Genomic DNA, 106,396 nt, shown 5'->3' with positions numbered 1-106,396 from the left:
TTATTGGAAAATTTTTTTGTTCCTTCAATGAAAGTGAAGCATAAGGTAATAGATGAGAGAGGTAGAGTGATAAAGAAGGTTTATGATCAGGCGAAGACGCCATACCAGAGGATCATGGAGAGTTCAGCTGTGCCCGAGGAAGTAAAAGAAGCTTTAAAGGAACATTATAACAGGTTATCCCTGGTAGAATTAAAAAAGAAACTTGATGAATTGCTTATCCGATTATTTGGAGGTAAAATGAAGGGGAAAATTTTTCAGGGACAGAAAAATGATCTAACTAATCAACATTTCAGGGACATATATTTTTGATCTAACACGGATTTAGAACCCAAATTTGCCGGTAAAGAATAAAATCAAAAATCTTTCTAATTTTTATCCAAATATTATGTATTTTCTACTCCCTTTTCTACCTACAACTTTTTCTCTTTCAAATTTTCCTGATTTTGAAATTATTATCCCATATACATTTTTAAACTCCCAGATATGGGCTCTCCCTATAAGGATAGGGAGGATAGGTTGAATATATTGCCAGGCGGTGTAACCTCTGTTTGAACCAGGTAAAGGTATTATGTTGGTCTATTAAGGTTTTTATTTTCGGAGTTTTTGAGGAAGGCATCAACAAGAGCAAGTTCTGAACGAGGGGTGATAGGTTAGGTAGTTTTTAGGATTTTGAAGTTAAGAGAGTTTTGTGGCATGATGGCACCCTCTTAGATTTAGAGGGTTTTTTCACCCAATGGGTGAAATTATAAATCGTTTAGAGTAATTGGAAAATGGGGAGAGCATGGATGATTATAAATTTTTATCGGCAAATTAGGGATATTAACTTTAGTTTTTTCTATCTTTACACTCAGGACAAAGCCCGATAAACACTACTTGAAAGTCTTCAACCTCACAGTTTTGAATCTCCTTAGGTAACGGAAAATTTATTTCTTGAGAAATGTCTATAACCTTTTTACAGTATTTACAGACAAAGTGGTGATGGGTATGGGTAAAGGGGTCAAATCTTTTCTTGTAAGGGTCTACTATGATCTCTTTGATAAGTCCCTTTTTTACCAACACGTCTAAGGTGTTGTAAACGGTGGCAAAAGACATGCTTGGAAAATTTTTCTTTAAAGAATTATAGATGTCTTCTGCTGAAGGGTGTTCCTTGTTTCCTTCTAAGTATTCCAGGATGGCAATCCTTTGAGGGGTTAGTTTTATCCCTAAACTTTTGTAAAATTCTAACCTTTTTTCATCCATCTTTCCTCACCTCAACAACTTATTTTCTATTATTTTAAAACATTTTTTAATTTGTTCAAGGTTTAAATTTATAAAATTTTAATTCCTATACAATAATTTTTCAACGTTTCTAAGGTTGAAGGGTCTTTGGATAGTGCCTCTATCAGAGGCCATTCTTTACATTTTTTAGGTTTTACCGGATGTATCGTACAGAGTTTTTCTTTTTTATCAAAGAAGATACAATAACCATCCTTGGTTTTCATCTCAACCCTGTATTTCCCGACCTTAACTGTATACTTTTCTCTAAAGACTTCCTCTGGGAGGTTTAAAAATTGGGCTATTCTAAGAATTTCTTCTTGGGTTAAAGAGACGGTGCTTTCTCCTTGGCAACAGGTACCACAACGTTGGCAGGTAAAACCTTCTAACTTAAGCATATTCTATCGGGTCCTCTATACCGGCTTCTTTAAAGGCTTTAAGCCTTATTTGACAAGAGTCACATCTTCCGCAGGCTTTTTCCGTTTCTCTGTAGCAAGACCAAGTGAGATGAAAGGGGGTATTAAGTTTTATACCAAGCTCTACGATTTCTTTTTTAGACAGATGAATAAGAGGGGTTTCTATCATAATTTTTGTCTCAGGTTTGGTTCCAAGGTTTGCTGCCTGGTTAAAGGCCTTTATAAATTCGTTTCTACAGTCTGGATACCCGGAAAAATCTATTTCGTTTACTCCTATAAAGATCTTCTCTGCTCCTATCACCTCAGCCCAGGCTACTGCTAAACTTAGAAATACTCCGTTTCTAAAAGGTACGTAGGTAGAAGGAATTTCCTGTGTGTTTGAAGACTCAGGAATTTCAATTTCCTCTGAGGTAAGGCTTGAGCCACCGATTATTTTAAAAAAAGGTAGTTCTACTACTAAATATTTTTGAGGTTTAAAGTGGTCAACCAACCGGTAAAAACATGCAAGTTCTTTTTTAGCAGCCTTTTGCCCATACTGAAAATGTAGAAAAGCCAAGGCATGTTCTTGGGCTGCAACACTTGCACATACAGCACTATCCATCCCGGCACTTAACAAAATCACAGCCAGTTTTTTTTTCTGCTCAGTTATTTCTAATGACATTTTATTTCCAAAAAAAAATTTTAAGAAACAAATTTATTTTATCATATTCCCCTTGGATTTCAACCACAAAAACAGAGTTTGTGCCTTTTTTAAATTTGTTAACTATAGCATCTAAAGGATTACAAGATATTTAGGATAACTGCTTTTAGGTTATAATTTCAAAATTATCAGGTTTATTTTTTTTAAAAGAAGGTTAAAATAAAATGATTATGGGGGGGATTGAGGCAAAACCTTGGGGAGGTAGGTTTCAAGAAGAAGTTGATAAATTTTTCGAAGAATTTTCAGAATCCATATCCTTTGATCATGAGTTAGCCTTGTATGAGATCAAGGCAAGCCTTGCCTATGCTGAGGCTTTGAAAGAGGCAGGGGTTCTTTTAGAAGAGGAATGTCTTACTATCAAAAAGGGTCTTCTTGAAATAGAGGAAGAAATAAAAGCAGGACTTTTTCTCTTTCGTAAAGAATATGAAGACGTTCACATGAATATAGAGAAGGCCCTTTTTGAAAAAATAGGAGAAGTAGCTTATAAACTTCATACAGGAAGAAGCAGAAACGAGCAGGTGGTAACAGATTTCAGACTGTATTTAGCTGACCGGGTAAAAGAAATAAAGATAGAATTAAAAAGTTTGATGCAAGCGACTGTAGACAAGGCAGAGGAATATTATGGAGTTATAATGCCTGGTTTTACCCACCTTCAGCATGCCCAGCCAGTTCTTTTTTCTCACTGGATCATGGCTTACTATGAGATGATGAAATATCATTTTCAGAGGATAGAAGACTACGAAAAACGGCTAAAGATTTGTCCTCTTGGTAGTTCTGCTTTTGCAGGTTGTGCCTTTGGGATAGACCGAAAAAAGCTTGCAGAGAAACTTGGTTTTGTAGAGCCAACCCAAAATAGTGTGTTTGCTGTTAGTTCAAGGGATTTTGCGTTAGAGCTTCTTTTTGTGTTAAGTGTTATAATGTTAGACCTTTCTCGTTGGTGTGAAGAGCTTATCATCTGGATGAGCCCTGAATTTTCCTTTATCGACCTTCCTGACAGGTTTTGTACCGGAAGTTCTCTTATGCCTCAAAAGAAAAATCCTGACGGAGCTGAGCTTATTCGTGGAAAGGCCTCTTCAGTAAACGCAGCTTTTAACCAACTTTGGGGTTTGATGAAAGGTCTGCCTTTAAGTTATAACCGTGATATGCAAGAAGATAAACCTCCTGTTTTTAAGGCTGTTAAGACTACCTGGCAATGTTTAAGGCTTATGTCTTTGATGGTCTCAGGTTTAATCCTAAAGAAAGAAAACATAGAAAGGTATCTTTCCCAAGGGTATCTTTTAGCTACCGAACTTGCCGACTATCTGGTAAATAAAGGTATCCCCTTTAGGAATGCTCATCATATAACCGGACAGATCGTTTATTATGCAGAAAAAGAGAAAAAGAACTTAGAAAATTTAACCCTTTCTGAGTTTAAAGCCTTTTCTGATAGGATAGAAGCAGATGTATATAACTGGCTTACCATAGAAAATGCTATAAAAAGAAGAGAGATCTTGGGTGGGACAGGTTTTAACGTGGTAAAACAAGCGATAGAATCTGCTAAAAAAGACCTTTCTGAAAAGTTTAATGTTTAATCAAACCCAACCTGAAGAAAGACAAGAAATTAGCAAGGTGATTCCTCATGTATTACTTTGTTATGATGGTAGTCCATCAAGTTATCGTGCTTTATCCTATTTAAAACAGGTTTTTTATCAAACCGAGCTAAACATAACGGTCCTTAAACTAATAGAACATCCAGATAAAACTTCATCCCAGTGGGAAACAAGTTTGATGAAGAAGTTTAAAAGAGAAGATGAGATAGAAAAAAAAGCTCGTGAAGTTTTTTTAAATACAGAAAAAGAGTTAAAAAACGTGGTTAGTTCTTTAGAAAAGTATGTCAGGGGAAAGGTGTTTTTTAAGGTCCAATTTCGGGTAGGGCCCTTGGCAGAAGATATCTTAAGGATAGCTCGGGAAAATCTTTTTGATGGTATTGTGGTAGGAAGAAGAGGTCTTTCTAAGCTTAGTACCTATTTTATAGGGGGAGTGACTCATAGACTACTTGAAAAGTGTTGTCTACCAATTTGGTTAATCAGAGGAGAACGATGGAATAAAAAATTTTTAGTAGGCTTAGACCTTGGAGAGATGGGTTTAAGGGTGGTTGATTATATAAGTTTTATCCTTTCTTTTCATCCAGAGGCAGAGATTACCTTTTTTCACATTTTTTATCCTTTTTCCTCTAAAAAAAGTTTCGAAGGTAGTTTTTCTGAGGCTTTAAAGGAGTTAAAACATCCTGAATATCAGGATTTTTTAACCAAAGCCAACAATCTTATCTTAGAAAATGGTCTGCCTAAGGAAAAAATTAGACTTATAATGAAAAGAGGTTTTTTGGGGCCTGCGGCAGAGATCATCAAAATGGCTAAAAAAGGGGATTATTCTACTATAGTACTTGGAAGAAGAGGAATGGGAGGTTTAACCAAGTTTTTCTTAGGTTCAGTAAGTCATAAAGTAACTACCTATTTTGAGGACCGGGCGGTTTGGTTGGTAATATAAATCAAGCATAGGTAAAAACCAATGAAATGTCCCATCTGTCATAAAAAGATAAAGTTAAAAAACAATCCCTATCGTCCTTTTTGTTCTAAGGAGTGTAAACTTGCAGACCTTTACAACTGGCTAAAGGAGGAGTATAAAATAAGAGAAGAAAAGGAATGGCTGGAGAAGCCTTTACCTCAAGAGGAAGTTTACGTAGACAAAAAAATAAAAGATAGAGGATAAACAATGACATTTAACTATGATTATGAGATTGCCATCATAGGTGTAGGTCCTGCTGGAATTCAGGCGGGATTGCACGCTTGCAGAAGGAAACATAAGGTGGTTTTGTTAGGAAAAACCGAAGAAAGTGCTCTTTGGTCGGCACATATAGAGAATTACTTTGGGTTTTCTGAAAAGGTAGACGGTAAGGTTTTACTTGAAGAAGGTCTAAAGGCAGTGAAAAAGTTTGGGGTAGAGCTTATTTTGGAAGATGTGGTTAGTATAGAACCTTTAGACTTGGGTTTTAAACTGGTTACCGAAAAGGAAAGGGAGATCACCTCTCTTTCACTTATCCTTGCTATGGGAGTTAAGAGAAAAAAAAGGGTATTTAAACAAGAAGAAAAGTTTGTAGGGAAAGGGGTTTCTTATTGTGCCGATTGTGATGCCTGGTTTTATAGAGGAAAGAAGGTGTTGGTTATAGGAGACGGTAGTGCCGCAATCCATGGGGCTAAAACCTTAAAAAAGTTTGCAGATAAAGTTTATTTTTATGGGTTAAAACCTGTATCTGAAGAATCTTTTTCTGAATTGATAGTTGCTAATATAGAGGTTTTAGAGAAAAAACCTGTAGAGATCATGGGAGATAACGAGGTAAAAGGAGTTGTTTTTGAGGATGAGACTCAGTTGGAGTTAGATGGGATTTTTATAGAGATAGGTGCTAAAGGTCCGATAGAACTTCTTGCCCCTATTGGGGTTGAGCTTGACCCTGAAACATTTAGTTATGTAATAGTAGACAGAAAGATGCAAACCAACGTCCATGGGGTGTTTGCCTGTGGAGACCTTACAGGTCCTCCACTTCAGTTAGCAAAGGCTGTAGGGGAAGGATGTGTAGCAGGGCTTTCTGCCTCTGATTATGTAAAACAGGTTTTAAAGAACTTAAAGGAGGGATAAAAATTTTCTGGTATAAAAAACTGGAAATCTCTTTAGGAAACATAAAAAAGAACTTAAGGGCCTTAAAAAGGTTTTTACCTGAAGGTACTAAGGTTCTTCCTGTTATCAAAAATGATGCCTATGGGCATGGGCTTATAGAGGTTGCTAAAACCCTTTCAGAAGAAGAGATTTGGGGTTTTGGGCTCTCTGAACCTCAGGAGGCTTTTCTTTTAAGAGAGGCTGGTTTTAGGCAACCTTTATTACTGCTTTCTGGTTTTGAAAAAAGCTGGTTAACCTATATGTTTGAACTTGAGATAACTCCGGTGGTTACCAGTTTTGAGTCCTTAGAATGGCTGGAAGAGGAGGCTAAAAAAAGGCAACAAAAGGTGGCTTTTCATCTAAAAGTAGACACAGGGATGCACCGGTTTGGGGTGAAAATAGAAGACCTTCCCATATGCATTGAGAAACTTAGAAACACCGATTTTTTATCCTTAACAGGGCTAATGACTCATCTTTCTTGTTCTGAAAAACCTGATTCAGAACTAACCCAACTACAACTTACTAATTTTAAAAAAACTTTAGAATTACTTAAGCAAAACAACCTCAATCCTACTTTTATCCATTTTGCCAACTCAGGAGGGATTATCTTTTTATCTGAAAAGGGAAATTTGGTAAGACCAGGGGTTAGTCTTTACGGAGGTTATCCAGACCTTTCTGCCCGAGATAAAATCAAGTTGTATCCTGTGATGACCTTAAGGTCTCGTATCGTTGAGTTAAAGAGGTTGCGTAAAGGAGATTACGCCGGATACGGTCCTACCTTTAAAGCAGAGAGAGAAACCCTCTTAGGGGTGGTGCCTGTAGGTTATGGAGACGGCTATTTAAGAAGTTTAGGAAACAAGGGATTCGTTTTTTTTAGAAATCGAAGGGTCAAGGTAGTAGGGACTATCTCTATGAAAGCACTTTACGTGGATTTAACTGAGGTTGAGAGCCCTCAAGTAGGAGAAGAAGTCATCCTTCTTGGTGGAAAAAATCGAGAAGTTCCTGCAGAGGAGTTGGCAGCCCTTGGCGGGACTATCTGTTATGAGTTTTTTTGTAGCTTAGGAAGGTCTATACCCAGGGAATACAGGCAGGATTAGGTTATGTTTAACATAGGTTTTTCAGAATTGGTGGTCCTTTTCCTGGTTGCACTTATCGTTCTTGGTCCTGAGAGGCTGCCTGAACTGGGTAAATTTTTGGCTAAACTTTCTATAGAGCTTAGAAAAAGTATAGAAGAGATTAAAAGAGAACTTGAGGTTGATGAGGTTGGGAAGGAGTTGACTGAGGCTAAAAAGGAGATAGAACATCTAAAAGAAGAGACAACCTCGGTGATAGACGTTCCTATAAAAGAAATTTCTCAAGAACCTTTTAAAGTCCTTGATAAAAAAGATGAGCAAGATAAACCTTCCTAAAATCTTAGCGGTAGATGTTTTAGCTAAAATAAGAAGAGAGATAATCCTTTATGGCCTGATCTTTTTAGGGTTGTGGTTAGGTTTTTTTTTAGCCTTACCTTATCTATTTCCTTATCTACTTTTTCCTTATTTTAAGGTCATTCAAGGACAGCCTTTAGTCTTTACCTCCTTGGAAGAGGCCCTTTTTGTTTTATTGCGTGCCTCTTTTTATCTGGCTCTTATCGTAATTTTACCTTTTTTCCTTTTAAAGGTTTGGAAGGTGATCTCTTCAGAGTTTTACGAGCCTGAGAAGGTTTTTTTTAGAAAGGTTTTTTTTCTTTCTTTAGGACTGGCTTTGATCGGGCTTTGTGTAGGATATTTGGTTTTTGTTCCTTTTCTTATAAAGATTTTTCTGTTTTTTGGAAGCAACTTCGAAGCCAATCTTAAGATTAACTATTTTTTATTTTTTATCTTAAGGGTTCTTCTTTTTTCGATAGTGTTTTTTCAACTTCCCTTGCTTTTTGCCTTGCTTATTAAAGAGGAAATCGTTACCAAAGAGTTCTACCAAAAACGGAGGGTTTATTTTCTTGGCTTTTTTTATGGGATATCTTTGTTGATTGCACCTACGGATTTTTTTTCTCAGGTCTTGTTAACCTTGATTTTTTTCTTATTTTTTAAACTATCCTTTGTTTTAGCTAAGATTTTTTAACAGGAGGTTTTTTATGGGAAGAAAAAAGAAAAAAGAGGCGGTGGATTTGGAGCAACACAGTTTAGATAAAAGGGAATTGCATGAAGAAAGTTTAGAAGGTTATAAGTATGTGATGATTATAGGAGATGGTATGGGAGATTTTCCGGTTCAAGAACTCGACTGGAAAACTCCTCTTGAGGTAGCTATCACTCCTGGTATGGATTTTATAGCCTCTTACGGTATGATAGGACATTGTCAGACCGTTTCTCCAGGAATGCATCCAGGTTCAGACGTAGCCATTATGGGGCTTTTAGGCTACCCTCCAGAAGAAAAATATACTGGAAGAGGGCCTATAGAAGCCGCGAGCCGTGGAATTGTCCTAAAACCTGAAGATGTAGCCTATAGATGTAATCTGGTAACCCTTAAGCTTGAAGGGGAAGAACTTATCATGGAAGACTATTCTGCTGGGCATATCTCTACAGAAGAGGCTGTAGAGTTGATTGAGGCCATCAATCGGAACATCTCTAACGAAAAGATAGAAATTATACCTGGAGTCAGCTATAGACATATTTTGATCTGGAGAGGAGGTTCCGGTGGCTTGCATACTTACCCTCCTCATGATCTTTTAGGTAAAAACGTGTGGTTTGCCTTTAGTTCCTATGATGAGGAACCTTTTTTAAAGGATTATATTCTAAAAGCTATAGAGATTTTAGAAAAACACCCTATCAATCAGAGAAGGAAGATGGAAAATCTTCTTCCTGCTAATGCTATCTGGCCTTGGGGACAGGGTAGGACTCCGACCTTAGAACCTTTTGAGGAAAAATGGCAGCTTAAAGGTGCGGTGATTTCAGCCGTAGACTTGATAAAAGGGTTGGCTGTACTTTCTGGGATGTCGGTTATAAACGTGCCAGGGGCAACAGGATATTTAGATACCAACTATGAAGGTAAGGTAGATTATGCAGTCGAAGCATTAAAGGAATATGACTTTGTGGTGATCCATGTAGAGGCTCCTGACGAGGTTTCTCATGAAGGTTCTCTTGAAAAAAAGATTAGAGCCATAAATGAGTTTGACCGTAGGGTTGTAAGATATTTTATGGAAAGAATTATAGAGATTACAGATAAATATAGAATTCTTGTTTGTTGTGACCATCTCACACCTATCTCTATCAGGACCCATTCATCAAAGCCTGTACCTTTTGCGATTTTTGATTCTGTAAGAGATAAAGAAAAGAAAAAGGACTTAAAGTTTTGTGAAAAAGAAGCCTATCGTTCACCTTATTACATAAAGTCTGGACCAGAACTTCTCGAGATCTTCCTCCAGAGAAAACCAAAAATAGAACATCAAAGAGAGAAATAAAAGAAATGGAGATAAAAAAAACCGATGTTTTGATCGTAGGTACAGGTATTGCAGGTTTAAGTTTAGCTTTAAAATTAAAGGATTTAGGACATATTACTGTACTTGCTAAAAAGAGGGTTTTTGAAACAGCAACTTCTCTTGCTCAAGGTGGAATTGCCTGTGTTATGGGAGAAGATGATAGTTTTGAGTTGCATATTCAAGATACGATGATAGCAGGGGACGGAATATGTAAAAGAGAGACAGTAGAGTTGGTGGTTAAGTCTGCTCCTGACAGGATAAAAGATCTTATAACCTGGGGAGTTTCTTTTGACAGAGACCCTGAAAATCCTCAAAAATACCATCTAACCCTTGAAGGAGGCCATTCAAGGAGACGGATCCTCCATGTAGGAGATTATACAGGAAGGGCTATAGAAAAGACCTTGCTTGAAAGAGTTTTTGAAGAACAAAATATAGAAATTTTAGAAAACCATTTTGTAGTAAAGATTCTTGGAGACAAAAAAAGAGGAAGTTCAAGGCCTAAGGTGATAGGTGGATTAGTGCTTGACCTTAATCAATCCAAACCTCTAATAATACTCGCTAAGGTGATAGTACTTTGTACGGGAGGGGTAGGTAAAGTCTATCTTTACACCAGTAATCCTGATACCTCAACCGGTGATGGGATTGCGATGGCTTATTCTTTAGGATGTAGGGTTGCTAACATGGAGTTTATTCAATTTCATCCTACCTGTCTTTATCACCCTAAAGCTAAGAATTTTCTAATTTCAGAGTCCTTAAGAGGAGAGGGAGCGGTTTTGCTTAACGCCGAAGGGAAAAGATTTATGCATAAATACGACCCGGTAAGAAAAGAATTAGCCCCAAGAGATGTGGTGACCCGAGCGATAGACATGGAGTTAAAAAAGACCGGTGCTGAGTGTGTCTATCTTGACATTACCCATTTACCTTCGGACTACGTAAAAAAGAGGTTCCCACAGATCTATGAAACTTGTTTGAAATATGGGATAGATATTACCTCTCAACCTATCCCTGTAGTGCCTGCTGCTCATTATCTTTGTGGAGGGATTTATACCAATCTTTGGGGTCAGACTGACATCCCTAACCTTTTTGCCGTGGGGGAATGTGCCTATACAGGTCTTCATGGAGCAAACCGATTAGCCTCTAATTCTCTTTTAGAAGGCATCTGTTTTGCTCATCAAGCAAGTCTTAAAATCAGAGAACTTTGGCCTGAAATCAGGGAAACCTCCTTTACCTTACCTAAGATAAAAGACCCTATCATCAAAGAAATCAAGGAAGAGATGGTGTTTATTTCTCATAACTGGGATTTGATCAGAAAGGTGATGTGGGATTTTGTAGGTATAATAAGAAGTTTGAAGATGTTGGAGTTTGCGAGAAAAAGACTTGAGTTTATTCAAAGAGAAATAGAAGCCAACTGGGAAGGACTTTACTTAAACCTTGACGTGATGGAACTCAAAAATCTGTGTATGGTGGCTGAAATCATCATAAAGTCTGCTCAAGCCCGTCTGGAATCTCGTGGGACTCATTATTTGATAGACTATCCTGAAAAAAGGGTAGAGTATCTAAAGGAAACAGTTCTTACGAAAATTAAATAAAAAAGTTAAAAAATTGGCGAAAATTAGCTTTACAAAATGAAAATTTTTGATAAGATTAATAAAAATTGAGTGTGCAGGAGGTTAGGGTGAAGGTTATTTTTGACCCAGATATTCCAGAAGAGTTAAAGGAAGATATCATAAAAGCAATAGAAGAGGAAAATGTAGGAGAGATATGTAAAGTATGTGGGGGGGATACCCTTTATGTAGCCCTTTTAGAAGGGGTGTTAGATGTTAAATGTTACGAATGTGGCCATTCATATATAGAATTAGAACTGGCTGAGGAGTAGTTTAGAGAAATAAATTTAAGATGTTTTTAAAAGGTATAGCACCAGCTCTAATCAAGGAAAGTTGATTATTTACCACAGAAACTACCGTAGATGGAGAAGTCGCTTCTAAATAGCCATAATCGACTATAAAGTCAAGATCTGGAAGTTGTTGTATAACTTCTTCAGGAGAAGTACAAGGAGATTTTTCTGAAAGGTTAGCACTGGTTCCGGTTATAGGTTTACCAAAGGCCTGGATAATGGCCTTTACTACCGGAGAAGAGGAAAGCCTTATCCCGATGGTTCCTGTTCCTGCGGTTAGATAATCAGAAAGGTTTTTTTTAGCTGGAAAAACTATGGTTAAAGGTCCTGGCCAGAATTTTTCTATAAGTCTCTCTGCAATCGGAGGAATTTCTTCTACTAAAAAATAAAGTTGTTCTCTCTCTCCTATAAGAAGAAGGATCGGTTTGTGTTGAGGCCTATTTTTGAGTAAAAAAAGTTTTTCTAAGGCCTTATCTGAAAAAGGGTCTGTAGCCAGACCATAAAAGGTTTCTGTAGGAATAGCACCTACACCCTGTTTTTTTAAAAATTGGGCAGTCTGGTTAGCAATATCTTCCAGATTAGAAAGGTCTTTTTTAAGTTTAAGAAGCTGAGGAGGCATCTTTTTCTTCTAAGGCTGGTTCGGAAGGTTCTTCCGGTAGATAAAACTTTTTAAAAAAGATCAGTCTTTTACAGTGGGGACATTCGTAGTATCTATTATCTCTTTGGATTTCATTATAGAGTTGCGGAGGTATGGCCATATGGCATCCTTCACATACATAGTTATCGACCGGGGCTATTCCTATTCCTCCTTTTCTTTCCCTTAAAAGCTCGTATTTTTTTAAGAGTCTGGCAGGTATTTTTTTACTTAAACTTATCCTTTGTTCTATAAGTTTGGCCTTTTCCTGATTTAGCTGGTTACAATAATCATCAAACTTTTGTTTTTCCTGGTTAAAAATTTCTTCTACCTTGGCAAACTCCTCTTCTAATTTTCTTTTTTCTTGTTCTAACTTTTCTATCTCTTCCATCAACTTTAAGATTTCTTCTTCTTTTTGTTTGTTAGCCTTTTTGATTTCTTCTATCTCTCTTAAGAGAAGCTGATATTCTCTGGTACCTCTTATCTGGACTAATCTTGCCTGGGTGCTTTTAAGCCTTTGGTATTCCTGTTTTAATTCCTCTTCAAAAAGGTTTTTTTGTTTGGTTTTTTCTTCTATCAGGTTTTTAAAATGTTCTATTTTGTTGAACAACTGATCTTTTTCTTTTTGTGCTTTTTGAAGACTTTGAGGTATTTCTTGTACGGCTTTTTCTATCTTAAGGATTTCTAAGTCTAAGTTTTGAAGCTCTATCAATCGCAGAATTTCCTCTTGCATTTATTCTCCTCCGTCAATAATATTTGATATGGACTAGGTTCTCTAAAAATTTCTATTTTGAGATTAAGGTTATAAGAAGTTATAAATTTAACCAGAGATGTTTTTAACCAGTCAAGTACCAAACCTTCTGCTATTCCATGGTCTATGACTATAAAATTAAACCCTTCTTCTAAAGAATCTTTTGCTACGTGGTATTTTACGTCTGAGGTTATCAGGGTGTTAATCCCTAAGTTCTTAAGCTCATCTTTTAAAAAAGCCCCTGAACCTCCACATACCCCAAAGGCTTTGATAGGGGTCTCTAAGTCTCCTACCACCATCACCCAACTTTTAAGAACTTTTCCTAATTTTTTAGCTAAGTCTTGCAGTTTAATAGATTTTTTTAAATATACAACCCTTCCTAATCCAAAAACTTTTTGATTTTTTTCTTGCAAAGAGATAAACCGTTCCCCTTTGAGATTTAAAGCCCTTAAGATTGCCTCTGAGACCCCTTCTTCTATCTTGTCTAATGGTGTGTGCCATGAGATAAGATTTATCTTTTCTTGGATTAACCGATAGATAAGATGGCCTTTAGGGTCTTCTTTTATTATTTGGGTTAGAGGTTTAAAAATAAACGGATGATGACTTATAATAAGATTAAGTCGGTTTTCCAAAGCATAATCTATGGCCTTAGAGGTAAGGTCTACAACCAAGAGAACCCCAGAAACTTCATCTTCAAAAGACCCTACCTGTAGACCATTATTATCTTGTGGTTCTGCTATGGTAAGTGGAGCAAGTTGATTTAAAAAGTTATAAAAGTCTTTTGTTTTAAAAGACATATAGATTATATGGATTTTTAAATGGGCCCGCCAGGACTCGAACCTGGGACCTTCCGGTTATGAGCCGGTGGCTCTAACCAGCTGAGCTACGGGCCCATTATATATTTAACAAAAATAATATAATTTATTTGTTTGTCAAGGTGGTTAAGGGTTTAATAAAATTAATCGTTTTCTTTAGAAGATTCTAATACTTCGTTTTGAGTGTTTTCTAAAAGATTCCTTCTCAGCAAAAACCTTGAAAGGAAAATTCCTAACTCAAAGAGTACATAAAGAGGAATGGACAAAAGGGCCATATTAAAGGCATCTGGAGTTGGGGTTATAACCGCAGAAAGCACAGCTATACCAAAAAAGATTTCCTTGCGATACTTGGTGATTTTATAGGGATTTAATATTTTGGTTAGAGACAAAAAGGTTAAAAAAAGAGGGAGCTCAAAGATTAGCCCAAAGGCAATCACAAAAAAAGAAAAAAAGTTAACAAAATGCCCTAAGGAAATGGAAGGCTCTATTTTTTCTGTGCGAAAGGAAAGCAAAAACCTTATTCCATAAGGTAGGGTAATAAAATAGGCAAACACCACCCCCAAATAAAAAAGACCCAATCCCAATAGATAGAACATCCAAAAAAACTTTTTTTTTAAATTGAAAATCAAGTTCAAAGCATTTAAAATAAGATAAAAAATAAACGGAAAAATGACTAAAACAGTTAAAACCAAGGAAAATTTTAAAAAGGAGGTAATAGGTTCTGACAGGCTATAGAAAACAAACTTTTGTTGGTAGGTATGTTGAAGAAAATTAAGTATATAAGGAGAGGCTAAAAAAAAACCTATGTAAAGAGAGATAAAGAAAAAAAGGATTAAGAAACTTTTTTTCTTCCAAAAGGTTAAGAGATATTTGAGAGATTGAGCTATTTTTTTGGTATACATTAAAGTAAGTTGGCTTTAACCCAGTTTACTGCATTTTTAAAGATTTCAAGCCCAGCTACTGTTAGGTTCTTTTCTCGAGTCCAACGAGGATGGTTGGTAAAATGGTTAAAGGCTTCTGGGTGAGGCATAAGTCCAAAAATACGTCCGGTAGGGTCTGTTAAACCAGCCACGGCTTCAACTGCCCCGTTAGGGTTGTAGGGATATTCTAAGGTGGGTTTTCGGGTTTCAGGGTGGATATATTGGAGGGCAATAAGTCCTTGAGATTTTATCTCTTCAAGCACTTTTTCGTCCTGAGGGATAAATTTACCTTCTCCATGCCTTACCGGAAGGTAAAGTTCGTCTAAACCTTCTAAAAAGATACATTTGGTTTGTGGGTTTACTTTCAGATAAACCCATCTGTCTTCAAACTTACCTGAGTCGTTATAGGTAAGGGTAACCTTTCTTTCTCCTAAGTATTTTCCTCCTGGTAAAAGCCCCATTTTCACCAACAGTTGAAATCCATTACATATTCCTAAGATAAGCCCTCCTTTTTTCAGAAAAATCATAAGTTTTTCCCAGAGATAAGTCCCGTCTTTTAGTTTTAAATGTTTAAACCTGTGGGCACAAGCCTGAGCACTCCCTAAGTGATCTCCGTCTAAGAAACCCCCAGGAAAACAGATGATTTGATAATCAAGAAGGTTCTTTTCTCCAGAAAAGATTTCAGATAGATGAACTATCTCAGGGTCTCCTCCCGCAAGTTTAAAAGCATAGGAAGTTTCTACTTCACAGTTTATACCATATCCCCATAGAACAAGAACTCTTGGTTTTTTCATAGCCTTTACAAATCTCCTGAGTTAAGTTATAGTGTTTTTAATTATATTTCAAGTTTTTTATTTTTCAAAAAGGGAAAATATGGCAAACTGGAAAACAGCTTTTTTTCTTTTATTATTAATAGTTTTGGGGGTGTTTTTGTGCCCTTTTTGGTCTTACGGAGCTTATTTGCATCTCAAAATGGATTTAGAGTTAAAACCCAATGCTATAGAAGGTAGCTTGCAAACAGTTTTACAGGAAAAAAAGATTCAAACCTTTGAGACAGAAGGGCTTCATTTCAAAGAAGCCATTTTAGATGGGAAACCTTTTTCTTCAGTACCTTTTAAAGAATCGGCTTTAACCTTTTTGGCTGAAAAGCCAAACAGCCCATTATTTTTATATTTCGAAAAATCTGTAAATTTTACCGTGGTTCCTTTTAATTTCATAGACCGGTTTATCCCCTTACCTAGGGAGCCCTTTACTTATGAAATTACTTTAAAGGTTCCAAAAAAACTAGGATATTTTGCGCTAATCCCCTCAGAGGATTACGAAGTAAAAGAAGAAGGGGGATTTTTGCTATATAAGTTTAAAAACCTAAAACCGATAAAATCTCCGGTTTTAATTCTTTCGAAAGAACCTTTTGTCTCTTCAGTTTTAACCTATAAAAATTTGAAAATTTCTCTGTATTCCTTAGATAACAACAAGGTTTTCTCTAAAGAAGAGGTTTCTTCTTGGTTTCAAAAAGTTAAGCCTGCTTTAGCAGCTTTAGATAAGAAATTTTCTGAGGTTTATCCATTTTCTAAGCTTTTTGTGTTCTTGATAAAGGATCAGGAACCTAAGTTAGATTATTCAAATACTCTTTTGGTTAATTCTTCAATTTTGGATGACCCTTGGGAGTTTAGCGCTTTAGTGAACGAAAAACGTTTGAAAGAAGGGGTTTTTTACCAAGAAGATCAAAGGGTTAAAGGACTTGCCTTGTTTTTTAAAGATGTTGCTCAGGGAAAAGTGGAATTGCGAAAAAAAATACTCAGCACCTCATCTTTAGAAAGCAAAAGTTTTTTTTACTTTTTAGAACTTAAGCAAAGATTAGGAGAGGAAGTCCTTTTAAGTAGACTAAAACATTTTTACGAAACCAAACTTTTTATCCCTCAATCTTTTGAAGACCTTTTAACTTATCTAAAGTCTTCTTTCCCGGAAGTTTTTGTTTCCTTTTCGGATTTTTCTGTGTTTAAAAAGCTCTATCTCAGAGGAGAGGTAGTATTTTTGCAACCTAAGGAAGGAGGCTACGAATTAACCTTAGCTTTAATCAAGTCTACATCTCCACATACTCTTACTCCAAACGAACGTGAGGTGGTGGTTAAATTTTCTGTGGTGTGTAAAAACGTGACTTATTCTTTTGTAAAAAATGTGACAAGTCCTTACCAAATCGTTCAGGTTTGGGTAAAAGAAAGACCTGAAGAGATATATTTAGACCCAGATTATACTGTATGGAGGGTTTTAGAAAAAAAAGAAGAATATGTGGGGTTGGATAGGCTATTAGAAAATCCAGGGGTTTTGGTTTATCCTGAAGAGGAGTTTTTACTTTATCAAAAAATAATAGAGGTTTTTAGGAAAAAGGGATATAAAATATTACCGGTTAAAGACCCTTCTCAAGTTGTTTTGGATGAGGCTAAAAACGTGGTTTATTTACATAGATTTCCTTTTCCCTGGATGATAAAGCATATAGACCAGGGAGTATATTTTAAGTTAGTTCCTCAACCTTTTGAAAAAGATGGGATGTTAGGTTATTTTTTTTCCTCTTCAGTAAAGGAAACGGAGCTTGTAGTTAATCTTTGGCATAGCTTGAATTCTTTAACTGAAGGATGGATAAAATCAGGCAAGATATTTTCCAAAAAAACCTTAGATTCTCAACAAGGGATTTTAGTTCCTGTAAGGCTTAAACCGGAGGGGTTTTATACCAAGACTTCTATTACTACTTTCGAACTTGCGCTCCAACTGTCTAATACTCAGCTGGTCTTGATAGGAGAAGAAAGACAAAATCCAGCTTCTGATTTTACTCAATTTTATCGAGAATTTTTAGAAAACCTGCATCAACTAAACGATAATCTAATAATCACTTTAGACTTACCTTCTTCCTATCAATCTTTGATAGACCAGTTTCTTGAAAATAAAGTTTCTGCAGAATACCTGAAAAAAGAACTCTCAAAGGTAGAAGTAGGGGTTAATCTTGAGAACCTAATTGAAGTTCTAAGGTTTGCTAAGATCAAAAAAATAAAGGTTTTAGCCATAGGGGTAGAAGAGAGTCTGTTTCAAAAGGTACTTGATAAAGGAATTTTCAGCCTTTCTCAAGAGGAAATCTCTAATCTTCCAGAAATGGACTTGATGAACCCACTTTTTAAAAGCTATCTTTATGAAAAGTATCAGCAGAAAACACAGTCTTTCCCTCCTTTTGAACATTTTTATCAAGCCCATCTCTTAAAAAAAGAAGCTCTGACAGAAAATTTACTTAAGGTTCTTGAAGAATATCCAAACTTTCAAACCATTCTTATTACGACTAAAGAGGAAATTAGTACTGTTTCTGGTATTACTCAGGGATTACAAAAGAAAAACTTTTTGAATTTTAAAAAGATAATTCTTGACAACCAAAAAAGATTGTCTACAGAAACAGGAGATTATTTGTTTAACGGGGGAGAAAGCAGCCCCCGTTAAATTTAAACCTTTTTATGCTTTAGAAGCGGCATCTTCTAATTTTTTGCCTGGCTTAAACTTAACCACCTTTTTAGCAGGGATTTTGATAGGTTTGCCTGTTCTGGGGTTTCTTCCTTCTCTTTCAGCTCTTTTTAACACTTGAAAGGTTCCAAAACCAACCAATACTACTTTGTCTCCTTTTGAAACTGCTTCTTCTACAGCTTCCATAAAAGCGTCTAAGAGCTTTTCAGCAGTAGACTTAGGTACTTCTGCGATCTCTGCCATCCTTTTTACGAGGTCTGCCTTGTTCATAATTCCCTCCTTTAGAAGAATTTTCTTATTTTTCAATTTTATAAAAGATTATTCTTTTTTTGTCAAGGGTAAAACCCAAGTTTTTGTCGCTTTTTTTAAGATTGGCAGGTTTGACAGAAGGTGGTCCCTCTTTGATTGAGTTTTAGGTATTGAAAAGGTTTTCCACAAAAAGGACATTTTTGCCCTTTTTTGCCGTAAACCAGATGTTCTTCTTGAAACTTGCCTTCTTGTCCAAAGGCATCTAAATAATTTTTTATCGAAGAACCCCTCAATTCTATAGCCCTTCTAAGGAGCATTTTAATGGTATGGTAAAGCTTCGCTACCTCTTTATGGCTAAGCGAACAGGCTTTTCTTAAAGGATGTATTCCAGCCCTAAAAAGGGCTTCGTCTACATAGATATTTCCAAGTCCTGCAATTTTTGTTTGGTCTAAAAGCAAGGATTTAATCGGTTTTGAAGAACCTTGAAGGATAGAAGCAAATTTTTCTTGTTTTATTTCTAACGCATCTTCTCCTAAATTTTCTATCTCTTTAGGAAAATGGGGTAGGGCAAAGGTTTTTATTTTCCCAAACTTTCTTATGTCAAAGTATCCCAAGATTTCGTTTTCAAATTTTAGGAGCAGTCTTAGAAATTTATAGGGTGGTTGGTTAAGACAGTGTTTTAAGAGAATTAAGCTTCCAGTCAAACCAAGGTGCCATAAAAGACCTTTTTTCTCAAAAACAAACAAAAGATATTTCCCCCTTCTTTTTATGTCTAAAAGTTTTTCTCCTTCTATGCTAAGTGCACTTTCAAAAGATATTTTTTTAGTAAATCCTGGGTCTAATATCTCGATTTTAACCAGTTTTTGATGTAAAAGCTTTGGTTTTAGTTGATCTCTTATAGTTTCTACTTCAGGAAGTTCAGGCATAGGCTATTCACTTTGATCAGGATAGGTGAAGCTATCTAAGTGGTTAATCAAGTGAGTTTTGTAGATGTCTATGATCGAGAGAAAAAGTGCTAAGATAATAGGCCCTAAAAAGATTCCTAACACACCAAATTTTACGATCCCTCCAAGCACTGAAAAGAAGATGAGAAGGTTGTGGATTTTAGTTTTTCCACCGATTAAAAAGGGTTTTAGGAAGTTGTCCAAGTTAGAAATGATAACTCCACAAAAAACCAAAAGGATCACCGCTTTTATATAACTTCCTACCAAGAATAGATAGGCAACCAAAGGTCCCCAAATAAGGAAAGTTCCGAAGGCTGGAATGAAAGAGGCTAACATTGTAAGAAAGGCCCAGAAAAGATTATGGGGTATTCCCAGGACAGAATAGATAAAAAAGGCTAAAATTCCCTGGATAAAAGCAGTAAGAACGTTGCCGTATAAGACTCCTTTTAAAATCAAACCAATTCTTTGTAACATTTTTTGTTTTTCTTGGTTTTTACCAGGTATAAGGCTGACTATTTCTTGAATCACTTTTTCTCCGTCTATCAAAAAATAATGTAAAGTAAGGATGGTAAAAGCTAACTGAAACCCAAAGGAAAATAAGAATTTAGCTAAATTGGTTATAGAAAAAACCCCTGCCTGAAGGATAGAGGATATTGCTTGAGTGATTTTTTCTTGGATTTGAGGAAGATAAGGTTGTATATAATATAATAGTTTAGTAAAAAAGGCATAGATTTTAGGGTATTTTTTTAGTTGTTCGACAAAATCATAAAGGCTCTGGTTGGCAATAGGTTTAACCCAGTCTAAGATAGAAAGGATCTGCTGGTAGAGGTTAAAAAGGATGGCTGAAAAAGGTCCTATTACAAATAGGATTAGAAAAAAGAGAACTATAAAAGAAGATAGATTTTTACGTTTAAGTTTTTGATAGATTTTTTGATAGCAAGGATATATAAAAAAAGCAATGATACCAGCCCAGCAAATTATAGAAAAAAGAGGGCTTAACAGATAGACAAATCCAGCGATGATAAGAAAAGCTAAAAGAAGGGAAATAAAAAGCCCTACTTTATGATAAAAAGTTTCTCTATCGATCTTCATCTTTCTTTCAGTATAGCTTAGGTTATATTTTTCTCAAGGTTTTTTATGTTGTAAACTTAAAAATAGATATTATAATTAAACTATGCCGATTTATGAGTTTAGATGTGAAATGTGTGGAGAAGTTTTTGAGAGTTTACAGAGGATAGATGAAGACTATCCTCCATGTCCTAAATGTGGAAGTTTAGAGGTAATGAAACTTCCTTCTATCTTTGGGTTTCAAGACAGGATATCTCAAAAATCTCAAAGAGAGGTGTCTATCCTTAAAAGAGCCAGAGATTATTTGATAGACGGTAAGGTAGGGGAGGCACGTCGTTTTTTGGAAAAAGCCAAAGAGTTTCATCCTTCAGAAAGGGTAAAAAAACTCTCCGACCTTCTTTCTGAAAGAAAGGCAGTAAAAACAGGATATGCAACTCAGACTGAATATGTAATTACCAAAAAGAAGGAGAAAGGATAAAATGGGTAAAGAGCAGGATGACCTCTTTTCAAACTTAATTACCTTTAGTACGTTTATCCTTTCTCTAAACACTGCTGCCCTTATCCATTTGGGAGAGCTTCCAAACCCCTTAACCAACAAAAAAGAGGTAAACCTTCTTTTAGCTAAACAAACTATAGATACGATTGAGATGCTAAAAGAAAAAACTAAAGGTAATCTTACTTTAGACGAAGAACGTTTGATTAATGCTATGCTTTATGAGCTAAAACTAAAATTTTTGAAAGTTTCAGATTAAAGGTCCTATCTTTATGAAAAAATATCTCTTTTTATCTCCAGCAAAGCTAAACTTAGTTTTGCAAGTGATAAGTCGGAGAGAGGATGGATACCATAATCTTTATACGATTTTTCAGAAAATAGACCTTTTTGATGAGATAGAAATCAAAAGAGGGACCTTAGATTTTAGGTTAGATTTTGTTTCTGACAAAGGCAATATTCCTCTGGAAGAAAATTTAGTTTATAAGGCTTATATGAAATTTAAAGAAACTTTTAGGATTAACGAAAAACACCATATAAGGGTAAAAAAGACTATCCCCATGGGAGCTGGCTTAGGAGGGGGAAGTAGTAATGCTGCTACCATACTTAAAGGTTTAGCCTATATTTATGGTATAGACCAGGAAGATCCGTCATTGTATAGAATAGCTAAGAGTTTAGGGGCAGATGTGCCTTTTTTTTTAAGTCCTTATGTTGCAGCTATAGGTGAAGGCATAGGAGAGGTCTTAATGCCTTATCCTTCTTTTCGAGCTTGGTATCTACTTATTTGTCCTAACTTTGAAATAAGCACCAAGTGGGCTTATCAAAATTTAGGATTGACAAATTCAAAAAATCCTGTTTATTATTCTACCGAAGTCCCTCCCTGGAGACATCCTCAGGGACTTATAAATGATTTTAAGGCTTTAGTTTTTGAGAAGTTTCCGTTTTTAGGAGAACTTGAAGCTAACCTTAAAAATTTTGGATGCTGTGCCGTTAGTCTTAGTGGCACAGGTCCAACAGTTTTTGGGGTTTTTGAAAAGGAACTTCCTTTTTATGTTTATGAATCCTTAAAAAGAACGTTTAAGGAAGCCAAAATATTTTTAGTTCAAAATTTGGAGTAGGTTAGGGGAGCAAGATGGGAGGATATAACTTTAAAGGGATTTGTGTGCTTTCTGGGAATGCTAATCCAGAGTTGGCAGAAAAGATTTGTAGTTTTTTAAACATTCCTTTAGGTAAAGCGGTAGTAAAGCGTTTTAGTGATGGAGAGATTTTTGTTGAGATTAAAGATAACATAAGAGGGGCTGATGTTTTTATCATCCAACCTACTTGTCCACCTGTAAACGAAAATTTGATGGAACTTCTTGTCATGATAGATGCAGCTCGTAGGGCTTCAGCAAGAAGGATTACTGCGGTTATTCCTTATTATGGATATGCAAGGCAGGATAGAAAAACAGCTCCAAGAACTCCTATTTCAGCCAAGTTAGTAGCTAATTTGATAGTCGTAGCAGGGGCAAGAAGAGTTTTAACTGTTGACCTTCATGCTGGACAGATCCAAGGTTTTTTTGACATACCTGTAGATCATCTTTATGCCTTGCCGGTTTTTTTAAAGCACATCAAGGAGAATTTTTCAGGAAAAGACTTAGTTATCGTTTCTCCTGATGCCGGTGGGGTAGAGAGGGCAAGAGAATATGCCAAAAGACTGGAAGCCTCTATCGCTATCATAGATAAAAGAAGAGAACGTCCTAATGAAAGTGCTGTCATGCATATTATAGGAGAAGTAAAGGATAAAATAGCCATCATCATAGACGATATGGTAGATACAGCTGGTACTATGTGTCAAGCAGCTGATGCTATCATAGAAAGAGGAGCTTTAGAGGTTTATGGAATGGCAACCCATCCTGTACTTTCTGGTAAGGCTTTAGAAAGGATTGCTAATTCTTCGTTGAAAGCTCTTTGGGTAAGTGATACCATACCGTTAAGAGAGGAAGCAAAGGCTATAGGTAAGATAAAGGTTCTTTCTTTGGCGGGTTTATTGGCAGAAGCTATAAGAAGAATAAATACAGATGAGTCTATAAGTTCCCTTTTTGTATAAAATTTTGTTAATTAAAAGGAGGAGGAGATACAATGAGGCAGGTGAGTTTATCCGCGGTTAAAAGAGACAAAACCGGTAAGGAATGTGCTAAAAAGTTGCGTAAACAAGGTTTGATACCAGCTATAGTCTATGGACATAATTTTGATCCAGTTTCTATCTCGGTAAAAGCTAACGAACTTGAAAGTATTTTGCATAAATACAAAGGTGAAACCTTACTTTTTAACTTGGAGGTTCAAAACGGAGAAAATCAGAGAATACAGGCAATTTTAAAAGATTATCAACTCCATCCTGTTACCGACAAGATTATTCATCTTGATTTTGTAGCGATTAAAGAGGGAGAAACCGTAAGTATAGACGTACCTTTAGAGTTTGTAGGACGTCCAGTAGGGCTTACTAAAGGTGGAGTAATCGAAATTTTTATGCATGACCTTACGGTAGAGTGTCTTCCTTCTAACATCCCTGATAAAATCCAGGTAGAAATATCTAACTTAGATTTAGGAGACGTTTTACATGTGAAAGATATAAGAGTTCCTGAAGGAGTAAAAGTCTTAGATAATCCTGAGGATACCGTGATTACCATCGTAGCTGAAGGTGGGGAAGAAGAGGGGGCTTCTACAGAGGAATCTGAATAGTTAAGATGTGGCTTTTTTGCGGGTTAGGTAATCCTGGAGAGGAGTATAAAGAAACAAGGCACAATTTTGGGTTTTTAGTTTTAGAGGCCTTTACTGAAAAACATAGGCTTAAGTTTAAATTTTATAAAGAAATGGAAAGTGAGGTAGCTTTTTATAAAGATAAAGCAATTTTGGTTAAACCCCAAACTTACATGAACCTTTCTGGTAAAGCGGTTAAGAAGTGGGTGTTAAAAGAACGAATACCGTTAAACAATCTTTTGGTAATCTATGATGATATGGACCTCCCTTTAGGGAAATTAAAGCTTTTACCTAAGGGGGGAGCTGGTGGACATAAAGGCATGCTTTCGATTATAGAGTGTTTAGGTTCTTCTGATTTCCCAAGGATGAAGTTAGGAATAGGTAAACCTGAAGATAAAGACGTTGTTAAGTTTGTGCTAAGCCCATTTAAAGAAGAAGAAAAAGATAAGGTAAAGAAAGTACTCGAGTTAGCGGTAGCTGCTTTAGAAGACCTCCTTTATAAGGGTCTGTTGAAGACGATGACCCTTTATAACTCACAGACAGTGGTCTAAGATGAGCTTAGAACGATGGAACTATTATGTGCAAGAATTTTTTGTGAAGTTTGAAAGAGTTCTTTATATATTGATAGGTTTAGGAATACTGATCGCCACAGGTTTTATCATTTTTTACGGGTTTAAGGGTATTTTGGACATTCCTTCTTACGTTAATTTTACAGAGGGAATTATCGGGGTATTAGATAAATTTTTGATAGCCATGATGTTTCTGGAGGTTTTTTATACTCTGCAGGTAATTTTTGGAGAAGAATATAAGCTTAAATGCTTAGAGTCTTTTTTACTGGTAGGAATTATTGCTTTAGTTCGAAGACTTTTGATCGTAGGTTTTGAGATAGCTCATACCTCTTCTTTTGACCCAGAGCGTTTTAAATATTATCTTTTTGAGATATTAGCCATAGGGGTCTTGATTTTGATGTTGATAGGAGGAATAGGTATCTTAAGAAAGTTGAGGGTTGGAAGATGATACATAAAATATTAGTTCTTGATTTTGGTTCTCAGACTACCCAGCTTATTGCCAGAAGGATTAGAGAATTAGGGGTTTATAGTGAGATAAAACCTTGTTTTGTGTCTTTGGAGGAGATAAAAGGTTTTAACCCTTCAGGGATCATTCTTTCAGGAGGTCCAAGCAGTGTTTATGATGAAGATGCACCTATGATATCTGTTGAGATTTTTGAATTAGGGATTCCGGTTTTAGGTATTTGCTATGGATTACAGTTGATAAGTTATCTTTTAGAGGGAAAAGTAGAACGAAGTGCAAAACGAGAATTTGGTCCTGCTTATATTAAAATAATAGAAGAAAATGCCCTTTTTAAAGGATTAAAAAAGGGTGAGATATATAAGGTATGGATGAGTCATAGTGATAAGATTGAGGTTTTACCAGAGGGTTTTTATGTGTTGGCTGAGACAGAAAATACCCCTTTTGCTGCGGTAGCCCATATAGAAAAACCTATCTATGGTGTTCAGTTCCATCCAGAGGTAGTTCATACAGAGATAGGCCAAGATGTGTTAAGAAACTTTGTGTTTGAGGTTTGTGGTTGTACGGCTGACTGGAGTATGCCTTCTTTTATAGAAAAAACCGTAGAAGATATTAAAAATCTAGTTAAAGAAGATGAAAAGGTAATCTGTGCCCTTTCCGGAGGGATAGACTCTACCGTAACAGCGCTTTTAGTCCATAAAGCCATAGGAGATAGGTTGATACCCATTTTTGTAAACAACGGAGTTTTAAGAAAAAACGAACCAGAAGAAGTTTTATCTTTGATGAAAAATTTAGGGCTTAAAGTAGATTATGTAGACGCAAGCTCTCTTTTTCTGGAGAGACTAAAGGGGGTTGAAGATCCAGAGAAAAAAAGAAAGATTATAGGAGAAACCTTTATAGAGGTGTTTGAAAAAGAAGCCAAAAAGTTTGATAACGTGGTTTATCTTGCTCAAGGGACTTTATATCCGGATGTAATTGAAAGTGTTTCTTTTAAAGGGCCTTCTGCTACTATCAAGTCCCATCATAACGTAGGTGGTTTGCCTGAAAGGATGCACCTTAAGTTGATAGAACCTTTGCGAGAGCTTTTTAAGGATGAGGTAAGAAAGATAGCAGAACTCTTAGGTTTACCTAAACATATCATCTGGAGACAACCTTTTCCAGGCCCAGGTCTTGCTATCAGGATAATCGGAGAAATCTCTGAAGAAAAACTGGATATTTTAAGAGAGGCTGACGCGATAGTTACAGAAGAGATGCTTAACTCAGGTTGGTATTATAAGGTCTGGCAAAGCTTTGCGGTTCTTTTGCCGGTAAAGACGGTAGGGGTTATGGGAGATGCAAGAACCTATGAATATGTAGTAGCGATTAGATGTGTGGAAAGTCAAGATGCTATGACTGCTGACTGGGTAAAATTACCTTATGATCTGTTAGAAAGACTTTCGAACCGGATTATAAACGAGGTAAAAGGGGTTAACAGGGTGGTTTACGATATTTCTTCTAAACCTCCAGCTACGATCGAGTGGGAATGAACTTTTATAGAAAGGCATTCCATTTAGGTTTTGGTTTTCTACTTTTTGGGCTGTCTTATGTTGTTTCTTATCACCTATTAGGCCTTCTTTTAGTAAGTCTGGTTATTTTAAACTCTGTTTTTGAAGTTTTAAGACTCTTTTTTTATGATTATCTTCCTTTGAAAGGGTTTTGGACTCCACTTCTTAAGAAAGAGGAATTTTACAGGATAAGTGATGGTTGGTTTTATTTGGTTGGAACTACTTGCCTTTATTATTTGGTAGGGAAGGAAGATTTTCGTTTGGTGCTTTTGATTTTAACCTTGGCTGACCCGATAGCCTCTTTGGTAGGTTTTTATTTAGGGAAAAAGAAAATATTTCAGGGAAAGACTTTAGAGGGAGGGATAGCATTTTTTTTGATGTCTCTTTTGATTGTTTTTGTGTTTAAAGGGGTGGTAACCTTTCAGTATTTTGGTTTAATCTCTCTTCTTGCTTTTATAGAGCTTTTAACCAAGAGAGACAACCTCTGGATTCCTTTGGTAGGTGGTCTTTACCTTAAATATCTGGTCTAGAGTCAGGTTTCTATAGGGCTTAATCTTTCCCAAAAGGTGCCCATGAGAAGGTTGTAGGGTGACTAAAATAACCCTTTGACTTTTTTAGATTTAGAGGTATTTTAAAACAAACTAAGAAAGGTTTAGTAAAACATGGAAGAACTTAAGAATTGGGGTATTAGTTTAGAAGACATCCCGTTAGAAGGTTTAAAAGTCGAATTTTCTGACGTTAAGGTTTTAGAGGGATTTAAGATAAAAAAACCTCTTTTTGGATTTTTTAAATTGAAAAAATTAGGTATTGAGGTAAAATTAGAAGGCTTTGTAAGTGGTTCTTTGGTTTTAGAATGTGATAGATGTTTAACAGAGTTTGAGTTTGATCTAGAGCATTCTTTTGCTTTAGATTTAAAGCCGTTAAGATCTCTTAATTTTGATGAGGAAAAAGAGCTTTCAGATGAGGAGATGGAGGTAAGTTTTTTTGAAAACTCTTGGATTTCTTTTTATGACATATTAAGAGAGGAGATCTGGTTATCTATTCCTTACAAGAAGCTTTGTAAAGAAAGCTGTAAGGGACTTTGTTCATATTGTGGGGTTAACCTTAATGAAAGAAGTTGCAGTTGTGGGGTATATAAAAAAGAAAGTCCTTTTGCGGTATTAAAGCAGATGATAGAAAAGGAGAGTTTGGAAAAAAGAGGAGGTAAGTAACATGGCTGTACCTAAGCGAAAGACTTCAAGGTCAAGAAGAGGAATGAGGAGGGCTCATAAGCATTTAGAAGCTCCTTCTTTTTCTGTGTGTCCAAGGTGTAAATCTGCTAAACTTCCTCACAGAGTTTGTCCAAGCTGTGGGTATTACAAAAGTAAACAGGTTTTAGAAAAAGAATCTTCTTAGTTTTTGATTGTTTAACCTATGTATAAGGTAGTCTTGGATGTAATGGGAGGGGATTTTGCCCCTTCCCAGATTCTTAGAGGTGCAGACCTTGCCCTTCAGGAGATCCCCGAGTTAGAGCTTATCTTGGTAGGGAGGGAAGAGGTTTTAAAAACCTATGTAGGAAAGCCAAGGGTTTCTGTGGTTTTTGCTGAAGAAGTGGTAGAAATGGATGAAAGTCCAGGAGATGCTCTAAGAAAGAAGCGAGAGGCTTCTATCTTCAAGGGTATAGAACTTTTAAAGTCAAAGGAGGCTGGTGCTTTTGTTTCTGCTGGAAATTCAGGGGCTGTAGCTGCAGGGAGTATTTTTATTTTAGGAAGGATAGAAGGGGTGAGACGTCCGGCTATCGCTACCCTTCTTCCTACGGTTAAAGAGCCTTTTGTGTTGATAGATGTAGGGGCTAATGTAGATTCAAAGCCCATAGACCTTTTTCAGTTTGGTATTATGGGAAAGGTTTTTTTAGAAAAGGTATGGGATAGACCTAATCCCAAGATAGCACTTTTATCTATCGGCGAAGAGTCAGGAAAAGGTAACCTTTTGGTCAAAAAGGCACATCAGCTTTTTAAAAATTCTAATCTCAATTATGTAGGTAATATCGAAAGTAGAGATATCTATCGCGGAGAAGTAGATGTGGTAGTATGCGATGGTTTTATAGGAAACATTTGTCTTAAGCTTTCAGAGGGGTTGGCTGAGGTTATCTTAGAGATGTTAAAAAACGAGGTAAAAAAGTCGGTGGTTTCTTTTTTAGGTCTTTTTATGGCTAAAAAGGCTATAGATGGATTTAAGAAAAAGGCTGACTGGAGAGAATATGGAGGGGCTCCACTTTTAGGGGTTAAAGGTAACGTAATCATCGCTCATGGAAGGTCTGATGCCTTGGCTATCAAAAATGCTATCAGGGTAGCGGTAAATACTATAAAAATCAATCTGGTTGAAAAATTGGAGAGTGCCATCAAAGACAACTTGATCGAGGAGGAAAAGGAGTGTGCTTAAACGTTGTTAGGTCGACGATTTTAGGTATGGGGATGGCAGTTCCTCCTAAGGTGCTTACCAATCATGACCTCGAAAAGATGGTTGAAACCTCAGATGCCTGGATTACAGAAAGGACAGGAATAAAAGAAAGACATATTTTAGAAGATGGAGAAAACATCAGTCAATATGCTATCAAAGCATCTAAAGAAGCGTTAGAAAGAGCAGGGATTTCTCCAGAGGATTTAAACCTTATCATTTGTGCAACCGTAACCCCAGACTATCTCATTCCTTCTCTTGCGGTGCTGGTTCAAGAAGGGTTAGGTGCTTCAAGAGCTGGTGCCTTTGATCTTTCTGCTACCTGTTCCGGTTTTGTTTATGCTTTAAGTATAGCTGACCAGTTTGTAAAGGTAAACCCTGAATGTAAAGTGTTGGTATTAGGGGCTGAAGCCCTTTCTAGAAAAACCAACTGGCAAGATAGAAGCATTTGTGTGCTTTTAGGAGACGGAGCAGGTGCTGCTGTGGTAGGAAAAAGTCCTAAACCTTCCCAAAAAGGAATTATCGATTTTATCCTTGGGGCAGACGGTAGCCAGTGGCCTTTACTTACCTTAAAAGGAGGGGGAAGTGCTTTTCCTCCATTTGATGACAGGTTACCTAAGGAAGAATATTACATCAAAATGCAAGGAAGAGAAGTGTTTAAATTTGCTACCAGGGTAATGGAAAGGTTAGCGTTGGAGTTACTTGAAAGAAACGGTTTTTCTAAGGAAGACTTAGACCTTTTGGTACCTCATCAGGCAAACTTAAGAATTATAGAATATCTTAGAGATAGACTAAACCTTCCTAAAGAAAAGGTCTTTGTAAACATCGATAAATATGGAAATACTTCAGCAGCCAGCATTCCTATAGCCCTCTACGAAGCAGAAAAGAAAGGGGGCCTTAAGGAAGGAGATTTAGTCTTACTTGTTGCCTTTGGAGGAGGTTTCACCTTTGGAGGCGTATTGTTAAGGTGGTAGAGTAAATCCTTTTCAGATGAATTCTTCTCAAAAAATAGAAATCATAGTCGGTTTTTCAACCCATAGGATAGAAGTCCTTCCATTTGCTAAGGACTTTATGGAAAGTGCTGAAGTTATCTTTCTTGAAGAGCCACCTAATGAAAATTTTAGGTTAGTTCTTGAAGGTAAAATTTCTGAAGAGGATTATGTTTTAAACGAAGAGTTTTGGTTCCCAGAGTTTGAAAAACAGACCCTTAAACTGCTCAAAAATTTTCATCAACAGGGAAAGAAAATTTTTCAGATAGAGCCTTATTTAGAGGGGGTCAAGATTTTACAACAAAGGGCGGAAGGGATCGTTCCTTACCAGCCAACAGATGAAGTTCTTTTAGAGAGGATAGCAGAGACAGAAAAAAATGCGATAGGAAAACTTCTCAGGTTTTATGAAGTTTCTTTAACCGGTGATTTCGAAAAAATCGTTGAAAGTGTAAAGGATTTTTCTAAGGCAGATGCTGAAAGGTTTAGACTAAGAGATCAACTGAGGGTTGAGGCGATTTTAAAAGTGCTTGTAAGTTTGAAACAGGGATTAAAAAAGGTATATGTAGAGGCTGGAACTATACACCTTTATTTTAAAAAACTTTTGCAATTAAAGACATCAGATTTTTGTAAGGTTTATCAGTTTTTTTTACTACAGAAGGTTTTAAAACCTCTTGTCGGTAAACCCTACGTCTTTCCTCCTGGAGAACTTTTGACCTTAAGATACATCTTTAACCGCAAAGAAAACCCAAAAACAGAAAATCTTCTTGCTGCAAGGTCTCTGGTTTATATAAAAATCATACCTAAGGAAGAGCTTCTTCCCCATGAAGAAAATCCCTTTCCTCATCTTAAGGAAGAACTTCATGCCATAAAATTGGTAGAACTTTTAGATTTTGAGGACTGCAAAAGGCTTTATTTTAAACTTTTTTGGATAAAAGACTACAAAGAAGCAAGAAAGCTGATAGAGGATTATTTAAAATTTCGATAGAAAATAAAGTAGGTTTTTGAGGGGTCTTTTTGAGCCTTAAAAGTTATAATTTTGTATTCTTTAAGAGATAGGTTTTCTATTTCTTTAGGAAGTGCTTTTCTTATAATTATAACGTCACAGGTTTGAGAAGAGGTAAAAGCTTCTACCTTCTTTGGGATATGGGCATAAAAATAGACGTTAGCTACAGGGTTGTTAACCTGACATAGGGTTGCTTTTGGATTTTTAGAAAGTAAATAGTTTATAAACAAACCTGCCTCTTTTTCTGAACTTTTAGCATAACAGGGTATAATTACGGTAAAGACTAACCACTCAACTATCGCAAAGTGTAGGATGGTTTTGAAAAAATCTTCTTTTTTAAAAAGAAAGAATACTATAACTTGGAACAAAAAGCCTAAGATCAGGCTTAAACTCAAGGTATAAGAAAGGGATAACTTTAAAAAGGGTAAAATTAAAAGAGATATCAAAGGTAAAAACACTAAACAATGTTCAACTAATCGATAAAGTTTTAACAAAAACCAGTCAGCATGATTTTTTAAATAATAAGTAATAAGAATTATAGAAAAAGGTAGAATTGGGAGAAGATAATAACCTCTTCTGGCTTTGGCTATGGTAAAAACAAGAAAAATGAAAATAGAGGTTAAAAAGAAAAGCCTTTCTTCCTTTGATAATTTTTTAAATTTTTTGATAAACTTCACGAGAGCAGCAAAAAGAAAAAGTGACCAGGGTGCTACCCATATAGGCCAATATAAGAAATAGATGTAAAAGGGTCTAAGGTTGTCATAAGGGTTTACTGCCTGTTGTAAGTTTTCTCTTATCCATAGATAAAAGGGGATTTGACTTTTCAGTTCTTGAGCTGTTAAGTAATAAGGTAAAAAATAAAGTCCTAACGCTATGGTTCCTGCTAAGATAGATTTCCAGTTTACATGATAGAATCTTTTTTCGATGATGGCATCTATCAAAGGCAAGGTCAATAACACCGCAAAAGAGGTTACTCCCTTTGATAATCCCCCTATCACCATACCACCAAAAAATCCTAAGTATCCTAAAAAGCTCTTTTTATCTCTAAAATGAATGTAAAAGGCAAGGGCTGTGATGATGCCAAAAAGTTGATAGATTTCAGACTGGGCTAAACGAGAAAACTCTAAAAAACCTACGGAAGTAAGTAAAAGGCCAGAGGCTATAAGGTTCCAAGGATAAGAAAAAAGAGGGGTTACACCTATATAGAAAACAACCAAACTTACTAAAGCGATCAAAGCCCCTGGTAGTCTTACCGTAAACTCATTAAAACCTTGAAAAATCATCCCAGAAATTTTTATGAGCCAAAAAGGGATGAGGGGTTTGGTTACATGAGGTTCAAAGTTGATGGTTGGAACAAACCAGGAATCTCTAAGCACCATTTCTCTTGCTGCTTCAGCCCATCTTCCCTCTACCCCAAAAAAAGGTCTCTCTCCTAAATTCCAAAAAATCAGTAAAAGAGCTAAAACCAACAAAACTAAAATCAACCTTTCCTTTTTCATAAAAATCCTCTACTATAAGGTTGTGATTCAAACAAAAAAGTAGTATTTTTATAAGTTTAAGAGGTTTTTATGAAAAATAAAGCCTTTTTTAAAATAGCTTTATTTTTGGTTGTTTTTGGAGGGGCTCTTTATTTGCCTTTTATAGGAGAAAAGGAGTTGCAAGGAGAAGAGGGGAGGAGAGTCTTAATTGCTTTGCAGATGCTTGAAACCAAAGACTTTTTATTTCCTAAGCTTTTCGATACTTTTTATTTTCTAAAACCACCAGGCTATAACTGGTTTCTTGCTCTTTGGTTTTATCTTTTTAAAGACTTCTCAGAATGGACAGCCAGAACCAGTTCTGCTGTGAGTTTAATTTTTACTTCTTTGGTTTTTACCTGGATATGGATAAAAATTTTAAAAAAAGAAGAGATTGTCGAACAAAAAAACATTTCTTGGGTTGTTTTGGGGCTTCCAGGTCTGATTTTTTTAACCACACCAGAGGTCATAGATAAAGCTATAAGGGCCGAGATAGACGGTTTTTACACCTTTTTAGTCTCAACAAGCCTTTTTTCCTGGTTTTATTTTTATGAGATAGAAAAACGAATAATGGTTGGATTTGTTTTATGGGGCATTTTTATGGGACTTGCTGTGCTCACCAAAACTTTCCATGCTCTGCTTTTCTTTTATTTAGCCTGGATACCTTATCTACTTTACTTTAAAAGAGTTAAAGAACTTTTTTCTATTCCCCATTTTTTAGGTATAGGGATTACCTTGGGAATTTTTATAACATGGCTTTTAGTTAGTTTGGGTTTTGATATAACCCTTTTTAAGGCCTGGTTAGGAGAATATCAGGGAGCAGTATCTGGGGCAGAGGTTTCTTTAACTCAACATTTTGAGGCCTTTACCCTTGATTTTCTTATAGGATATGCCCCTTGGCTCTTTTCCTTTCTTGTTTTAAAAGAAAAAGAGTCTTTTAAAAGTTTTCTTGATAAGCATCCTAATTTTTTTAAGTTGGTCCTTTTCTCTCTTTTCCTGTTTGTTTTTTCATATTTGTTTCATCTTTTTTGCTTAGGTGCAAGGCTAAGATATATGCTTCCTGGAGTAGGGGGTTTGGTTTTTGTTTCTTCTACGGTTTTTTTATACTTGATTTTAGAAAAACAAAGGATGATTTCTAAGATAGGTAAAATTTGTATCCGCTTTTTACCTTGGTTCTGCGTTTTTCTTAGCCTTTCTTTTTTAGCGTATCTTATGTTTAAAGGTTTTTATTATTGGGAAGCTTTTTTAACTACCATTTTATTGATGTCTGGAGGCATATTTTTTGGATTTCGATTTCGTAAAGAAGTTACGTATAAAGGCGTTTTTTGGTTTTTAGTTTTTTGTGTGTTTTTTATAAAACAGGCCTATGCTGCCTTTTATTATTCTTACCATAAGGAAAAGTTTGATTATTTTAGAAAAGCAGCCAAAAACCTTATTTTAACCGTAGGAAAAAATGAGGTGATATATCTTTGCGAGGAAACTCCTCATCATTTGATTTACTACGGAAAATATAGATATCAGGCTTTAGATTTTATATATCTTAAAAATTGCAATCCAGATGTGGTCTCAAAACTTAAAGATAGATGGATTCTGATTTCTAAAAAAAGGTTTGACTCTTTAGGTTTTAACGAGAAAGAGTTTAACAAGTTAAAGATATTAACAGTAAGAAAAAAGGTTTATTTTTTGGTTAAAAATTGAAAGTTTTAAAAGTTTAGGACTATTTGCAAAAAATGCAAAGTTTGAAAAATGTTCCTTCAGGTTTTGAGGTTGAATTTTTAAAATCTTAGGTCTTTTAGGGTTAAGAGGCAAATAACTTTTAGGTATGCTTTTTGATATAATAAAATAAAAAGACAAGTTATAGGAGGTGGGGAGATGAGAAAGCTAATAGCCTTGTTAGCAGGAGTTTCTTTGTTAGGGGTTTCTTTAGGATATGCTCAGGGTCCTAAAGGAGGGCCTGCTGGTCCTAAGCCTTATCAGGGGGCTGGGATAGGAAAAGAGGTTAGCAATGCTACCAAACAACTTAAAGGAGAGGAAGCTAAAAAAGGTTTTGGAAAACAGGTCAGGGAAAGAGCTCGTGAAAAATCAAGGATTAGGGAGCATAAAGCTTTAAAACAGCAGCAAAAAGAGACCCTCAAGAAAGGTGTGCCTGGAAATTCCACTTCTCAGTAGGTTATTTTCTGGTATATTAAATTGGTAAACGATGTTGTGATTAACAGGGGGTGTCCCCTCTGTTACATTTTATTTATTCTTAGGAGAAAAAAATGGAAGAGTATATATTTCATCCTATAGGCTATGTAAGAACTGAAGCTAAAGAGATACCTCGTCATTGGTCTATTTCAGAAATAGAAGGTTATTTAGAGATAAAACCTGAATACCAAGAGGGATTAAGGGACTTTAAAAAAGGAGATAAGATAGTAGTACTTTTTGTATTTCATAAGTCACCTCCCTTTACCCCTGAAAAACTTTTACAAAAGCCTCCACACAGTCAAGAATTAAAAGGGGTTTTTAGCACCTGTTCTCCTATAAGACCTAATCCTATAGGTCTTTCGGTTTTAGAGGTGTTAGAAGTTTCAGGCAATAAGGTCAAGGTAAAAGGAATCGATATGTTTGATGGAACCCCTATCCTTGACCTTAAACCGTTTAAAGCCTATCAAAAGAATTCTGTTTAATCTCTTAGAAGGGAGTTCTTATGAAAAAAATGACCAAAAATTTGGATAGGGTTTGTTTTTCAGGTTTTTCTTTTAGGGTAAAACTTGAAATGCCTAACTTGTTAGGAAAATTTGGAGAAATAGTAGGATGTTTGAATAGGTATGGATGTGAGATAGGAAGTTCAAGTTTATTTAAAGTTTCTAAGGAGAAGGTAATAAGAGAGATAGAAATAATCTGTTTGGAGGAAAGACAACGTCAGCAAATCATCAAGGCGCTTAAAGAGCTAAAAGATATAAGGGTGCTAAAGGTTATAGATAAGACCTTTGAGTTGCATGAAGGAGGAAAAATAGAGATAGTTAATAGGGTTCAGATAAAAGACCAGAATACCTTGGCTGAAGTTTATACCCCAGGAGTGGCCAAGGTTTGTTTACATCTGAAAGATCATCCAGAAGAGATTTATAGATATACTATTAAAGGTCATACCATTGCGGTTATTACCGACGGATCAGCGGTTTTAGGGTTGGGTAATATAGGGCCTCTTGCTTCTTTACCAGTTATGGAAGGTAAATGTATGCTTTTTAAAGAATTTGCAGGATTAGATGCCTTCCCTTTAGCTGTGTCTACCCAAGATATAGATGAATTTGTTGAGGTGGTAAAACAGGTTGCTTTGGTGTTTGGTGGAATAAACTTGGAAGATATTTCTGCCCCAAGATGTTTTGAAATAGAAAAGAGATTGTGGCAAGAGCTTGAGGTGCCTGTGGTTCACGACGACCAGCATGGCACAGCTATCGTGGTTTTAGCAGGTCTTATTAATGTAGAAAGGTTGTTAGGAAAAAGTTTAAGGGATATGAAGATAGTAATTTCAGGTGCTGGGGCCTCTGCCATCGGAACGGCAAGGCTACTTTTAAAATATGGGGTCAAAAATCTTATTTTATGCGATTCATATGGGGCTATTTATCAGGGAAGAAAAGAAAGAATGAATCCTTATAAAGAAGAAATTGCTTCCCTTACTAACCCGGAAAGGTTAAAAGGTACACTTTCAGAGGTGTTAGTAGGGGCTGATGTTTTTATTGGCCTTTCAGCTCCAAACATTCTTAAACCTGAAGACTTAAAGGCTATGGCTCAGGATAGAGTAGTTTTTGCTTTAGCCAATCCTGACCCTGAAATTTCTCCTGAAATTGCGTTACCTTTGGTCAGGGTGTTGGCTACTGGACGTTCAGACTATCCTAATCAGATCAACAACGCTTTAGCCTTCCCTGGGCTTTTTAAGGGATTACTTGAGGCTAAGGCTAAAAAGGTGGATGAAGAGGTTTTTATAGAGGCTGCAAAAGCGATTGCTTATGTTATAAAGGAAGATGAATTAAAGGAGGATTATATAATCCCCAGTATATTTGATAAAAGAGTGGTAAGGGCCGTAGCTCAAGCAGTGGCTAAAAAATTGACAAAACCCTCAAAAAGTTTAAACTAAAATCATATTCTCAGAAAAAAGGGGAAGGCTTATGGCGAGGAAAAAAGGTAGTTCTAAAAAAAATTCTGAGTTTTTAGAGGGTTTAGTTTGGAAACCTAAACATGTGTTTGATGTTTTAAAAGAAGAAGAGAAAAACCAAGTTGAAGTTCTAAGTAAGGAGTACATAGAGTTTCTTTCCGAGGCTAAGACTGAAAGAGAAACCATAGAAAAGGCTTTAACTCTTTTGGAAAAAAAGGGCTTTTTTGATAAAGAATCCAAAAAGGGATGGGTAGTCTACAAAAATAAGCTTCTTTTTGCCTGGAATTTTGGTAAGAAAAAAATAACTGAGGGTTTAAAGATAGTTGTCAGCCATATAGACACCCCCAGGCTTGACCTTAAGTTACATCCTCTTTTTGAGGACACAGAAATGGTTTTTTTAAAAACCCATTATTATGGGGGTATCAAAAAATACCACTGGGTAGCTCAACCTTTAAGTTTACATGGGGTTGTGGCTAAAAAAGACGGTAGTTTGGTTAAGATAGTGTTAGGAGAGAAGGAAGATGACCCTGTTTTCACCATCTGTGACCTTCTTCCCCATCTTTCAAGAAAAGTTCAGACAGAAAAAAAACTTTCCGAGGCTATCGTAGGGGAAAAGTTAAACGTTCTTTTTGGAGGCATTCCCTTGGAGAAGCTTGAGGAAGAAAAGGAAATCAAAGAAAGGATTAAACTTAACTGTTTAAAGCTTTTATATCAAACCCATGGCATAAGGGAGGAAGACTTTGTTTCGGCAGAACTTTATATCGTTCCTGCTGGCAGGGCAAGAGAGGTAGGGATAGACAAGGCGTTTATAGGAGGTTATGGCCAAGACGATCGTATCTGCGCATTTACCTCTCTTAAGGCCTTTTTAGAGGTAGAAGAGCCTGAATATACGAATGTTTTACTTTTCATGGATAGAGAAGAAATAGGTTCAGAAGGAAATACTTCTGCTAAAAGCAGGGTTTTTGAAAGGTTTGTGTATGAGCTTATCAAGAAACAGGGGTTATCTCCTACTCCTGATGTGTTTTTTGAGGTTATGGCTAACACCAAGGCTATTTCTGCAGACGTTACCGCAGGTATAGACCCTAATTATGTCGAGGTACATGATAAACTAAACGATGCTAAGATGGGTTTTGGGATAGCGGTAAACAGGTATACAGGACATGGCGGAAAGTATATGGCTAACGAAGCTCATGCCGAGTTTTTGGCAGAACTTTTGAAAACTTGGGATGAAGAAGGAGTGGTTTATCAAGTAGTTTCTATGGGAAAGGTAGATGAAGGAGGCGGAGGTACAGTAGCTAAGTATTTTGCTTCTTATGGGATGGATGTGGTGGATGCAGGACCACCTTTACTTTCTATGCATTCTCCCTTCGAGGTGGCTCATAAAGCAGATCTTTTTATGTGCTATCGGGCTTATAAAAGTTTTTTTAGCCGTTAGCCTGTTATTTTTTTATTAAAAGGGAGTTTTATGAAGATCGCAGAAGGAGACTACGTTCTTATTTTAACCTCAGACGAAAGAAAGTATTTAGTTGAGGTGAAAGATACCTCTTTTCACACACATAAAGATTTTTTAGACCTAAAAGATTTGATCGGAAAAAACTACGGAGAAATAGTTTATGGAAAAAAGGGCGAAAAATTTTATGTGTTAAGGCCTTCTCTTTATGACTTTTTGATGAAGGTTGAAAGGGCTACTCAAATAGTTTATCCTAAGGATATAGGGTATATTTTACTTAAACTTAACGTAGGGCCAGGAAGTTTGGTTTTAGAATGTGGTGGAGGTTCTGGGGCTTTAACTACAGCCCTTGCTTTTATGGTTGGTCAAGAGGGAAGGGTTATTTCTTACGAGAAAGAGCCTAAATTTCAGAAGATTGCTATAAAAAATCTTAAAAGACTTAATCTTTTAGATAGAGTAATTTTTAAGAACACAGAAGTCACAGAGGCCTTTGAAGAAAAAGAAGTAGATGCGGTTTTTTTAGACTTAAAGGAACCCTGGACGTTGATCCCAGCAGCTTGGGAGTCCTTGAAAGGAGGTCATTTTTTAGGAATTCTTGTCCCTACGGCTAATCAAGTTTCTCGATGCCTTTTAGAGTTACAGCGTCTACTTTTCTTAGACATAGAGGTTTCTGAAATCCTACTTAGGCAATACAAACCCAATCCTGAAAGGTTAAGACCAGAAGACAGGATGGTTGCTCATACTGGATATTTAATCTTTGCTAAGAAGGTGGTAGAAAAGTAATGCCTGTTTTTGTTTTTACCTCGTGCAAGAACTTTGTCTCAAAAAATTTAGAAAAGAAAATAACTTCAAGGTTAAATCAAGCTTTAAAAGAACTAAAGCTTTATAAAAAAGAAGTTTCTTTAACCCTGGTTGATAATTCTACCATTTGGGAGTTAAACCTTAAATACTTAGGAAGGGACTATCCTACTAATGTGCTTTCTTTTTCTTTTTTTGGTAAACAGGGTTTTCCAAGCAACCTTTTGGGGGAGATTATTATTTCGGTAGAAAAGGCTAAGGAGGAGGCAGAATTTTATGGATTAAACTTTAAAAACTATCTTTTAAGTTTAGCCATTCATGGGTTGGTTCATCTCCTTGACTATGACCACGAAAAGGGAATTTTTTCTCCTTGGCTTATGTTAAAAAAAGAGATACAATTGTTTGAAAAAGTAGGATTTTCTGAAGGTAAAGAAGAGGTTTTAAACTTTTTAAAAAGGAGGGAGTATATGCCAGCCAAACTTGCGGTAAACGTAGATCATGTAGCCACAGTCAGGGAGGCAAGAAAAGCCCCTTATCCTGACCCTGTGCATGCAGCTGTGCTGGCAGAGTTAGGAGGAGCTGACGGAATCGTTGTGCATTTAAGATTAGATAGAAGACATATAAAAGAAAGGGATGTAAGGTTGATAAAAGAGGTGATTAAAACCAAACTGATTTTAGAGATGGCCATAGATGAGAAATTGATTAAGTTTGCTAAAGAGATTAAACCTTACCAGGTAACCTTAGTTCCAGAAAGGACAGAAGAAATCACCACCGAAGGCGGAATGGATTTAATCGGAAATGTAGAAAAGGTAAAAAAGGCAGTAAAGGAGCTAAACAAGGCAGGTATTAAGGTAAGCCTTTTCCTAAACCCAGATGAGGAAGCCATAAAGCTTGCTAAAAAAACCGGGGCTCAGATCATCGAAATACATACAGGGATGTATGCTGAAGCAGAGGATGAGTTAAAAAGAGAAGAAGAGTTTGGTAAAATAGAAACTGCAGCTCGGTTAGCCAAAGACCTTGGTTTTATCGTACATGCAGGACATGGTTTAAGCTATGAAAACATAGGGCCTGTGGCTGCTATTCCTGAGATAGAAGAGTTTAGTATCGGACATAGTATCGTTTCTCGGGCTATCATGGTAGGCATGAAAGAGGCAGTAAGAGAGATGAAAGAACTCATTTGGAAAGCTCGGGGATAGAACAGAGGGTTTTTATCGGAAACTGCGAGACGAAATTTTTGAGGGCTTCTAAGCTTAGGTCCTTAGAGCTAAACAAAATTAAAAATCCTCGAGAAGTTTCCTCTAAAATGGGCACAACTATTACCTTTTTTTCTCCGTTTTCGTAAAATTTAACCTTTATTCCATCGATTTCTCCGTCTTTCAGCTCATTTTTAGAAATTTCTAAAAGATTTAAAGTAAACCCTTGCCAATTAGGAATTAAATTTTCTCCCCAAAATATCCTGACCCTAACCTTGGCGCTTGCGTTTTTGTAGGTTCTTTCTTTATTATGGATCTTTCCAAAAAAGTTAAGGTTAGTTTCTTTTATCTGGGTAGTTTGATATCCCGGGAGACTGACAAAAAACTTTTCGTCTGCCTGGTATAAAACCTTGGGGTCACAAGCTATTTCCCCATAAACGATCACAGGAGAAACTATAAGAATTAATAAGCTTATTCCTATGTTTAAGAGGTTTTTCATCGATTTTTTCTCCTTACTTTTAAGATCAGACCATCTTTTTCTACCACTACTACCTTTTCTCCTTCCGGAATGGTTTCATCTGCATAAGCCTGCCAGATTTCTCCCTCGATGAATATCTTTCCACCTTCAGGTCCTATTTCTTTTAAGACCTTACCAACTTTCCCTACCATACCTTCTTTTCCTGAAACCGGTTTTTTCCGTATGATTTTAAGGGCGATATAAGTGATACCTGCTAATAATGAGGAAAAGATGAGCACCAAAGAATATAAAACAGGGGGTGAAACCCTTAAAGCAGGCGGGTTCTTACCAAAAAGCATGATAGAACCTAAGAAAAGACAGATTGCTCCGGCTAAGGTTAAAAGCCCATGTGAGGTTACCTGAAGTTCTAAGAAGAAAAGCACACCGGCTAATAAAATAAAGACCAGCCCTGCATAGTTAACAGGAATAACACTTAACCCTACTAAGGCTAATATAAGACATATAGCCCCCAATACACCAGGGAATATGCTTCCAGGGTGAGATAACTCAAAATAGAGGCCAGCTAACCCTAACATAAGTAAGAAATATACTAAATTCGGATTGGTTAAAATTTTTAGCACTTTTGTCTTTAGGTCTTCAGGTATTTTTTCTATCCGGACGTTTTTAAGGTTTAAAACCCGTTTTTCTTCTCCTAAGAAAACCTGCCTTCCGTGAGCCTTATCTAAAAGGTCGTTTAAATCTTTGGCTATGATTTCTATTACTCCAATTTGTAGTGCCTCGGTCTCAGTAATGCTTTTACTTTTTCTTACAGCTTCTTCTGCAAAGGTCTCGTTACGGTTACGCATTTGAGCAAGGTTTTTAGCCCAGGCTACCAAGTCGTTTATTATCTTGTTCATTACCTCTTTATCAGCTTTGCCTGTAAGTTCTACCGGATGAGCAGCTCCTACGTGAGTACCAGGAGCCATCGCCGCTAAATGTGAGGAAAGGAGAATAAAGGTACCGGCAGAGGCAGCTCTTGCCCCAGAGGGACTTACATAAACTATAACAGGGACCTTACTTTGTAAGATGTCCTTTACTATTTCCCTGGTAGACTCAACAAGCCCCCCAGGGGTATCAAGCTCTATGATAAAAGCTTCGGCCTTTTCTTTATTGGCAAGGTCTATCCCATAACTTATGAAATTAGCTATAACAGGAGTGATAGGGGCATCGATTTTTACATGAAAAACCTTTCTTGGCTCTGCACCCTTTAAATAAGAGACCCAAAAACAAACAAGTACTAAACTAATTAGATAAAAATATTTCTTCATAAAGCTTCCTAAATTTTTGTAAATCTTCCCATACTACCCTTTTTATTCCAGGATTTTTTAAAATATAAGCTGGATGATAGGTAAAAAAGAGAGAGGTTTTTTTAAGGGTAAACACCTTGCCTCTAACCAAGGTTAGGGCCTTTCCTTCTAAAAGCACCTTAGGAGGAGTAAATCCTAACGCTAAAATCAGCTTAGGCCTTAAATATTTGATTTGTTTTAAAAGATATGGTCTACAGGCTTCTATCTCTTCGGGCTCAGGTGGTCTTCCCCCAGGGGTTTTACATTTAACCGTATGGGTAATAAAAAATAATTCTCTTTTTAGATTGATAGCATTAAGCATGCGGTCAAGCAGGTTACCTACTTCTTTTACGAAAGGTTTCCCATAAAAATCTTCGTCTCGGTCAGGATATTCTGAAATTATCATCAATCCCTCAGGTTCGGTAGGACCTTCTCCCCAAACCACGGCTTTTCTAACCCTATGAAGAGAACATTTTTCACAGTGAATAACTTTTTCTTTTAGAGCTGAGAGAGAATCTTCTTCTAAAGAGATTTCGCGTTGGAGAAGCCTTTTGATAGCCTCAGAAGCTGGAATACTGGTTAAGCCTATTTCTTTAAGGTATAGAAGGTTTTTGATTATCTCAGCCTTAACATCCATTAAGTTTTTCTTAATATTCTTTTTTCCCCTACTCTAAGGGTAACCTTTTTCTTATCTAAATATTCTACCAAAGGAATTAAAAATTTTCTACTCACCTGGGTTGGAGTAAGATTTTTAAAATCTGCTAGCTCTAATTCCTTTTTCTTTTGAAAAGCAGCCTTTACTAAATTTTCCCATTCTTCTAAAATTTTGGCGTGAAAGACTAGTTTGTCAGTAAGTTTTACCAAAACGCCTTCTTTTAACAAGGCCTGTGCCAGTTCTTTGGCGGCTTTATAGTTTTCTTTAAAATCAAGAAGGATGGTTTCAAAATCCCGTGGGGTATATCCCTCTGAAAGAAACTTTTCTTCAAGCTCTTTTTTTAATTTTTCTTTTTCTTCAGAGTTTAGATGTTTAAACTCAGTTAGAAAGAGTATCTCTTTGTTTTTTCCTAAAATCTCTTGTTTTATCAAACTTTCAAGGACGTACTGATAAAATCCTTCTGAAACAAAGGAAGAAATTCTCGTTTTTAGTAGTTCCTTAGTAAGTCCAGGGCTAAAGGGATTGTTTGTGTGAAATTTTTTTAAAGCATTGATAATCTCTGTTTTTAGCTCTTCTTCTGCTTTTTTACTAAAATAAAAGACCTTTTCTCCGTCTTTGATTTCAATCAAGTTTTTACTTAAGTCTTTTAAGAGTTTTTCAAACCTTTTTCCAAAGAGAGAAACGGTAATCTGTAGGTCTTTTTTAGAGATACCTAAAAATCCTTTTTTTTCTATCCAAAACTGGATAAGCTCTTTTTCCGAAGCTTGAGCTAAGTATTCGACTTCTTTTCTTTCCCAGGGTTTAGTTCTTTTTCTTCTATAAGCTACAGGGTTTAAAACCTCCCCTCCGCCTACTGTCTGGTTAGTAGAGGCTCGTCTTAAGATAAATCTGTCTCCTCTCCAGGCAACTATTGGGACTTGGACAAACAATTGAGCTACGTCTTCTTCCCCTGGGTTTAGCTGATCTTTTCCTAAAAGGAAAACCTTGGCTACGGTTTCTTTGGTTCCGATATAAAAAAGAAGGTTTTCAAAGTTTTTGATCGGAGGTTTTATGCTTTTTAAGGACACAAGTTTTACATCTATCCACTGAGAAGGTTTTAAGACTTCAGGTTCTGCAACCACGTCTCCTCTTTCTATGTCTTCTTTTTCTATACCTTGCAAGTTAAGTGCAGTTCTCATCCCTGCATAAGCTACTTCCACATTTTTTCCGTGAATCTGTATGTTCCTTACTTTTGTAGTAAGATTTTTTGGATAAACTACCAAGTTTTGGTTAAGATAAACCTTACCTGAAATGGCTGTCCCACGAGCTACCGTTCCAAATCCTTTTACGGTAAACACCCCGTCTACCGGGAGCCTAAAAGGCTGGTCTTCTACCTTGGCTGATACCTTTAAAGCCTTTTCATCCAGCACTCTTAGGATTGCTTCTTTACCTTGTCCTGTAACTGCTGAAAATTCTAAGATAGGTGCCTCTTTTAAAAAGGTGGTTTTTAAAAATTCCTTTACATCCTCTTTTATTAGGTCTAACCAGTCTTTTTCTACCAGATCCACTTTGGTTAAAACCACAATCCCGTCTTTTATCCCTAAAAGTTCGCAAATTTCTATGTGTTCTCTGGTTTGAGGCATAACTCCTTCGTCAGCAGCCACTACAAGGATAACAAGGTCTATACCCGAGGCCCCAGCTACCATGTTTCGAATAAATCTTTCATGACCAGGAACATCTACTATTCCTGCTAGAGTTCCTGAGGGTAAGACTAAATGGGCAAATCCTATGTCTATGGTAATGCCTCGTTCTTTTTCTTCTTTTAGTCTGTCTGTATCAATTCCGGTAAGAACTTTAACTAAGGTGGTTTTTCCGTGATCTATATGACCGGCTGTTCCTATGATCACCCTTTTCATAACCCACCTTTAAATAAAGGCCGTGAAGTCACCAAACCTTTCAAAAAGTTCAGCCACCCTTTGTAAGATTTTTAAACGGTTGTTTCTTAAATCCTCATCTTCTACCATCACAAACACCTTATCAAAAAACCTGTCTATCGGTTCTTTAAGACTTACCAAATGTTCTAAATAAGAAAGATAATCCTTTTTTTCTATCAGGCCAAGTAAAACTGGTCTTAGATTTAAAGCCTGTTGATAAAGCTCTTTTTCTTCTTCTAATACGATAAGGTTTTCTTCAACTTCTTCTAAAAGAGTTTGTTTATCTACATTTTTTAACAACTGGGCTACCCGTTTAAACCCAGTAATAAGGTCAACAAAATCTTTCTTTTCCTGAAAATCTGAAAGGGCCTTTAGTCTTAGGTATTGGTCATAAGGATTGAGAGGTAACTGAAGCACAACCCCTATCACGTTTTTGCTAAAACCCAAGTTTAAAAACTCTCCCTCTAAGCGTTTTTTGATAAATTCTGTAACTTCCTCTAAAGCCTTACGATTTTTCAAAAACCCTTGTTTTTTTAACAAACTAAGAGAAAACTCTATAGCTTCTCCCAGGTCTAAGAATTTTTCTTTTCCTATAAGCAGTTTTACTATGCCATAACCTGCTCTTCTAAGCCCATAAGGATCTTTTTCTCCAGAGGGTTTTTCGTTAACCCCAAAAAGGGCGCAAAGATGGTCTATTTTATCAGCTAATGAAAGAATTATTCCTTCAAAAGACTGAGGGAGGGTTTCATCTTTGGGGGAGGGGAGATACTGTTCGAAAACTGCCTCTGCAATATCCTTTTCTTCTTTATGCTCAAGCAAAATCTTCCCTATAACCCCTTGCAACGAAGGAAATTCACTTACTACCTCTGAGGCTGTATCTATTTTAGCGTAAAGGCAGGTTTTCTCTATCTTAGAGAGAATGTATGGATAATCTAATTTTAACGCTAAATATTTACCCAGATCTATTAACCGTTGAGTTTTTTCCCATAGGGTTCCGCATTTGATATGATAAACTATACCTTTAATTTTTTCTAAAAAGTAGGAAAGGGGTTGACTAAGGTCTTTTTCAAAATAAAATTTGGCATCTTCAAGCCTGGCCTTAGTAACCCTTTCATGTCCTTTTTTTACTACCCCCCAATCTTTAGGACGGTTGTTATTCACGGCGATGAAATAGTTAAGAAGTTTTCCCTCGAGGGTTCTAATACAGAAATATCTCTGATGTTCTTTTAAAGCAGTTGTGATTAGAGGTTCTGGGAGGGTTAAAAAACTTTCTGGAAAACTGCCTACTATGGGAAAGGGATATTCTAATAAGTTGGCGTTTTCTTTTAAGAGGTCTTCATCTATTTCAGGCACACCATAAGGCTGAGAAACCTCAAAGATGCTTTTTTTAGTAAAAGTTAATCTTTTTTCAGGAGAAACTATAACAAAGTTATTTTCAAGTTGTTTTTCATATTCTTCCCAATCTGCTTTGTTAAGCACGATGGGAGATGGGCTTAAAAAACGATGACCTAAGCTTTGGTTTGTAGCTTGTATCCCTGCTATTTTAATGGGAATAACTTCTTCCCCAAAAAGACAAACCATCCATCTTATAGGACGACCAAATCTTACGTCATAATCTCCCCATTTCATGGTTTTTGGGAAATAGATTTCTTTAAGTAAAGAAAGGAGCAAGGAAGGTAAAAGGTCTTTTGTTTTTTGTCCAGGAATGGTTCTTTTAAGGTAAAAATACTCACCCTTAGGGGTTTTTTTAGTTTTAAGGTCTTCTGGGTTTACTCCGTACTTTTTAGCAAAACCGATTAATGCCTGACTAAAGGTTCCTTCCTTAGTAAGCCCTATATTCATAGAAGGACCTAAAACTTCCTCTTCTCTGTCTGGTTGTTTTTCTGAAAGGTTCTTTACAAAAAGGACCAATCTCCTAAATGTTCCTGCAGTTTTGATTTCTTGATAGTCTACAAAAAGTTCTTTTAATTTTTTTTCTGCGGCCTTTTGTAAGCTTAAAAGGGCAGGTTCGATAAACCTTGCCGGAAGCTCTTCTGTCCCTATTTCCCAAAGAAGATTTTTATTCATATTCCCTTTCTCCTTTGTTTAGCCAAGTTTCAGCAGCTTTTTTTGCCAAACCTCTCACACGACCTATGTAATTTGCTCTTTCTATAGGGGAAAGAACTCCTCTTGCATCAAGGAGGTTAAAGGTATGGGAACATTTGATGACAAAGTCATAACCTGGAAGCGCAAGACCTAAACTTAAAAGTCTGTTGCCTTCAGCTTCGTATCTGTCAAAAAGTTCTTTTAAAAGGTTTACATCTGCTTCGTCAAAGTTATAGATAGAATATTCTACCTCTCCTCGGTGATGTATATCTCTATAGGTATATTTTGAGTTCCATTTAAGGTCAAAGACGTTTTCTACCTCTTGAAGATACATGGTAATACGTTCAAGCCCATAGGTAATCTCTACCGTTACCGGAGAACAGTCAAAACCCCCTACTTGTTGGAAATAGGTAAACTGAGTGATTTCCATCCCGTCAAGCCAAACCTCCCAACCCAATCCCCAGGCTCCTAAGGTGGGAGATTCCCAGTCGTCTTCTACAAACCTTATGTCATGTTCCGTAGGGTTAATACCTAAAGCTTGAAGACTTTCCAGGTAAAGGTCCTGGATGTTATCAGGCGAGGGTTTAATGATGACTTGATATTGGTAGTAATGTTGTAATCTGTTAGGATTTTCTCCATATCTTCCGTCTGCTGGCCTTCTACAAGGTTGTACATATGCACAGGCAAAGGGTTCAGGGCCAAGAGATCTCAAAAAAGTAGCAGGATGAAAGGTTCCTGCCCCTACCTCTATATCATATGGCTGAAGGATTACACAACCTTTTTCTCCCCAAAAACGATTTAAAGTAGCAATCACCTCTTGAAAATACATGCCTCAACCCCTCTAAACCAAGATAACTTGTGGTTCATCTTGCTCTCTTTTGTCAACATAACCTATTACACGATAACCTTCCCCTAAAGCAGAAATAAGACTTGTTATTTCCTCTACTTCTTCTCTACTTACTATCAAAACAAGCCCTATTCCGCAGTTAAACACCTGATACATCTCCTTTTCAGAGATCTCTCCCCATTTCTGAAGAAGCTGAAAAATCGCTGGTGTTTCCCAGGTATTTTTTTCTATTATTACCTTACAGTTTTTTGGTAAAATCCTTGGAAGATTGTCTATAAAACCACCTCCTGTGATGTGAGCACAACCTTTGATGTTATATCCTTTATTGGTAAGGGTTAACATAATTGGTACATAAATTTTGGTGGGGGTAAGAACTACCTCCCCTATAGGTCTTCCTAACTCTTCAGGAATATAATCTAAACTTATTTGTTTTTCTTCCAAAATTTTTCTTACTAAAGAAAATCCATTGCTATGAAGCCCGCTTGAAGGTATTCCTATCAAGACATCTCCTATTGAGATGGTTGAACCGTCTATAATTTTTTCTCTTTCTACTATTCCTACCACAAAACCCGCACAATCATAATCTCCAGGGGCATACATTCCTGGCATTTCTGCTGTTTCTCCACCTAAAAGGGCACATTGAGAGATTTTGCATCCCTCTACTATCCCTGCGATCAATTCTTCAAAAATTTTTTCTTCAAACTTCCCAAAAGCTAAATAATCCAAAAAGAAAAGTGGCTTGGCTCCACAGGTAATGATATCATTTACACACATAGCCACTAAGTCGATCCCAATTCCTTTATGGATTCCTGCCTTGATAGCAAGCTTGATTTTAGTACCAACCCCATCTGTAGAAGACACTAAAACAGGGTTTTTATAGCTATTTAAGTCTAAAGAAAAGAGTCCAGAATAGCCTCCAATCCCCGAGAGAACCCCTTTTTGAGGAAGACTTGAAGAATATTTTTTAACGATTTCTACCAAAAGATTGGCTTTTTCCAGGTCAACCCCTGCAGCTCTATACTTTTCTGCAGCGTTCATAGAAATCCCCTTGGTCAATATGTTTGATGATTTCAAAATTTTATATTATATTTTTTTAAAAACAAGATTCTTTAACGATGAGGAAAAAATAATATGCAAAGAAAATTCCCTAAAAAAGTTAATGAAGAAGAGAAAAAAGAAATTTTTGACTATTTAGAAGATAGGTTCGGTTTTTCTCCTTCTCTCTTTAAAGACTACGAAGTATTAAAGGGTGTTTCAAACTTTTGGCTTTTTCCTAAAACTCCTTATTTAGAAAGCTTAACCTCTCTTGAGGTCCAAACTGTAGGTCTTCTCTTTTTAAGAAAAGTTTCTTCTTATCTTAAGCCTACCTCTGCTTTTTTGCAAAGGTTTGGAAATTTTGCTACCAAAAACGTAATAATCCTTAATTTTCAACTTATAGAAGAGTTGAAAAAACATAAAAAGGTAGAAATAAACCTGGACTTAGAACCAGGTTACGTTGTTCTTAAAGATGAGAAATGGATTTTAGGCTGTGGTCTTTATCTACCTGGAAAACTTTTTGCTTATCTTGAAGAAAAGGTGCTGAAAAATCTATAGTTGAAAAATTGTTCAGAAGGGGGATATCCCCCTTCTGCTAAAAGATTTTAGTTTTAGTGTATATAGGTTGCTTTTTTCATCCCTTTACCTGGACCTTCAGGCTCTCCAGTTTCTATAGGTTGCTTAGCTTCTTTCCAGGCAACGATACCACCTTTTAGATTATAAACCTTTTTGTAACCCAATTTTTTAAGGTCACAGGTAGCTACTACCCCTCTTCCTCCAGTTTTACAATAAACTAAATAGGTTTTTTCTTTGTCTGGAAGCCACTCGTAGGCTTTAAAGTCTAAAAGCCCTCTTGGTGCCCAAATAGCCCCAGGAATATGTCCGGCTTTATATTCTGTATATTCCCTTACATCAAGTATAACAGCTCCTTCAGCTATGAGTTTCTTAGCACCTTCTACATCTACCTCTTGTACACCACAAACTGTCTTAGCCTCTTTTACCCTTTCTTTACTTAAAGGAGTAGCAGTAAAACCTGTGTTTACTGCTAAAAAGGTGAATACCAAAAAAACTGAAAAACCAACTTAAAAGAAACTTACCTGCTTTCATAGCCACACCTCCTGTTTTTAGGATTTTATTTTAGATAATATTAATCCACTTTCTAAAAAATCAAGAGGTTTTTTGAAGATAGATTGTCCTTATAGGGAAGGGTATTGTTATTCCTTCTTCTTTGTATCTTTGATGTAGTTTTTTTATGAACTCATGAGCCACCAGATATCGATCTACATAAGTCTTTACCCTTAAGATTACGTTAAAGTTGATACTAAAATCCCCAAAGGTATGATAGCGGATAAAAGGTTCAAACTCTGAGACACCCCCATTAACTGTGTTAAGTACTTCTTTAGCAACTTCTATCGTCACCCTTTCTACCTTGTTTAAATCACTATCATAGCTTACCCCTACTCCAACTAAAATGCTTAGTTCGGGTTCAGGAAGACTGTAGTTAACGATCACTGAAGAAGATATCTTAGAGTTAGGAACGATGATAAGGTTGTTTGAGAGTTGACGTATGATGGTGTTTCTCCAGGAAATATCTTCCACAAAGCCTTCTAAATTGTTATCTAACATGATGTAATCTCCAGGTTTGATTTGTTTGGCCATCAAGATCTGAAGTCCAGAAAATAGATTTTCAAGGGTGGGTTGTAAAGCTAAACCCACCGCAAGGCCTCCTATACCTAAGGAAGTGATAAAAGGAGTTATGTTTATTTTTAAAATGTCTAAAACCAAAATAAACCCGATAAAAAAGATAATTATTTTTACTAACAATTCGATGATAGAAACACTGGGTATGACCTCAAATCTTTGGGTTAAGTATTGAGTAATAAGAGTTATTATAAGTTGAGAAATAAACCAAACTAAGGAAAATACAAAAAAGATGATCAGTAATTTATTGATAAGCGGGTTTAGTGTCGGTAAAGGGTTATGAAGTTCGTTTACCAAATAGAGACCCAAGGTGAAAACCCAGAGAAAAAAGGCCCAAGAAATAAGGTTTACCGTTTTTTCCTTTAGTTTTATTCCAACCAAATTCTCAAGAAAGCTAAACTTTTTTTTAATCCCCCATTTTATGGTAAAAGAAGCAGCTATCACTAAGGCTATAAAAATAAAGGTTTTTAGATAGATAGGAAGAAGGTCCCACATAAGCTATCCCCCAAATTTTATGTTAGGTTTTGTCTATTGTATAAATTGTATAAAATTATACTATAAAAGACAACGTTTAAAATTCAACGGTTCAATCGATTAAAGTTGAGTACAAATTTATCAACACATAACTTAGTGATACCTTTGGCTAAGGAGTTTAACAATTTTTTAAGTTTGGTATAATACAGGTTTAGCTTTAAGGATTTTAAGGGATTAGAAAAAATGCCTAAGGTTAAGTTTCTACCGTTTAACGAAGAGTATGAGGCTCTTGAAGAGGAGACCCTTTTTGATGTAGCAATAAAAGCAGGTATTCATATCAACGCCTCTTGTGGTGGAACTGGAAGCTGTAATCGGTGTAAAGTGAGGTTGGTTTCAGGAGAACTGAAAGGAGAGATTTTAGAAGGTCAGTATTATAAGGCTTGTGGTAGTTACCCTCTAACAGACGTGGTGGTAGAAGTCCCTTTAACTACTTTCTTAGACCAGAAAACGTTATATCGCCCTGTTAAAAAAAGAGCTAAGTTTTTAGAACTCGCTCAGGTTGATTCTGATTCCCCTCCGATTAAAGAAGTATTTTTGAAACTAACCCCTCCGACCTTGGAGGAAAACACCGCAGATTTTAACAGACTAAAAGAGGAGCTTTATAAACAGGGTATCTCGGAACCAGAGGTTCCTTTAGAAGTTTTAAGAAAAATTCCCCATGTTCTTCGTCAAAAAAATTTCGAAACCATAGCTTATGTTTATCAGGCTTTAGATAATCCTAAAACATTCTTGTTAGACCTTACCGCAGAGCCTTTAGATCCCTTTTTAGGGGTAGCCATAGACGTTGGCACGACCACCTTACAGGTAGAGGTGGTTGACCTAAGAAAAGGAGAAGTTTTGGGTTTTAGTTCAGGTTACAACCCTCAAATCAAATACGGTGATGATGTTATTAGCAGGATAGAGTTTTGCAGAAGAGATGGAGGATTAAAGATATTATCTGAGGTTTTAAAAGAAAGATTAATCCTTTTGATAAAAGAAGCCTTGGGATCAAAAGGGCGGTTAGAAGAGGTGAAACTTATTTCTTTAGCGGCTAACACCGTGATGACCCATCTTTTTCTTGAACTTGAGCCAAGATATTTAAGAGAATATCCCTATGTTCCAGTAGCTACTGAATTTCCTGTTTTCTGGGCTAAAGATTTAGGTTTTACAGAGTTAAACGCACTTATCCAGATTATTCCTTGTAAAGCAAGTTATGTTGGAGGAGACGTAGTAGGGGGTGTGGTAGCTTCTAAGATGTATGAAGAAAGCCCTTTGACCCTTTTTATAGACCTTGGAACTAACGGAGAAATAGTATTAGGGAATCAGGATTTTTTGGTTTGTGCTGCCTGTTCTGCCGGTCCAGCTTTTGAAGGAGGCGGTATAAAACACGGGATGAGAGCCACCCTTGGTGCTATAGAAATGGTAAACATAGACCCTTATACTTATGAACCCATGGTGGTTACTATCGGTAAAACAAAACCTATAGGTCTCTGTGGCTCGGGAATCCTTTCTTTGTTGGCCTCTCTTTTTAGAGTAGGGATCATAGATAAATCTGGAAAAATTAAAAAAGACCTGATTCATCCCCGTATAAGAAGAGGGGAAGAAGGGTGGGAGTATGTAGTGGTTTTTAAACAAGACACCCAAACAGGAGAAGACATAGTTTTTACTGAAGCAGACATAGATAATGTTATCAGAGCCAAAGCCGCTATTTTTGCGGGATGCCAGGTTTTGGTTGAGTCTGTAGGGTTATCTTTAAAAGACATAGAGAGGGTTTATTTAGCAGGTTCCTTTGGAAACTATCTTGATGTAGAAGACGCTATTTCTATAGGCCTTTTACCGGATTTAGATAGAGACCGGTTTTTCTTTTTAGGTAACACCAGTTTACTCGGAGCTAAAATAGCCCTTCTTTCTCAAGAAAAGTTTGCTAAAATGAGAGACATAGCTAAGTCTATGACCCACTTAGAGCTTTCAAACTACCCAGGTTATATGGAGACCTATGTAGCTGCCCTGTTTTTACCTCATACAGACGAAAGTTTATTCCCTACCATAAAAAATAAAAAGGAGTAATTTTATGGTGCACAAAGAAGGCTTCCCTTGGGTGTTTTATCCCTTGCTGTTTGCAGGTACCAGTCTTTTATTTAAGAAAAGAAAGGCGGCGCTCTTAGGGTTAGGAATAGGGTTGGCTAATGCCTTTTTTTTCAGAAACCCTAAAAGAGAACCTGTCTTAGACCCAGAACTCATTATCTCTCCTGCAGACGGAAAGGTAGTTACTTGTCGGATAGAAGAAAATCCCTCTTGGTTTTCTACCCCCCTTTGGAGAATAGGGATTTTTATGAGGCTATGGGATGTTCATATCAATCGCTCTCCTATCACGGGTAAAGTCTTACGTATGCAATATGTAAAAGGAGAAAAACTTCCTGTTTTTAAAGAAGAAGCTTTTCAACAAAACGAAAAACAACTTTATCTTATAGAACGAGAGGATGGTACTCCTTTTTGGGTGGTACAGATAGCGGGGATGGTTGCAAGAAGGATAAGGGCTTTTGTCCTTCCTGGAGATGATGTGGTCGCAGGAGACCCTATTGGTATCATAAAGTTTAGCTCAAGGGTAGAACTTTTTTTCCCGGTTGAAAACTCTGAAATCTATGTAAAAGAAGGACATAAAGTTTTTGCTGGAGAAACTGTTTTGGGTCGGGTGTTATTAAAGAAGGATTAAAACTATGTTAGCCCTAATACCTAACATTTTTACTACCTTTAACCTTTTTTTTGGTTTTTATTCGATCATATGTTCCATACACGGAGATTTTACTAAAGCTGGCTGGGCTATTTTTTTAGCGATGGTTTTTGATATCTTTGATGGGAGGATTGCTCGATATTTAAAGCAGACTTCTAAGTTTGGCCTTGAATATGACTCTTTAAGTGACCTTATTTCTTTTGGAGTAGCCCCTGCTATTCTTATATACCAGTTTTGGCTTATAGAATTTGGTAAACTGGGATGGGTGAGTTGTTTTTTATATACTATCTGTGTGGCTTTAAGACTTGCGAGATATAACGTAAAAGCCCATTCTGGGTTTGGCTATTTTGAAGGACTCCCTTCACCTGCAGGGGCGGCTATTTTGGCTTCTTCTGTGCTTTTTATACAATCCTATCGTCCTGATTTTGAGCTTCCTAAATGGGCTACTCTAACTGCTGTAAGCCTTATCTCTTATCTGTTAGTTTCTCCTATCCAATATCCCAGCTTTAAGCACATAAAAATAGAAAAATCTCAAAATTTTTATCTTTTACTGCTTTTTGTAGGTGGTCTTACCATCTCCGCTGCCTATCCTTCTTACTCTATCTTTGTTCTAATCGTAGTATATACCTTATTAGGACCGGCTTTATTTTTTAAAACCAAGAGTATTAAAATCATAAAAAAATTTCGTAAAAGAAAGGATTTTAAAGAAAAATTGACAAAATAGAAAAATGTTTTACAATAACTAAAGATAAACTTGATTAATCTCTTTTAAACCAAAATTATCTTTTTACGGAGGTCTTTATGGGATGTAGTTGTAAACTTTTAAACATAGGTTTTGGCAACTATGTGGTTGCAGATAGAATCATTGCTATCGTAAATCCAAACTCTGCTCCTATGAAGAGGTTAAAGGAAGAGGCTAAGGAAACAAGAAGGCTTATCGATGCTACTCAGGGACGTAAGACTCGCTCTATCATCATCACCGATAGCAATCATATCATCCTTTCTGCTATACAAGCAGAAACTGTAGCTCAAAGGCTGATGTCTGATGGGTTAGAAAGGTTGGAGAAAGATGAAGAGGAATAAAAGACTAATCATAGTGGTTACCGGTCCTTCTGGGGCTGGTAAAAGCACGATACTTAAGGATTTGCCTCAGGATGAATTTTATTTTTCTGTTTCTCATACTACTAGAGCTCCACGTCCTGGGGAAGAAGATGGAAAACATTACTATTTTGTAAGTCGTTCTGTTTTTTTAGAGATGATAGAGAGAGATGAATTTTTAGAATGGGTAGAGGTTTTTGGGACCTTTTATGGAACGGCAAAGACAGAGATAGAAAAGGCCTTTACCCAGAACAAACACTTAGTGTTAGACATAGAGGTGGTAGGGGCCACCAGACTTAAGTCATATTTTGGTTCAGATGCCATATTTATTTTTATAGCCCCTCCTGACCTTCAGTCCCTAAAAACCCGTATCATTCAAAGGGGTACAGAAAACGAGGCTGAGGTACAAAATCGTTTAAAAAGGGCTAAAGAAGAACTCAGGTTTGCCTCTTGGTTTGATTATGTGATAGTAAACGAAAACTTAGAAAAAAGTAAAGAGCTTTTCTTTTCGATAGTTAAAGCAGAGTTAAGTAGACCTTATAGAAATCCTCAGTGGAAATATTTTTTATCTAACTTTAACCTTAATCTATGACCTCTTTTATTTATGGAATAAACCCTGTCTTAGAGGCTCTTAAAAACAACCCTAAGTCTATCGAAAAGATATGGTTTGATAAAAACCGTCTCTCAGGAAAAAAACATCAAATTTTAGAAAAGGCTAAAAAACTTGGGATTCCCGTTAAAATCTCAGAAAAATTACCTCCCAAAATACCAGCACATCTAAACACCCAAGGGGTGGTGGCCTATCTTTTAACTTTTAATTATGCCGATTTAGAGGATATAGTAGCCAACTGGGAAAAGAGAAGTGAAGTGCCTTTGGTGGTTATGTTGGACGAGGTAGAAGATCCTCATAACGTAGGGGCTATCATCCGTAGTGCTGATGCCTCAGGGGTTCATGGAGTGGTAATTCCTAAGGTTAGAGCCTGTGAAGTTACTGAAACAGTAGCTAAAGTTTCTGCAGGGGCTGTGTTTAACCTCCCTATAGCTAAGGTTACCAACCTAAAACATGCTCTTCAATTTTTTAAAGAGAAAGGTTTATGGGTATTAGGACTTACCCATAAAGCCGAAAAGTCTATATATCAGCTGGACCTTAAAATTCCCTTGGTTTTAATCGTAGGAAACGAAGGAAAAGGGATTAGACCTGGAATTTTAACTCAGTGCGACTTTTTAGCCAAAATTCCGATGAAAGGAAAGGTAGAAAGTCTTAATGTTTCGGTAGCTGCTGCTATAGCTCTTTTTGAGATCCAAAGACAACGCTCAATTTTTTAAGCCCGGCTTACAGCCTGTTTGCTAAGTTTTTTCATCCCCCTTTTAGGAAAAGCCTTAAAATTTTGGTTTCAATTTCAGGGTTAAAAGGTTTGGGTAGACCTGGAGTATAGGTCTTTATTTTACCATACGGGGGGATTATTTTTTTATTTCCTTTAGAGGTTTTTCCTTGATAGAAGTCTATTAATATAAACTCTGTAAGGTTGGTTATAACTCCAAAGAAAGGTAAAGGATTACTAACAAGTCTTGCTAAGCTTATAAAACCTCGTTCAAAACAAGATAAAAAGTTTTGAGGTTTGTAGTCTACCCAAAAATAGGTGTGATCTTTTTCTTGGATGAGAAGAGGTAGGGTTAACTCATAGGAAAAGTCTTCGAGAGATATGAAAAGTTTGGTATTAAATTTAAACAAAGTTTCAGGATACCCCAAGGTGCTAAAGATAAAAGAAAGTTGCTTTTCTATGAAGAAGTTTTTAAAAACCTTTTCTGAGCGATTTCCCATACTTTTTGAACTTCTTCTGCTGAAAGTCCAGCTCCTATCCCTACTTTAAGAGCTAATTCTTTGGACATAAAATCTGAGGGACTATGTCCGTCTGAGTTTATTACCAGATTAGCTCCGTAAGTTTTTGCCAAGCTGACTACATGTCCGTTGGTAAGACAGTGTCCTTTTCTGCCAGATATTTCTAAAAAGATTCCCTTTTGAGCTGCAAGTTTTACTTCTTCAGGCTTAATAAGCCCTGGATGAGCAAGGATGTCGGCTTCTCCCATGATAGCGGCAAGATTGGTCCCTTCAGTCACAGGCTCTACGATAGTTTCTCCATGGACTACCACTATCTCTGCCCCAGCTTTTCGACATTCTTTGATAAGAGGAGGAATAAGATCCGGAGGTACATGGGTTATTTCTACACCTACAATAAATTTTGGGATTAATCCTTGAACAGATTTTTTAAACTTTAAAAGACTTTGAAGAATATGTTCAAAGTTTGAGTGGTCTACGTGGTCGGTAATGGCTATGGCTTGATAGCCTAAAGCTTGAACCCTTCTCCATAACTCTGCTGGAATAAGTTCTCCATCGCTAAAGACTGAATGGCAGTGCAAATCAAACAACTTTCAATTCCTTACATTTTGTATTTGAAAAGTTTAGGATCCAGCTTTTCCAGAAAATCTTTTAGTTTTTCTTTTTCCTCTTTGGTGGTGATTACCATTTCTCCTTGTTTTTCACCTCCTGGAGTTTCAGAATAAATCTGACTCTTTTTAAACACCTCCTCATCTACAAAGATTTCAGCGTTAAGTCTTAAAGCTAAGGCTATGGCATCGCTGGGACGGGAATCTATTTCTAAAACCTTATCTCCGGTAACTACAGTAATAAGAGCGTAATAAGTGTTGTCCTTAAGGTCTACGATTTCAACCTTGGGAATGGTAATTCCCAGATTTTCGAATATATTTTTGATCAGGTCATGGGTTAACGGTCTTGGAAATTGTATGTTTTCTAACTTAGCTGCGATGGAAGTAGCTTCTAAAACCCCTATCCAAATAGGAAGGATCCTTTCTCCTTCTGCCTCTTTTAATAACATCACAGGACTGTTAGACATAGGATCCATGGCTATTCCATGCAACACCATTTTTATTTTCATAAAATCAAACCCCCCTTATACCCTCTTTATTTTTAATATGTTAAGACTTAATCTTTAAAAAGTCAAGCAATACAAAGGGGTTTGTATGGTTTCGAATTTGAAAGGTTGTCTTTTACTGTTTTTTACCTCCAGACTTTAAAGTAGGTTGGAAAAAGTAAAATTCGTAATAAAATAGGGCTGGAGTAAAAAATTTGGAGGGATAATAGATGTTAGAGGAAAGTCAGGTTATTAAAGTGCGTTTTGAAAAACTTGCCAAACTTGAGTCTATGGGAATTAAGACCTATCCCAACGATTTTCGTCCTAAGGATAAAGCAAAATATATAAAAGAAAAATACCAAGAGTTAAGCCCTGAGGAGATAGAAAAAAAGACCCAAGAATTTGTGGTAGCAGGGAGGATTATGGCAAAAAGGGAGATGGGTAAACTTATTTTTGCCCATCTCCAAGACGATACAGACAAAATTCAAATTTTAGTGGCTAAAAATGAGTTGGCTCAAGAAGATTTTGATTTTTTTAAGAAATTTATAGACATAGGGGATATCATAGGGGTTAAAGGAAGGCTTATCAAAACCAAGACCGGTGAGATTACCATCTTGGTGAAGAGTTTTAAACTCTTAACCAAGGCTCTCCGGCCTTTACCTGAAAAATATCACGGGCTTAAAGATACTGAGTTAAGGTATCGGATGCGCTATGTAGACCTTATCATGAATCCTAAGGTAAGAGAGCTTTTTAGACTACGCACCCAGATTATCCAGTATATAAGAGATTATTTTATTTCTCAGGGATTTTTAGAAGTAGAAACCCCGATGATGCATCCTATAGCAGGGGGTGCAGCTGCTAAACCTTTTATTACCTATCACAACGCTTTAGACATGAATTTATATCTTAGGATAGCGCCTGAGCTTTATCTAAAGAGACTTATCGTAGGTGGTTTTAATAAGGTGTTTGAACTTAACAGAAATTTTAGAAATGAAGGGGTTTCAAGTAGACATAATCCAGAGTTTACTATGTTAGAGTTTTACGAGGCTTATGCTACCTATGAAGATCTTATGAAAAGAACCGAGGAGTTGTTTTATGGGCTTGCTTTGGAAATAACAGGTAGCTCTAAGATTACTTACCAAGGTCAAGAGATAGACTTTACTCCTCCTTGGAAACGGGTTGAGTTTTTAGACTCTCTTATAGAGTTAGGAGGTATTCCTAAAGAGGTACTCTTTGAAAAGGAAAAACTTATTAAGTTTGCTAAAGAAAAAAGAATTGAGCTAAACCTAAAAGATCCACGTATAGGTAAATGGTGGACTAAGCTTTTTGAAGAATTAGTAGAACCAAAACTTATACAACCTACCTTTGTGGTAAAATTTCCTGTGGAGGTTTCTCCCTTAGCCAGAAGAAGTGATGAAGACCCTGATTTTGCAGAGAGGTTTGAGCTGTATATTGCAGGAAAAGAAGTAGCTAACGCCTTTTCAGAGTTAAACGACCCAAGGGACCAGAGGCAAAGGTTTGAAGAACAAATTAAACTAAGAGAAATAGACGAAGAAATACCCCCTGAGATTGACGAAGATTTTATCCGAGCCCTTGAATATGGTATGCCTCCTTGTGCAGGAGAAGGTATTGGTATAGATAGAGTGATTATGCTTTTTACCGACAGTCCCTCGATAAGAGAGGTCATTCTTTTCCCCCACTTGAGGAGAAAAGAGGATCTTTAAAAGGATATTTTGAATGAGGTTTTCTAACAACTGGAGGCTCTGGTTAGCTTTAAAATATGTTTTTTCACGGAAAAGAGAGCGTTTTACAGGGATAATAGCGGTTATTGCTGTTTTAGGAGTAGCTCTCAGTGTAGGAGCCTTGACTGTAGTAAATGCCGTGATAACCGGTTTTAAAGAAGCAGTAGCAGAAAAGATTTTAAGTTTAAACCCCCACATCACGATCACCTTCTGGGAAGAAGGGTTAACCCCTAAGATAAAGACTTTAGTAGAAAAAGAGATTCCTAAAGACCAATTGTTAAGCCTTCAGGAGACATCTTCTATTCAGGGATTAATCATCGCTCGTTCCCATCCTATAGGTATAGTGCTTAAAGCTTCTAACTTAGATATGTTGGCCAAAGAAAAAGGTTTTAAGGTATTTTATGTAGAGAAGGATTCTTTAATCAGTGTAAAAGAACAGAAGATAATTCCGGTAGTGGTAGGGAAAAAATTAAGAGACCGATTAGGGCTTGGGGTAGGAGAAGTTTTAAATTTTATGAGTGCTCAGGGTATGTTTACCCCCTTCGGTTTTATGCCAAAAATATTAGACCTAAAAGTAGTAGGTTGGTTTGAAACAGGGGTTTATGATTTTGATTTAAACCTTGTTTTTGCCCCTTCTGAAACGTTTTTTTCTTATCTTACCCCTACCAACAGGTCTTTAGAGATTAAGCTAAAAGACCCATTTAAATCAGGGATTTACAAAGATAGGTTGCTTTCCTCCTTAGGTTTTGGAGTTCAAATCCTTGACTGGCAAGAATGGAATAGAAACCTTTTTGCTGCCCTTAAGATGGAAAAGTTAGGTCTCTTTGTAGTGCTAAGTCTTATGATTGCCGTTTCTCTTTTTACGATAATCGCCGCCATGATCATGCTTGTTTCTGAGAAAAAAATGGATATAGCTATTTTAAGAGCTCTTGGAGCCTCTTCTAAGGATGTAATGATCCTGTTTTTTTATAGTGGTTTTCTGTTTGCATTTATAGGGGTATTGTTAGGTTTGGTGTTAGGAGGAAGTCTTTGTTTGGTTCTTTCTAAATATCCGGTGGTAAAGCTTCCAAGTGATGTTTATCCTGTAGAATACATGCCGGTTTCTTTAAAATTTTTCGACCTTTTGGTTATCGTTCTGGTTTCTCTTTTGATAAGTCTGTTAGCCTGCCTTTATCCGGCTAAGAAGGCTTCTGAGGTTATGCCTGCAGAGGTTTTACGCCATGGATAACCTTCCTGTCTTAGTCCTGAAATCTATATCAAAAAAATACCAGCATGCAAACGAAAAGATCGAGGTATTAAAAAAAATCGACTTAGAGGTATATCCAGGAGACCTTATAGCCATAGTAGGACCTTCTGGGGTTGGGAAAACCACTTTGTTAAACCTTATGGGTACCCTTGATCAGCCTACAGACGGAGAGGTATATTTTCTGGGTAAAAAGATAGATTATAAACAAGAGGAGCATATCCTTGAAACACGAAAGAGGATAGGCTTTGTTTTTCAGCTACACCATCTTTTACCAGAGTTTACGGTTGTGGAAAACGTTATCCTTCCAGGGTTGATTGCCAATCTGACCATAGAGGAATGCATGCAAAGGGCGGAGGTTCTCTTGAAAAAACTTGGGATTTTTCATAGAAAAGACCATAAACCTTCTTCTCTATCTGGAGGAGAAAGACAACGGGCAGCCATTGCCAGGGCGCTTTTTTTAAATCCGGTTTTGGTGCTGGCAGATGAACCTACCGGTAACCTTGACCCAGCAAGTACAGAAGAGGTAATCAACGCTTTTTTAACCCTTAACCAAGATTTTAACACCGCAGTGGTGATGGTAACCCATAACTGGGATTTAGCTAAAAGAATGAAAAAAATTTTTTTGCTAAAAAACGGTTTTCTGGTAAAATGGGAAAAAGAGACCCTCGAATAGGGGTTAAACCTTGAAAAAATTATTTTTACTCTTTATTTTTCTATGGCTGGGATGGTTACCTTCCCTTTTTTCAGCTCAAACAAATCTTCTTATCTATTCTGCCAAAACTATAGGTGACCCTACCGGTAGTCAAATTTTAGAAGCTTACCTTCAAAAACTTCAAGAAACACTTAAAAAAGAAGGGTTTCTCTTAGAAAAAAAGGTCTATTCTACCGAAGAAGCTAAGGCCTTCCTGAAAACAGGGATTTATGAAGGTATAGCTGAGATCAAGGGTGTGGTTATAGGGAATAGTGTGAGCCTTGAATGGAAACTTCTTTTACCTGGACCAAGCACTCAGTATTTTAACGTGGTAGGAGAAACAGGAAACATAGATACCTTGGTTTCTAATACGGTACCATATTTAAAAAGTATCTTTGAGAAAAAAGAAATAGTAGAAGAAATAAGATTAGTAGGTAATATGAGGATTAAAGAAGACCTGATTTATCCAAACCTTACTACCAAACCTGGCGACATTCTTGACTATAAAAAATTAAACACAGATTTGAGAAATCTCTATAAGATGGGATACTTTGAAAACATCGAGGTTAAGTTAGAAAAAGGAGCCAAAGGGGCGATAGTAGTTTTTGAATTTAAAGAGAATCCTTCTATCAAGGAGGTAGTTTTTAAAGGTAATAAACAGGTAAAGAGTGAAGATCTGTTGAAAATCATCAATCTTAAGGAAGGTACGGTTATTACGTCTAAGGAGCTTGACAGGATTCTTGAGACGGTAAAAGCCTACTACGAACAGTTAGGTTACAGCGGGACTGATGTGAAAATAGACTTAGAAAAGGTTTCCCAAGCTCAGGTGAAGTTGATAGTAGAGATAAAAGAAGGAAAGAAAAAATATATAAAAAAAATAGAATTTATAGGAAATAAAGCTATTTCAGAAAAAGAGTTGAGAGGTTTACTTTCTGTTTCAGAAAAATCTATATTTTCCCCGGTTAAAAAAGTTACTCAATATCTGAGAACTCTGACTACTCCAGAACCAGTGGCTGAACCTGGGGTTTATAATCTTGCCTTTCTTTATAGAGATTTAGGAAAAATAGAAAGTTTTTATAAAAATCGTGGTTTTATCGATGTTAAGGTAGGAGAACCTTTGGTTAAAGAAGAAGAGGATGGGGTAATAATAAAAATCCCTATAGAAGAAGGAGATCAATATAAAGTTGGAAAGGTGGAGATACAACAGGATCTTTTTCCAGAGGATAAGATTTACAAAAAATTAAAGACCTTACCTGGGAAGGTTTTTAGTTTAGAGTCTTTAAAAGTAGATGAGACCACCCTTACCCATCTTTTTGCAGACTATGGTTATGCCTATGCTAAGGTGACCACCGATTTTAGTAAAGACCCCAAAGCAAAGGTTATTAACCTAACCTTTAAGGTGGATAAGGGACCTGTGGTTTATGTCAACCGTATTGAGGTAGAAGGAAACACCAAAACCAGGGATAAGGTGATTAGAAGACAAATTAACATAGCCGAAGGTTGGCCTTATAGTGAGAAGAGAATAGAAGAAAGTGAGGTAAGGATAAGAAGGTTGGGATTTTTTGAAGATGTAAAGATAGAAAAAGAAAAAGCTGCCAAAGAAGATGAAGTTAACCTTAAGGTAAAGGTTAAAGAAATGCTTACTGGTTCGTTTGGTATCGGTGGTGGTTATAGTTCCTATGATAAGTTTATATTAATGTTAGACATAACAGAAAGAAACTTTTTAGGTAAAGGCCAGAGGTTAAACTTGGCAGCAAGACTGGGTACTAAAACCAGCCGTTACTCTATAAATTTTTACGACCCATATTTTAGAGATACCAAGTATTCTTTCGGCTGGTCTCTTTATAACTTTGATATAGAATATGACGATTTTACCAAAGATAGTAAAGGTGCTTCCTTAAAAATAGGATATAACCTTACCTCCAAACTTTCTGTGTATGCAGGCTATAGATTAGACTATACCACCCTTGAAGACCTTTCAGATAACGTAGCCAAAATCATTTTAGAATCTAAGGATATCAAACTTACCAGTGCCTTTCAGTTTGGGTTAAACTATGACTCAAGGAACAGGTTTTTTATGCCTACCAAGGGTTGGTATCATGCCTTAGATTTTGAGATAGCTGAAAAATGGTTAGGAGGAGACAGTAATTACATAAAGATAGAAGGGGAACACCAGGTCTATCATACCTTTCATAAGCTTACTTTCCATGGGGTCCTAGGGTACGGATATCTAACCGAAGGTGGAGCCAGAAAAATCCCAGTTTATGAAAGGTTTTTCTTAGGAGGAATAAATTCGGTAAGAGGATATAAATACGGAGATATTTCTCCTAAGGATCCTGAGACAGAAGATAAAATAGGGGGTACCAGAAAGTTTTATACCCAGTTCGAGGTTATCTTTCCACTGATAAAAAATATCAATTTAAACGGGGTAGTCTTTTACGACATGGGAAACGTCTGGGATAAAAATACCGAATTTCAGTTTTCAGACCTTAGAAAAAGTGTAGGTATAGGCTTAAGATGGCTTTCTCCTTTTGGTCCTTTAAGGTTAGAATGGGGTTATAATATCGATAAGAAACCTCGAGAGGATTCAAGTAACTTCAACTTTAGTATCGGCGGAAATTTTTAGTTTTACACAAAGTCAACTTTTTGATAAAGTCAAAAAAATGACATTTTTGGGTACTTCGTAGTTTGTTTAATATCTAATAGCGTGGTTTTTTCAGGAAAAATATTTCTAGTAGTATAAAGAAAAATTTTCCTTGACCTGACAATCGGTAGGAAAAGTTTTACCTTCTTTTTTTTCCCGCAAGTGGCATTAGTAATATCTACATCTTTAAAAATGGGCATGGTTTTTGTATATAATCTTTCAGAAACTTTTAGTTTATAAGAGAGGTTTATATGAAAGGGATACACATTAATCCTCAGTTAGGGTTGCTTGAGGCTTTAGAGGCTGCCCAACTTCTTGACAGAAGGTTAACGGTTACTACCAATAATTTGGCCAACGTTGACACCCCAGGTTATAAAGAAGACAGGTTGAGTTTTCAAGAGGTTTTGATGAAAAAAATCGGTCCTAAAGGCAGAAGGGCATTTAAAGAAACCGTACCTTATTTGAATAAAGAACAGGGTATTTTAGAGCATACACAAAATCCTTTACACTTTTCTATCGTAGGGGAGGGGTTTTTTAAGGTTCAAACCCCTAATGGAATAGCCTATACCAGGGCAGGTAATTTTACGATTGACACTCAGAGGAGGTTGGTTACCCCAGAAGGATATCCAGTCTTGGTTAACGGAACTCCTTTGGTGGTTGACCCTGGTATGGCAAGAGGAGGACTTATTACGATGGAGGATTATAGACTGCAAGTTTCTCCTGATGGGATTTTATCTATAGATGGAACAGAGTTAGGAAGGTTTGACGTGGTTACTTTTCAAGATCTAAATAAGCTTAAAAAAATAGGAGAAAACCTATATATAGCAGAAGGTATGGAAGAGATACCAGCTACTAATTATGAGATTAGACAAGGTTTTATAGAAAAGTCTAACGTAAATCCTATAAGAGAGATGGTAAGTCTGATTGAGATTCAGAGGACTTTTCAGTCAGTCCAAAAGGTTATTCAAGGTTGGGATGAAGCAACAGAAAAACTGTTAGGTTTAAATAGATAAAGATAATTAATAGAGGAGGAAAAGCACGATGATAAGAGGACTTTGGAGTGCTGCTACAGGGATGCAAGGGCAGCAGTTGCAACTTGACGTGATAGCCAACAATCTTGCTAACGTAAACACCGTAGGTTTTAAAAAAAGTAGAGTTGATTTTGAAGATTTGTTTTATCAAAATCTAAAGCTTGCTGGAGCTTTGACAGCAGACGGAACTCAGGTACCCGTGGGAATGCAGATAGGTCTTGGGGTAAGGCCAGTTGCTGTTCCTAAGTTGTTTACCCAAGGAGAGTATCAGCTAACCAACCAAGAGCTTGATTGGGCGATAGAGGGTAGAGGGTTCTTTATGGTAATCATGGGAGGAGAGGAATATTATACTAGGGCAGGAAACTTTAAACTTGATCGTGATGGATACATCGTTACCCCTGACGGTGCAAGATTACAACCTGAGTTTGCCGTTCCTCAGGGTACAGCAAGAATTGAGGTTACCCCAGACGGAATCATTACTGCCCTTGGCCCAAGAGGAGAAACCTTAGCCCAAGCCCAGCTTACCCTTTATGATTTTACCAACCCTGCAGGTCTTTATGCGGTGGGAAGAAATCTATTTAAACCTACAGATGCTGCTGGAGATGTTATAGAGGGTAACCCTGGACAAAATGGGTTTGGAACCATAGCTCAGGGTTATCTTGAGATGTCTAACGTGGACATCGTAGAAGAGATGGTAAAAATGATCATTACCCAAAGGGCTTATGAATCTAATTCTAAAGGAGTGTTAACGGCAGACCAGCTTTTAGAGATAGCTAACAACCTTAAGAGGTAGCGATAGATGAAAGGAGTATGGTTGTTTGTCTTCTTTATGGCTGTGTTGGTGAGTTTTAAGCCTGTTATGGGAGTAGAGTTTTACACCGAGGCGGATTATAAAAAAATTTTCTTCCAAGAAATACAATCAAGGCTAAGCAAGGTATATCCAAAATTGAGTTTAGAAAGGTTTAGTGTAGAACCAAGGGAAGCTAAGGTGATTAAAGGAATGCCTTACCAGGTTAAATTTTTAGGAAGACCAGGTCTTGGGTTTAATACAGTTATCCTGGTGTTTTTTAAAGACGGAAAAGAAGCTTTTAGGGTTAGACTCTGGGGTTATGTAGAAAGTAATGTTTCTGTGGCAGTGGTAGCTAAGCCGTTAGAAAAAGGAGAGGTAATCACTAAGAACCACTTAGTTTTTCAAGAGAAACCTCTCTCAAGGCTTCCTAAGGATGTGGTTTTAGAAGAAGAAGAGGCATTAGGTAAAGAGGTAAGAACAAGCCTTAAGCCTAACGTGGTTTTGAGAAAGTCTTTTTTGAACGAACCTGTTTTAGTAAAAAGAGGTCAAGAGGTGTTAATCATAGGTAAAGGGCGAGGTTTTTTAGTTAAAACCAAGGGTAAGGCCTTACAAGATGGAAGAAAAGGGGAGGTTATAAAGGTTAGAAATTTAACCAGTAAAAAAGAAGTTTTAGGCAAAGTAATCTCAACAAACGAAATTGAGGTGATGCTATAATGAGAATGTCAAAAATTTGGCTATCATTGTGGCTTATATTTTTGTGGGGCTGTTGGGAGTTTGACCCGAAAACCCCTCCTACTCCACCACCTCCCCCTGAAGTAGCTGTTCAAGTAGAAGAAGGTCGGTATTTAAGTAAAGGCTCTTTATTTAAAGAAGGAAGGGATTTATATGGCTATGCAGATAAAAGAGCCAGGTTTGTAGGGGATATTCTTACGGTTAAGATTGTAGAGACCTATCAAAGCTCTAACACGGTAAGTCAAAAAAGTGGAAAAAGCAGTTCTGCCTCTGCAGGTCTTTCCAGTATTTTAGGCTATGAGAGAGATATAAAAGGCATGTTTTTACCTGATGCCGCAGACTTAGGGAGTTTGTTTAAAGGTGAGATGAGTTCTTCTACCTCTGGACAAGGTCAGACATCAAGACAAAGTAAGATTGTGGCTACCTTAAGTGCACGGGTGGTTAAAGTTTTACCAAACGGGAATTTAGTAATTCAAGGGGTGAGAACCATAAAGAGAAATAGAGACCTTGAGTATATAACCCTTACAGGGATCGTAAGACCAGAAGATATAGCTGCAGACAATTCAGTGCTTTCTACCCAGATTTCTGATGCCTATATCGAATACAGCGGTAAGGGTCCTAATAGTGAAGCTGCAAGTGGGCCGGGAATCATTACCAGACTTTTACAACTATTTTGGTTATTTTAGAGGGAGGGGTATGAGAAGGATAATCTGCCTTTTATTTTGTTTGAGTTTTTTTCTGGTAGACCAGGCCTTTTCTGTAAGGCTTAAAGATATCAGCGAGGTAGAAGGGGTTAGGGGTAATTTTTTGGTAGGTTATGGACTGGTAGTTGGTCTTAAGCAAACAGGAGATGGAGACCAGACTAAGTTTACCGTGCAGTCCATAGTAAACATGCTTGAAAGGTTTGGGATTTTAGTGCCTAAGGAACAGGTGAAATTAAAGAACGTGGCTGCTGTGATGGTTACTGCCTATTTACCTCCCTATGCTAAGCCAGGACAAAGGATAGATGTAGAGGTTTCTGCTATAGGTGATGCTAAAAGTCTTCAAGGAGGAACCTTATTGATGACCCCTTTAAAAGGTCCTGATGGTCAAGTTTATGCCTTAGCTCAGGGACCTATTTCTATAGGTGGTTTTGGGGCCCAAGGAGGTGGGGCTCAAGTTCAGGTAAACCATCCTACCGTAGGTAAGATTCCTAACGGAGCCATAGTAGAAAGGGAGGTTCCGATGGAAGACCTAAACAGTCTATCAAAGGTGGTTTTAAGCCTGAAAACCGAAGATTTTACCACGACTTCAAAGATAGTTGAGGCTATCAACACTTACTTAAAGGGAAACTATGCAAAGGCTTTAGACCTTAAAAACATAGAGCTAAACGTACCTTATAACTATCAGAAAAGGGTAGTAAAACTTTTAGGAGAAATAGGTAACCTTGAGGTTATACCTGATAGCCCGGCAAGGGTGGTTATAGACGAAAAAACCGGTACGGTTATCATCGGAGAAAACGTAAAGATTTCAAGGGTAGCAGTAGCTCATGGAAATTTAAGCGTTGAGATAAAAGAGACCCCAGAAGTTTCTCAGCCATACCCTCTTTCTCCAGGTGAAACGGTGGTAACTCCAAGAACAGAAATACAGGCTAAAGAACAAAAAGCAAAGATTGTGGTTTTAGAAGAAGGAGTAACCTTAGGAGAACTGGTTAGGGCCCTTAATGCAGTTGGAGCAACTCCAAGAGAGCTCATCGCTATCTTGCAGGCTATAAAGGCTGCAGGGGCTTTACACGCAGATTTGATAATCATATAAGAGGGTCTAAACGATGAAAGCTTATGGGATTTACTATCAAAACCTAAATGAGATAACCAATTTGGCAAAGAAAAACCCTAAAGCTGCGTTAAAAACCCTTTGTAATGAGTTTGAATCTCTTATTTGGTATGAGATTTTAAAAAACTTTGACCAATCTATGTTTAAAAGCAATTTATTCCCCGAAACCTTAGAAAAAAAGATTTATCAGGATTTTCTTTACCAAGAAATAGGAAGGAACGTATCAGGAAGGCCAGGGAGTTTAGGGGATTATCTTTATCAAAACCTTTTAAAAAGCGCTTACCTAAAGAATAAGATAGAAAAATCCGATAAATAACTATACAGGAGGTGAGTTTAAGATGGTGAGAAAAGAACTTATAGAGCTAAAAGAGACTTTAGAAAAGGAAAAAAGGGCTCTTATGAAAGGAGCGATAGAGGAAATTTTAAAATGGGCTTCTTATAAAGCCAGGCTTGCAAACTATTTAAAAGATAAAGCTGACTTTACTAAAGAAGAGCAGGAGATGTTGGAGGAGATTTTTAAAATCAACGAGAAAAATAAAATGATAATCCAGGCTGGTCTTAATTTTGTAGAAGAAGCCTATAGTTTTTTAACCAACATCTTTTGTCAGCAAGAGACCTACGGAAAAGTTCCCCAACAACCTCCAAGGGTTATTTCTAAATCTGCTTAAGGAGGATAAGCTATGGCTGGACTTACAAGCACTTTAAATATAGCTAAAAATTCGCTTCTTGCCTTTCAGTTAGCTACTCAGGTTATAGGACATAATATTTCTAACGTAAATAACGAGGCCTACTCCAGACAAAAGGTAGTAGAAACCACCTATCCTCCCAGTCCATCTCCCGTAGGACCTATAGGAACAGGTGTAAGGATAGACTTTATTAAAAGATATTTTGATGTTTTTTTAGAAAGAAACCTGAACCTAAAGTATACAGATTTGGGCCTATACAATGCAGAAGAGTCTGGACTTAACGTTTTAGAAAGCCTTTTTAACGAGGTAAGTGAAGGGGTTGGACTTACGACAGTTTTAAAGAATTTTTGGGATTCTTGGCAAGCCTTAGCTAACACCCCTGAAAATTTAGCTGCAAGAACGCAAGTTTTAGAGAACGGAAAGTTAATATCTGAAATTTTTCAAAGTAAGTTCCAAGGACTTAGAGATCTTGAAAACCAGATTGGGCTTAAACTTAAAACCATGGCAGAAAACATCAACAAAATATCTTCTCAAATCGCTGAATTAAACCTGCAGATTATCGCACTTGAGTCTGGAGGAAAAACCGCCAACGACCTAAGAGACCAAAGAGATAATCTTATTAGACAACTCTCACAGCTGGCTTCCATTCAGTATTTTGAAACCAAAGAAGGGGCTTATAACGTTGTTTTAGGTAAAGGGTTTAACCTGGTAAATTTGGATAGAACCTGGAAGCTTGAGATCTCTGGTACAGATTTATACTGGGTAGATACTTCAGGAGCCAAAGTACCTATCTCAAGCAAAGAGGTAGCTTCCGGAGAACTTGGGGGTTGGTTGAGACTTCTTGAACAGCTCTCAGATAAATACAACTATGAATATGTTTCAGGAAACAAGATAAATTTTAATATTTGGGGGAGAGCGATTTCTGAGAGTGACAAACTCTCAGACCTTGGACTTTCTGGTACTGTAACCTTTAATGTTACAGGCACCGACCATTTTGGAAATGCTATCTCTGGAAGTATCTCTTATGACCTTTCAACCAACCCTGACGTCACCTTAAGAGATCTTTTGGACCAAATAGAAGGATTTTACAACTATACAGTCAAAGCTTATATAAAGGATGGTAGGCTTTTTGTGGAAGACAAATTTAGGGGTCCTGGAAAGATTAGTTTTTCTATAAGTGGGCCTTTTGATTTTGGAAACTTTTCAGACCCTGCTTATCAAAGAAGGGTAGAAGAGTTAAATTTAGCAGGTAAACTTAAACTTTTTGGTGAAGAGCTGGTAAAAGCTGTAAACGAGCTTCATACTCAAGGGGTAGGGCTTACGTTCTATACAGGAGAATTAGAAGGGGCTTATTCAGCCCAAAAATATATCAAAGAATTGCCCTATTTTCTTGACCTTGCCAAAAATCAGACAGGAAATCAATTTACAGGGTTTTTCTATATATGGATTAAAAATCCTCAAGGTCAGATTACTCCTGTAAAAGTATCGGTTGATGGGTTATCTGTTAACGCTACCCTTGATGATTTAGTAGATAGGATTAACCTGTCTTTTCAACAAGCAGGTTTTTATGACCCTTCAGATCCAAATGCTACATATCTTAAGGCCTTGGTAAGAGGAGGAAAACTTGTTTTTCAGGCTAAAGAAGGCTATACTTTTGCCTTTTCAAACGATACCTCAGGGATTCTGCTTTCTACGGGGATAAATCTCTTTTTTGTAGGAACAGACCCAGAAGATTTTTCTGTAAACAATGCTCTTGTGCTAAAGCCAGAGTTAGTTGCCTCAGGTAAGATGGACTTAAACGCCTTAAGAACAGAAAATCCTCTTTTTAAAACCTATAAGAGTGTTTTCACAGTTAACCCTTTTCAAACTTTTGATAATAGCTTAAGTAAAATCTATCTTAGGTTTTATGATGATAAGGTCAATCAGGTGCCTTTGTTTGACCAAAACCCTTATAACGAGAAGGTTTTCTTTGTGTTAGGAGGTAATGTTTCTGAAAATACCAAATTGACAGACCTTGGGTTTTCTGACGGAACCATCATAAACTACGGAGGAACTCTTTATGATGGAACAGCAGTAGCCGGTACTTTTACGGTCAATCCTTTTAACACGGTAAAAGACCTTATGGAAGGCATTAGAGCTACCTACAACTATACGGTAGAGGTTTATATAAAAGACGGGATGTTATGTATAGAAAATAAAACTGCAGGCGATAGTCAGTTAACCTTTAATTCTGTTGAGTTAACTCAGAATAGTTATTTTGGCCCTAACTATAGATGGAACGTTACCCCTTCTCAAGAGTATTTTGTAGAGATTCCTGTGGCCACAAACGAAGCCCTCTCTTCTATCCTTGCTAAAATAGACAGACTTCCTTATCTAAGAGCTTACGTTGATGCAGAAAATAAAGCGGTTTTAGGGCTTGAGGCTACCCAGACCAGAGCTTATGCCTTTGAAATAGGAGACAACAGTAACGTAAACGGGTTTATAGATTTTTTGAGCGCTCAACAGATGTATATTCCTTCTTTTAGAGGAGACCCAGATGTGGCTACCCTTAGGGTAACGACAGGTTTTGAAGACTTTGATTTAGATCCTATAGACGAGGACTATCTTTCATTTTATCTTTTCGATAAGAAAGGGAGTTACTTAGATACCTTCAGGGTAAGGCTTGATGATGGAAAGACTATTTTAGACGTGATCAAAGAGATTAATTCACCTCAAAACGCAAAGTATGGTCTTTCTGCAAGGCTTGATAGGTCTGGCAAGCTTATAGTAGAAACTACCGGACTTTATCAAACGGCAACCTTTGTAGTCCAAGATGAGTTCTATGATGGAATCAACTATACCCAAACTAAATATGATCAAGGGTTTATAAATGCTCTTAAGGGTTATGAGTTTAAGAGAGGGGATAACCGGACAGCTCAGGCTATAGCTGACCTTTCTTCTGTTACCAGAGAAGATTTAAACTATTCTACCCTTGAGGACTATTATTCAAGTTTGGTAGGAGAAGTAGGCTCTGCTACTAAGGCTGTAAAAGATAACAAAAACTTTTTAGAAACGTTAATTTCTCAGATAAAGGCGATAAAAGACAGTATTTCAGGAGTTTCTTTAGACGAAGAGATGACTAATCTTATCAAATATCAGCAAGCCTTTGCCGCAGCTGCAAAAATTTTAACCTCAGTAGAAGATATGTTAGAAACCCTTATCAGTGCAAAACGTTAATATAAGAGGGTAAGACCATGAGAATAGGGTTTAACACCAAATATAATAGTGTACTTACAGACCTAAACCGACTTTCCTCTGACTTAAACTTAACCCAACTTAAGATCTCTTCAGGTAAAAATTTTATCAGACCTTCAGATAATCCCTCAGACGTGGTCATTTCTCTTAATTATAAGCAAGGGATTAATAAGATCGAGAAGTACCAAAAGGCTATCGATGACGGACTGGCCTTTTTAAAAGCTCAGGAGTCAACCTTAGGGAATGTAGAAGACTTGGTAGCAAGGGCAAAGGTGCTTGCTATCCAAGCCGCAAACGCCACCCAAGATATCAACGCAAGGAAAGCTACCGCAGAGGAAATAGATAAGATCCTACATTCGGTTTTATCTTTAGCTAACTCTCAGTTAGGAGAGAAATACCTATTTGCAGGGCAAAAAACTAGTGGTTTTGCCCCAGGTACTTTTCCTTTTGAACTAACCAAAGAAACTCTTCCCAATGGTCAGATAATCGAGAAAGTAGTTTATAACGGTTCAGTAGAAGATTTTTCCATAAGCTATGATAAAGGTATGCAGATAAAATTAGGAGAAAACGGACAAAAAGTTTTTATGGATTCAGGGATTTTTGAAACCCTTATAGGGTTAAAAAGACTACTTTTAGCCGATAACCAGATAGACTATCAGCAGGAAACATATAACATTCAACAATTTATAGGGAAACTTGATGAGGTCTACAACCATATAGCAGAAAAAAGAAGTTTGATAGGGGCTCAAATATCTCATCTTGAGACTAAAAAAGAACTTTATACAGATTTTAAACAGACTTTGGAGAATAATCTTGGGTCTCTTGAAAGTGCAGATTTAGCAGAGCTTGCTACCAAGATGCAAATGCTTTCTATAGCTTATGATGCAGCCCTTAAAGCTACAGCCATGGTAAGTGGAATGAGTTTAGTAAAATATGTCTAAAGTTTACTCCAGGTAGGAAAGAGAAAGTTTTTCCCTGAGATGTAGACCTGATATAGATGAGAGGGCAGGTGGATAAGGTATATACCATGCCCTTGAGGACCTTCTCCAGAGGCAAGAAGATAGTCTCCTGTAGGTGAGAAGGCTGGGTCTTCTAAACGGCCTTTGAAGGCAAACTTTTCTTCCTTTCCGGTGGCGAGGTCTTGTAAGACTAAATAGGTTAGGCCTCCTCCTCTTGATAAATAAAGGACTTTATCTCCTTTTGGTGAGAACCTGGGAGACGTATTGTAAGCCCTTAGTTTGGAAATTTTTTTTGTCTGTTTGGTTTCTAAGTCAAAAAGATTGATAGAAGGTTTCCCTGTCCTTTTATCATGTACATAAAGAAGTTTTTTTCCATCCTGTGATAAGTCTCCTACCTGATAAACCCCTTCTCCTCCTAAGATAGGTTCAAGGGTTTGATTTTCTAAGCTAAATCTATAAATTACTATTTCTGCTTGATCTTCTATGGTTAAAAAAAGACTCTTTTCATCAGGACTCCATACAGGGGTAGAACTTATACCTTTTATGTTAAAGGCCTTTTTTTCTCCGGTTTTAAGGTTTAAAATTTCTAAGGAGTAAAGATGTTTTTCATATACTAAATAAGCTAACTTTTGACCAGAAGGAGAAAACTTAGGGAAGAGAATAAGAGGGGCTGATCTCAATTCCTTAGGGTTTTCTTTAGAGAAGTCTGCAAGGTATAGACGGTCTTTTCCTAAAACTCTTTTTACAAAAGCTACTTTAGAGTAGGCTATTCCTTTATGGTGAGAGAGGTCTTCGATTATTTTGTTTGTAAGGATATATATAAGTCTTTCTGGTTGAGAGGGAGAACTTTTTAGGTGGTATTCGCCTATGATTTTTTTTTCAAGAAGGTCTTCAAGTTGCCCTTTAAAGGTGATCTCCGATGAGGTTAGGCTAAAACTTCCGGTTAGGTAATATTCTTTAGAGATAGGCTGAGAAAAAGGAGGGTTAGGGGTTGCTAAGACAAAAAGATGTAGGTTTATCATCCTTCTTAAAAGGGAGGTTAATTTGGCAGAAACCGAAGGGTCTCCCTTAAAATCAGGAACCCTGACTAAAATTTTCCCAAAGGTTTGACTTTCAACAGTAATGAGAGGAAGACCTTCAGAGGGTTCAGTAGCTTTAGCAGGTAAAGCTCCTGCTAAAGCTAAGAGAATAGATATAGATAAGAATATCCAGATACCCTTAAACTTCATAGGAACCGTTTTCCATCTTCACCACATCTTCGAACTTTATATCCATCCCTAATATTCCTATTATTTCTTCGTATTTATTTCTTATAGGAATAGAAAGAGTGATACAAAGATTACCTGTAATTCTAGAAGTATAAAACTTAGAAGTATAGGTTTTACCTGTCTTCATCGGCACCTTAAACCACTCTCTGTTTTCAAAAGTTTCTGTTTTAAGAAGTTCTTCGAACTTGTGGAGGTATTCGATATCGTTGGTCAACCCCACCACGGGTTTCCCCTCTGCGTCAACTATGTAAATAAATTGAACGTATGGATGTTCTTCCAAAAATTTTTTGAGCACAGGCCTTATTTTGGTTGCTTTAAGGGTAGACATTTCTTTTTCTTGAGAGAGGTCTTCGATGTAATGAGACATAAGTTTTATGACATAGTCCCTTAGATGATCAAGCTCAGATACAAAGAGTTCAGGGAGATATTTTTTGGTGTAAGTCAACATTTCCTCGTTAGAAATAGGGGTAACTCTTCCTTTTTCATATTCTTCGATGATTTTTTTGTAGATTTTAGCCACCCCTGGATGTCTTTTATCAATCTGTTTTTCTCCTTTAAGCCCAAAGTGCATGTTAATCCAATAGGCAATTCCAGCGGTTCCACTTTTATCAGTGATGATGATCTGTATAGGTCTTTTTAATACACGGAGGGTATCAAAAGAATTGTAAATTTCTTCATTTTTTATCAAACCATCTATGTGGATTCCTGCTTTGGTAGCGTTAAATTCTTCTCCCACCAAAGGCTGTCTGGGAGGTATTTTTTCATGAAGTTCGGTTTTATAGTAATTTACGATATCAGTTATGACAGAAACATCCATACCATCAGCTGTACCCTTTAAAGCAATATATTCAAACACCATCGCCTCAAGAGGGGTGTTACCTGTGCGTTCCCCTATACCAAGAAGGGAAGTGTTAACATAGGTGCATCCGTAAAGCCAGGCAACTGTTGCATTTATTACCCCTTTATAGAAGTCGTTATGGCCATGCCACTCAAGAAGTTCTTCAGGAACCCCAGCTTCTTCTATCAAAGCCCTGATAAGCTTAGGTACACTTACAGGAAGAGCTGCCTCAGAATAAGGCACACCCAATCCTAAGGTATCACAAAGTCTGATTTTAACGTCTATACCACTTTCTTCTCTAAGTTTCATAAGCTCTATGGCAAAGGGTATCACAAACCCATAAATATCAGCCCTGGTTATGTCTTCAAAATGACACCTTGGTCGAATTCCTAACGAAAGGGCTTCTTTTACGATAGCTAAATAATCATCTAAAGCCTGTTTTCTTGTTTTTTTGAGTTTTAAAAAGATATGATAGTCAGAACAGGAGGTAAGGATACCTGTTTCTTTAAGTCCAGCCTCTTTTACTAATTTTAGGTCGTTTTTGTTAGCCCTTATCCAGCCTGTAATTTCAGGATATTGATACCCTAAGGCTAAACATCTTTCTAAAGCCTCTCGATCTTTTGCGGTATAAAGAAAAAATTCAGTTTTCCTTATTATCCCTTTAGGCCCACTAAGTTTGTGTAAAAACTTATAAAGAGTTTCAATTTGGTCTGGAGTGTAAGGAACTCTGGCTTGTTGCCCATCTCTAAAGGTGGTGTCTGTGATGTAAAAATTTTTAGCAGGTTGAGGGGGTATGTATTTTCCGTCAAAGAAAATTCTTGGTGGTTCTATGTAAGGAAAAAATTCTTTAAAAAGATTAGGTGTCTCTACATCTTTTAAAGTATAGATATCTTTGCGAGGTTTTAATTTTAGCATGGTTCTTTCCCTTTTTATACCAAGAGGTAAGAGTTTACCTCTTGGACTGGGGGTATTTGTATCCCGCCTTTTATTCAGGTAAGGGTTTTCCCCCAGCAGGCGGCATTTACCCTTACCTAAAAGATAACATATAGTAAATTTAAAAGGAATTAGCTAAAAATCAAGTTCTATGTTATCATTCATTAAAAAATTTAGACTATTTAGCTTAAAAAAGGGTTGACAAAACAATTTTTAGTAGGATTATTAATTTTCGATATGTATTTAAACGCAGAGAAGATGGTGAAAAAATTGAGCAAAGAGTTTAAGATCATCCCTGCGGAAAGGACTTTTGGGGTAGAATATGCGATAAGAGACATCATTGAAGCTTCTCAGGAGGCGAAAAAAGCAGGGAAAGACCTTATCTGCCTTAACATAGGAGACCCGGTTAAATATGGTTTTAAAACACCAGAACATATCGTTAAAGCCGCTTGCGAAGCCCTTTTAAACAACCTTAACTCTTATTCAGAATCTACCGGCATATCTGAAGCTATAGAAGCTATAAAAAGTTATGCCCTTAAAAAAGGGATTAAACCTGTTGATATTTATATTACTCAGGGGGCATCTGAGGCCATAGAGTTTGCCATTTCTGCCTTGGCAAACCCTGGGGACAACATTCTTCTCCCTTCTCCTTGTTATCCTCTCTATCAGGCTATAGTTGCCAAATTTCAGATTGAGCCAAGATTTTATTATCTTGAAGAAGAAAAAGATTGGGAAATAGACGTAAACTCGATAGAATCTCTGATAGATAAAAGAACCAAGGCCATAGTAATCATCAACCCTAACAACCCCACCGGAGCTGTTTATTCTAAGGAAACTTTGGAAAGAATTTTAGAAATAGCAGAAAAATATCAGCTCGTAGTGCTTTCTGACGAGATTTATGATCAATTTATTTTGGAAGAAGGAATTGAGCATGTTTCTATCGCTTCCTTAACCGATAAAGTTCCTGTCTTAACCTTTAACGGTCTTTCTAAAAATTATTTTGCTCCTGGTTTTAGGATAGGTTGGGGGATAGTTTCTGGTCCAGAGGAAATGCTTAAAGATTATATAGATGCTATCCATAAACTTGCTCGCACCAGACTTTGTGCTTCTCATCCTCTTCAGTTTGCCATTCCTGCTGCCCTTAATCACGAGAATGTTTACATAAAGCAAGTGATACCTCAGCTTAAAAAGAGAAGAGATCTCTTGATAGATGGAATAAACAACATCCCTCGACTTTCTTGCGTAAAACCTAAGGGTGCTTTTTATGCCTTCCCTAAGTTTGAAATTCCAGGAATCGAAGATTTGGATTTTGTGAAAAGGTTGATTTTAGAGGAAGGTGTAGTAGTAGTTCATGGCAGTGGGTTTGGTCAAAAACCTAACACTAAACATTTTCGCATCATCTTTCTTCCTGAAGAAGCAGTAATTTTAAAGGCATTAGAACGGATAGAAAGGTTTGTAAAGAAGTTTTTTTAGACATGAGGATTCCTTCTGTCAACGAAGTTAAAGAACGTTTATCTCTTCTTTATCCTAACTATCCATTAAGTTATTTTACTGAGCCTGCTCGAAAGGTTACTGCTCTTATAAGGGAAAAATGGCAAAAAGGGGAACTAAAAGACCTTACTGAAGAAAGGTTGATAGACTTAGCCAAGCAGGTTTTTGAAGCTTATGAAAGACCTTCTTTGCAAAGGGTGATAAACGCTACCGGGGTAGTCATACATACCAACTTAGGACGAGCGCCTTTAGCCGAAAAGGCTATTCAAGAGATAGTAAAGGTTGCAAGATTTTATAGTAACTTAGAGTTTAATTTAGAAGAAGGTAAACGAGGCAGCAGGTATAGCCATGTAGAAGAACTTCTTAAAGAGATTACAGGAGCTGAAGGTGCACTGGTAGTAAACAATAACGCTTCTGCCGTCTTAATTGCTCTTAATACGTTAGCTTTTGGAAAAGAGGTTATCGTTTCGAGAGGAGAGCTGGTAGAGATCGGTGGATCTTTTAGAGTGCCTGACGTGATGAAGTGGTCTGGTTGTATCTTGCGAGAAGTAGGAACTACCAATAAGACCCATCTTTATGACTATGAGAGGGCGATAAACGAAAACACCGGATTACTACTTAAGGTTCACAAAAGTAATTTTGCCATCGTAGGGTTTACCAAAGAGGTCAGTTCAGAAGAGTTGGTGGCTTTAGGCAAGAAATATAATCTTCCGGTGATGGAAGATTTAGGGAGCGGATGTTTGATTGACCTTTCTAAATACGGCTATTCTAAAGAGCCTACGGTTCAAGATGTATTAGCTGCAGGGGTCGATGTGGTTACTTTCTCAGGAGATAAACTTTTAGGTGGCCCGCAAGCCGGTATCATTCTTGGAAAAAAAGAGTTTATAGAAAAAATAAGAAAAAATCCTTTAAACCGTGCTCTAAGGATAGATAAACTTACTTTAGCAGGTTTAGAAGCAACTCTAAGACTTTACCGTGATGAAACCTTAGCCATAGAGCATATACCTACGTTAAAGATGATCCTCACCCCTAAAGAAAAACTAAAAAAATCGTGTTTAAAGCTTGTTAGACAGTTAAAAAAGATTAATTTACAAGGTTTTACTTTTAAAGTGATCGAAAGTTCAGGAAAAACAGGAGGAGGGTCTTTGCCTTTGTTAGACCTTCCTTCTTTTGTAGTAGGTGTTTATTCAGAGAAGTTTTCTCCTCAAAGGTTGCAAGAGTTGTTAAGAAAAAATAACCCTCCCATCATTACGAGGATAGAAGAAGATTTTTTGGTGATAGATCCAAGATGTCTTTTTCCAGAAGACTATCCTGAAATTTTAAGAGCTTTTCAGAGGTTTAAAAATGAGTTTGAGGTTTCCTCCTAACTGGTCCTGGTTTTTACCTTATTTGCAAGAAAAATTTTCAGGTAAAAACCTACATTCAGGAGATTTTTTTAGGTACTCAACTCCAGAGCTTTTTTTACACTATCCTAAAGAAAAACTTTTGCCACTTTTACTGATAGAAAGATATCTGTGGGAAAATGTTGACAGAAGTTTTTTTAAAAGTGAGATGTTAAGTTTAGTGCTTGAAAAAGAAAAGGTAAAAGGATATCTTTTTAGATGTCCTGAGACTTTTTTAGAAAACCTGGAAGGATTTTCCTTTATAAGGATAGAAAAAAATCTGTTTTTTTATCCTATTGCTTGGGGAGGTTTGACTAAGCTTCTTTTTTCTCTTTGGAAAAAAGAAGTCCCTTTTATAGCGGTTGAGGTGGAACTGGAAACCTTAGAGGATTGTAAACAGTTTTTAGAGATACCTCAACGGTTAGACTTTAGTAGATTTAGCTTGTCAATCAAAGAACACCTACAGAATTATCTCCCTTTTGAGAATTTAAGGTTGGTTAACACTATAGAAGAAAGGTTTTTAACTGAAGGAGACTTTATCTTCTTAGCAGACAAAAAAGAGTCTATTTTAGAACTGCAGTTTAACGATGTAGAGATATTAGAAAGATTAGAAAATCAAGAAAGATTGTTGCTGGTAGGAAAAGGAACCCTTAGTTCCTTATTGGGTAATACACAGGGTTTGTTTAAGAATATAGGGGTACTTACCAAAGAAGTCTGGGATCTCTATAGAGTTAAAGAAGCCTCGCCTTTGATGTATGCTATTTCTGCTCTGGAGCATGCAAGAAGGTTGAAAGGGGAAAACAAGGTAATTTTTGAGGGTTTTAGTTATCATGTGTTAGGAGACATTTATTATGAATGGGAGGATTTAGGTAAAGCCTTGAAATACTATAACTTAGCCGAAAACTATACTAAACAACCGATAGAACTTGCTTTAAGTAAGGGGGCTATCTACTATCTTTTAGGAGATTTTGATAGAGCAGAAAAGATATTAAAATCTCGTCTTTGTGGATGTGAAAAAGAAGACCCTGCCATTCATTATAACTTAGGCTTGATCTATTATCAAAAAGGAGATTATGAAAAAGGAAGGTATCACTTTTACAAGGCTCATCTTTTGGAACCAGAAAATCATATTTTTAGAGAGGCTTTGGTAAAGTTTTTATGGGATATAGGTGCTTATCAAGAGTTAGAAGAGGTTCTTTCAAACACAAACAACTTAACTCTTAAAGAAGAGTTGTATTTAGGAAAGCTCTTTTTTCAACAAAAGAGGTATGAACAAGCCTTTGATTTGTTAAAAAAGACTTTAAACCTTCCAGAAAGAGACGGAGAAACTTTAAGTTTCTTAGCCTGGCTTTATGTTCATTTTAACAAAGAAAAAGAGGTTTCTGAGCTACTTAAACAAGAGGCCACAAAGTTACTCACCGAAAAGGAGAAAAAAAGATTAGTCGAAGAGTTTGGAATTAGTTTTACATGAAAATAACTATTTTAGGCTCTGGGACTGGATGGATAAGACTTGACCGAAACTCTCCAGGTTATCTGGTAGAAAAAGATGGGTTTTTATTGGTTCTTGACCTTGGTTATGGTGTATTAAAACAGATTTTAAAGCTTGGTTATGGGTTAGAAGACCTTTCAGCTATTTTTATTTCTCATTTTCATCCAGACCATATTTCTGACCTTATCCCGTTCTTTTTTGCCAGCCGCTACAAGCTTGGTTATCAGAGGGTTCAACCGGTATATGTCTATGCACCAAAGGGGTTCTTAAATCTTCTTGAGAAATTAAATCAGGCCTTGAACCACTGGGTTGAACCTCCTGAGGAGGTTTTTAGGTTAATTGAACTTCCGTTAACAGAAGGGTATGAAGTTTTAATCGGACCTTTTAAAGCCAAAACCTCTCCGGTTAAACATAATCCTGAAAGTTTAGCCATTAGGTTAGAATCTCAGGGGAAAAGTCTGGTGTATTCTGGAGATACCGGTTTTTGCGAATCTCTTATAAAGCTTGCTAAAAAAGCAGATATACTTATCTTAGAATGTGCTAATTCAGAAGAATTTAAGGTAGAGGGACATCTTTCTCCTACAGAGGCAGGGATGATTGCAGAGGAAAGCAGGGTTGGTAAACTTATCCTTTCTCATTTTTATCCTCATAGTGAAAAAAAAGAAATACCAGATATAATAAAAAAACATTTTTCAGGTGAGGTTGTTTTAGCCGAAGATTTTATGGTTTTAACCTTATGAAATCCCTTAAAATAATTTGGCAAAAAGGAAAAGAAGAAAATCCCTTTGCTGAAAGGATGAACCTAACCTATCTAAACCTGGAAAAAGCACTTATGACGTTAACTCCTATTTTACTTGAGATGGGGGTTAAGGTTGAGTTTGAAAAGGTAGATGTAGAAGGAAGACCTAAAGAACTTAAGGATTGGGAAAGAAGGATTTTGATAGAGGATAAGTTTGTCGAAGACCTTTTAGACATAGAAACGAGACAAAGTTTTTGTTTAGGACTGTGTGGGAAGGTGTGTGATGTGTTGTGTAAAGATAAGATAGAAGAAATTCCTGAGCATCTTATCATTACAGCGGTCTTTAACGTGGTAAGAGAAAAGTTAGACAAAAGGGAGGTTTAAAATGGAGGGTTTAGACCCTAAGATTTTAAATAAATTGAAGCAAAAGGTCCAGAAAGAACTTGCTATTAAAGAAGTGGAGACGATAGAATACTGGCTTAACGAACTTTTAAAGGTTTATCAGAAAAATCATCAAAGTTTGGCTGATTTTAAGGCTGAAATCAGACAGTTCATAGATAGGATGAAAAACCGGTTAGAGGTGTTAAAAACTAAAGGATATTAGAGGGAGTAGAAGATGAAATATATAAGCACAAGAGGTGAAATGGAAAGGCTTTCTTTTAAGCAGACGGTGTTTGAGGGATTGGCTCCTGATGGTGGTTTGATCATACCAGAGAAGGTCCCTATACTTTCTCTTGAGGAGATAAAACGTTTAAGTTCTCTTTCTTATCAAGAACTTGCTTTAAACGTGTTTAGGTACTTTATAGACGATATACCAGAAGAAGAACTAAAGGAAATCATCGATAGATCTTATCAAACTTTCAGGAATAAAGAGGTCACTCCGGTAGTAAAAGCAGGAGACTTTTATATCTTAGAACTTTTCCATGGACCTACCTGGGCCTTTAAAGATGTAGCCCTCCAGTTTTTAGGGAATCTTTTTGAGAAGCTTTTGTTAGAAACAGGAAATAAGATAAATATTTTAGGTGCTACTTCAGGAGATACCGGGTCTGCAGCTATATACGGAGTAAGGGGTAAGAAAAACATCGCTATTTTTATCCTCTATCCTTATAAAAGAGTTTCTGAGGTGCAGGCTTTAATGATGAATACTGTGACTGATGAAAATGTTTTTAACTTGGCAATAGAAGGTACATTTGATGATTGTCAGGCAATAGTGAAAAAAATTTTTATGGACCTTGACTTTAAAAGAAAATACAGACTTACGGCGATAAACTCGATCAACTGGGCCAGGGTTATGGCTCAGATGGTTTACTACTTTTGGGCTTATTTTAGGGTTTGTGAAAAAGAAGGGGTAGAAAAGGTAATTTTCTCTGTACCTACAGGAAACTTTGGGGACATTTTTGCTGGTTATTTAGTAAGAAGAATGTTAGGTAAAGAAAGAATTCCTAAGCTAATCTTGGCTACCAATGAAAATGATATTTTATATAGGTTTGTGAATTTTGGGGATTATTCCTTAGGCACGGTAAAACCTACCATCAGCCCTTCTATGGATATCCAGGTAGCGAGTAATTTTGAACGCTACCTTTACTACCTTTTAGGAGAGGATCCTGAAAAAACTAAACAGGCTATGGAGAAGTTTGCTTCTGAAAGGGCTTTAAGGTTTGATCAAGAAATGATAGAAAAAATTCAGCAAGACTTTGTGTCAGAACGGGCTACAGAGGAGGAAACATTTAGTACGATTAAAACTTTTTATCAAGAAACCGGGTATATTTTAGACCCACATACTGCTGTGGGAGTGAAAGCAGCTAAACGTTTTAAAGAGGAAATACCTATAGTTTGCTTGGCTACCGCCCATCCTGCCAAATTTCCTGAAACAGTAAGCAAGGCCTTAGGTTTTGAGTTAGACCTTCCTCTTGAAATTAAAAAGCTTTATCAACTTCCTCAAAAATATGAGGTATTACCTGCTTCAATAAGTAAAGTAAAGGAATTTATTGAGACAAAGGCTGTTTAAAACCTATACACAATGAAGATAAATAAGCTTAAACTGTCTATTGTTTTAGGTTTGTTGAGTTTATTTCTTAGTTGGTATGCAGTAAAAAAGACATATTTTTTTAATGAGTTTTTAGGTTTTTTTCTTTCTCCTTTTTGGAAAGGTGCTACCTATTCTGGAGAAAAAAGCAGGGGTTTTTTAGAAAATTATCTATTTTTGGTAAACTTAAAAAAAGAAAATGAAAGACTTAAAGAAGAAATCTTACTTTTAAAAGCTCAATTGGCTCAGTATCAAGAAAGAGAAAGGGTTTACTTAGAGTTAGAAAAATTTTATAAAATTTCCTCTAAGCTTAACTATCCTAAAATAGCCGCACGGGTTATTTATAAACCTTTCGACTACTTTTCTGACCTTATTTTTATAGACAAAGGGAGTAAGGACGGGGTGATGCCTCAGATGCCTGTGTTGGCTATTGCAGGTGGTGAGGCAGTGGCTTTGATAGGGCAGGTGGTTGAGGTGTATAACCATTGGAGTAAGGTTATTTTGATAAACCATCCTTCTTTTGCCGCAGATGTTAAGGTTTTAAGGACTGGAGACCGCGGTATTTTAAGAGGAAGGGCAGAGTCTCACCCCTTTGTGTATTATCTGCCTTCAGATGCTCAGGTTAAATCAGGAGATGAGGTCCTTACCTCAGGACAGGACGGTCTTTTTCCTCCAGGTCTTTTGGTAGGGCAAATAGTTAATGTCTACCGAGATCCTGCTCAAAGTATTTTTAAAATGGCTGAAATAGCTTCTTTGGTAGACCTTTATCGTGTTGATATGGTTTTTGTACTGGCTAAAATTCCTGAGATAAGTTTTTAAAGTTTGAGATGAATCTTAAAGAATTTTTTTTTATAGGGATCCCTTTAGTTTTCTTGGTGCTTTTTTTAAAAGGGTTTTTGCAATCTTTTTTCTTAGCTCCTGTAGGTAATCCTTTTTTGAGCATAGCCTTAATTTTTTTAAGCTATAGAAACGTCAATGTTTGGTTATGGATTTATCTTTTAGTTTTAGGTTTTATAAGTGGGATAGAAACCAACCAAGAGATCTTTAACTTAGGATATTTTTTTCTTATGGGGGTAGTTTTTTATTGGTTTAAAGGATATTTAAACCTAAACAATATTAGAAATAAGCTGTTTTTTTGGGGTATTAACCTGTTAGTTTTTTTTATCATTAAGCTGTTTTTATTTCTTTTGACCGTGCCCTTTAGCTTTACTTTCAGTTTTTGGGCTCATCAGATTCAAGAGTTGTTTCATTTTTTTGTGGTTACCTTGGTATGGATTTTAGGGTTCGAATTTTTCCTTAAAGATCTGTTGATTAGGAAAGATGAGTAATAGATGGATGAAGAACAGAGCCTTTGTAATCCAAGACTTAAGTAAAGTTAAACAAAAAATTTTAAAATCTGAGTTCTGGGAAAAAAGGGTTTTTTGGGCCAAGATCTTGTTATTTTTTATTTTAGCAGTTCTTTGGGGTAGGTTTTTTTATTTACAGGTTATAAAACATTCATACTATGTTAAAAAAGCTAAATCTCGTTCGGTAGTAACCTATACCATTAAAGCCCCGCGAGGTAACATCATCACCGCAGATGGGGTAGTAGTAGCTACCAATCAAGCGGTTTTTAATCTATACATAGATGTTGAGGGAGTTAAAGATAAAGAGGATGAAGTGTTATATAAATTAAGTAAACTTTTAGAGGAAGATTTTGGAATTTTAAAAGAGCGATTTTACCTTTTAAAAAAAACTTCAATAAGCCGAGTGCTTTTAAAGTCTGATTTGCGATGGGATGAAGTGGCTAAAATTATGGTAAGGCTATATTATTTACCTGGGGTAAGTGTAGAAGTAGAGTCAGAGCGGTATTATCCCTATGGAGAAGCTTATTTTCATCTAATAGGTTATGTTTCTAAGATTAACCGCGAGGAATATCTTAAACTTAAAGATAAAGGATATTCTGTAGAGGATTTGATAGGAAAGCAGGGGTTAGAAAAGGTTTTTGAGGAGGAACTTAAGGGTAAAAATGGATATGTTGAAATCGAAAGAGATGCCTATGGTAGGTTAGGAAGGGTGATTGCCCGCACCGAACCTATAGCTGGAAACGACCTTATTTTAACCGTTGACCACAACCTTCAGCTTACAGCCTATGAATTACTTAAAGGTAGAGGAGGGGCCATCGTAGCTCTTTCTCCTTCTGACGGGGGTATCTTGGCGATGGTTAGTGCCCCCTCTGTGGATCCACAGAAGTTTATTATAGGATTTACTAAGGAAGAATGGCAAGCTATCTCATCTGCTAAAGAAAGCCCTTTTTTAAATAAAGCTCTAAGGGCTTATCCTCCAGGTTCAACCTATAAGGTTATCACTGCTTTAACTGCACTCAGAAAAGGGGTGATAACCAACCCCAGTCAATCTGTCTTTTGTCCAGGATATTTTAATTTTGGTACCAGGACTTTTAAGTGTTGGGAACACCGAGGGCATGGAACAGTAGGTTTGATAAAGGCTATAGCGGTTTCTTGTGATGTCTATTTCTATACCTTAGGGACTAAACTTGAGGTAGACGATATAGCGAGTGTGTCTAAAGAATTTGGTTTAGGGCAAAAAGCCTTAGGTTGGCCAGAGGAAGACGCTGGACTTGTACCTGATAGGGCCTGGAAAAGGAAAAGACTAAAACAAGATTGGTTTCCAGGAGAGACTGTAGTTCTTTCAATAGGACAGGGATACATTTTAACTTCTCCGTTACAATTAGCTAAGCTTTATATGGTCATAGCCAACGGTGGATATCTATACCGACCTTATATAGTAAAAACCATCCAAAAAGTGGATGGGACTAAAATAGAATTTCAACCAGTTTTGGAAAGAAAGATAGAAATAAACTCTCAACATTTAGAATGGATAAGACAAAGCCTAATAGAGGTGGTTCGGTCTGGGACTGCTAAGTCAGCTGCAGTTCCAGGTATAATAGTAGCTGGTAAAACTGGTACTGCTCAGGTTGTTTCTTTGTCTGCTAAGAAAAAACACCTTGAACATCACGCCTGGTTTGTAAGTTATGCAGGAAAGGAAACCCCAGAGATAGTTAGCACAATTTTTGTAGAACATGGAGGTAGTGGAGGAGGAGTTGCTGCACCTCTTGCAAGAGAACTTTACAAGGTATTTTTTAAAATCTCTGCACCTCCTAACCAAGCTTTAGAAGAAGAGAGAGAGGAGATACCAGAAGTTGGAGAAAATTTTACCGGAGAAATAGCTAATCCTTTAGAGGAAGAAAATGCAGGTGAAAGAAGATAATTATAAAGAGGCCATAAAAAGAAATTTAAAAGGTTTTTTAGTGGTTTTTGCTTTATTTGCTTTAGGTAACATACATCAATTTTTTATCGCTGAAAGTTTAAGTTTTTTTATAAAAAATTTATTGTGGCATGTTTTAGGTTTTTCTATTTTTTTCTTTTTGCTTTTCTTTACAGACTATAAGAAGGTGTCGTTTAGAGCACTCTGGTATGCCTATTGGATTTTAAATTTTGTGCTGTTTATCATGTTAATTTTCCATAAACGATGGTTAAACTTAGGATTTTTGTCTTTACAGCCCTCGGAGTTTGTTAAATTTATTTTGTTGTGGTTGATAAGCCTGTATTTGAGTAGAGAACCTTCTGAAGTAATCCCCCCCAAAAAATTGCTTAAAATATTTGGGTTGATTGCTTTGCCCCTTATTTTAATCATGCCGACTGATCTTGACTATGCGTTTATCATGGGAGTGATGTTTTTTTCTTGGTTGCTTTTTATTGGAGTACCTAAAAGAATTTTTATACTGCTTTTTAGTGGTGTTCTTTTATTTTCTTTTGTGTTTGTTCCTATAGCATGGCAAAAATTAAAGCCTCACCAAAAAGGAAGAATTTATGGATATCTTGAGCCTGAAAAGTATGCTAAGACCTGGGGATATCAGTTAAACCAGTCTTTAATAGCCATAGGTTCTGGTGGTCTGACAGGACAAAAATTTTATAAAGGTTGGTCTACCCGTTTAGGATATTTACCTACTAAGCATACCGACTTAGCCTTTGCTGTTTGGGCAGAAACTTGGGGTTTATTAGGGGTTTCAGTTTTTTTAGCGCTTTATGGTTATTTGATTTATTTCGGAATCTGTGTTTCTCAAACTACCAAAGACTGGTTTGGTAAATATTTAAGTTTAGGGGTAAGTTTAATCTTACTTTGGCAATTGTTTTTTAACTTAGGTGGTTGTTCAGGTTTGTTACCCATGACCAGTATTCCCTTACCTTTTTTAAGTTATGGCGGCTCTATCACGATTTTGGTCTATATTTTACTGTATTTGCTATTTAACGTGGCAATAAAAAAGTATTTCTTTAAATAATTTTATTTTTTATAACTTTCTAAAACTTGACTTTTTGAAAATTTATAATACAAATGTAGCTTTAAGATGATAAAAAAGTTTAGATAGAGGGGTGGACGAAAGATGATAAACGTTGATTTTACGCTTTTTGTGCAAATTGCTGAAGCTTTGATCATGACGTTTATTTTGTATCACATTTTGATCAAACCTGTGATGAAAGCCATGCAACAAAGAGAACAACATTTTGCAAGCTTGGAAAAAGAGACGCAAGAGCTTTTAAATTCAGCCTCAGACATAATCAAAAAATATGAAGAAGAACTTGCTAAAGCCAGGGCAGAGGGAGCTCAGAAAAGAGAACTTTTAAAAGAAGAAGCTCGTAAAATCGAAAAGGAGCTTCTTTCTAAGGTGTTGAAAGAAGTAGAAGAATATAAAGCTAGATGGTCTCAAGAATTTACCAATCAACTTGAGGCTATTAGAAAAGATTTGCAAGGCCGTATTGAGATGTTTGCAGGTTTGATTGTTGAAAGAGTTTTAGGGAGGAAGGTATGAGAAGCATGAAGGCGATGGTTGGGTTTTTGTTGGTTCTTTTATTGGTTGGAGCTGAGTTAGCTTGGGCGGCTGGTGGAGGAGAAGGTGGTTCTCATGGTGTAACTCCTACCCAGTTAAAAAATCTTTTTTGGTTTACCTTGAATTTTATAGCTTTGGTAGTCATTCTTTATAAGTTTGCTAGAAAGCCTGTAGTGAATATGTTTAAGTCTAGACAAGAGAATATATTGCGTCAGTATAACGAGCTTTTGGAAAAGAAAAGGGAAGCTGAGGCTAAATATTTAGAATTACAAGAAAAGGTTAAAAATCTTGAAAAAGAAGCGCAGGCTATCTATGAAAATTATGTAGCCCAGGGTCTTAAAGAAAAGGAAAGAATCATAGAGGAGGCCAATCTTCAGGCTGAAAGGATTAAACAGCAGACAGAGCTTTATATTCAACAAGAGATAGAAAAGGCTAAAAACATGTTAAGAGAAGAGGTAGCCGAGGCTGCTGTTAAGTTAGCTGAAGATCTTTTAAGAAAAAGCATAACCGAGGAAGACCAGAAAAAGATTTATAAAGAATTTATAAACGAAATCAGAGGGAGGGTGGTTCATTGAAAGGACTAGTCATAGCCTTAAAGTATGCTAAAGGTTTTTTTGCCGCAGCAAAAGAGTTAGGCAAAACCAAGGAGTTTGGCGAGCAACTTGGTAAGATTAAAGAGTTGCTCGACTCTATGCCTGAAGTTTTACAGGCTTTACAAAGCCCTATTTACCCCCCTGATTTAAAGATGGAGGTGGTAGAAGAGCTTTTAAAGGCCCTTCAGGTTGAGCCTGAGGTGGAAAGATTTTTGAGGTTGTTGGTTGAAAAAAGAAGGATACAGTTGATAAGAGAGATCTTTGCTCTTTATCAAGAGTTGTTAGATGAAGAACTTGGGATAGCCAGAGGGGAGGTTTATACTGCATATCCTTTAACTGAAGAAGAGGTTAAGGAGTTGCAGGAGGTTTTGAAAGGTTTCCTTAAAAAAGAAGTGGTTTTAGAGCCTAAGCTGGATGAAAGTATTATAGGTGGGGTAAAGGTAAAAGTAGGAGATTTAGTTTTAGATAGTACCATAAAAACTCAGTTGGAAAAATTTAAAGAAATCATAAAAGGAGAGGTGCTGTGATGCAGGGGATAAGGGTAGAGGAGATCAGCGATTTAATTAAAAAAAGGATTGAGGAGTATGAGAAAAAGATAGACTTAAACGAGATGGGTGTAGTTATCTCGGTGGGTGACGGTGTTGCCCGTGCCTTTGGTTTAAGAAATTGTCAGGCTATGGAGCTTATCGAGTTTGTAGAAGCAGGGGAAATGGGAATTGCGCTAAACTTAGAGTTTGACAACGTTGGTATCCCTATCATGGGTGATGCTACTAAGATTAAGGAAGGGCAGACTGTAAAAAGAACGGGAAGAATTGCAGAGGTTCCGGTTGGAGAGGCAGTTATCGGAAGGGTTATAGACCCCTTAGGAAGACCTCTTGATGGAAAGGGCCCTATTCAAGCTAAAGAGTTTAGAAGGATAGAGGTTAAAGCTCCTGGTATCATTAAGAGAAAACCAGTGCATGAACCCATGTATACCGGTATCAAAGCTATTGATGCTATGACCCCTGTTGGAAGGGGACAGAGAGAGCTTATCATCGGTGATAGACAAACAGGAAAAACGGCGATAGCTATAGACGCTATTTTAGCTCAAAAAAATTCAGATATTTATTGTATATATGTCGCTGTAGGACAGAAGAAATCCAACATAGCTCAGATTGTAGAAGTGTTACGTAGATATGGTGCTATGGAATACACCACCGTCGTCGTGGCTGCTGCTTCTGACCCAGCTACGTTGCAATATATTGCTCCTTATTCTGGATGTGCCATCGGTGAATACTTCAGAGATACAGGTAGACATGCTTTGATTATATATGATGACCTCTCCAAACAGGCTAACGCTTATCGTGAAGTGTCACTCCTTTTAAGAAGACCTCCTGGACGTGAGGCTTATCCTGGTGACATCTTTTATAACCACTCCAGGCTTTTAGAAAGAGCAGCTAAACTTCATGATAACTATGGTGCAGGTTCTTTAACAGCTTTACCTATTATCGAGACCTTGCAGGGAGACGTTTCTGCCTACATTCCTACCAACGTTATTTCTATTACTGACGGACAGATCTATTTGGAACCTGGTTTGTTCTTTGCTGGTATTCGTCCAGCCATCAACGTAGGTCTCTCGGTTTCTCGAGTAGGTGGTGCTGCTCAAATTAAGGCTATGAAACAGGTAGCAGGAAGGTTAAGGCTTGAGCTTGCCCAGTATAGAGAGTTGGCGGCTTTTGCTCAGTTTGGTTCAGAGCTTGATAAGGCTACCCAAAGGGTTCTTCACAGAGGTGCCCGTTTGGTAGAAATTCTTAAACAACCTCAGTATCAACCTCTTCCAGTAGAAAAAGAAGTATGTATTCTCTTTGCTGGAACGAGGGGATTTTTAGATGAAATGCCTTTAGAGGTTTTAGGACAGTATGAAAAAGAGCTTTATGAGTTTATCGAAAGCAAATATCCAGAAATTTATAAAGAAATAAGGGAGAAAAAAGAAATTTCTCCAGAGTTAGAACAAAAAATGAACCAAGCTTTTAAAGAGTTTAATGAGTTGTTTAAGAAAAACAACAACGTGGAGCCTGTGCCTATCCCATAAGAGTTGAGAGGTTTTTAGCTGGTTGATAGATAAAGGGGGTAAAAATGCCTAACTTAAGAGATATTAGAAAGAAGATAGATGCGGTAAAGAAGATAGGGCAGATCACCAAAGCTATGAACATGGTGGCTTCTGCCAAGCTTCGTTCTATCCAAAGAAGACTTGAAGGTTTTCGTCCTTATAAAAACAAGTTTGAAGAGGTAATAGGTAACCTTGTAAGCTCTGGTGGTATCAACCCCCAGAAGATAGAGTTACTTCAGGTAAGAGAGGTAAAAAAGGTTGGTATCATTTTAGTTTCTGCCGACAGAGGTCTTTGCGGTGCGTTTAACTCTATGTTGATAAAAGAAACAGAAAAGACGATAGCGAGATTAAAAAAAGAAGGTAAAGAAGTAGAGTTAATCTGTGTAGGTAAGAAGGGTGCAAACTATTTTGCTAAAAGGGCACCCATCAAAGAAGCTTATACGGATGTGATGGGTAAAGTGCTTATTCAAGATGCAAGAAAAATAGCTCGTTCGGCTATGAGAGCATTTTTAAATGGTGAATGGGATGAGGTTTATATCGTATATGGTTATTTTGTTAATTTAATCAAACAAATTCCTAAGGTAGAAAAGCTTTTACCTTTGAGTTTTGAACCAAAAGAAGGTGAAGAAAAGCCTAAGGTTAGCTACTCTTATATTTATGAACCAGAAGAGGAGGAGCTTTTGCCCGAGATTTTGCCTCTTTATGTAAACACGGTAGTTTTTGCGGCTATGCTTGAGACGGCAGTCAGTGAACAAGCAGCTCGTATGACAGCTATGGATAATGCTAACAGGGCTTGTGGAGATATGGTAAGGCAATTAACCTTGCTTTTTAACAAAACCAGGCAAGCTTCTATTACTAAAGAGTTGATGGACATAGTTGGTGGTGCTGAAGCTATCAAAAAAGGTTAACAAATATTAAAAGCTTTTAGGAGGTTAAAGTATGGCTGAAAAAGTAATGGGGAAGATAGTTCAGGTTATGGGTCCAGTTGTAGACGTTGAGTTCCCTCCGGGACAGGTTCCTAAACTGCTTGATGCGTTAAAGGTGACCAACCCAGCGATAGATGATAGAGAGTGGAACTTAGTTTTAGAGGTAGCTCAACAGTTAGGAGATAACGTTGTTCGTTGTATTGCTATGGATACTACCGACGGTTTGAGAAGGGGACAAGAGGTTTGGGCAACTGGCGAGCCGATTAAAGTGCCTGTGGGTAAGGCAACTCTTGGAAGGATTATGAACGTGGTAGGTGAGCCTGTGGACGAAGCAGGTCCTATTAATGCTGATAAATATTATCCTATTCACAGACCAGCTCCAGCTCTTACAGAACAAGACGTTACCATCAAGGTTTTGGAAACAGGTGTTAAAGTGTTTGACCTTCTCATTCCTTTCCCTCGTGGTGGAAAGATGGGTACATTTGGTGGAGCAGGTGTGGGCAAGACAGTCGTCATGATGGAAATGATCCATAACATCGCTATGGAACACGGTGGTATTTCTGTTTTCTGTGGTGTTGGAGAAAGGACCCGTGAAGGTAACGACCTTTATTTAGAGATGAAACATTCTGGAGTTATCGATAAAGCTGCATTGGTTTATGGTCAGATGAACGAGCCTCCTGGAGCACGTGCAAGAGTTGGTCTTACAGGTGTTACCGTAGCTGAATATTTTAGAGATGAAGAAGGACAGGACGTGCTTTTGTTTATCGATAACATCTTCCGTTTTACCCAAGCAGGTTCTGAGGTTTCTGCTATTCTTGGAAGAATACCTTCTGCAGTGGGTTATCAACCTACCTTGGCTACAGACTTGGGAGCTTTACAAGAGAGGATTACCTCTACCAGTAAAGGTTCTATTACCTCTGTGCAGTGTGTTTACGTGCCTGCAGACGACTTGACAGACCCAGCACCAGCTACTACCTTTGCCCACCTTGACGGTACGGTGGTTTTGTCCAGACAAATTGCAGAGCTTGGTATCTATCCTGCGGTGGACCCATTAGATTCTCAGTCTCGTATTCTTGATCCTAATGTTTTAGGTTGGGAACACTATACAGTTGCTCGTCAAGTACAACAGGTTTTACAGAGATATAAAGACCTTCAGGACATCATAGCCATTCTTGGTGTAGAAGAACTTTCTGAAGAAGATAAGATTATCGTTGCTCGTGCTAGAAAAATACAAAGGTTCCTTTCTCAGCCTTTCCACGTGGCAGAACAGTTTACAGGTACTCCTGGAAGATATGTAAAACTTGAAGATACCATCAGAGGTTTTAAAGAGATATTAGAAGGAAAACACGACGACCTCCCAGAACAGGCTTTTTATATGGTTGGATCCATAGAAGAAGCAGTAGAAAAAGCTAAGAAGTTACTGGAGGGTTAACGGAGGGATAAATGGCTAAGATTTTACTTGAAATAATAACCCCAGATAGGGTGGTGGTAAGCGAAGAGGTAGACATCGTAACTGCTCCAGGGGTAGCTGGGGAGTTTGGAGTTTTGGCTAACCATGCCCCTATGGTAGCGGCGGTGAAGATAGGACCTCTTCGTTACCGTGTAGGAGATAAAGAAGAGTGGGTAGCTATAAGCGGTGGTTTTTGTGAGGTCTTTAACAACAAGATAACCTTTTTAGTAGAATCAGCCGAAAGAGCATATGAAATAGACGTAGAAAGGGCGTTAAAAGCCAAGGAAAGAGCAGAAAAAAGGATACAACAATATATGGCTCAAGCAGAGAAAATTGATTATGCCAGGGCAAGAGCTGCTCTCCAGAGGGCCTTGACCAGACTTTTGGTAGCAGAAAAAGGAAAAACAGGAGTTCCTCGATAAAAATTTAGACAAATCTATCCTTGAGGCCCCTGAAAAGGACAGGGGCCTCAATTTTTAAAAGTTGCAAAAGTCAGTAGTCCGTGAGTTAATCCGTTCTCTTAGAAAGTCTTATACTATAGAATGTTTGCAAAGGTTAAGTCTTTTTATCTGTAAACATATAGAAAAATTATCTTTTTATCAAGAATCTCAAGAGATTGTTTACTATTATCCAAAAGACGGAGAGGTTTCCCTACTTTATTTGATAGGAAAAGGTTTTTTAGAAAAAAAGGTCTATTTACCTAAAACCTGGGTTCAACAAAAAAAACTAACCTTTCATCAAATTTACAGTTTTTCTGATTTAAGACCAGGACCTTTTAAATTATTAGAACCCCCTGTGGAACATCCGAAAATAGAGTTGAAAGAGATAGAATTAATCTTTGTTCCTGGTTTAGCTTTTGATTTGAAAGGAGGTAGGATAGGTTATGGAGGAGGTTTTTATGACCGGGTTTTATCTCAAGTAAAAGGTAAAAAAATAGGGGTTGCTTTTTCCTTTCAAGTTTTCAACAAACTTCCTTTAGAACCTCATGATTGTAAGGTAGATTTTTTGGTTACTGAAAAGGGGGTTTGGGCATGCAATCTTTAAAAGAGATTTTAAAGAAAAATTATACAATTTTGATAGACAACCTACAAAAAGCTTGCTTAAAAGCTGGTAGACCGATGGATTCAATTCAAGTTTTAGGTGCTTCTAAAGGTCAAAGTATAGAGAAAATAAAGATTGCTTATGAACTTGGTATAAAACTTTTTGGAGAAAACTATGTACAAGAGGGAGAGAAAAAGATCAAAGAACTTTTTTTCTTAGATATAGAATGGCATTTCATAGGAAGGCTTCAGACCAACAAGGTGAAAAAGGCTTTAAACCTTTTTTCGGTTTTACATACCTTAGACCGTTATGATTTGGCTAAAGAAATACAAAAACAGGCTGAGAAGTTAAACAAACGAGTCCCGGTTCTGGTGGAGATAAACATAGGAGAGGAACCTACCAAAGCAGGGATAAACAAAGGTGAGGTAGAGGATTTTTTAGAAAAAATAAGTAATTTTGACAGAATTAAGATAATAGGTCTTATGTGTTTACCTCCTTATAAGGAAAATCCCGAAGAAGTAAGGCCTTATTTTGTAGAAATGAGAAAACTTTTTGAAAGGTTAAAACCTTATTTAGGAAACGAATTTAGAGAGCTTTCTATGGGAACCAGTCACGACTATACCGTAGCTGTAGAAGAAGGAGCTACTATTATCAGAATAGGAGAGGCTCTTTTTGGTAAAAGAGAGCGTAACCCCTAAGAAAACCTTTTTCCCTGAAAAGAATTCTAAGCTTTTCTTGTTGGTAGCAGGATTTTCCTTAGGTCTTTTTTTAGGTTTTTTAGGTATTCCCTGGTGGCTACCTTCTTTAGGTTTTATGCTTTTTTTATGTTTTTGGTATCTTTTGTCTAAAGAAAAGAGGTCGTTCAATCTTTTATTATTCAGTTTTATTCTTATTGGTTCGTTAATTTTTAGCAAAAATTATTGGGAATCTCGTTTAAATTTAACAGAGGACAGAGAGTTTGAGAGTTATGTAATTATAGAGAAGGTAGAACCCTATTTTGGAGGTTATTTTATCGAAGCCTATGATAAAGAAAAAGGAAGAATTGTGTTTAAAACTGATGGTTTATATTTTAAACCTGGTCAAGAGTGTCTTCTATGGTTAAAGCCTAAAAATGTAAAAGAATATTTTCTTCCTTTCTTTTTTCAGAAGGAATTAAGATTAAAAGCTAAGGGATACGAAGAGGAAGTATTTTTTATAAGAGAAAAAGGTTGGGTATGCAGGGATCCTAAGGGTTTTCAAGTAGAGGCTTTAAGATTTCAACTTTTTCAGTTTTCAGAGGGGCTTGACCAGGGAGCCAAAGGTCTTTTTCAAGCTTTGGTTTTAGGAGTAGAAACTAACCTTCCAGAGGAAGTTAAAGAAAGATTAAAAGATCAAGGACTTTACCATCTTTTAGCTATCTCAGGTTTTAATTTAGCTGTGATGTTTTGGTTATTTTACCGTTTTAGCTTTTGGTTGCTTGGTTTTACTCCTGCGGTAAAATGGGGATATCCTTTACAAAATTTAGCTTATATAACAGCCCTTCCAGCAGCCTTTTCTATTCTTGTCTTTTCTGGTTTTTGCCCTTCAGCCTACAGAGCTTTTCTGTTTCTTTCTATCTACGTATTTTCTCGATTGTTTTTTAGAAGAACCTCAGGTTTAATCATCCTATTTCTTACCGCAGGAGTTATCCTTGTTTTTCAACCTTACCTGATAGGTAACTTTTCGTTTTTACTTTCTTTTATGGCTACCTTAGGTTTGATTTTAGGTGATAGGTTATATAGGTTTTATTTTTTTGGCTTTTTAGATAGAATTTTATCCTCTGATAGGTGGTATCATCGGGTTTTAAACTGGATAATTTATTCTTCTTGGATTTCTGTGGTAATAAGTATATTACTTATGCCTTTTATCTTTGCCATAAACGGAAAATTCCCTATATGGACGGTTTTTAACAATCTATTGGCAGGCTTTTTTTGGAGTTTTTTCTTTATTCCAGGTTGCATCTTAGTAGCTTTTCTTTCTTTTATTTTACCAGACATAGCCTTAGGTTTAGGTAATTTTATAGGAAAAATTTTTTGTTTATATAACTACTTACCTTTTTGGGAAGGCTATCTAACTTTAACCTTACCTTTAAACCTTTTTTGTTGGTTATGGTTAAGCTTTATTATTTTTATAGGTATTGCCTGGTATGTTGGTTCTAAAAAGATTTCTCTGATTTGTTTGGTAAGTTTTTCATTATTTGTGATAGTTGTTGATACTTTGTACAAAAGAGTAAGTTACTTTCTTGTTTTAGATGTAGGTAGAGCAAATGCCATGGTTTTTAAGTTTAAAGATAAACATATCATGATAGATACAGGACCCAATTTTAATACTAACTCTTCAGGGAATGAAGGGTTTAATTGGACGAAGTTTTATTTAGAGCCTACTTTAAGAAAGCTTGGGATTTCGATGATAGACCTGTTAATAATCTCCCATCCTGACCTTGACCACAGCGGGGGTTTTAACACGTTGAAAAAAAGTTTTTTGATAAAAAGAGAAGTTACTGGAAAGTTTAACTCACAAGATTGGGAAAAGGTAAATCTACTTTATCCTTTAGAAGAGATTTCCTCTCCTCAGAGTTTAAAAATAGGAGAAACAGAGGTTTTTCTTTTCCCTGGAGCTGAAGCTTACGAAGATCTTAACCGAGAAAGTGTGGTTGTAGTTTTAGAACATAAAGGTTTAACCATTTTTTGCCCTGGAGATATAGACGTAGAGAGGTTTTATAGGTTAAAAGAAGAGGGGAGAGTTTTCCCAGCTGAGGTGCTGATTTCTCCTCATCATGGTTCAAAAAAGGGGATAAATCAGGAGGTTTTAAGTTGGCTAAAATCTAAAGTGGTTTTAACGTCAGGTAGAGGACCTTATCATCCTCATCAAGAAGTTAAATCATTGCTTGAGACACAAGGTATTCCTCATTTTTCTACTGCTGAAGAAGGAACCCTTTATGTTTTCCCAAAGGATGATTATTTTATAGTATGTTCAGAAAAAACAGTAAGAACAAATTTTGGGATTAAGATATTTTTTCCCTTAGTTCCACACTATTTAGAATATGACTCTTGTAAAAAGTTTACCTATTATAAGGATTGGGAAATTAAATAAAAAAACTTAGGAGAATGTAATGTTATCTAAAAGTTACGAAACTTTTGAACATGGAGCAGACATAGGGATAAGAGGTTATGGAAAGACCTTAGAAGAGGCCTTTTCTAATTTGATAAAGGCCCTTTTTAGCTTGATTGGAGAAGAAGTAGACTTTAATAGAGTAGCAGCTGATCAAAGGGTAGAGATAGAGGTAGAGGCTGATTTTTTAGAGGAATTGGTGGTGATTTTTATCAATAAGGTGTTAAGTTTGTTTGCTTTAGAAAATATCTTTTTTAAAGAATTTAAAGGTAAAATATGGGAAAGTGATCAGAGAGTAAGGTTAGAGGGGACGTTATTAGGAGAAAAATATTCTCCAGAAAAGTTTGGGTATGGGGTTGAGGTAAAAGGAGCTACTTTTACTTTGGCTAAGGTAGAAAAAAAAGATGATCTCTGGATAGCTCAGTGTGTAGTAGATGTATAAGACTTTAGATAAACTTAATTAAAGGGATGATGTATGGCTAAAATACTTATTGTAGGCAGACCTAATGTAGGTAAATCTACGCTTTTTAATACTCTTATCGGGGAAAAAAAGGCTATAGTTGAACGAACCCCTGGGGTTACCCGAGACCTGGTAGAGGGATATCTTGAGTTAGAAGAAGGGAAGGGGGTAAAATTAGTTGATACAGGGGGTATAGAATGGGGGGGGAAGGGGTTTTTTAGTGAAGTTATCAAAAAGCTGGTAGACCAGGCTTTGGAAGAAGCAGATTTAGTTCTTTTTGTGGTGGATGCTAAACAGGGATTGACTGAAGAAGACAAGGTTATCGCAGAATATTTGAGAAAAAAAGATAAAAAGATTTTGTTGGTAATAAACAAAGTAGAAGCCAAGGAAGATCAAGATAGGGTTTTTGATTTTTATTCTTTAGGTTTTCCAGAGATTATTTCTATTTCTGCTAAAAACAAAAAAAATATTACTGAATTAAAAAATCTAATAGAAAAGCAGTTAGAAGGATCGATAGAAAAAATACCTCAAGAAGAGCCGCTAAAGATAGCGATTCTTGGAAGACCGAACGTAGGAAAAAGTACGCTTATCAACCGTTTGGTAGGATATGAAAGGGTGATCGTATCTGAAATCCCTGGGACTACCAGAGATTGTGTAGATGTAAGGTTAAGTTTCCCTACCGGAGAAAGTTTTTTGTTGATAGACACTCCAGGAATAAGAAGAAGAACCAGATTAGAAGAGAGAGCAGAAAAATTTGGTGTAGATAAGGCTTTACATACTATTGAAAGAGTAGATGTGGTACTTATGGTGGTTACTGCCGAGGAAGGGATAACCAACCAAGACCAGCGTTTGTTAAGACAGATATATAAGCATCACAAAGCCTGTATCCTTTTAGTAAATAAATGGGATCTTTTTGATAAAAAGAGAGAGGCTGGAAATCTGGTTTTAGAAAGGATAAAACATGGAGTAAGGTTTATGCCTTGGCTTCCTATTCTTACCATTTCAGCCAAAACCGGAAGAAGGGTAAATGAAATTTGGAGTGTTTTAAAGGAGGTAATGGAACAATATAGTTTAAGGGTAAACACTGCTCAGGTGAATAAACTTTTGGAATACCTAAAGGAGAATCATAATTTTTCGATAAAAGGGAAAAAGCTTAAATTTTATTATGCTACTCAAACAGACATCAAGCCTCCTACCTTTGTAGTTTTTATCAATTTTGATCCAGAAGAGGTGCCTAAAAGCATAGAAAAGTTTATCAGAAACAGTTTTCAAAAACATCTGAACTTTGATAAAGTACCTATTAAAGTGGTTTTTAGGCTAAGGAGTTGAATTGGTAGAGGAAATAGGTTGGACTTGGGAGGTTTCTTTAGGTGGTTGGTAATGTATGACTAAGCTTATCCTTCTGTTTCTTGGGTCAGAGGGATTATCCTTTATTAAAGGGAAGTTGTCTGCATATCCTACTACTTCTTTTATTTTTTCTGGAGAAATTCCGTTTTTTTCTAACTCTAACATGGCTGAAAGGGCTCTGGCAGTAGAGAGTTCCCAGTTTCCTAATTTTCCTCTTCTTGAAGGGACAGCGTCTGTATGTCCTTCTATGGTTATAGTTCCAGAAACGTCTTTTAACTCCTGGGCTAAGGTTTGTAGTATAGATTTAGCAGTAGGAGTTAACTCAGCACTACCACTCTGGAATAAAGGTTGATTGGTAAGTTCTACAATTTCTATACGGATGATTTTTTCTTTTTCTGAAATTTCTATTAAAATATGTTCTTTAAGAGACTTTAGTCTTGTTTCTACGATTTTTTTTATCTTTTCTTCTTCTTTTTTTAGGTCAAACTTGGCCTCAGGCATAATTCCACTATATTCACTTTTTAATGTGCCTTTTCGGTAATACTCCATAAGCATACTTACACCAGCCTTTTCAAAGATGTTAAACTTTCTAAAATAGGCTGCAACCTGGGCTTTTTGTTTAGGTTCCATGATACTTACCAGCCACATCAAAAGAAAAAAAGTCATCATCCCTGCTAAAAAGTCTGCATAGGCAATCTTCCAGGAACCTCCGTGATGCCCTCCGACTATTTTTTTAACCTTTTTGATGATGATAGGAGGAGTGGTCATGGTTTATTTGTTATTTTTTACCTTTCATAAGGTTTTCAAGTTCTTCAAAAGATGGTCTCATATGAGGAGGTATGGTTCTCCTGGCAAATTCAACCGCTATTTGAGGGGCTCCACCTCCTATAAAATAAACGATAGCGGTTTTGATGACGTTAAGATATTCTTTTTCTTGATTGCAAAAAAACTCCAATTTTTGGACAAGAGGGGTTAAAAATCCATAACAGGTTAAGATACCGATAAACGTACCTGCAAGAGCTATAGAAAGGTGATGACCTAAAACTTCAGGTGGCTCATCAATTTTCCCCATCGTTAAAATTATACCCAAAACTGCGGCCACCAAACCCAACCCTGGCATAGAGTCTGCAAGTTTTTCAAGACGGTGTACCGGTTCTAAATTTTCATGGTGGATGATTTCTATCTCATTTTCTAAAAGGGCTTCTAACTCAAAATGTGTGATGTTGGTGGTTAAAATAGAACGAAAAGTGTTTCTAATAAAGTCTAAGGCGTGATGATTAGCAAGAACCTTAGGATAGCTTGAAAAGATTTTACTTGCTTCTGGGTTTTCAATGTCTTGTTCGATCGAGATTAAACCTTCTTTTTTTATCTTCTTAAAGATATCATTTAAAAGAAGCAGTAAGTCTATAAAATCTTGTTTCCCATAAATTTGAGGTTTAGTAAGTCCTTTGATAGAATATTGTATAACCCCTTTTAAAGCAGGTTGGGTTGAAGCTGCTAATAAGGCTCCTCCTGCTGCTCCAAAGATGATTAACCATTCTACCGGCTGTACAAGAACTGAAAAATTCCCATGTTCTAAGGCATACCCACCAAAAACACAAACTATAACTACAATAAAACCTACTATAGAAGGCATTTAGATTTCCCTCATCTCTCTGATGATTTCTCTTTCCTTTTGCAGGATAAAAAAACCTATCTTTTCTCTGATGTCTTTAGTTAGGTTTACAAACTCCACAGCTACTTCAAACTTTCCCTCTAAAGGTTTACATCTGACTACCTTGCCATAAAGATAAAAACCTACAGGCTGATAAAGGTCTAATACCGTTTTTATTTCTACAAAATCGTTTATTTCAAAAGGTTCTTGGCTAATAAATCTTAGGCCTTTTTCACTTAAGTTTACTTTTTTATAAGGAAGGTTGTTAAATCCTTCTTTTTCCCGAGACATAAGGTTGATAAGGTAATCAAGTTTTGCGTTGATTAGCTTTAACCAAGAGTTTAACGCTTCATCTATCGTATCTTTAATAGGAATGTAGGAAAAAATAGAGGTATCTCCTACTACATGGGCTATTCTGTTTTCTATCTCAGAGGGATCTAACTTGGTCACCTCTAACGGAATTATTACATCTATTCTTACGGCTTCTCTGTCCATAAATCCTCTAAGAGAGATTTTATAAAATAAATCGGAAATATTTTAAAAAACTTTAAAATTTCCCTTTTGGGGATCAAATTTTTTTAATTTTGAAATTATATAGTTAATTTTTAGGGTTGACAAGACGGAAAAATTAGTATAATAGTTTATTTAAAATTCAAAAATAAATTTTTAGGAGGTGACCTTATGCATCATCAAATTTATGTAGTGGGGCACAAAAAACCTGATACTGATTCTGTGGCTTCTGCTATAGTGTTTGCTTACCTTTTAAACGCTTGGAAAAAAGCAGGCTGTAAAATCATGAATGTAGAAAAGGAAGCCGTGCCAGTGATTCAAGGAGAACCTAATGCAGAAACAAAGTTTGTCTTAGAAAAATTTGGGGTAGCAGTGCCTGAGATTATGACAGACGGCGAAGGCAAGACTGTTGCTTTAGTAGATCACTCTGATAAGGTGCAAAGTGTTGATAACATAGACAAGGCTGAAATAGTAGCCGTGGTTGATCATCACAAAATCGGAGATGTAACCACCCCTAATCCGATATTTTTTGTTAACTTCCCAGTAGGTTGTACTGGTACTGTTTTGAAGTTTCTCTTTGATAAAACAGGGGTTGAAATTCCTAAGGAAATAGCTGGTCTCATGCTTGCAGCCATCTTAAGCGATACCGTGGTTTTTAAGTCTGCTACCACCACCGAGGCTGATAAAGAAGCAGCTGAAGCTTTAGCCAAGATCGCCGGGATAGACGACATTATAAACTTTGGTGTAGAGGTAAAATCCAAACTTTCTGATGTTTCTGGAATGTCTGCCAAAGACATCATCATGAGAGACTTCAAAGACTACAACATGAGTGGTAAAAAGGTAGGAGTAGGACAGATAGAGTTGGTTGACTTAAAGACCGTAGAAAACAGGTTTGATGAAATCTATGATGAGCTTAATAAGATTAAGGTCGAAGGGGCTTATCATTCTGTGGTGTTGATGTTAACAGACATCATGAAGGAAGGCACCGAGTTGATGGTTATCACAGACGAACCAAAGATCATTGAGATTACTTTTGGGAAGAAATTAGAAGGAAAAAGCGTTTGGTTACCAGGCGTTATGAGTAGAAAGAAAGAAGTGGTACCACCTTTAGAAAAAACTTTCGCTAACCTCTAAAATGATACAAAGGGAGGGGTTTTCCCTCCCTCTATTCTATTTTTAAGCTAATGTCTACTGCTCTAACCGAATGGGTTAAGCTCCCAGAAGAGAGATAATCAACCTCAAGGTTGGCAAAATATTCTATGTTATCTAAATTAATTCCACCAGAGACTTCTATTTTAAGGTTAGGGTTGTAATGCTTGATAAGATCTTTTGCTTTCTGCACGTTTTCTGGAGTAAAGTTATCTAAAAGAACTACATCTATAGGTGCTTTGGCTTTCAGTAAAAACTCTAACTCTTCTAAAGATTTTACCTCTATCTCTATTTTTAGGTAATGAGGTAAAGTTTTAAGTACTTGAGGGATTTTTTCTATTCCTCCTAAAACTTTGATATGATTATCCTTTATGAGAATACCGTCAGAAAGAGAGAAACGATGATTTTGTGCCCCTCCTACCTTAACCGCATATTTTTGTAAAACCTTTAAGCCAGGAAGGGTTTTTCTCGTATCAAGCAGGATGGTTTTATATGGGCTAAGTTTTTTTACCATCTTTCGGGTATAAGTGGCAATCCCAGAAAGATGTTGAAAAAGGTTAAGAACCACCCTTTCTGCTTTTAGTATGCTTTTTACCCTACCTTCTACCATTCCTATTTTTGTATAGGGTTCTATTTCTTGACCGTCGTGATAGTGCCAAGAGATTTTTATTTCTGGGTCGATAAAGGCAAACCCTTCCTCTACCACCAACGTACCACATACTACCATAGGTTCTTTAGCTAAAAAATAAGCTTTTACTATAGGGTTTTCTTTGACCACCAATTCTGTGGTTACATCATAAAAAGGTATATCTTCCTCAAAAGCTTGGGCTAAAATATTTCTAATTTTCCATTTTTCAAGCATTTTTTGGTTTAATACTCTGGAAAAATTAAATAAAAGTCTTAATTTTTATCATAACTTAAAACGGTAAGATGTAAAGGGTGCTAAGTTTGGGAGGTGAGCTTATATGGAAGAGGTTAAAGAAAAAGAACAGAATTTAGAGGAAAATCGTGAAACTCAACAAGAAGCTAAGGCTAAAGAGGAAGATGAGCTTAAATACTGGAAGGATTTAGCCTTAAGGTATGCGGCTGAGATAGAAAATCTAAAGAAAAGTTTTAAAAGAGAAAAAGAAGATTATTATAAGTTTGCCTTGGAAAACCTTTTTAAAGAGATATTACCTGCTATAGATAATTTAGAAAGGGCGTTAGAGGCTTTTTCGACGACTCAAAACATAGAGGCCTTAAAACAAGGGGTTGAGTTAACCTTTAGATCTTTAGTTTCTACCCTTGAAAAATTTGGGCTAAAGCAGGTAGCTCCAGCTGTAGGAGAACCTTTTCATCCCTTTTACCATGAAGCCCTTTCTACAGAGGTTCATCCGGAGGTTCCTTCAGGAGGTATCACTAAGGTATATCAGAAAGGTTATGCCTTGCATGATAGGTTAATAAGACCTGCTTTGGTTTGTGTGTGTATGGGGAAAAAGGAGGAACAAAAACCTTCTGAAGAGAGAAACAAAGAAACAGAAGAAAACATAGTAGAAAACGAATAAAAATTAAAGGGAGGGTTGAAAAATGAGCAAAGTACCTATAGTAGGTATTGACCTTGGAACTACTAACTCTTGTGTTGCCATATTTGAGGGTGGTGAGCCCAAGGTAATCCCTAACAGAGAGGGAACAAGGACTACACCTTCGGTGGTAGCCTTTCAAGAAAACGGAGAGATATTGGTTGGTCTTCCTGCTAAAAGGCAGGCCATTATCAATGCAGAAAATACCATTTTTGGAATTAAGAGATTGATGGGTAGAAAGTTTAACGATCCGGTGGTACAGGAATGGAAGAAAAAGGTTCCTTATAAGATAGTAGAAGCACCTAACGGAGACGCCCATGTAGAAATAAGAGGAAAACGTTATAGTCCTCCTGAGATTTCAGCCATGATCCTTAGAAAGATCAAGCAAGATTTAGAAGAGTATTTAGGCCAGGAAGTAAAAGATGTGGTAATTACCGTTCCTGCTTATTTTGATGACAGTCAGAGACAAGCAACCAAAGACGCAGGTAGGATCGCCGGTTTAAACGTTATCAGAATTATCAACGAGCCTACGGCTGCTTGCTTAGCTTACGGGCTTGAAAAGAAAAAAGAAGGTTTGATTGCTGTTTTTGACCTTGGAGGAGGAACGTTTGATATCTCTATCTTAGAAGTAGGAGATGGTGTATTTGAAGTTAAGTCAACCTCTGGAGATACCTTTTTAGGTGGTGAAGATTTTGATATGCGAATAGTAGACTACATCGCAGAAGAGTTTAAGAAAGAGCATGGGATAGACCTAAGACAGGATAAAATGGCTTTACAAAGGTTAAAAGAAGCTGCTGAAAAGGCTAAAATTGAGCTTTCAAGCACCTTAGAGACTGAGATAAACCTTCCTTTTATTACCGCTGATGCCTCAGGACCTAAACATTTGGTAATGAAGTTAACCAGGGCAAAGCTTGAAAGTTTAGTAGAGGATTTGATAGAAAGATTAGAAGAACCCTGTCGTATTGCCATGAAAGATGCAGGAATTACTCCTAAGGATATAAGTGAGGTTATTTTAGTTGGTGGTATGACCCGTATGCCAAGGGTCCAACAAAAGGTAAAAGAAATCTTTGGAAAAGAGCCGGTGAAAGGTGTTAACCCAGATGAAGTGGTGGCTATGGGTGCTGCCATTCAGGCTGGGGTGTTAAAAGGAGAGGTAAAGGATGTGCTTCTTTTAGACGTAACTCCTCTTTCCTTGGGAATTGAAACCTTGGGAGGTGTTTTTACGGTTATCATACCAAGAGGCACCACCATACCTACCAGAAAGAGTCAGATTTTTACCACAGCTACCGATAATCAGACAGCAGTTACCATCCATGTTTTGCAAGGAGAAAGACCTCTGGCTAAAGACAACAAGAGTATCGCAAAGTTTGACCTGGTAGGCATCCCTCCTGCTCCAAGAGGAGTGCCTCAGATAGAGGTTGCTTTTGACATAGACGCAGATGGGATCTTACATGTTACTGCTAAAGACTTAGGCACCGGGAAAGAACAGTCTATCGTGGTAAGACCTACTTCAGGGTTAAGTGAAGATGAAATCCAGAAGATTATTAAAGAGGCAGAACAGTTTGCTGAAGAAGATAGAAGAAAAAAGGAGCTTGCCGAAGCCCGCAACCAGGCAGACAGCCTTATCTATTCTGTAGAAAAGACCTTAAGAGAATTAGGAGACAAGGTCTCAGAGCCTCTTAAAAAAGAGGTAGAAGAAAAAATAGCCCAACTAAGGAAGGCTATGGAAGGAGAGGACATAAACGAAATAAGAAAGGCAAGCGATGAATTAACTCAAGCCTCTTATAAACTTGCAGAGATGCTTTACAGAGAAAAGGCTTCTTCTACGTCTCAAGAACAGAGTTCTTCTCAAGAAGGTTCTCAGAAAAAAGGCGGAGATGATGTGATAGACGCTGATTTTGAGGAAATGAAATAAACTTGGGAAAAGGAGGCTAAAAAGCCTCCTTTTCCCAAGGAGGTCTTTTTTGATAGAAAATAAAATAGGTATTACCTTAGGGTGTCCTGCAGGGATAGGTCCAGAAGTAATCCTTAAGTCACTTAAACATTTTCAAGAGAAATTTCCCGAGGTTTTACCTTCTCTTTTGATTATAGGAGACGCTCGAGTTTTAGAACAAAGGGCTAAATGGTTAGGGATTAAAATCCCTCTTGAGGTAGAGATTCTATCTCTTACCGAAATAGAGGTAAAGCCCGGGGAACCCTCGGTTGAGGGATTCCAGGCAATGGGACTTTTTGTACAAAAAGCCATAGACCTTGTTAAAGAAGGTAAGATAAAGGCTATTGTTACCGGACCTATAAGTAAAGAAGGTTTAGAAAAAGTTGGTATTAAATATAAAGGACATACAGAATGGCTGGCTCAAGAGCTTGGGGCTAAAGATTTTGTGATGAGTTTTTATGGAGAAAGATTAAAAGTATCGCTGGTTACCACACATATTCCCCTAAAAGAGGTCCCAGAAAAGATAACCGCAGACAAAGTTTTTACTACAGCTAAGCTTTCTTTTGAATTTTTACTAAAACTAAAAGTATTAAATCCCAAAATCGCCCTCTGTGGGGTTAATCCCCATGCAGGAGAAGGAGGTCTTATAGGTAAAGAGGAGGAGACCGTTTTAAAAGAGGCCATAAACCTTTGCCAAAAGGCGGGTCTTCCGGTACATGGTCCTTATTCTGCAGATAGCCTTTTTTTCTGGGCTTATCAAGGACGTTATGATTTGGTAGTTGCCATGTATCACGATCAGGGGCTTGCTCCTTTTAAACTTATACATTTTGAAGATGGGGTAAACATAACCTTAGGACTTCCGGTAATAAGAACTTCTCCTTGTCATGGCACAGCTTATGATATAGCAAACAAAGGTGTTGCTAACCCGTCAAGTTTTATCCAGGCAATACACTTATCTTATAAACTTATCCAAGTCTAAACTTTTCTTGATTTTTTAACCGTTTAGCGTTAAAATCTATA

The 106,396-nt window shown here is 36.8% G+C and carries 109 protein-coding genes, 1 tRNA gene and 1 pseudogene; 80 read left to right on the top strand and 31 right to left on the bottom strand.

Annotated elements, in window-relative coordinates; translation table 11 throughout:
• Positions 1 to 309: pseudogene (locus H529_RS11535) on the top strand (hypothetical protein); the annotation flags it as partial.
• A gap of 516 nt (positions 310 to 825) precedes the next feature.
• Here H529_RS11535 and H529_RS0100885 read toward each other — a convergent pair.
• From H529_RS0100885 to queC, 3 genes are all read right to left on the bottom strand, one after another.
• Positions 826 to 1,239, bottom strand: coding sequence for a Fur family transcriptional regulator (locus H529_RS0100885; protein ID WP_022854696.1), 414 nt, complete (start codon positions 1,237 to 1,239; stop codon positions 826 to 828).
• Between the two features lie 68 nt (positions 1,240 to 1,307).
• The gene (locus tag H529_RS09590) at positions 1,308 to 1,652 is read right to left on the bottom strand and encodes a YkgJ family cysteine cluster protein (RefSeq protein WP_022854695.1); all 345 of its coding nucleotides are present in this window, start codon (positions 1,650 to 1,652) and stop codon (positions 1,308 to 1,310) included.
• Positions 1,645 to 2,331: a 7-cyano-7-deazaguanine synthase QueC gene (gene queC, locus H529_RS0100875; protein WP_022854694.1), complete on the bottom strand. Its 687-nt coding sequence runs from the start codon at positions 2,329 to 2,331 to the stop codon at positions 1,645 to 1,647. Before queC ends, H529_RS09590 begins: the two co-directional genes overlap by 8 nt.
• A gap of 209 nt (positions 2,332 to 2,540) precedes the next feature.
• Between queC and argH the strand changes: the two genes are divergently transcribed.
• The 10 genes from argH to H529_RS0100825 all read left to right on the top strand — a co-directional run bounded on the left by argH (position 2,541) and on the right by H529_RS0100825 (position 11,387).
• Positions 2,541 to 3,941, top strand: coding sequence for an argininosuccinate lyase (gene argH, locus H529_RS0100870; RefSeq protein WP_022854693.1), 1,401 nt, complete (start codon positions 2,541 to 2,543; stop codon positions 3,939 to 3,941).
• Entirely contained in the window at positions 3,934 to 4,896 is a 963-nt protein-coding gene (locus H529_RS0100865; protein ID WP_022854692.1) for a universal stress protein, read from the top strand. The genes argH and H529_RS0100865 overlap by 8 nt, the downstream gene beginning before the upstream one ends.
• 21 nt (positions 4,897 to 4,917) lie before the next feature.
• Positions 4,918 to 5,118, top strand: coding sequence for a DNA gyrase inhibitor YacG (locus tag H529_RS0100860; RefSeq protein WP_022854691.1), 201 nt, complete (start codon positions 4,918 to 4,920; stop codon positions 5,116 to 5,118).
• Between the two features lie 3 nt (positions 5,119 to 5,121).
• The gene (locus H529_RS0100855; protein ID WP_022854690.1) at positions 5,122 to 6,042 is read left to right on the top strand and encodes an NAD(P)/FAD-dependent oxidoreductase; all 921 of its coding nucleotides are present in this window, start codon (positions 5,122 to 5,124) and stop codon (positions 6,040 to 6,042) included.
• Positions 6,039 to 7,157: an alanine racemase gene (gene alr, locus H529_RS0100850; protein ID WP_081642230.1), complete on the top strand. Its 1,119-nt coding sequence runs from the start codon at positions 6,039 to 6,041 to the stop codon at positions 7,155 to 7,157. Before H529_RS0100855 ends, alr begins: the two co-directional genes overlap by 4 nt.
• A gap of 3 nt (positions 7,158 to 7,160) precedes the next feature.
• Positions 7,161 to 7,469, top strand: a complete 309-nt coding sequence (gene tatB, locus H529_RS09585) for a Sec-independent protein translocase protein TatB (protein ID WP_022854688.1) — start codon at positions 7,161 to 7,163, stop codon at positions 7,467 to 7,469.
• A complete protein-coding gene (gene tatC / locus H529_RS0100840; protein ID WP_022854687.1) occupies positions 7,447 to 8,157 on the top strand; it encodes a twin-arginine translocase subunit TatC in 711 nt (236 codons plus the stop codon). Before tatB ends, tatC (H529_RS0100840) begins: the two co-directional genes overlap by 23 nt.
• Before the next feature lie 13 nt (positions 8,158 to 8,170).
• A complete protein-coding gene (locus tag H529_RS0100835) occupies positions 8,171 to 9,493 on the top strand; it encodes a cofactor-independent phosphoglycerate mutase (RefSeq protein ID WP_022854686.1) in 1,323 nt (440 codons plus the stop codon).
• 5 nt (positions 9,494 to 9,498) lie between these two features.
• On the top strand, positions 9,499 to 11,100 hold the full coding sequence (nadB, locus tag H529_RS0100830) for an L-aspartate oxidase (RefSeq protein ID WP_022854685.1): 1,602 nt from the start codon (positions 9,499 to 9,501) through the stop codon (positions 11,098 to 11,100).
• A gap of 86 nt (positions 11,101 to 11,186) precedes the next feature.
• On the top strand, positions 11,187 to 11,387 hold the full coding sequence (locus H529_RS0100825; protein ID WP_022854684.1) for a hypothetical protein: 201 nt from the start codon (positions 11,187 to 11,189) through the stop codon (positions 11,385 to 11,387).
• Between the two features lies 1 nt (position 11,388).
• On the opposite strand, the gene H529_RS0100820 is transcribed toward H529_RS0100825, so the two are convergent.
• The 6 genes from H529_RS0100820 to H529_RS0100795 all read right to left on the bottom strand — a co-directional run bounded on the left by H529_RS0100820 (position 11,389) and on the right by H529_RS0100795 (position 15,319).
• Positions 11,389 to 12,024 (bottom strand): L-threonylcarbamoyladenylate synthase, encoded by a 636-nt coding sequence (locus H529_RS0100820; RefSeq protein WP_022854683.1) that lies wholly within the window; start codon positions 12,022 to 12,024, stop codon positions 11,389 to 11,391.
• Positions 12,005 to 12,772, bottom strand: a complete 768-nt coding sequence (locus H529_RS0100815) for a zinc ribbon domain-containing protein (RefSeq protein WP_022854682.1) — start codon at positions 12,770 to 12,772, stop codon at positions 12,005 to 12,007. The genes H529_RS0100820 and H529_RS0100815 overlap by 20 nt, the downstream gene beginning before the upstream one ends.
• The gene (locus H529_RS11390; RefSeq protein ID WP_022854681.1) at positions 12,748 to 13,587 is read right to left on the bottom strand and encodes a Nif3-like dinuclear metal center hexameric protein; all 840 of its coding nucleotides are present in this window, start codon (positions 13,585 to 13,587) and stop codon (positions 12,748 to 12,750) included. Before H529_RS11390 ends, H529_RS0100815 begins: the two co-directional genes overlap by 25 nt.
• A 22-nt stretch (positions 13,588 to 13,609) precedes the next feature.
• Positions 13,610 to 13,683: transfer RNA gene (locus H529_RS0100805), tRNA-Ile, on the bottom strand.
• Positions 13,684 to 13,748: 65 nt separating this feature from the next.
• Entirely contained in the window at positions 13,749 to 14,507 is a 759-nt protein-coding gene (gene tatC, locus H529_RS0100800) for a twin-arginine translocase subunit TatC (RefSeq protein ID WP_022854680.1), read from the bottom strand.
• A complete protein-coding gene (locus H529_RS0100795; RefSeq protein ID WP_022854679.1) occupies positions 14,507 to 15,319 on the bottom strand; it encodes a phosphoribosylformylglycinamidine synthase subunit PurQ in 813 nt (270 codons plus the stop codon). Before H529_RS0100795 ends, tatC (H529_RS0100800) begins: the two co-directional genes overlap by 1 nt.
• Positions 15,320 to 15,455: 136 nt before the next feature.
• Here H529_RS0100795 and H529_RS0100790 point away from each other — a divergent pair, with 136 nt between their 5' ends.
• Complete coding sequence (locus tag H529_RS0100790) at positions 15,456 to 18,005, top strand: ChaN family lipoprotein (RefSeq protein ID WP_162138213.1); 2,550 nt, start codon at positions 15,456 to 15,458, stop codon at positions 18,003 to 18,005.
• Positions 18,006 to 18,017: 12 nt separating this feature from the next.
• On the opposite strand, the gene H529_RS0100785 is transcribed toward H529_RS0100790, so the two are convergent.
• The 3 genes from H529_RS0100785 to H529_RS11085 form a co-directional block, all read right to left on the bottom strand.
• On the bottom strand, positions 18,018 to 18,296 hold the full coding sequence (locus tag H529_RS0100785) for an HU family DNA-binding protein (protein ID WP_022854677.1): 279 nt from the start codon (positions 18,294 to 18,296) through the stop codon (positions 18,018 to 18,020).
• Between the two features lie 95 nt (positions 18,297 to 18,391).
• Positions 18,392 to 19,201, bottom strand: coding sequence for a bifunctional DNA-formamidopyrimidine glycosylase/DNA-(apurinic or apyrimidinic site) lyase (gene mutM, locus H529_RS0100780; RefSeq protein ID WP_022854676.1), 810 nt, complete (start codon positions 19,199 to 19,201; stop codon positions 18,392 to 18,394).
• A gap of 3 nt (positions 19,202 to 19,204) precedes the next feature.
• A complete protein-coding gene (locus H529_RS11085; RefSeq protein ID WP_022854675.1) occupies positions 19,205 to 20,311 on the bottom strand; it encodes an AI-2E family transporter in 1,107 nt (368 codons plus the stop codon).
• A gap of 82 nt (positions 20,312 to 20,393) precedes the next feature.
• Here H529_RS11085 and H529_RS0100770 point away from each other — a divergent pair, with 82 nt between their 5' ends.
• The 14 genes from H529_RS0100770 (at position 20,394) to H529_RS0100705 (ending at position 30,499) form a co-directional block, all read left to right on the top strand.
• Positions 20,394 to 20,765, top strand: coding sequence for an FmdB family zinc ribbon protein (locus H529_RS0100770; protein ID WP_022854674.1), 372 nt, complete (start codon positions 20,394 to 20,396; stop codon positions 20,763 to 20,765).
• 1 nt (position 20,766) lies between these two features.
• Positions 20,767 to 21,039 (top strand): DUF1844 domain-containing protein, encoded by a 273-nt coding sequence (locus H529_RS0100765; RefSeq protein ID WP_022854673.1) that lies wholly within the window; start codon positions 20,767 to 20,769, stop codon positions 21,037 to 21,039.
• Positions 21,040 to 21,052: 13 nt separating this feature from the next.
• Positions 21,053 to 21,895 (top strand): 4-(cytidine 5'-diphospho)-2-C-methyl-D-erythritol kinase, encoded by an 843-nt coding sequence (gene ispE / locus H529_RS09575; RefSeq protein WP_022854672.1) that lies wholly within the window; start codon positions 21,053 to 21,055, stop codon positions 21,893 to 21,895.
• Between the two features lie 14 nt (positions 21,896 to 21,909).
• Positions 21,910 to 22,866: a ribose-phosphate pyrophosphokinase gene (locus H529_RS0100755; RefSeq protein ID WP_022854671.1), complete on the top strand. Its 957-nt coding sequence runs from the start codon at positions 21,910 to 21,912 to the stop codon at positions 22,864 to 22,866.
• Between the two features lie 32 nt (positions 22,867 to 22,898).
• Complete coding sequence (locus tag H529_RS0100750; RefSeq protein ID WP_022854670.1) at positions 22,899 to 23,498, top strand: 50S ribosomal protein L25/general stress protein Ctc; 600 nt, start codon at positions 22,899 to 22,901, stop codon at positions 23,496 to 23,498.
• Between the two features lie 5 nt (positions 23,499 to 23,503).
• Entirely contained in the window at positions 23,504 to 24,067 is a 564-nt protein-coding gene (pth, locus tag H529_RS0100745) for an aminoacyl-tRNA hydrolase (protein WP_022854669.1), read from the top strand.
• A 1-nt stretch (position 24,068) separates the two neighbouring features.
• Positions 24,069 to 24,533 (top strand): phosphate-starvation-inducible PsiE family protein, encoded by a 465-nt coding sequence (locus tag H529_RS0100740; protein ID WP_022854668.1) that lies wholly within the window; start codon positions 24,069 to 24,071, stop codon positions 24,531 to 24,533.
• Positions 24,530 to 26,071 carry a glutamine-hydrolyzing GMP synthase gene (gene guaA / locus H529_RS0100735; RefSeq protein ID WP_022854667.1) on the top strand — a complete coding sequence of 514 codons (1,542 nt, stop codon included), beginning with the start codon at positions 24,530 to 24,532 and terminating at the stop codon, positions 26,069 to 26,071. Before H529_RS0100740 ends, guaA begins: the two co-directional genes overlap by 4 nt.
• The gene (locus H529_RS0100730; RefSeq protein WP_022854666.1) at positions 26,068 to 26,619 is read left to right on the top strand and encodes a hypothetical protein; all 552 of its coding nucleotides are present in this window, start codon (positions 26,068 to 26,070) and stop codon (positions 26,617 to 26,619) included. The genes guaA and H529_RS0100730 overlap by 4 nt, the downstream gene beginning before the upstream one ends.
• 132 nt (positions 26,620 to 26,751) lie before the next feature.
• Complete coding sequence (locus tag H529_RS11080; protein ID WP_022854665.1) at positions 26,752 to 27,300, top strand: YceD family protein; 549 nt, start codon at positions 26,752 to 26,754, stop codon at positions 27,298 to 27,300.
• Between the two features lies 1 nt (position 27,301).
• On the top strand, positions 27,302 to 27,484 hold the full coding sequence (gene rpmF / locus H529_RS0100720; protein ID WP_022854664.1) for a 50S ribosomal protein L32: 183 nt from the start codon (positions 27,302 to 27,304) through the stop codon (positions 27,482 to 27,484).
• An 18-nt stretch (positions 27,485 to 27,502) separates the two neighbouring features.
• The gene (gene plsX / locus H529_RS0100715; protein ID WP_022854663.1) at positions 27,503 to 28,510 is read left to right on the top strand and encodes a phosphate acyltransferase PlsX; all 1,008 of its coding nucleotides are present in this window, start codon (positions 27,503 to 27,505) and stop codon (positions 28,508 to 28,510) included.
• Entirely contained in the window at positions 28,501 to 29,499 is a 999-nt protein-coding gene (locus H529_RS0100710; protein ID WP_022854662.1) for a beta-ketoacyl-ACP synthase III, read from the top strand. The genes plsX and H529_RS0100710 overlap by 10 nt, the downstream gene beginning before the upstream one ends.
• A 16-nt stretch (positions 29,500 to 29,515) precedes the next feature.
• Positions 29,516 to 30,499 carry a hypothetical protein gene (locus H529_RS0100705; RefSeq protein ID WP_022854661.1) on the top strand — a complete coding sequence of 328 codons (984 nt, stop codon included), beginning with the start codon at positions 29,516 to 29,518 and terminating at the stop codon, positions 30,497 to 30,499.
• On the opposite strand, the gene H529_RS0100700 is transcribed toward H529_RS0100705, so the two are convergent.
• Positions 30,481 to 32,016, bottom strand: coding sequence for an ArnT family glycosyltransferase (locus H529_RS0100700; protein ID WP_022854660.1), 1,536 nt, complete (start codon positions 32,014 to 32,016; stop codon positions 30,481 to 30,483). The two genes, H529_RS0100705 and H529_RS0100700, sit on opposite strands and share 19 nt — an antisense overlap.
• A gap of 69 nt (positions 32,017 to 32,085) precedes the next feature.
• Between H529_RS0100700 and H529_RS0100695 the strand changes: the two genes are divergently transcribed.
• From H529_RS0100695 to H529_RS11385, 7 genes are all read left to right on the top strand, one after another.
• On the top strand, positions 32,086 to 33,729 hold the full coding sequence (locus H529_RS0100695) for an ArnT family glycosyltransferase (RefSeq protein ID WP_022854659.1): 1,644 nt from the start codon (positions 32,086 to 32,088) through the stop codon (positions 33,727 to 33,729).
• Between the two features lie 174 nt (positions 33,730 to 33,903).
• Positions 33,904 to 34,200 (top strand): hypothetical protein, encoded by a 297-nt coding sequence (locus H529_RS0100685; protein WP_022854657.1) that lies wholly within the window; start codon positions 33,904 to 33,906, stop codon positions 34,198 to 34,200.
• A 92-nt stretch (positions 34,201 to 34,292) separates the two neighbouring features.
• On the top strand, positions 34,293 to 34,700 hold the full coding sequence (gene tsaA / locus H529_RS0100680) for a tRNA (N6-threonylcarbamoyladenosine(37)-N6)-methyltransferase TrmO (protein WP_022854656.1): 408 nt from the start codon (positions 34,293 to 34,295) through the stop codon (positions 34,698 to 34,700).
• A gap of 20 nt (positions 34,701 to 34,720) precedes the next feature.
• Complete coding sequence (locus H529_RS0100675) at positions 34,721 to 36,148, top strand: NAD-dependent malic enzyme (protein WP_022854655.1); 1,428 nt, start codon at positions 34,721 to 34,723, stop codon at positions 36,146 to 36,148.
• A gap of 31 nt (positions 36,149 to 36,179) precedes the next feature.
• Complete coding sequence (locus H529_RS0100670; protein WP_022854654.1) at positions 36,180 to 37,601, top strand: aminopeptidase; 1,422 nt, start codon at positions 36,180 to 36,182, stop codon at positions 37,599 to 37,601.
• Between the two features lie 30 nt (positions 37,602 to 37,631).
• The gene (locus H529_RS0100665) at positions 37,632 to 38,399 is read left to right on the top strand and encodes a tRNA (adenine-N1)-methyltransferase (protein WP_022854653.1); all 768 of its coding nucleotides are present in this window, start codon (positions 37,632 to 37,634) and stop codon (positions 38,397 to 38,399) included.
• Entirely contained in the window at positions 38,399 to 39,610 is a 1,212-nt protein-coding gene (locus H529_RS11385) for a pyridoxine 5'-phosphate synthase (protein WP_022854652.1), read from the top strand. Before H529_RS0100665 ends, H529_RS11385 begins: the two co-directional genes overlap by 1 nt.
• On the opposite strand, the gene H529_RS0100655 is transcribed toward H529_RS11385, so the two are convergent.
• From H529_RS0100655 to purM, 7 genes are read right to left on the bottom strand one after another with little or no spacing between them, the layout of a single operon-like run.
• On the bottom strand, positions 39,588 to 40,106 hold the full coding sequence (locus H529_RS0100655) for a hypothetical protein (protein WP_022854651.1): 519 nt from the start codon (positions 40,104 to 40,106) through the stop codon (positions 39,588 to 39,590). The two genes, H529_RS11385 and H529_RS0100655, sit on opposite strands and share 23 nt — an antisense overlap.
• Complete coding sequence (locus tag H529_RS0100650; RefSeq protein WP_022854650.1) at positions 40,103 to 41,392, bottom strand: NfeD family protein; 1,290 nt, start codon at positions 41,390 to 41,392, stop codon at positions 40,103 to 40,105. Before H529_RS0100650 ends, H529_RS0100655 begins: the two co-directional genes overlap by 4 nt.
• Positions 41,367 to 42,047, bottom strand: coding sequence for a uracil-DNA glycosylase (locus tag H529_RS0100645; RefSeq protein ID WP_022854649.1), 681 nt, complete (start codon positions 42,045 to 42,047; stop codon positions 41,367 to 41,369). The genes H529_RS0100650 and H529_RS0100645 overlap by 26 nt, the downstream gene beginning before the upstream one ends.
• Positions 42,047 to 43,960, bottom strand: coding sequence for a selenocysteine-specific translation elongation factor (selB, locus tag H529_RS0100640; RefSeq protein WP_022854648.1), 1,914 nt, complete (start codon positions 43,958 to 43,960; stop codon positions 42,047 to 42,049). Before selB ends, H529_RS0100645 begins: the two co-directional genes overlap by 1 nt.
• A 9-nt stretch (positions 43,961 to 43,969) precedes the next feature.
• The gene (gene glyS / locus H529_RS0100635; RefSeq protein ID WP_022854647.1) at positions 43,970 to 46,045 is read right to left on the bottom strand and encodes a glycine--tRNA ligase subunit beta; all 2,076 of its coding nucleotides are present in this window, start codon (positions 46,043 to 46,045) and stop codon (positions 43,970 to 43,972) included.
• Positions 46,038 to 46,892, bottom strand: coding sequence for a glycine--tRNA ligase subunit alpha (glyQ, locus tag H529_RS0100630; RefSeq protein WP_022854646.1), 855 nt, complete (start codon positions 46,890 to 46,892; stop codon positions 46,038 to 46,040). The genes glyS and glyQ overlap by 8 nt, the downstream gene beginning before the upstream one ends.
• Positions 46,893 to 46,904: 12 nt before the next feature.
• Entirely contained in the window at positions 46,905 to 47,948 is a 1,044-nt protein-coding gene (gene purM, locus H529_RS0100625; protein ID WP_022854645.1) for a phosphoribosylformylglycinamidine cyclo-ligase, read from the bottom strand.
• Between the two features lie 93 nt (positions 47,949 to 48,041).
• Here purM and H529_RS0100620 point away from each other — a divergent pair, with 93 nt between their 5' ends.
• Positions 48,042 to 48,503 carry a hypothetical protein gene (locus tag H529_RS0100620; protein WP_022854644.1) on the top strand — a complete coding sequence of 154 codons (462 nt, stop codon included), beginning with the start codon at positions 48,042 to 48,044 and terminating at the stop codon, positions 48,501 to 48,503.
• A gap of 53 nt (positions 48,504 to 48,556) precedes the next feature.
• Here the strand turns inward: H529_RS0100620 and H529_RS09565 are convergent, their stop codons facing one another.
• Both H529_RS09565 and H529_RS0100610 read right to left on the bottom strand, forming a co-directional pair.
• A complete protein-coding gene (locus H529_RS09565; protein ID WP_022854643.1) occupies positions 48,557 to 49,009 on the bottom strand; it encodes a rhodanese-like domain-containing protein in 453 nt (150 codons plus the stop codon).
• A 103-nt stretch (positions 49,010 to 49,112) separates the two neighbouring features.
• The gene (locus H529_RS0100610) at positions 49,113 to 50,141 is read right to left on the bottom strand and encodes a mechanosensitive ion channel family protein (protein WP_022854642.1); all 1,029 of its coding nucleotides are present in this window, start codon (positions 50,139 to 50,141) and stop codon (positions 49,113 to 49,115) included.
• 222 nt (positions 50,142 to 50,363) lie between these two features.
• Here H529_RS0100610 and H529_RS0100605 point away from each other — a divergent pair, with 222 nt between their 5' ends.
• The 6 genes from H529_RS0100605 (at position 50,364) to rlmB (ending at position 55,314) form a co-directional block, all read left to right on the top strand.
• Positions 50,364 to 52,226, top strand: coding sequence for an ASKHA domain-containing protein (locus tag H529_RS0100605; RefSeq protein ID WP_022854641.1), 1,863 nt, complete (start codon positions 50,364 to 50,366; stop codon positions 52,224 to 52,226).
• Between the two features lie 4 nt (positions 52,227 to 52,230).
• Complete coding sequence (locus tag H529_RS0100600; RefSeq protein WP_022854640.1) at positions 52,231 to 52,872, top strand: phosphatidylserine decarboxylase; 642 nt, start codon at positions 52,231 to 52,233, stop codon at positions 52,870 to 52,872.
• 4 nt (positions 52,873 to 52,876) lie between these two features.
• Complete coding sequence (gene pssA, locus H529_RS0100595; RefSeq protein WP_022854639.1) at positions 52,877 to 53,614, top strand: CDP-diacylglycerol--serine O-phosphatidyltransferase; 738 nt, start codon at positions 52,877 to 52,879, stop codon at positions 53,612 to 53,614.
• A gap of 77 nt (positions 53,615 to 53,691) precedes the next feature.
• Positions 53,692 to 53,973, top strand: a complete 282-nt coding sequence (locus H529_RS0100590; protein ID WP_022854638.1) for a DUF370 domain-containing protein — start codon at positions 53,692 to 53,694, stop codon at positions 53,971 to 53,973.
• The gene (gene gmk / locus H529_RS0100585) at positions 53,960 to 54,580 is read left to right on the top strand and encodes a guanylate kinase (protein ID WP_022854637.1); all 621 of its coding nucleotides are present in this window, start codon (positions 53,960 to 53,962) and stop codon (positions 54,578 to 54,580) included. Before H529_RS0100590 ends, gmk begins: the two co-directional genes overlap by 14 nt.
• The gene (rlmB, locus tag H529_RS0100580) at positions 54,577 to 55,314 is read left to right on the top strand and encodes a 23S rRNA (guanosine(2251)-2'-O)-methyltransferase RlmB (protein WP_022854636.1); all 738 of its coding nucleotides are present in this window, start codon (positions 54,577 to 54,579) and stop codon (positions 55,312 to 55,314) included. Before gmk ends, rlmB begins: the two co-directional genes overlap by 4 nt.
• A 31-nt stretch (positions 55,315 to 55,345) precedes the next feature.
• Here rlmB and H529_RS0100575 read toward each other — a convergent pair whose 3' ends face one another.
• The 3 genes from H529_RS0100575 to H529_RS0100565 are packed head-to-tail and all read right to left on the bottom strand — an operon-like array spanning position 55,346 to position 56,942.
• Complete coding sequence (locus tag H529_RS0100575; RefSeq protein WP_022854635.1) at positions 55,346 to 55,810, bottom strand: hypothetical protein; 465 nt, start codon at positions 55,808 to 55,810, stop codon at positions 55,346 to 55,348.
• Positions 55,768 to 56,415, bottom strand: a complete 648-nt coding sequence (locus tag H529_RS0100570) for a histidinol phosphate phosphatase domain-containing protein (protein ID WP_022854634.1) — start codon at positions 56,413 to 56,415, stop codon at positions 55,768 to 55,770. Before H529_RS0100570 ends, H529_RS0100575 begins: the two co-directional genes overlap by 43 nt.
• An 11-nt stretch (positions 56,416 to 56,426) precedes the next feature.
• Entirely contained in the window at positions 56,427 to 56,942 is a 516-nt protein-coding gene (locus H529_RS0100565) for a bifunctional nuclease family protein (protein WP_022854633.1), read from the bottom strand.
• A gap of 206 nt (positions 56,943 to 57,148) precedes the next feature.
• On the opposite strand from H529_RS0100565, the gene lysS reads away from it, so the two are divergent.
• From lysS to flgL, 13 genes are all read left to right on the top strand, one after another.
• Positions 57,149 to 58,642: a lysine--tRNA ligase gene (gene lysS, locus H529_RS0100560; protein ID WP_022854632.1), complete on the top strand. Its 1,494-nt coding sequence runs from the start codon at positions 57,149 to 57,151 to the stop codon at positions 58,640 to 58,642.
• A gap of 13 nt (positions 58,643 to 58,655) precedes the next feature.
• Entirely contained in the window at positions 58,656 to 59,888 is a 1,233-nt protein-coding gene (locus H529_RS0100555) for an FtsX-like permease family protein (protein ID WP_022854631.1), read from the top strand.
• Complete coding sequence (locus H529_RS0100550) at positions 59,881 to 60,579, top strand: ABC transporter ATP-binding protein (RefSeq protein ID WP_022854630.1); 699 nt, start codon at positions 59,881 to 59,883, stop codon at positions 60,577 to 60,579. The genes H529_RS0100555 and H529_RS0100550 overlap by 8 nt, the downstream gene beginning before the upstream one ends.
• Before the next feature lie 10 nt (positions 60,580 to 60,589).
• Positions 60,590 to 63,223 (top strand): outer membrane protein assembly factor BamA, encoded by a 2,634-nt coding sequence (gene bamA, locus H529_RS0100545; protein WP_022854629.1) that lies wholly within the window; start codon positions 60,590 to 60,592, stop codon positions 63,221 to 63,223.
• A 269-nt stretch (positions 63,224 to 63,492) separates the two neighbouring features.
• A complete protein-coding gene (gene flgF / locus H529_RS0100535) occupies positions 63,493 to 64,254 on the top strand; it encodes a flagellar basal-body rod protein FlgF (RefSeq protein WP_022854627.1) in 762 nt (253 codons plus the stop codon).
• A 28-nt stretch (positions 64,255 to 64,282) separates the two neighbouring features.
• Positions 64,283 to 65,065 (top strand): flagellar basal-body rod protein FlgG, encoded by a 783-nt coding sequence (gene flgG / locus H529_RS0100530; protein ID WP_022854626.1) that lies wholly within the window; start codon positions 64,283 to 64,285, stop codon positions 65,063 to 65,065.
• A 6-nt stretch (positions 65,066 to 65,071) separates the two neighbouring features.
• Positions 65,072 to 65,776 (top strand): flagellar basal body P-ring formation chaperone FlgA, encoded by a 705-nt coding sequence (gene flgA, locus H529_RS0100525; protein ID WP_022854625.1) that lies wholly within the window; start codon positions 65,072 to 65,074, stop codon positions 65,774 to 65,776.
• Between the two features lie 5 nt (positions 65,777 to 65,781).
• Complete coding sequence (locus H529_RS09560) at positions 65,782 to 66,480, top strand: flagellar basal body L-ring protein FlgH (protein WP_162138212.1); 699 nt, start codon at positions 65,782 to 65,784, stop codon at positions 66,478 to 66,480.
• Between the two features lie 10 nt (positions 66,481 to 66,490).
• Complete coding sequence (locus H529_RS0100515; RefSeq protein ID WP_022854623.1) at positions 66,491 to 67,588, top strand: flagellar basal body P-ring protein FlgI; 1,098 nt, start codon at positions 66,491 to 66,493, stop codon at positions 67,586 to 67,588.
• A gap of 13 nt (positions 67,589 to 67,601) precedes the next feature.
• Positions 67,602 to 67,922: a rod-binding protein gene (locus H529_RS0100510; RefSeq protein WP_022854622.1), complete on the top strand. Its 321-nt coding sequence runs from the start codon at positions 67,602 to 67,604 to the stop codon at positions 67,920 to 67,922.
• 22 nt (positions 67,923 to 67,944) lie between these two features.
• The gene (locus H529_RS0100505; protein WP_022854621.1) at positions 67,945 to 68,274 is read left to right on the top strand and encodes a hypothetical protein; all 330 of its coding nucleotides are present in this window, start codon (positions 67,945 to 67,947) and stop codon (positions 68,272 to 68,274) included.
• Between the two features lie 12 nt (positions 68,275 to 68,286).
• The gene (flgK, locus tag H529_RS0100500; RefSeq protein WP_022854620.1) at positions 68,287 to 71,508 is read left to right on the top strand and encodes a flagellar hook-associated protein FlgK; all 3,222 of its coding nucleotides are present in this window, start codon (positions 68,287 to 68,289) and stop codon (positions 71,506 to 71,508) included.
• 17 nt (positions 71,509 to 71,525) lie between these two features.
• Complete coding sequence (gene flgL / locus H529_RS11075) at positions 71,526 to 72,467, top strand: flagellar hook-associated protein FlgL (RefSeq protein WP_022854619.1); 942 nt, start codon at positions 71,526 to 71,528, stop codon at positions 72,465 to 72,467.
• On the opposite strand, the gene H529_RS0100490 is transcribed toward flgL, so the two are convergent.
• Positions 72,464 to 73,714 (bottom strand): PD40 domain-containing protein, encoded by a 1,251-nt coding sequence (locus tag H529_RS0100490; protein ID WP_022854618.1) that lies wholly within the window; start codon positions 73,712 to 73,714, stop codon positions 72,464 to 72,466. The genes flgL and H529_RS0100490 overlap by 4 nt on opposite strands.
• Positions 73,704 to 75,506, bottom strand: coding sequence for a triose-phosphate isomerase (locus tag H529_RS0100485; protein WP_022854617.1), 1,803 nt, complete (start codon positions 75,504 to 75,506; stop codon positions 73,704 to 73,706). The genes H529_RS0100490 and H529_RS0100485 overlap by 11 nt, the downstream gene beginning before the upstream one ends.
• A gap of 255 nt (positions 75,507 to 75,761) precedes the next feature.
• Between H529_RS0100485 and H529_RS0100475 the strand changes: the two genes are divergently transcribed.
• The 23 genes from H529_RS0100475 (at position 75,762) to der (ending at position 98,553) form a co-directional block, all read left to right on the top strand.
• Positions 75,762 to 76,997 (top strand): aminotransferase class I/II-fold pyridoxal phosphate-dependent enzyme, encoded by a 1,236-nt coding sequence (locus H529_RS0100475; RefSeq protein WP_022854615.1) that lies wholly within the window; start codon positions 75,762 to 75,764, stop codon positions 76,995 to 76,997.
• Between the two features lie 2 nt (positions 76,998 to 76,999).
• Complete coding sequence (gene selA / locus H529_RS0100470) at positions 77,000 to 78,382, top strand: L-seryl-tRNA(Sec) selenium transferase (protein ID WP_022854614.1); 1,383 nt, start codon at positions 77,000 to 77,002, stop codon at positions 78,380 to 78,382.
• Positions 78,360 to 79,868, top strand: a complete 1,509-nt coding sequence (locus tag H529_RS0100465; protein ID WP_022854613.1) for a tetratricopeptide repeat protein — start codon at positions 78,360 to 78,362, stop codon at positions 79,866 to 79,868. Before selA ends, H529_RS0100465 begins: the two co-directional genes overlap by 23 nt.
• Entirely contained in the window at positions 79,865 to 80,626 is a 762-nt protein-coding gene (locus tag H529_RS0100460; protein WP_022854612.1) for an MBL fold metallo-hydrolase, read from the top strand. Before H529_RS0100465 ends, H529_RS0100460 begins: the two co-directional genes overlap by 4 nt.
• Complete coding sequence (locus H529_RS0100455; protein WP_022854611.1) at positions 80,623 to 81,009, top strand: DUF2703 domain-containing protein; 387 nt, start codon at positions 80,623 to 80,625, stop codon at positions 81,007 to 81,009. The genes H529_RS0100460 and H529_RS0100455 overlap by 4 nt, the downstream gene beginning before the upstream one ends.
• Position 81,010: 1 nt before the next feature.
• Positions 81,011 to 81,229 (top strand): hypothetical protein, encoded by a 219-nt coding sequence (locus H529_RS0100450; RefSeq protein ID WP_022854610.1) that lies wholly within the window; start codon positions 81,011 to 81,013, stop codon positions 81,227 to 81,229.
• A 12-nt stretch (positions 81,230 to 81,241) separates the two neighbouring features.
• The gene (gene thrC / locus H529_RS0100445; RefSeq protein ID WP_022854609.1) at positions 81,242 to 82,633 is read left to right on the top strand and encodes a threonine synthase; all 1,392 of its coding nucleotides are present in this window, start codon (positions 81,242 to 81,244) and stop codon (positions 82,631 to 82,633) included.
• A 12-nt stretch (positions 82,634 to 82,645) separates the two neighbouring features.
• Positions 82,646 to 83,470: a rod shape-determining protein MreC gene (gene mreC, locus H529_RS11070; RefSeq protein ID WP_022854608.1), complete on the top strand. Its 825-nt coding sequence runs from the start codon at positions 82,646 to 82,648 to the stop codon at positions 83,468 to 83,470.
• Between the two features lie 8 nt (positions 83,471 to 83,478).
• Positions 83,479 to 83,979, top strand: coding sequence for a hypothetical protein (locus H529_RS0100435; protein ID WP_022854607.1), 501 nt, complete (start codon positions 83,479 to 83,481; stop codon positions 83,977 to 83,979).
• Positions 83,980 to 83,986: 7 nt separating this feature from the next.
• Entirely contained in the window at positions 83,987 to 85,918 is a 1,932-nt protein-coding gene (gene mrdA, locus H529_RS09545; RefSeq protein ID WP_022854606.1) for a penicillin-binding protein 2, read from the top strand.
• A complete protein-coding gene (locus H529_RS0100425) occupies positions 85,899 to 86,990 on the top strand; it encodes an FtsW/RodA/SpoVE family cell cycle protein (RefSeq protein ID WP_022854605.1) in 1,092 nt (363 codons plus the stop codon). Before mrdA ends, H529_RS0100425 begins: the two co-directional genes overlap by 20 nt.
• 102 nt (positions 86,991 to 87,092) lie before the next feature.
• Positions 87,093 to 87,518: an ATP synthase F0 subunit B gene (locus tag H529_RS0100420; RefSeq protein WP_022854604.1), complete on the top strand. Its 426-nt coding sequence runs from the start codon at positions 87,093 to 87,095 to the stop codon at positions 87,516 to 87,518.
• Positions 87,515 to 88,111 carry a F0F1 ATP synthase subunit B gene (gene atpF / locus H529_RS0100415; protein WP_022854603.1) on the top strand — a complete coding sequence of 199 codons (597 nt, stop codon included), beginning with the start codon at positions 87,515 to 87,517 and terminating at the stop codon, positions 88,109 to 88,111. Before H529_RS0100420 ends, atpF begins: the two co-directional genes overlap by 4 nt.
• On the top strand, positions 88,108 to 88,656 hold the full coding sequence (atpH, locus tag H529_RS0100410) for an ATP synthase F1 subunit delta (RefSeq protein WP_022854602.1): 549 nt from the start codon (positions 88,108 to 88,110) through the stop codon (positions 88,654 to 88,656). Before atpF ends, atpH begins: the two co-directional genes overlap by 4 nt.
• Entirely contained in the window at positions 88,656 to 90,200 is a 1,545-nt protein-coding gene (atpA, locus tag H529_RS0100405) for a F0F1 ATP synthase subunit alpha (protein ID WP_022854601.1), read from the top strand. The genes atpH and atpA overlap by 1 nt, the downstream gene beginning before the upstream one ends.
• Before the next feature lie 44 nt (positions 90,201 to 90,244).
• Positions 90,245 to 91,126 (top strand): ATP synthase F1 subunit gamma, encoded by an 882-nt coding sequence (gene atpG, locus H529_RS0100400; protein WP_022854600.1) that lies wholly within the window; start codon positions 90,245 to 90,247, stop codon positions 91,124 to 91,126.
• A gap of 31 nt (positions 91,127 to 91,157) precedes the next feature.
• Positions 91,158 to 92,576, top strand: a complete 1,419-nt coding sequence (atpD, locus tag H529_RS0100395; protein ID WP_022854599.1) for a F0F1 ATP synthase subunit beta — start codon at positions 91,158 to 91,160, stop codon at positions 92,574 to 92,576.
• Between the two features lie 11 nt (positions 92,577 to 92,587).
• Positions 92,588 to 93,016: a F0F1 ATP synthase subunit epsilon gene (locus H529_RS0100390; protein WP_022854598.1), complete on the top strand. Its 429-nt coding sequence runs from the start codon at positions 92,588 to 92,590 to the stop codon at positions 93,014 to 93,016.
• Positions 93,017 to 93,077: 61 nt separating this feature from the next.
• A complete protein-coding gene (locus H529_RS09540) occupies positions 93,078 to 93,638 on the top strand; it encodes a 5-formyltetrahydrofolate cyclo-ligase (protein WP_022854597.1) in 561 nt (186 codons plus the stop codon).
• Positions 93,626 to 94,333: a YggS family pyridoxal phosphate-dependent enzyme gene (locus H529_RS0100380; RefSeq protein WP_022854596.1), complete on the top strand. Its 708-nt coding sequence runs from the start codon at positions 93,626 to 93,628 to the stop codon at positions 94,331 to 94,333. The genes H529_RS09540 and H529_RS0100380 overlap by 13 nt, the downstream gene beginning before the upstream one ends.
• A complete protein-coding gene (locus H529_RS0100375; protein WP_022854595.1) occupies positions 94,308 to 96,746 on the top strand; it encodes a ComEC/Rec2 family competence protein in 2,439 nt (812 codons plus the stop codon). The genes H529_RS0100380 and H529_RS0100375 overlap by 26 nt, the downstream gene beginning before the upstream one ends.
• Positions 96,747 to 96,765: 19 nt before the next feature.
• On the top strand, positions 96,766 to 97,206 hold the full coding sequence (locus tag H529_RS0100370) for an archease (RefSeq protein ID WP_022854594.1): 441 nt from the start codon (positions 96,766 to 96,768) through the stop codon (positions 97,204 to 97,206).
• Positions 97,207 to 97,239: 33 nt separating this feature from the next.
• A complete protein-coding gene (gene der, locus H529_RS0100365) occupies positions 97,240 to 98,553 on the top strand; it encodes a ribosome biogenesis GTPase Der (protein ID WP_022854593.1) in 1,314 nt (437 codons plus the stop codon).
• Here der and H529_RS09535 read toward each other — a convergent pair.
• The 3 genes from H529_RS09535 to H529_RS0100350 are packed head-to-tail and all read right to left on the bottom strand — an operon-like array spanning position 98,542 to position 100,720.
• On the bottom strand, positions 98,542 to 99,339 hold the full coding sequence (locus H529_RS09535) for an OmpA family protein (protein ID WP_022854592.1): 798 nt from the start codon (positions 99,337 to 99,339) through the stop codon (positions 98,542 to 98,544). The genes der and H529_RS09535 overlap by 12 nt on opposite strands.
• A gap of 10 nt (positions 99,340 to 99,349) precedes the next feature.
• Positions 99,350 to 100,207 (bottom strand): flagellar motor stator protein MotA, encoded by an 858-nt coding sequence (gene motA / locus H529_RS0100355; RefSeq protein WP_022854591.1) that lies wholly within the window; start codon positions 100,205 to 100,207, stop codon positions 99,350 to 99,352.
• Positions 100,208 to 100,720 (bottom strand): PilZ domain-containing protein, encoded by a 513-nt coding sequence (locus tag H529_RS0100350; protein ID WP_022854590.1) that lies wholly within the window; start codon positions 100,718 to 100,720, stop codon positions 100,208 to 100,210.
• A 186-nt stretch (positions 100,721 to 100,906) separates the two neighbouring features.
• On the opposite strand from H529_RS0100350, the gene H529_RS0100345 reads away from it, so the two are divergent.
• Entirely contained in the window at positions 100,907 to 101,869 is a 963-nt protein-coding gene (locus tag H529_RS0100345; RefSeq protein ID WP_022854589.1) for a manganese-dependent inorganic pyrophosphatase, read from the top strand.
• Positions 101,870 to 101,900: 31 nt separating this feature from the next.
• Here the strand turns inward: H529_RS0100345 and nadC are convergent, their stop codons facing one another.
• The gene (gene nadC, locus H529_RS0100340; RefSeq protein ID WP_022854588.1) at positions 101,901 to 102,746 is read right to left on the bottom strand and encodes a carboxylating nicotinate-nucleotide diphosphorylase; all 846 of its coding nucleotides are present in this window, start codon (positions 102,744 to 102,746) and stop codon (positions 101,901 to 101,903) included.
• A 103-nt stretch (positions 102,747 to 102,849) separates the two neighbouring features.
• Between nadC and H529_RS0100335 the strand changes: the two genes are divergently transcribed.
• The 3 genes from H529_RS0100335 to pdxA are packed head-to-tail and all read left to right on the top strand — an operon-like array spanning position 102,850 to position 106,355.
• On the top strand, positions 102,850 to 103,428 hold the full coding sequence (locus H529_RS0100335; RefSeq protein ID WP_022854587.1) for a nucleotide exchange factor GrpE: 579 nt from the start codon (positions 102,850 to 102,852) through the stop codon (positions 103,426 to 103,428).
• Between the two features lie 22 nt (positions 103,429 to 103,450).
• Positions 103,451 to 105,358: a molecular chaperone DnaK gene (dnaK, locus tag H529_RS0100330; RefSeq protein WP_022854586.1), complete on the top strand. Its 1,908-nt coding sequence runs from the start codon at positions 103,451 to 103,453 to the stop codon at positions 105,356 to 105,358.
• Positions 105,359 to 105,407: 49 nt separating this feature from the next.
• Positions 105,408 to 106,355 (top strand): 4-hydroxythreonine-4-phosphate dehydrogenase PdxA, encoded by a 948-nt coding sequence (gene pdxA, locus H529_RS0100325; protein WP_022854585.1) that lies wholly within the window; start codon positions 105,408 to 105,410, stop codon positions 106,353 to 106,355.
• Positions 106,356 to 106,396 lie beyond the last annotated feature (41 nt).

The organism is Thermodesulfobacterium thermophilum DSM 1276, assembly GCF_000421605.1.
GTDB lineage: Bacteria > Desulfobacterota > Thermodesulfobacteria > Thermodesulfobacteriales > Thermodesulfobacteriaceae > Thermodesulfobacterium > Thermodesulfobacterium thermophilum.
The sequence above is the reverse complement of the archived record's forward strand: the minus strand, read 5'-3'. Positions and strand labels throughout refer to the sequence as shown.

Coding starts and splice junctions, on each gene's coding strand:
- H529_RS0100670 (WP_022854654.1), top strand. CDS start 36,180: ATGGCGAGGAAAAAAGGTAGTTCTAAAAAAAATTCTGAGTTTTTAGAG.
- H529_RS0100370 (WP_022854594.1), top strand. CDS start 96,766: ATGTTATCTAAAAGTTACGAAACTTTTGAACATGGAGCAGACATAGGG.
- H529_RS0100600 (WP_022854640.1), top strand. CDS start 52,231: ATGGTGCACAAAGAAGGCTTCCCTTGGGTGTTTTATCCCTTGCTGTTT.
- glyS (WP_022854647.1), bottom strand. CDS start 46,045: ATGAATAAAAATCTTCTTTGGGAAATAGGGACAGAAGAGCTTCCGGCA.
- H529_RS0100835 (WP_022854686.1), top strand. CDS start 8,171: ATGGGAAGAAAAAAGAAAAAAGAGGCGGTGGATTTGGAGCAACACAGT.
- H529_RS0100750 (WP_022854670.1), top strand. CDS start 22,899: ATGAGGCAGGTGAGTTTATCCGCGGTTAAAAGAGACAAAACCGGTAAG.
- H529_RS11390 (WP_022854681.1), bottom strand. CDS start 13,587: ATGTCTTTTAAAACAAAAGACTTTTATAACTTTTTAAATCAACTTGCT.
- H529_RS0100460 (WP_022854612.1), top strand. CDS start 79,865: ATGAAAATAACTATTTTAGGCTCTGGGACTGGATGGATAAGACTTGAC.
- H529_RS11085 (WP_022854675.1), bottom strand. CDS start 20,311: ATGAAGATCGATAGAGAAACTTTTTATCATAAAGTAGGGCTTTTTATT.
- H529_RS0100605 (WP_022854641.1), top strand. CDS start 50,364: ATGCCTAAGGTTAAGTTTCTACCGTTTAACGAAGAGTATGAGGCTCTT.
- H529_RS0100665 (WP_022854653.1), top strand. CDS start 37,632: ATGAAGATCGCAGAAGGAGACTACGTTCTTATTTTAACCTCAGACGAA.
- gmk (WP_022854637.1), top strand. CDS start 53,960: ATGAAGAGGAATAAAAGACTAATCATAGTGGTTACCGGTCCTTCTGGG.
- H529_RS09590 (WP_022854695.1), bottom strand. CDS start 1,652: ATGCTTAAGTTAGAAGGTTTTACCTGCCAACGTTGTGGTACCTGTTGC.
- H529_RS0100455 (WP_022854611.1), top strand. CDS start 80,623: ATGAAATCCCTTAAAATAATTTGGCAAAAAGGAAAAGAAGAAAATCCC.
- H529_RS0100815 (WP_022854682.1), bottom strand. CDS start 12,772: ATGCAAGAGGAAATTCTGCGATTGATAGAGCTTCAAAACTTAGACTTA.
- queC (WP_022854694.1), bottom strand. CDS start 2,331: ATGTCATTAGAAATAACTGAGCAGAAAAAAAAACTGGCTGTGATTTTG.
- nadC (WP_022854588.1), bottom strand. CDS start 102,746: ATGCTTGAAAAATGGAAAATTAGAAATATTTTAGCCCAAGCTTTTGAG.
- H529_RS0100685 (WP_022854657.1), top strand. CDS start 33,904: ATGAGAAAGCTAATAGCCTTGTTAGCAGGAGTTTCTTTGTTAGGGGTT.
- H529_RS0100575 (WP_022854635.1), bottom strand. CDS start 55,810: ATGGGAAATCGCTCAGAAAAGGTTTTTAAAAACTTCTTCATAGAAAAG.
- H529_RS0100755 (WP_022854671.1), top strand. CDS start 21,910: ATGGGAGGATATAACTTTAAAGGGATTTGTGTGCTTTCTGGGAATGCT.
- atpF (WP_022854603.1), top strand. CDS start 87,515: ATGAGAAGCATGAAGGCGATGGTTGGGTTTTTGTTGGTTCTTTTATTG.
- H529_RS0100860 (WP_022854691.1), top strand. CDS start 4,918: ATGAAATGTCCCATCTGTCATAAAAAGATAAAGTTAAAAAACAATCCC.
- flgA (WP_022854625.1), top strand. CDS start 65,072: ATGAAAGGAGTATGGTTGTTTGTCTTCTTTATGGCTGTGTTGGTGAGT.
- H529_RS0100550 (WP_022854630.1), top strand. CDS start 59,881: ATGGATAACCTTCCTGTCTTAGTCCTGAAATCTATATCAAAAAAATAC.
- H529_RS09560 (WP_162138212.1), top strand. CDS start 65,782: ATGTCAAAAATTTGGCTATCATTGTGGCTTATATTTTTGTGGGGCTGT.
- H529_RS0100380 (WP_022854596.1), top strand. CDS start 93,626: ATGCAATCTTTAAAAGAGATTTTAAAGAAAAATTATACAATTTTGATA.
- atpD (WP_022854599.1), top strand. CDS start 91,158: ATGGCTGAAAAAGTAATGGGGAAGATAGTTCAGGTTATGGGTCCAGTT.
- H529_RS0100700 (WP_022854660.1), bottom strand. CDS start 32,016: ATGAAAAAGGAAAGGTTGATTTTAGTTTTGTTGGTTTTAGCTCTTTTA.
- H529_RS11080 (WP_022854665.1), top strand. CDS start 26,752: ATGGAAGAACTTAAGAATTGGGGTATTAGTTTAGAAGACATCCCGTTA.
- purM (WP_022854645.1), bottom strand. CDS start 47,948: ATGAACGCTGCAGAAAAGTATAGAGCTGCAGGGGTTGACCTGGAAAAA.
- H529_RS0100465 (WP_022854613.1), top strand. CDS start 78,360: ATGAGTTTGAGGTTTCCTCCTAACTGGTCCTGGTTTTTACCTTATTTG.
- H529_RS0100655 (WP_022854651.1), bottom strand. CDS start 40,106: ATGAAAAACCTCTTAAACATAGGAATAAGCTTATTAATTCTTATAGTT.
- mutM (WP_022854676.1), bottom strand. CDS start 19,201: ATGCCTGAACTTCCTGAAGTAGAAACTATAAGAGATCAACTAAAACCA.
- H529_RS0100555 (WP_022854631.1), top strand. CDS start 58,656: ATGAGGTTTTCTAACAACTGGAGGCTCTGGTTAGCTTTAAAATATGTT.
- tatB (WP_022854688.1), top strand. CDS start 7,161: ATGTTTAACATAGGTTTTTCAGAATTGGTGGTCCTTTTCCTGGTTGCA.
- H529_RS09535 (WP_022854592.1), bottom strand. CDS start 99,339: ATGACCACTCCTCCTATCATCATCAAAAAGGTTAAAAAAATAGTCGGA.
- H529_RS0100730 (WP_022854666.1), top strand. CDS start 26,068: ATGAACTTTTATAGAAAGGCATTCCATTTAGGTTTTGGTTTTCTACTT.
- H529_RS0100420 (WP_022854604.1), top strand. CDS start 87,093: ATGATAAACGTTGATTTTACGCTTTTTGTGCAAATTGCTGAAGCTTTG.
- pssA (WP_022854639.1), top strand. CDS start 52,877: ATGTTAGCCCTAATACCTAACATTTTTACTACCTTTAACCTTTTTTTT.
- H529_RS0100645 (WP_022854649.1), bottom strand. CDS start 42,047: ATGGATGTTAAGGCTGAGATAATCAAAAACCTTCTATACCTTAAAGAA.
- H529_RS0100820 (WP_022854683.1), bottom strand. CDS start 12,024: ATGCCTCCTCAGCTTCTTAAACTTAAAAAAGACCTTTCTAATCTGGAA.
- flgF (WP_022854627.1), top strand. CDS start 63,493: ATGAAAGGGATACACATTAATCCTCAGTTAGGGTTGCTTGAGGCTTTA.
- lysS (WP_022854632.1), top strand. CDS start 57,149: ATGTTAGAGGAAAGTCAGGTTATTAAAGTGCGTTTTGAAAAACTTGCC.
- plsX (WP_022854663.1), top strand. CDS start 27,503: ATGTATAAGGTAGTCTTGGATGTAATGGGAGGGGATTTTGCCCCTTCC.
- H529_RS0100335 (WP_022854587.1), top strand. CDS start 102,850: ATGGAAGAGGTTAAAGAAAAAGAACAGAATTTAGAGGAAAATCGTGAA.
- dnaK (WP_022854586.1), top strand. CDS start 103,451: ATGAGCAAAGTACCTATAGTAGGTATTGACCTTGGAACTACTAACTCT.
- H529_RS0100485 (WP_022854617.1), bottom strand. CDS start 75,506: ATGCTAAAATTAAAACCTCGCAAAGATATCTATACTTTAAAAGATGTA.
- H529_RS0100515 (WP_022854623.1), top strand. CDS start 66,491: ATGAGAAGGATAATCTGCCTTTTATTTTGTTTGAGTTTTTTTCTGGTA.
- H529_RS11385 (WP_022854652.1), top strand. CDS start 38,399: ATGCCTGTTTTTGTTTTTACCTCGTGCAAGAACTTTGTCTCAAAAAAT.
- H529_RS0100450 (WP_022854610.1), top strand. CDS start 81,011: ATGGAGGGTTTAGACCCTAAGATTTTAAATAAATTGAAGCAAAAGGTC.
- H529_RS0100510 (WP_022854622.1), top strand. CDS start 67,602: ATGAAAGCTTATGGGATTTACTATCAAAACCTAAATGAGATAACCAAT.
- flgL (WP_022854619.1), top strand. CDS start 71,526: ATGAGAATAGGGTTTAACACCAAATATAATAGTGTACTTACAGACCTA.
- ispE (WP_022854672.1), top strand. CDS start 21,053: ATGAAAAAATATCTCTTTTTATCTCCAGCAAAGCTAAACTTAGTTTTG.
- H529_RS0100885 (WP_022854696.1), bottom strand. CDS start 1,239: ATGGATGAAAAAAGGTTAGAATTTTACAAAAGTTTAGGGATAAAACTA.
- H529_RS0100650 (WP_022854650.1), bottom strand. CDS start 41,392: ATGAAGAAATATTTTTATCTAATTAGTTTAGTACTTGTTTGTTTTTGG.
- mrdA (WP_022854606.1), top strand. CDS start 83,987: ATGAAGAACAGAGCCTTTGTAATCCAAGACTTAAGTAAAGTTAAACAA.
- H529_RS0100695 (WP_022854659.1), top strand. CDS start 32,086: ATGAAAAATAAAGCCTTTTTTAAAATAGCTTTATTTTTGGTTGTTTTT.
- H529_RS0100770 (WP_022854674.1), top strand. CDS start 20,394: ATGCCGATTTATGAGTTTAGATGTGAAATGTGTGGAGAAGTTTTTGAG.
- tatC (WP_022854687.1), top strand. CDS start 7,447: ATGAGCAAGATAAACCTTCCTAAAATCTTAGCGGTAGATGTTTTAGCT.
- der (WP_022854593.1), top strand. CDS start 97,240: ATGGCTAAAATACTTATTGTAGGCAGACCTAATGTAGGTAAATCTACG.
- H529_RS0100425 (WP_022854605.1), top strand. CDS start 85,899: ATGCAGGTGAAAGAAGATAATTATAAAGAGGCCATAAAAAGAAATTTA.
- H529_RS0100620 (WP_022854644.1), top strand. CDS start 48,042: ATGCAAAGAAAATTCCCTAAAAAAGTTAATGAAGAAGAGAAAAAAGAA.
- motA (WP_022854591.1), bottom strand. CDS start 100,207: ATGCCTTCTATAGTAGGTTTTATTGTAGTTATAGTTTGTGTTTTTGGT.
- H529_RS0100345 (WP_022854589.1), top strand. CDS start 100,907: ATGCATCATCAAATTTATGTAGTGGGGCACAAAAAACCTGATACTGAT.
- mreC (WP_022854608.1), top strand. CDS start 82,646: ATGAAGATAAATAAGCTTAAACTGTCTATTGTTTTAGGTTTGTTGAGT.
- H529_RS0100740 (WP_022854668.1), top strand. CDS start 24,069: ATGAGCTTAGAACGATGGAACTATTATGTGCAAGAATTTTTTGTGAAG.
- H529_RS0100610 (WP_022854642.1), bottom strand. CDS start 50,141: ATGTGGGACCTTCTTCCTATCTATCTAAAAACCTTTATTTTTATAGCC.
- H529_RS0100475 (WP_022854615.1), top strand. CDS start 75,762: ATGTATTTAAACGCAGAGAAGATGGTGAAAAAATTGAGCAAAGAGTTT.
- H529_RS0100675 (WP_022854655.1), top strand. CDS start 34,721: ATGAAAAAAATGACCAAAAATTTGGATAGGGTTTGTTTTTCAGGTTTT.
- flgK (WP_022854620.1), top strand. CDS start 68,287: ATGGCTGGACTTACAAGCACTTTAAATATAGCTAAAAATTCGCTTCTT.
- H529_RS0100765 (WP_022854673.1), top strand. CDS start 20,767: ATGGGTAAAGAGCAGGATGACCTCTTTTCAAACTTAATTACCTTTAGT.
- H529_RS0100505 (WP_022854621.1), top strand. CDS start 67,945: ATGGTGAGAAAAGAACTTATAGAGCTAAAAGAGACTTTAGAAAAGGAA.
- tatC (WP_022854680.1), bottom strand. CDS start 14,507: ATGTATACCAAAAAAATAGCTCAATCTCTCAAATATCTCTTAACCTTT.
- selB (WP_022854648.1), bottom strand. CDS start 43,960: ATGAAAAGGGTGATCATAGGAACAGCCGGTCATATAGATCACGGAAAA.
- H529_RS0100435 (WP_022854607.1), top strand. CDS start 83,479: ATGAATCTTAAAGAATTTTTTTTTATAGGGATCCCTTTAGTTTTCTTG.
- H529_RS0100490 (WP_022854618.1), bottom strand. CDS start 73,714: ATGAAGTTTAAGGGTATCTGGATATTCTTATCTATATCTATTCTCTTA.
- H529_RS0100855 (WP_022854690.1), top strand. CDS start 5,122: ATGACATTTAACTATGATTATGAGATTGCCATCATAGGTGTAGGTCCT.
- guaA (WP_022854667.1), top strand. CDS start 24,530: ATGATACATAAAATATTAGTTCTTGATTTTGGTTCTCAGACTACCCAG.
- rlmB (WP_022854636.1), top strand. CDS start 54,577: ATGACCTCTTTTATTTATGGAATAAACCCTGTCTTAGAGGCTCTTAAA.
- H529_RS0100865 (WP_022854692.1), top strand. CDS start 3,934: ATGTTTAATCAAACCCAACCTGAAGAAAGACAAGAAATTAGCAAGGTG.
- thrC (WP_022854609.1), top strand. CDS start 81,242: ATGAAATATATAAGCACAAGAGGTGAAATGGAAAGGCTTTCTTTTAAG.
- H529_RS0100350 (WP_022854590.1), bottom strand. CDS start 100,720: ATGGACAGAGAAGCCGTAAGAATAGATGTAATAATTCCGTTAGAGGTG.
- H529_RS0100795 (WP_022854679.1), bottom strand. CDS start 15,319: ATGAAAAAACCAAGAGTTCTTGTTCTATGGGGATATGGTATAAACTGT.
- rpmF (WP_022854664.1), top strand. CDS start 27,302: ATGGCTGTACCTAAGCGAAAGACTTCAAGGTCAAGAAGAGGAATGAGG.
- pth (WP_022854669.1), top strand. CDS start 23,504: ATGTGGCTTTTTTGCGGGTTAGGTAATCCTGGAGAGGAGTATAAAGAA.
- H529_RS0100390 (WP_022854598.1), top strand. CDS start 92,588: ATGGCTAAGATTTTACTTGAAATAATAACCCCAGATAGGGTGGTGGTA.
- atpA (WP_022854601.1), top strand. CDS start 88,656: ATGCAGGGGATAAGGGTAGAGGAGATCAGCGATTTAATTAAAAAAAGG.
- tsaA (WP_022854656.1), top strand. CDS start 34,293: ATGGAAGAGTATATATTTCATCCTATAGGCTATGTAAGAACTGAAGCT.
- atpG (WP_022854600.1), top strand. CDS start 90,245: ATGCCTAACTTAAGAGATATTAGAAAGAAGATAGATGCGGTAAAGAAG.
- H529_RS0100705 (WP_022854661.1), top strand. CDS start 29,516: ATGAATTCTTCTCAAAAAATAGAAATCATAGTCGGTTTTTCAACCCAT.
- flgG (WP_022854626.1), top strand. CDS start 64,283: ATGATAAGAGGACTTTGGAGTGCTGCTACAGGGATGCAAGGGCAGCAG.
- argH (WP_022854693.1), top strand. CDS start 2,541: ATGGGGGGGATTGAGGCAAAACCTTGGGGAGGTAGGTTTCAAGAAGAA.
- selA (WP_022854614.1), top strand. CDS start 77,000: ATGAGGATTCCTTCTGTCAACGAAGTTAAAGAACGTTTATCTCTTCTT.
- nadB (WP_022854685.1), top strand. CDS start 9,499: ATGGAGATAAAAAAAACCGATGTTTTGATCGTAGGTACAGGTATTGCA.
- H529_RS0100565 (WP_022854633.1), bottom strand. CDS start 56,942: ATGAAAATAAAAATGGTGTTGCATGGAATAGCCATGGATCCTATGTCT.
- glyQ (WP_022854646.1), bottom strand. CDS start 46,892: ATGTATTTTCAAGAGGTGATTGCTACTTTAAATCGTTTTTGGGGAGAA.
- H529_RS0100785 (WP_022854677.1), bottom strand. CDS start 18,296: ATGAACAAGGCAGACCTCGTAAAAAGGATGGCAGAGATCGCAGAAGTA.
- H529_RS0100590 (WP_022854638.1), top strand. CDS start 53,692: ATGGGATGTAGTTGTAAACTTTTAAACATAGGTTTTGGCAACTATGTG.